The organism is Catellatospora coxensis, from assembly GCF_016862635.1.
Lineage (GTDB): Bacteria > Actinomycetota > Actinomycetes > Mycobacteriales > Micromonosporaceae > Catellatospora > Catellatospora coxensis.
Window position 1 is genome coordinate 1 of sequence record NZ_BONI01000019.1, and the last position, 113007, is coordinate 113007.

Here is a 113007-nt window from a genome sequence, read left to right on the forward strand (position 1 = left end):
GGGCCTGTCCACCGGCACCGGTTTCCTCGGCGGCGCGAAGTGGCACGACTTCTTCGGCCTCAACGGGGAGACGACGCTGTGAGACAGCGGCTTGCGCTCCTGATCGCCGCGGCGATCCTGCTGCCGGTCGGCGTCGCCGCCCCGGCAGCGGGGTCGGCCCCGGCCGCACCCGCCGCACCCGCCGCGGCTCCACTGGCAGCGGCGGGCACGGCACAGCGCATCGCCAAGCTGACCGGCCCCGGCTCGATGAACGCCACCGACACCAAGTGGCAGCTCAAGGCCACCGACCTGGGCATCATGTGGGACAACGGCGCGGGGCAGATCCTGACCGCGTTCGGTGACACGTTCGGCAACGGCTGGACCGGGCCCGGTGGCGGCGTCGGCAACGGCGCGACCATCGACTGGCGCTGCAACACCCTGGTCCGCAGCACCGACCGGGAACTGGCCGACGGCATGACGTTCGACAACGCCGTGCTGGACCGGGCCGGCCACGCCGGGACGCTGCTGCCCTGCAAGCAGATCAACTTCGACGAGATGACGGTCATCCCGACCGCCGGCGTCTCCGTCGGCAACCGCCAGTACCTGCACTACATGTCGGTGCGCAACTGGGGTGAGCCGGGCCGCTGGTACACCAACCACTCCGGCATCGCGTACTCCGACAACAACGGCCAGACCTGGGTCAAGCACCCGACCGCGCGCTGGAACAACACCCCGGCCTGGGACAACCGGTTCCAGATGGGCGCGTTCCTGCGCGAGCGGGGCTTCGTGTACCTGGTCGGCACGCCCAACGGGCGCTTCGGCTCGGCGTACCTGGCCCGGGTGCCCGAGGCGCAGGTCCTCGACCCGGCGGCGTGGCGCTACTGGAACGGCAGCACCTGGGTCACCGACCAGTGGGCGTCCGCGGTCATCGCGCCGGGGCCGGTCAGCGAGGTGTCCGTGCAGTACAGCCGGTACCTCGGCAAGTACGTGATGGCGTACCTGAACGAGTCCCGGGCGGCGATCGTGCTGCGCACGGCCCCGTCGATCACCGGGCCGTGGGGTCCGGAGGAGGTCATCGCCACCGGCGCGGCCTACCCCGGCCTGTACGGCGCGTTCCTCCACCCCTGGTCGGCCGCGTCGAACAGCCCGTGGCTGTACTTCACCATGTCGCAGTGGGACCCGTACAACGTGTACCTGATGCGGGTCCGGCTCACCGGCGGCGGCATGTTCGCCGGCTCGGACACCGACGTCACCGGTGACGGCAAGGACGACCTGGTCACCTTCACCCAGAACGGCCTCGCCGACAGCTACGTCGCCGCCAGCAGCGGCGGCGGGTTCGGGCCGGGCGTGAAGTGGCACGACTTCTTCGCCCCGGCCGGGGAGACGCCGCTGACCGGCGACGTCGACGGCGACGGCCGCGCCGACGCGATCACCTTCGTGCACGGCAACGGCGACGTGTACGTGGCCCGCTCCACCGGGACCGGCTTCGGCCCCGGCGTGAAATGGCACGACTGGTTCGCGCTCGGCAACGAGATCCCGGCGGTCGGCGACGTCGACGGCGACGGCAGGGACGACATCGTCACCTTCACCCACGACGCCGCCGCCGACGTGTACGTGGCCCTGTCCACCGGCACGTCGTTCAGCGGCACCACGGTGAAGTGGCACGAGTTCTTCGCCCCGGCGGGCGAGTTCCCGGCCCTGGGCGACGTCGACGGCGACGGCAGGGACGACCTGATCACGTTCACGCAGGGGCCCGCGAGCGCCGCCGACGTGATCGTGAGCCTGTCCACCGGCACCGGGTTCGGCCCGGCCGCCAAGTGGCACGACCTGTTCGCCGTCGGCAGCGAGTCACCACGCGTCGGCGACGTCAACGGCGACGGCCGGGCCGACATCGTCACGTTCACCTGCAACGCCGACGCCGACGTGTACGCGGCGGTGTCGAACGGTTCTGCGTTCGTCGGCACCACGGTGAAGTGGAACGACTTCTTCTGCACCGCGGGGGAGTTCCCGTACCTGGCCGACGTCAACGGCGACGGCAAGGACGACATCGTCGTGTTCACCGGCGACCCGCTCAACGACGTCTACGTCGGCCTGTCCACCGGCACGGGCTTCCTCGGCGGCGCGAAGTGGCACGACTTCTTCGGGCTGACCGGCGAGACCGCGTTCTGAGAGAGCACTCGGCGGCCGGGTCAGGGCCCGGCCGCCGAGGTCCTTCCGAAACCGGATCGAGGCAGGTGGTACGGCAGTAAAATGATCGTGGCCGCTGGCGGTTCCACCCCGGCCGGGCCGTGCGGTCCGGAACGGCGGCGCAGAGCGCACGAGGGGACGCTGCCATGGAAATCCTTCCCGCCTCGATGTTCGTGCCGGTGGCGCTCGGCTTCTTCGGACTCGCCACCGGCTACCTGATCTACGGCCCGCAGGAGCTGTTCGGCTATCCGCCCCGCGACCGCCAGGTCGACCGGAGCAACGGCGTATGGGGCATCCTGATGCCCGGTTTCTGCCAGTTCCTGGTCGGCCTCTACCTGTTCGTGGGACTGACCTGGTTCGAGGTCTTCACCACCAACAAGACGCTGTACATGGCCGCCCTGGCGTTCAGCGCCTACGGCATCCACTGGTTCGCCCTGGGCTGGATCCGGCTGCAGGGCTCCGACGCCAGGCCCAACGGATACATGTCGATCCCGTTCGTGCTGCTCGGCATCCTCGGCATGATCGTCTTCTTCAAGGCCGGGGACTGGCCCCTCGGCCTGCTCTTCACCGGCCTGATGCTGGTGTACGTCGCGGAGTTCTTCGCCAGCTTCAACATCGGCGGCAAGCCCGCGCTCGACGGCCGGCCGGCGAGCAACCCGGGCCAGAAGGTGCTGGGCCTGCTGCACATCGTGGTCGGCCTGTGGCTGGTCTACCTGACCTTCGCCGCCACGCTCAACCTGGCCTCGGGCTCGGACCTGCCCGCCTGAGCAACCGGGCCGCTGTGACCTGTCACAAGCCGTGGCCTGCCCCACTCCCACGCCGTATCGCGGTGCCGCCAGGGCGGCCGTGCTATGCACCCGCACACCTGGCGGCCATACCCCGCCCTGAATGATTATGCGAGACGGCCGAGGCCGCCCCACCGCCGCAGTGGCCATCCCTGAGCTGCCTGGATAGCGTTTTCACCAGCTCGACGGGAGGTGGAGCGCCATGCCGCACTCGGCACAGATCGACGTGCTCGCGCAGGACGTGACGATGATCAGCGCGCGGGAGGCGTGCACGGCCGTGGGAGAGATCTTCCGCAGCCGGCCGGACACGACCGCGGTCGCGGTCACCGACGGCGACCGCGTCGGCCTGATCACCCGGTCCCGGCTGGCCCACGCCGCCGCCCGCGCCGGCGGCCACGCCCGCCACTGCACGGCGGCCAACCTCGCCGACTGGCACCCCCTGCGGCTGCCCGGCGAACTCACCGCCGTCGCGGCAGCCCACCAGGTCCGCGCCCGCCGGCCGGCGCAGCGCTACGAGGACGTGCTCGTCGACCGCGAGTCCGGCCGGCTCGGCGCGCTGGCCGTGGTACGGCTGTTCGACGTCGTCGCCGCCCAGTTCGCCGAACGCGCCGACAGCGACCACCTCACCGGCCTGGTCAACCGCGCGAAGTTCCTCGACCTGGTGATGGACGCCTGCGCCGACGCCGACCACGGCGGCGACCTCGTCGCGGTCGCCTTCATCGACCTCGACGGCATGAAACGCGTCAACGACGTACGCGGCCACCGCCAGGGCGACCTGGTGCTCACCCAGGTCGGACGGCAGCTGCGCGAAGCCTCCCGGCCCGGCGAGATCGCCGCCCGGCTCGGCGGTGACGAATTCGCCGTGCTCCGGCGGGTGCCCCGGCACGTCGACGCCGAAGCCGCCGCGCTCGACCTGGGCCGCCGCTGCGTGCTCGCCATCGGGGCCCGCGACGGCCGGCAGGACAAGCAGGTGCGCATGCACGCCAGCGTCGGCGTGGCCGTGTCCGCGAGCTGCGGCGAACCGCAGGATTTGGTCGGCGAGGCCGACGCGGCCATGTACCGGGCCAAGCAGGCCGGCGGCAACCGGGTCGAGGTCGCCCTGCCCGTCGGAGCCGCCTGCGGCGTCCCGGCCGACGGCGACGAGCCCGCCGTGCTCGCCGCCGTCGCCGAGGACCAGCTGCGCCTGCACTACCAGCCGATCGTGCGGCTCGCCGACCGGCGCATCGACTCGATGGAGGCCCTGCTGCGCTGGCAGCACCCCGTACGCGGGCTGCTGGCCCCCGGCGAGTTCCTGCCCGCCGCCGCCCGCGCCGGGCACATGCCGCTGCTCGACCGCTGGGTGCTGGGCCGCGCCTGCGCCGATCTGGCCGAGGTCAGGGCCGCGCTCGGGCGGGCCGCGCCGTCCAAAGTCAACGTGAACATCTCCGCGGCGAGCCTGGAGACCCCGTTCGACGACATGGTGCTCGACGCGCTCGCCGAGGCCGGCCTGCCGCCGCACTCCCTGCGCCTGGAACTGCCCGAGAACGCCGAGCTGGAAGCCCTGGCCACGGCGTCGCCCCGGCTGGCGCGGCTCGCCGAGCACGGGGTGCGGCTCACCCTCGACGACATGGGCGCCGGTTCGACGAACCTGCGCTACCTGTCCACTCTGGACGTGCAGGGCATCAAGATCGATCGCGGTTTCGTGGCGGGCATGCTGCACAATCCGCGCGACCACGCCGTGGTGAAGCTGCTCAGCGACCTCGGCCACGGCCTCGGCCTGCGTACCACGGCCGAGGGGGTGGAGAACGCCGAGCAGCTGGCGGTGCTGGACGACCTCGGCGTGCCGTACGCGCAGGGCTTCCACCTCGGCGCGCCGCAGCCGCTGGCCGCCGTACGCCGCCTCCTCCGGGCCCGCGTCCCCTCCGGGACCGCGATGTGATGGACGTTGGCCTATCTCATCGAAGATGATCGCGCTCCTTTCGCCGAGATAGGCCAACGTCTACGTAGGGCGGGGTGGGTGGCGGGTCGGCGGGTGAGTGGGGGTTGTCAGCGCCAGGTGGTGGTGGCGAGGTAGGCGGTGGCGGCGGCGGTCACGAGCAGGGTGATGTTGAGGCCGATGAGGCGGGCCTCGCCGCGCGACAGGTGTACCGCGATGCCGCCGACCTGGATCAGCGCGAGCCCGGTGGCGGCCGCGACGGCGAGCCAGGTCGCGATGCCGGTCAGCGGCGGCAGGATCAGACCGGCCGCGCCGAGGATCTCCAGCGCGCCGATGGTCCGCACCAGCGGCATCGGGACCCGGTCGACCCAGCCCATCATCGGCCGCAGCTGCTCCTGGCTCTGGGTGACCTTCTTGCCGCCGGCGTACAGGTAGAACAGCGCGAGCAGTGCCGCGACGATCCAGTAGGCGAGTTCCATGAGCGCTCCCTCGGTGGGCAGAAACGGCGGTGACCAGGATGGTTACCATCCGGAAGTCGCCACATCATGCGTCAGCGGGCGGCGGCTTACAAAAGGCACACAGGTGTGCGTGAGGCACAGGGAGCTGTCATGGAGTACGAGCACACGTGCCTGATCCGGGGCGACGGCGGCCAGACGATCCGGGCGATCCTGGACCGGATCTGTAACAAGTGGACACTGCTGATCGTGGCGACCCTCGACCAGGGCACACTGCGCTTCTCCGACCTGCACCAGCAGATTCCGGGTATCTCCCAGCGCATGCTGACGCTGACCCTGCGCCACCTGGAGAGCGACGGCCTGGTCGCCCGGACGGTGTACGCGGAGGTGCCGCCCCGGGTCGAGTACACGCTGACCGCGACGGGCAAGAGCCTGATCCCGCCCGCGCTGGCCCTGGCCGGGTGGGCGATCGAGCACGTCCCGCACATCGAGGCCAGCCGGGCCGCGTACCAGGCGCGCAACGGGTGACCCGTGGCAGGATGGCCCGATGCCCGTCGTGGAGGCCGTCGCGATCGTCCCCGTCCCGCCCGCCGTCGCGTTCGCGGTGTCGCAGACCACGGGTGAGACCCGCTACCGCTGGGATCCGTTCGTACGCGAGCAGCACCTCCTCGGCGGCGCGGTCCGCCCCGGCAAGGGCGCGCGCACGTTCACCCGCTCGCGGCACGGCCTGACCATGGTCAGCGAGTACGTCTCCTACGCGCCGCCGACGAACGTGGGCATGAAGATGGTCCGCGGGCCGTGGTTCTTCGAGATGATGGCGGGCGGCTGGCGCTTCGCCCCGGCGGAGGAGCCGGGGCACACGGTCGCGACGTGGCGTTACCACTTCCGCACCCGGCCCGCGCTGCTCCGCCCGGTCGCCGACCGGATCGGGGTGTGGCTGCTCGGGCGGGACATCCGCCGCCGGATCGCCGGGTTCGCCCGCGGCTGCCAGGACCCGGCGGTGCTGGCGGCGGTCGACGGCGGCTGAGACCGTCACCGGTCCGGCGTACGATCCGCCGATGACCGACCACAGTGTCCTGCTGCGCTTCTCCTTCTTCGAACACGACTGGGACGAGTCCATCGAAGGGGCCGCGGCGATGGAGGCCGAGCTGCTGCGGCGCGCCGCGCAGGGGGAGTGGCTGGAGGTCGCCGACGAGGAGCCGGACGAGTTCGCCACGTTCGACGAGCTGCGCCTGCGTGCCGAGGAGGTGATCGTCGGCGAGTGGGCGATGCCCGCCGAAGCGGTCCGGTTTCCCCTCGACAAGCTTCGCGCTCTCATGGCCGAGGGCGGCTGGACGTTCGTGGCCGGCGAGTTCTCGGATTTCGAGGGCCACCACAACGACACCGAGTTCCTGGTGAAGCTCGGCCGGGCCGCCTGATCCGGTTGCGCCGGCAGGGCGGCGTGCGGCCGCACGCCGCCCCCGGTGTCGTCAGGTGAGCTGGCCGTACGCGTCCACCAGCAGCCATACTCCGAACAGGACGAACAGCGCGGCCGCGCCGTACCTCACGGCCCGCTCCGGCAGGCTGCGGCCCAGCCACCGGCCGACCAGGATGGCCAGCGCGTCGGCGGCGACCATGCCGACGGTGGAGCCGACCCAGGTGCCGAACCAGCCGTGCTGGGTGGCCAGGGTGATGGTGGCCAGCATCGTCTTGTCGCCGAGTTCGGCGAGGAAGAACGCCCCGCCCACGGCCCACAGCGCCGACTTGCCGCCGCGCTGGGCCTTCGTCTTCTCCTCCTCGGTGAGGCTGTCGCCGCGCAGCGTCCAGGCGGCGAACGCCAGGAACGCCAGGCCCGCCGCCAGCGCGATCCAGCCGGTCGGCAGCGCGCTGCCGAGCCCGACGCCGACCCCGACGGACACCAGGTGCACCACGGCGGTGGCGATGGTGATGCCGGCAAGCACGATGCCGGTGCGGTAGCGGGTGGCGAACGTCATCGCCATCAGCTGCGACTTGTCACCCAGCTCGGCCACGAAGATGACGCCGAAACTGATCGCCAGAGCGGCGAGGAAACCTTCCACTGTGTCCTCCCGGGACGTGTTCACCGGGTGGAAGACGCGCGACGACCTCGACCCGGCATGGACTGCCTGGTCGAAGGTCTCGCTCACCTGGCCGGAGCCAGGTCGGGTGGCCGGGTCCGCCGGAGCGGGCCAGTATGTCGACCACCGCATTGAGGAGCTACTCCCCTTCGCGCCGCCGACGCTACCGCAGGCCGTCCGATCATGACGAGTCGAGTGGCGGGGGACACATGCCCTGCGGCGTCGGGGTTCCTGCGCCGGCCGGATTCGTACCGCCGTGTCGCACCATGAGTGATCATGATTGGATGGGGCGATGCGCGGAGAACGTATCGGAGCGATGATCGGCTCCATCGGCGGCCTGGTCTTCATTCTCGTCAACGCGGGAGAGCTGTCCGCGCCGGTGAACACCGTGGCACGGGTCGTCGGCGTGCCGGCCTTCGTCGCCGTGGTGTGGTTCGCCGTGATCCGCCCGTCGGGCGCGCAGGGCCCGGCCGAACCGCCGTCCCGGCAGGCGATCCGCGTCTACGGGTTCTCGGTGACGGCGATGGCGCTGGGCATCCCGGTCGGCGCGAACCTGCTGAACAACGTCGTGCACCAGCCCGCGCTGACGGTGCCGTGGGTGGTGCTGGTGGTGGGCGCGCACTTCCTGCCGTTCGCGGGCGCCTTCGCCGCCCCCGTCTTCGCCCGGCTGGGCTGGACCATGATCGGCCTGGCCGTCGCCGGGGGAGTGCTCGCCCTGACCGTCACCCAGGCGGCATCGCCGTGGACCGGCGTGCTGGCCGGCCTCGCGCTGCTGGGCTTCAGCGCCGCCGGTTCGCAGCAGCCCCGGCCGCAGGCCGAGGCGGCCCACTGACGCGCACCGGCGGCGGTGCGCGGCCGGCGGGTCACGGCCGGCCGGCGGTGACGGGCTCGGCCTGCCGGGTCCCGGCGGTGGACTCGCGGGACGGTGCCGACAGCGCGGCGGCGAGCGCGACGCCGATGTAGAGCACCTGCTCGGGGATGCGCTGCCACAGCGGCGAGGCCGCCTCGCCGTGGAACGGCACGTCGGCGACCGCGGCGTACACGTTGGCCGGCAGGAGCAGCAGGAACAGCACCGCCAGGCCGAATCCGGCGGCACGGCGGGTGCGGGTGAGCACGAGCCCGATCGCGCCGAGCAGTTCCAGCACGCCGGTGGCGTACACCATGAGGCCAGGGTCGGGCACGAACGGCGGCACCATCGCCACCAGGTCGGCGTGCGTCGGCATCACCGTCACGCCGGCCGGGACGAAGTGCGCGCTCGCGGTCATCACCAGCATCAGGGCGAGCGCGTGCGCGCCGCTGGCGGCCCAGGTGGCGAATCTGCGCACGCCGAGCGCGCCGAGGCCGCGGAGAACCAGCAGAGCGATGATCAGTACGGGGGTGGTCATGGCGACACTCCTGATCTAGTCGTTGACAAGTTCAGGGCTGACGATAATCTGGACACGGCGAACTTGTCAATGGAAAGATAGAGACCTCGGTCACGGCGGAAGGGCGTGAGGACGATCGGATACCACCACGGAGACCTGCGGCGTACGGTGCTCGACGCGGCGGTCGAGGCCATCGGCGAGTCCGGGCTCGACGGCTGGAGCCTGCGCGAGCTGGCCCGCCGTGCCGGGGTCTCGCACGCCGCCCCCGCGCACCACTTCGGGGACAAGGCCGGGCTGCTGACCGCGCTGGCCGCCGAAGGCTTCGACCTGCTCGCCGACACCCTGCGCGAGGCCGGCCCGGACTTCCTGGCGGCCGGACTCGCGTACGTGCGCTTCGCCACCGAGCACCCGGCCCACTTCGGCGTGATGTTCCAGCCGAAGCTCTACCGGGCCGACGACGACGCCGTGCGGCAGGCCCGCGACCGGGCGGGCGCGCTGCTGGCGCAGGGCGCCCGCACGGTCGCCGCCTCGGCGGGCAGCGAGATCACGGCCCGGGCGGGCTGGTCGATCGCCCACGGCTTCGCCAGCCTGTGGCTCGCCGGAGCGCTGCCCATGCCCCCGAACACGGACCCCCTCGACGCCGCCCGCCCCGTGCTACGCCGACTCCTCGACCACTGACGGCGGCAGGTCAGGTCGTGAGCGCGGTCTGTGCGGCAGGGTCGCGTGAGGCTAGGACGGCGGCCGCGACGCACGGGACGAGCAGCGGTACGGCCGGTGCCCACCATGGTCCGGCGCCCATGAAGGCGGCCTGTGCCGCCACATGGAGCAGTACGACGACGCCGGCGAGGACCGCCCACCCGACGTGTCCGGTGTGCCGGGCGATGCCGTGCCCGACAGCCGCCCAGGCCAGGCAGCTCAGGGTGGTCGCCAGCACCGCTGTCGCCACCGCCGGTTGCCGCCACAGTGCCGGGTCGAAGGGGTGGCCGTGCCGGGCCATCTCGATGGCCATGCCCTTACCGTTGAGCCGGTCCACCGCCATCGGCACCGCGACCGCCAGCTGCGCCACGGCCAGGCCGAGCCCGCCGGCCAGGGCCGCCGGCAGGTTCGCGCCCGCGCGGGCGGCGTACCGTCCGAACAGGAGCGCGCCGAGCTGGGCGACCAGCGTGCCGGAGGTCGCCGTGAACGCCCCCGCCGTCTGCCAGGCCCACAGTTCCTGCTCGAAGCCCTGCGGGTCGAAGTTGAACCAGGTCCACGCGGCGAGGTTGGTGTCGTGCAGGGCGTACGCGGCGAGCGCGGTGGCCGCGGCGAATCCGGCGAAGACCGCGCCGCGGCGCGCGAGGGGACCCATGCCGACGAGTATGCCGCCTCAGGTGAACGCGCTGCCCAGCCATTCACCCGTGCCGGGCCCGGCCAGACAGTGGAAGATCCAGCGATCCCGGCCGATCTGCACCGGCCATGGCTCCAGCTCCCAGCCGACCGTTCGGGCCGGATCGCGGCTGCACGCGGCAAGCACCTGGGCCGTGCAGACCGCGGCCACCGCCGGATGCCCGAGCAGCTCCTCCTGCCGCAGGTAGACGGCCTCCTCGGGCAGCTCCGCCGCGGCGAAGGTCTCCCAGTAGTGCTCCTCGTGCGGCGGGATGCGCCGCGGCGTGCGGCCCAGCCCGCCGGGGATGACCAGCCCGCCCCAGCACATCGGCTCGACGGGCACGTAGTAGCCGTCCCGGGGCCGGAATCCGGCCGGCACGCTGAGGCCGCCCTCGCTCGGGCCGAACGGGTGCGTGGCATCCGGCCGCGGGGTGAGGCCGCCTCCGCCCGGGCCGAACGGGTGGGCGGCATCCGGCCGCGGGGTGAGGACGGTGGGCTCGGCTTGCGGCGTGGCGACGCCGGGGACCGGGCGGGGCGCCTCGGCCGGCGCCCCGGGACGCGGGGTGGCCAGAAGGGTGGCGGCCGGGCCCGGTTCGACGAGCGTCGGGGTCAGCGGGGCCCGCTGGTGCACCACGGTCGGCTCGGCGGTGTCCGGGGCCGGTGCCGGGCCGGTGCCGCTGCGCAGCGCGGCGGCGACCTGGGCGATCGCCGCGCCGAACGTGGCGGCGTCGGGCCAGCGGTCGCCCGGTTCGACGGCCAGCGCCCGTTCCACCAGCGCCGCCACGGGCGCGGGCACGTGCGGGCCGAACGGCGGGGGAGCCTGGCTGAGCCGCATCATGGCGGCCGCGAACGGGTTCTCCGCGGTGAACGGCCGCCGCCCGGTCAGGCACTCGTAGGCGACGACCCCCAGCGCGTACACGTCGCTGCGGGCGGTGGCGGGGTGGCCGAGCACCTGCTCCGGGGCCAGGTAGGACAGGGTGCCGATGACCGCGCCGGTGGCGGTCAGCGCGGTCGCGCCGTCCCGGCGGGCGATGCCGAAGTCGGTGAGCAGCAGCGTGCCGTCGGGGCGTACCAGCATGTTGCCGGGTTTGACGTCGCGGTGCACGATGCCGCGGCCGTGCACCGCGTGCAGCGCGTCGGCGGCCTGCCCGACCAGGTGCAGCGCGGGCGGCGGGGCGAGCCGGCCGTAGCGGGCCAGCACCTGCGACAGGGGTTCGCCGTCGACGAACTCCATGACCAGGAACGCGCCCTCCGGCCCGTGGTACAGGTCGTGGATGGCGACCACGCCCCGGTGGTGCACCCCGGCCATGGCCCGCGCCTCGGCGAGGAAGCGGCGGGCGAAGTCGGCGTCGTCGGCGAGCGCCGGCAGCACCGTCTTCACCGCCACGGTGCGGCCGAGCAGCTCGTCGGTGGCCCGCCAGACCTCGCCCATGCCGCCCGCGCCGATCCGCGTGTCGAGGCGGTAGCGGCCGTTGAGCCTCACGGGCTGGGTCGTGGTCATGCCAGCCATTAAACCGAAGCCCGCCGGACGTGCCGTCGCCAGGAAGGGACTGTCCTATCCGGTCCTACATCTTCTTTGCTGTGGGCACAGCAAAGAAGACGTGAGCGGATCGGGAGGGTACGACTCGCGCGGCCGCCCCGCTAGGGGGTGGCGCTGCCGTTGCGGAGCGCCGGGTCGCGTTTGGGGAAGATCGTGTAGTAGACCGGCCAGCCGAGCAGCCAGATGCCGAGGACGAGGCTGAGCCGCCCGATCCAGCCCTGCAGCTCCGCGGTCCGGGCGGCGTCGCCGACCAGCAGGATCGCCGCGCCGAGCAGGGCCACCGCGATCGCCCACGCGACCAGCGCCTTGACCCACTCGCGCCACTCGTGGCGGGTGCGGGCCGCGCCGTACCGGGGTGGGGGAACCGGGGCCGGGCCGCCCGCGAAGCGGTGCGCGAACCGCACGTCGGCCCAGCGCACCATCGACGGGCCGAACGCCACCGAGAAGCCCAGGTACGCCGCGGCGAGCCCGTGCGCGAAGGTGGCGGTGGCCCCGCGGGACAGGTCCACGGCGGTCGCGGCCAGCAGCACGACGTCGGTGACCGGCACCCCGACCAGCAGCACGGTCGACACCCGCTGCCGGCGCAGCAGGTAACGGGCGGCCAGCCCGGCGCCGAGGATGACCCAGAAACCGACCTCGCAGGCGGCGATGACGACGAGCAACATGACTCGATCCTGTCCGGCCACCGGGCGGCCCGCCTCGGCGCGCGGCACGAACCCGGCGTACACCGAAGGATGTAGCCCGCCTCGGCCCCCGGCCGGTCGTCGCGGCCCGCGCCGTGTGCTGTGATCGACAGGTGACCGCACGCTGGCCCTCCTGGCGCACCGACCTGGCGATCAGCCTGGTCTCGTTCCTCGGCGGCCTGGTCCTGTACGCGGCCGGCGGCTGGCGCGTGTTCCTCGGCGGCGGCCCGTGGGCGCACGCCCCGCACTGGGTCCTGCTGGTGCCGATGACCGTGATGGCCGCCTGCTGCCTGCTGCGGCGGCTCGCCCCGGGCACCGGCGAGGCCGTCGGCCTGGTCGCACTGGCCGCGGACACGCTGCTCGGCGGCTCGCTCGGCACGGCGCTGATCTTCACCCAGGTCGTCTACGACGCGTGCGTGTACGGCAGGCCGTGGCTGTGGCGGGCCAACCTGATCGGCTCGGTCGCCGCCTCCGTGCTGGCCGCCGTGGCCGGGGTGGTCGCCTCGGGCGACTGGCGGGGTGTCGTGCTCGGCCTGGTCGTGGCACTGGTCGCGGTGCTGCCGACGGTCACCGGCATCAGCGTGCGCCAGTACCGCGACCAGGCGCGGGTCCAGCGGCTGCGGGCCGAGGAGATTGCGCGGCTGGCCGCCTGGGAACGCCGCCAGGCCGTCGCCGACGAGCGCGCCCGGATGGCCCGCGAGCTGCACGACGTCGTCGCGAACCAGCTCAGCGCCATCGCCATCCACGCCACGGCGGTGCTGTCCGCGCCCGACCCGAGCCCGCAGCTGGTCCGCCGGGCCGTCGAGCAGATCCGGGAGAGCAGCGTCTCCGGGCTGGCCGAGATGCGCCAGATGATCGGCCTGCTGCGCGAGGACGGCGACCCCGGCGCGGCCGACCCGGCCACCCGCCCCGGGCTGGCCTCGCTGCCGCAGCTCGTCGCGCAGGCGCAGGCCGACGGGCTCGCCGTCGAGTTGCACACCGGCGGTGTCGATCGGGCGCTGCCGGTCAGCGTCGACTTCGCCGCGCACCGCATCGTGCGGGAGAGCCTGACCAACGCGTGGAAGCACGGCACGGGCAGCGCGGTGCTGCGGGTGGACGTCGACACCGACCGGGTCCTGATCGAGACGGACAACGCGCTGCGCACCGACGGGCCGCCGCCGGGCGGCGGGCACGGTCTGATCGGTATGCGGGAACGCGCGGCGCTGCTGGGCGGCACCCTGAGCGCCGGAGCCGAGGACGGGCGCTGGCGGCTGCGCGCGTGGCTGCCGCTGCGTCACAGCGAGGAGGCGACGGTATGACGATCCGGGTGGTGGTCGCCGACGACCAGCCCGCCGTTAGGTCGGGCATCGTGCTGATCCTGGACGCCTATCCCGACCTCGAGGTCGTCGGGGAGGCGGCCGACGGCGCGGAGGCGATCGAGCTGTGCCGCCGCGAGCGCCCCGATGTCGCCCTGCTCGACGTGCGCATGCCGGTGCTCGACGGCATCGCCGCGACCCGCGAGATCGTCGCGCAGCGGCTGGCCCAGGTGCTCATCCTGACCACGTTCGACCTCGACGAGTACGTCTTCGGCGGCCTGCGAGCCGGGGCGGCGGGGTTCCTGCTGAAGGACATCGAGGCCGGGGCGCTGGCCGACGCGGTGCGTACCGTGGCCCGCGGCGACGCGATCATCGCCCCGGCCGCGACCCGGCGGCTGCTGGACCGGTTCCTGGCCGCGCCGCAGTGGACCGACCCTGCCGCCGCGCCGGACGTGGACACCCTGACCGGCCGCGAGCGGGAGGTGCTCGGCTGCCTCGGCGCGGGCATGTCCAACGTCGAGGCCGCGAACGCGCTGGCGATGGCTGAGGCGACGGTGAAGACGCACGTCAGCCGTATCCTGGCCAAGCTCGGCCTGCGCAGCCGGGTGCAGGCCGCGATTCTGGCCCGGGAGCTCGGCCTGCGCCCGCCGGACTGACGCCGAACGGCTCGGCCCGGCCGCGCTCGTACCCCCGGAATGCATTTGACCTGCGATGTCATCGCGGTGTGGCGGCCGGAAGCGGCCGCGGACGTCGGCTAGAGTCGCCGCCCGTGTCCTATGACGTGATCGACCGGCTGCCCACGCTCGACGAGTTCACCGCCGTCACCGGTGCGGTGGGCTGGCAGCACGCGTACGACGTGGAGGCCCTGCCGGTGTCGCTGGCCCGTTCCCTGCACGCCGTCGTCGCGGTGCACGAGGGGCAGGTCGTCGGCGTCGGGCGGGTGATCGGCGACGGCGCGATCTACTTCTACCTGCACGACATCGCCGTGCTGCCCGAACACCAGGGGCGCGGGGTCGGCCGGGCGATCGTCACCGCGCTGGAGCGCTGGATCGCGACGCAGGCGGGGCCGCGCTCGTTCGTCGGCCTGTTCGCGGCGGGCGACTCGATGCGCCTGTATGCGACCTTCGGCTACCGCGCGCACCCGGACATGACCGGGGTGTTCCGGGTCGGGCCGTACAAGGGCCTGAACGGACCGAAGGCGAAGGCTCCGTCCCGCCGCGGTGGGGCGGGACGGAGCCCTGAGTGAGGCCGGTCAGCGACCCTGAAGCGCCTTGACGTTGTCGCCGAAGGTCCAGTTCTTCGACCCGTCCCAGTTGATGGACCAGGTCATCAGGCCCTTGAGCTGCCCGTTGAAGCTGTTCCACGACTGCGACACCAGCGACGGCGTCATGTAGCCGCCGCCCGCGCCGACCTGCGCCGGCAGGCCCGGGACCTGCTTGTCGTACGGCACCCGGATGGTGACGCCCTGGATGACCAGGCCGTTGTTGAGGCAGGTGGTCTGCGCGACGAAGCCCTGCACCGTGCCGGCCGAGTAGGAGTCGCCGGAGCAGCCGTACATGCTGCCGTTGTAGTACTGCATGTTCAGCCACCACAGGCGGCCGTTGTCCGCGTACTTCTTGATGATGGGCAGGTAGGAGCCCCAGATCGAGCCGTAGGTGACGCTGCCGCCGGTGACGTACGCGGTCTCCGGGGCCATGGTCAGGCCGAAGTTGGACGGCATCTGCGCGAGCACGCCGTCGATGATGCGGATCAGGTTTGCCTGGGAGGTCGACAGCGTGTTGATGTTGCCGCTGCCGGTCAGGCCGGTCTCGATGTCGATGTCGATGCCGTCGAAGTTGTACTTCTTGAGCAGCGGCACCACGGTGGCGACGAACCGGTCGGCGACCGTCGACGAGCTGAGGTCGATACCGGCGGTGGCCCCGCCGATCGACATCAGGATCGTCAGGCCGGCAGCCTTGGCCTGGCACATCTCAGCCGGGGTGGCGACCTTCACGCCCGCGTCCATCCCGTCCTCCCACAGCACCGTGCCGTCGGAGCGGATGACCGGGAACGCGGCGTTGATGACGTTGTAGCCGTGCTGGCGGATGCGCGAGTCGGTGATCGGCGTCCAGCCGAACGGCGGGTGCACGCCGTTGGCCGAGCCGTCCCAGTTCTCCCAGTACCCGTGCAGGACCTTGCCGGCCGGGCGGGACTTCACGGCGCAGGTGGTGCCGCCGGGTGAGGTGGACGGCGACGGCGGGGCCGACACCGACGGGGACGGCGACGGCGGCCGCGAGGGCGAGGCCGACGGCGACGGGGGCCGCGACGGCGAGGCCGACGGGCTCGGCGACGGCGGGGTGCCGTCACAGGCGCCGAGGTCGGTCCACAGCGACGGGGTCGCGGCGGGGTTCCAGCCCGCGCCGACGTGGGCGGTGTGCGTCACCAGGGCGCGGTACAGCCGGCCGTTGTAGGTGACCTGGGTGCCGGCGGTGTAGGTGTTGCCCTCGGCCCAGGCCGGGGCGGAGCAGGCGACGAGGGCGGCGACCGGGGTCGGCGCGGCCTGGCCGCTCGGCATGGAGACGACCGCGACCGCGAGGGTGGCCGCCGCGCTGGTGGCGATGGCGATCACCCAGCGCGCTGAGCGGCGCAGCGTTCGAGAGGAGTTCGGCATGGCGTCATTATTAGGAAGCTTTACTGTCAATGTCTATGGGTGGACGGATGCCAATATCCCAGGCCGTCGAATGTGGATCGTGGCGGCGGCACTCGGCTCAGGTCAGAGACTTTCCGGAGGGGTTGCCCTCGCCGGGCACGCCCACCCGGCGGGCCCTCCGCGCCGACCTGGACCGGGCCGACGCGGAGGGGACCGGCGTCAGGCCGCGTGCGCCGGGTGCAGGCGGGTCCGCTCGGCCCAGCGGACCACCAGCGGCGCCGCCAGTCCTACCGCGACGAACACCCCGCCCATCAGCAGCCAGCCCGGCGCGCCCCAGGTGACGCAGAGCAGGCCGAGCACGGACGGGGCAACCACGTTCGCCAGCCCCGTGCCGAAGCCCGAAACTCCGGTGTACTGGCCCTGGGCGTGCGCCGGCGCGAGCCGGAACTGCAGTTCGAGCGAGGCCGCCGCATGCCAGAGCTCGCCGACCGTGTGCGCGGCGATCCCGACGGTCAGCAGCACCGCGGCGACCCATCCGGGCAGGCCCGCCGCCGCGGCCATCAGCGCCATGCCGAGCAGGAACGCCAGGCCGCAGCGGCGCAGCGCCCGCCCGGCGGCAGGACCCGTGTCGATGCCCCGGCTCGCCCTGACCTGCAGCGCCGCGACCAGGGCGGTGTTGACGGCGACGGCCACCCCGATGAACCAGCGCGGCGCGTCGGTGCGCAGCGTGATCCACAACGGCAGCGCGAAGACCAGCACCTGACCCTGGATCGACATGACCGCGTCGAGCACGGTGACCACGAGATAGGGCCGGTCCTTCAGGACGACCCAGCGACCGGCGGACTCGGCCGGCACCGGCACCGGCGGCAGCGCGGGCAGCCGGGTGATGACCGCCGCGCACGCCACGAAACTCAACGCGTTGCCGAGCACCAGCGCCAGGTACGCGGCGCGCGTGTCCAGCTGCACCGCCGTGCCCGCCGCCAGCGCCCCGCAGCACCCGGCGAGGTTGGCCACCGAGCGCAGGTACGAGCGGAACTCCGTCAGGTTCGTGCCGCCGAAACCCCGCACCAGCGGTCCCCGGGCCGCGCCGCCCGCGGAGTTGGCCAGCTGGGTCACGCAGACCACCACCACGAACAGCCAGAACGTGTGCACGAACACCAGCGATGCCATCGACACGGCGCGCACCAGCAGGGTGATCAGGTAGATCTCGCGCGGCCCGCGCCGGTCCGCCAGGTGCCCGACCGGCATCCCGGCGAGCATGCCGACCAGGGCGGCGACACCCATGCCCAGGGCGACCTTCGCCAGCGGCAGGCCGACCGAGCGGGTGAAGAAGAGCGCGGCACTGGTCATGAAGACACCGGTGCCGACCATGTTGACGAACGTCGCCAGCGCGATCACGCGCTGCGGGCCGGGTTCCGGGATGAGCCCCCGGCCGACCAGCCAGGAACGGTGCGGTATCGCTTCGGTGGCTGGGCTTGTGGTCGTCATCAGAGATGCGGTTCCTTCCCCCGTGGAATGGACCTGATCGTGTCGAGGACGGACGGCGGCTGTCACTCCAGGCGGGCCAGCTCCTCGCCGGACAGGCGCAGCGCCCCGGCGGCGATGTTCTCCACCAGGTGGTCCGGGTCGCCGGTGCCCGGGATGGCCAGCACGTGCGGCCCGCGGCTGAGCGTCCACGCGATCCGCACCTGCGCGGCCGTCACGCCGCGTGCCCGCGCCACGGCCAGCACCGCCTCGTTGCGGGCGACCCCGCCCGACTCCCTGCCCTCACCGGCGATCGCGAAGAACGGCACGAACGCGACCCCCTGCTCGCCGCACGCCCGGACGAACTCGTCGTGCATGCGCCGGGTGTCGACGCCGTACGGGTTCTGCACGCTCACCACCGGCGCGATCGCCTGCGCCTGCGCCAGGTGCTGCGGCCGGATGTTGGACAGGGCCAGCTGCCGGATCAGCCCGGCGTCGCGCAGCTCGGCCAGCGCCCCGAAGTGCTCGGCGACCGAGTCCAGGCCGTGCTGGCGCAGGTACACGACGTCCAGGTGGTCGCGGCCGAGCTGGCGCAGGTTCTCCTCGACCTGCCCGCGCAGCTGGTCGGGCCGGGCCAGCGGCAGCCACTCGCCGGACGGGTCACGGCCCGGCCCGACCTTCACGGCGATGACGACGTCGTCGGCGTACGGCGCGAGCGCCCGGTTGATCAGTTCGTTGGCCGAGCGCAGCGGCGAGAAGTAGAACGCCGCCGTGTCGATGTGGTTCACGCCGAGCTCGACGGCCTGCCGCAGCACCCCGATGACCCGGTCGCGGTCACTGGACGAGCCGTAGCCGTAGGCCGCGCCGCCCGGCAGGCGCATCGCGCCGAATCCGATCCGGTTGACGGTCAGGTCGCCGAGCGTCCAGGTGCCCGCCGCGTTCGCGTTGATCAGTGGAGTAGGCATCGGCCGACCATAGCCAGCGGCACTGAGCTGCGCAGTCCCTCGACTGCCCGATGGCGCGCCGGCAAGATCCTTGTTAGCTTATAAGTGTCGGAGGGGACTGCGACCGGCCTTCAGCGCCGGGCGAACTCCGCCGCGATGCCGGTGAACTCCTCGCGGAACTGCAGCACCGACAGCCAGCCGTCCGGGATGGACGACGCCCCGTCCCGTGCCCCCAGCAGCCCGCCCGCGATCGCCGCGTTGGTGTCGCTGTCGTTGCCCAGGGCCACGATGTCGATCAGCACGTCGCTCAGGTCGCGGAAGTCGAGCACGGCGGCGACCGCCAGCGCCAGCGAATCCAGCACGTACCCGTTGCCGTCGTCGGGCAGGCCGGTCACCCCGGTCCGGGCCAGTTCGGCCAGGTCCAGCCGCTCGCCCAGCGCGATGGCGGCCACCACGGACCGCTCGCCCAGCTCCCGTGCGGCGGCCACCCCGGCGGCCACGGCCTCGGCCGCCGAGCCGCCCTCGACCAGCACCGCGACGATCTCGTTGTACGCCGCGCAGGCGACCGTGCACCGCGCGTCGGAATGGGTGACCGCGGAGATGCGTACCGACTCCCGGATCCGCCGCTCGCGCTCGCGCACCGCCAGCGCGGTCGGGATGCAGCGCATCAGCGAGCCGTTCCCTGCCCGGCCCGGTCCCGCGCCGGAACCGTCCGGATCGCCGGTGCGGGCGAACGTGCGCAGCCCGCCCTCGGTGGCTCCGCCGACGTCCACCGGCGGGCGGCCGGGCACCCGACCCGGCCAGTCACCCTCGTACCAGCTCAGCATCAGCCGGGCGGCGGCGAGCACGACGTCGTCGCCCGGGTCCAGATAGGCCAGTGCGACGGCACGGGTCAGGTCCGTGTCGTCGGTGGCGTGGCCCGGCGGCCACTCGAAGACCCCGCCGCCGACGATCTCCCGGACACCGTCGGGATAGCGGAACCGGATGTACTCCCACGAGTCGAACTCGACGGTCGCGCCCAGCGCGTCCCCGGCGTGCACGCCCAGCAGCGCGCCGACCGTCCGGTCGGATCTGTCGGTCATGCCCGTGATGATGCCACCGGCGGGGCGCCGCTCAGGGGCGGCGGCGCTCCTGCGGCACCACGACGGCGGCCGGCTGGCGGCGCACCACCGCAGGCTGCTTGGGCTCCGGGGCAGCCGCGACCTCGGCGAACTCGTCGTCGCCCTCGGGCACGGGGTGCTCGTCCAGGTCGAGGGCGTCGAGCTGGCTGTTCATGAACTTGCGCAGCCGGGCCCGGTAGTCGCGGTCGAAGTTCTGCAGCGCCTCGATGCGCCGCTGCAGCACCGAGCGCTTGCCCTCCAGGCTGCCGACCACGTCCTCGTACTGCTGCAGCGCGTCGCGCTCCAGCTCGTCGGCCTTGGCCTGGGCGGCTTCCACGATCTTCGTCGCGGTGGAGCGCGCCTCGGCGATCATCTGCTCGGTCTCCCGGCGGGCGGCGTCGGCGTTCGCCTGCGCCTCGCGGTTGATCTCCACCGACTTCGCCTGGGCGGCGGCCTGGATCTGCGCCGCGTCCTGCCGGGCGCTCTCCACGATGCCGCGCGCGTCGCGGGCCAGGTCGTCGGCCTTCGCCCGGGCGTCGCCCTTGATCCGGTCGGCTTCGGCCTGCGCCGTGGCGACGTGCTCGTCGGCGGTGCGCCGGGCCAGCACCAGCACCTGCAGCGCCTGCCGCTCGGCGTCCGGGTCGGCGAGCACGCCGGCCTGCTGCTCGATCGGCTCGTTCTCGGCCGGGCCGCTGAACAGGCCCTTGACCCGACCTTTCAACCGGTTGTCGGTCAACGCAGGTTCTCCTCACCCCAGTGTTCTCAACGCCGCGACTCCCGGCGGCCCGGGTCGACGTTCCCGCGCAGCTCGCACCGTCGAGAACAGCGCCGATGGTAGTCGCCCCGCCGCTGGCGGGGAAGGCGCGTCACCCGCTCCGCCGAACCGCGGGACGCGCGGCCTGCACCTGCGTCGATGTGCGCACATCCCGACAGCCGCAGCCCGTCACGTTCCGGCGTCGCGTCCGTCGCGGCGGCCGCCGTCCGGACCTGGCGGCTGTCCGCAGCGCTGAGGCAGCTCGCCGCCAGGTCACGTGCCGACAGGTGTGCGGAAGGGCACCTTCGGCTACGCGGTGCGACAGGCCGGATCGTTGCTCGTCCGGCCGGCGCGAGCAGACGGTGCCCTTCCCCCTCAGACGTCGCGGCGGCGGACGGCGAGGATCGCGGGGATCAGCAGGACCAGTGGCCAGGCGGCGAGGACGAGCCAGGATTCGGTGACGGTGGCGGGGTAGTAGCCGGGGTGCGGGGGCGGCATCCAGTCGGTGGTCAGGCGGTTCCAGGCGATGCCGGGCATCAGGTGGCCCAGCTCGGCCGACCAGCGCTTGTCCGAGGAGAACATCGTCGGGAGCATCAGCAGCAGGAACGCGCCGGTGACCATGGTGGTGGCGGCGTGCCGGATCAGCACGCCCAGGCAGAGTCCGATGAGCGCGCAGACGGGGGCGAGCAGGGCGGAGGCGGCCACGGCGCGCAGCGAGACGGGGTCCGAGATGGACACCGCGGCGTCGCGGCCGGCGAGGATCGCCTGCGAGACCGTGAACGAGCCGACGGCGACGACGACGCCGGCCATGGACCAGACCGCGGCGGTGACCACCGCCTTGGCCAGCACGACCGCGCCGCGGGCGGGCACCGCCGCCGTCGTGGTCCGGATCAGGCCGCTGCCGTACTCCGACACCATGGTCAGCGCGCCGAGGCTCGCCGCGACCAGCATCAGGGTCAGGTATCCCTCCTGCGGGAACGCGTCGCCGAGGGAGAACATGTGCTCGCGCTGCGCCTCCGGCTCGTAGAACGGGAAGTTGTCGTAGTCGGCCTTGGCGGCCAGCGCGGCCGCGCCGACGACGAACAGCGTGGCCAGGCCGAGCGTCCACGGGGTGGACCGCAGCGACCACAGCTTGATCCACTCGGCGGCGACCAGGTCGGTGAAGCGGGCCCGCGGCGCGGCGGCGCGGGCGGCGGTGGGGTGTGCGTACATGGTCATCGGGACCCGGCCAGGTGGTCGGCGTGACCGGCGGTGATCTCCATGAAGGCTTCCTCCAGGCTGGTGGTGCGGGTGGTCAGCTCGTGCAGCTCGACGGCGTTGGTGAAGGCGAGCGCGCCGACGCGTTCGGCGGACAGGCCGCGTACGGCGAGGTGGTCGGGCGCGGTGTCGACGGTCGCGCCCGCGGCGGTCAGCGCCGCGGCGAGCACGGCGGTCTGCGGGGTGCGTACGGTGACCCGGCGGCGGGTGCCCCGGTCGGCGAACACGCGCAGCGGCTCGGCGGCGATGAGCCGCCCCTGGCCGATGACCACGAGATGGTCGGCGGTGTGCTCCATCTCGGTCATCAGGTGGCTGGACAGGAACACGGTGCGGCCCTCGGCGGCCAGCCTGCGGAACAGGTGGCGCACCCAGCGCACGCCCTCCGGGTCCATGCCGTTGATCGGCTCGTCGAACATCAGCACCGGCGGGTCGCCCAGCAGCGCCGCGGCGATGCCCAGGCGCTGCTTCATCCCCAGCGAGAAGCCGCCGACACGGCGGTGGGCCGCGTCGGTCAGCCCCACCTCGGCCAGCACCTCGGCGACGCGCCGCCGCCCGATGCCGTTGCTGCGGGCCAGCGCGGTCAGGTGGGCCGTGGCGCTGCGCCCGCCGTGCACCTGCTGCGCGTCGAGCAGCGCGCCGACGTGATGCAGGCCACGCCGGTGCGAGCCGAACAGGACCCCGCCGACCGTCGCCGCGCCGGACGTGGGCGCGTCGAGGCCGAGGATGACCCGCAGCGTGGTGGTCTTGCCGGCGCCGTTCGGTCCGAGGAAGCCGGTCACGTGGCCGGGCCGTACGGTGAAGGACAGGTCGTCGACGGCGGTCTTGCCGCCGTAGCGCTTGGTCAGGCCGATGACTTCGATCATGGGAACGATCCTGTCGAGCCCGGCGGCGGCCCGCATCGGGCCGCGGGCGGCAACCGCGGGCCCGGCGCCATCCCCTGGGCGTACGCCCACGGGCGGATGCCGCACCCCGCTGAGCTGGCTACTCTCACCAGGTGGACCCCATCACCCCTGGCCCGAAGGCCCGCCGGACCGCCGCCGCGTGGTCGCGTGCCGTGCTCGCGTGGACCGGTGCGCTGGCGTCGCCGGTGCTGCTGTACGTCGTGGTCGACGACGGCGCCGGTGGCGGGAGCATCGACCTGGTGCCGTGGCTGTCGATGCGCCACCTGCTGCCCGCGCTGGCGCTGGCGCTGCCGTTCGCGCTGCTGCGCCGCCGCCCGCTGGCCGCGCTGGGCCTGCTGCTGCTCGGCTCGGCCCTGACCACCGTGGCGATCCACACCGAGGAGGTCGCCTACCTCACCGACATGCGTTACCTGGAGCTCATCGCCGTCGACCTCGCCGTGGCCGTGGTCGCGGCGAAGCGCTCGCGGCGCGTCTCCGCCGCCGTGGGCTTCGTCGCGCTGCTGGTCCAGGTCCTCATCGGGTACGCCAACGGGCTCAACACGCCCGTCTTCGAGTTCGAGATCCCGACCCTGGCCATGGCCTTCGCCTGGACCGTCGGCAACTCGGTCCGCACCCGCCGCGAGCACGCGGAAGCGATCCGCGCCCGGGCCGCCGGCCAGGCCGCCACCGAGGAGCGGCTGCGCATCGCCCGGGAGCTGCACGACATGGTCGCGCACAGCATCGGCGTCATCGCGATCCAGGCGGGCATGGGCCGCCGGGTCATCGACTCCCAGCCGGGCGAGGCCCGCAACGCGTTGCAGGCCATCGAGGACACCAGCCGGGAGACCCTCGCCGGCCTGCGCCGCATGCTGGTCGGGCTGCGCCAGGACGGCGACGTCGCGCCGCCCGCCCCGACGCTGGCCGATCTGGACCGGCTGGCCGCCACCACGGCCGGCGCGGGGGTGCGCGTCGAGCTGGACTGGCGCGGCGACCGGCGGCCGCTGCCCGGCGACCTGGAGCTGTCGGCATACCGGGTCGTGCAGGAGGCGGTCACCAACGTGGTACGCCACGCGGCGGCACCCCGGTGCGCGGTCACCGTCGACTACCGCGACACCGAGCTGCGCCTGACGATCGCCGACGAGGGCCGCGGCTGCCCGCAGCCCGGATCCGGCTACGGCATCACCGGGATGCGTGAGCGGGTCGCCCTGCTCGGGGGCGAGTTCACCGCCGGACCGCAGGCGCGGGGCGGGTTCCTGGTCACCGCCCGGTTCCCGCTGCCCGAACCCGCGGCCCTCGCGCCGGAGCCCCGCGAGCCGTCGGCGGCGGCCGGGCCGGTGCCGGCGCTCTCGGAGCACGCTCCGGCAGATCCGCCCGGCGTCGGGGCGGTGGCGCGATGACGGTCCGGGTGCTGCTCGCCGACGACCAGCCGCTGGTGCGGTCCGGGCTGCGGGTGCTCATCGACGAGACGCCCGACCTCGCCGTCGTCGCGGAGGCCGGCACGGGCGCGGACGCGGTCCGGCTGACCGCCGAGACCCGGCCCGACGTGGTCGTGATGGACATCCGCATGCCCGGGATGGACGGCATCGAGGCCACCCGGCAGATCACCGCCGCGGCGGGCCCCACCCGGGTGCTCATGCTCACCACGTTCGACGAGGACGCGCACGTCTACGGCGCGCTGCGGGCCGGGGCCAGCGGATTCCTGGTCAAGGACATGGCGCTCGACGACATCCTGGCCGCGATCCGGGTGGTCGCGGCCGGGGACGCCCTGATCGCGCCGAGCGTCACCCGCCGCCTCATCGCGGACTTCGCCGCCGGGCCGCCCGCGCCCCGGGCGGCCCGTCCCGATCCCGGCATCACCGACCGGGAGCGGGAGGTGCTCACCCTGATCGGGCGCGGGCTGTCCAACGGCGAGATCGCGCAGGAGCTGTTCATCTCCCCGGCGACCGCCAAGTCGCACGTCGCCCGGCTGCTCACCAAGCTGGCCGCCCGCGACCGCGTCCAGCTCGTCATCACCGCGTACGAGCTGGGCCTGGTCACGCCGCCGAGCTGACCCCCGGCCGCGTCACCGCGTGCCGGCCGCCGCATCGACCCGCCGGCCCGGTTTGATCCGCCGCAGCCAGCGCCGCAGCAGGGTGGGGCGGGCGGTGTCGACCGGCGTCGCGGCGCGCGCGGCGGCGTCGGCGGCCGCGCCGAAGAAGTCGCCGCCCTTGCGCCGCACGTCGTCGGTGCCCCAGGCGCGCTCGCGCGACGCCTTCGCCATCCGCGGGATGTGCTTGGCGCAGTGGATGTACGCCTCCTGCACCTCGACCACCACCCAGCGCTCGGCCCGCCGTCCGGGCACCGGGTCGACCGGCAGCTCCGGGTACGCGCCCCGGGCCAGGTCGTCCTCCAGCACCGTGGCACGGCCGTTGACGTGCAGCCCGATCGCGTCGGTGACGAAGTCGACGAACAGCAGTCCCACGTGGCCGTTCTCGGTGATGTTGCCCAGGCTCGCCATCACCCCGTTGCCCCGGTACTCCGGCCAGGTCAGGTGGGTGGCGTCGAGCACGTGCACGAAGCCCGCGGGCCCGGCCCGGAAGGTGTTGTCGCACTCCCCGGCGGCGTCGGAGGTCGCGACGAACATCATCTCCTGGCGGCTCACGAACGCGGCCATCCGCTCGTTGAGGTGGTCCAGCATCTGCTGGTCGTAGAAGCGCTGCGCCCGCTCGGTGGTCCCGTAGGCCTGCTGGAGGCGGCGTTCCGCCGCCGAACCCTGCACCTTCTCGACGATCCGGGTCATCTCGTCTCCCTCGGCCACGCGCCCCTGCGGGCACGCCTGCGAACGAGATTCACGGACGTCAGTCATCCCGCGTCGCACAGCGGGTGCGACGCGGGACGTCGTGAGCGCGGCTAGGGGACGCCGGCCGAGGTCAGCGTGTGGTGCTCCGCCGGTGCAGCAGCACGCCGCCGAGGACCAGCGCCGCCACGAGCCCGGCCAGCACCCAGTAGGGCCACGTCGTCGATTCCGGGGCCGGAGCCGGGGCGGCGGCGGTCGCGCCGGACGTCGCGGCGGGCTGCTGCGGCGGCGCGGTCTGGCCGAGTCCCGGGTCGGGCTGGTTGGTCGGCGCGGTCCAGCCGGCCGGGGCCGTGGTCAGTTTGCCCTGGTAGTCGAAGCGGATCTCACCGGTGACCTTGTCGCCGTCGGAGGCCACCGACAGGTAGGTGATGGTGTAGACGCCGGTCTGCGGCCAGTGCGACACGGGGATCACCGCCGGAAACCCGATCTTGTAGAGCTGGGGCTCCCAGTTGCCGTCGCGCAGCGTCAGCTCCTGCACCGGGCTGGGCAGCGGCTTGGGCTCGCCGCCCGACCAGCCGTGGTCGACGCGGGTGCCGTCGGGCGCCTTCACCGTGAAGTACGCGGCGGAGGTCGGCTTCTCGGTGAACACCAGCCGCACGCTCTCGCGGGGCTCGGTCACGGTGCTGTGGTCGGCGGGGTCGGAGAAGGCCAGCTGGCCGTGTGCCTGCGCGGGGGAGGGCAGCAGCACGGCCACGGCCACCGCGGCGAGGACGGCGGCGATCTTTCGAGACATGCGCATGAAGCTAAGCCATCGGGATCGCCCGCACCATCCCCGCCGTCACCACCAGTCCAGGCGGCCCTTCCAACCCTGGAGCGCCGCCTGCGGATCGGCCTGCAGCACCCGGTCCAGGGCGCTGGCGTACACGTCGCGGAAGTCCGTCGTGTACTTCAGATCCCCGTCGTCGAGGTCGGTGAGGCTGGGCTGCTCGCCGTACAGCCCGCCCGGGATCGACTCGCCGAGCACGAACACGTTGGACGCCGTGCCGTGGTCGGTGCCGTCGGAGGCGTTGGCCCGCACCCGCCGCCCGAACTCGGAGTACACCAGCACGACCACGTCCTTGCCCGCCGGGTGCGCCGTGATCCGCCGGTAGAACGCGGTCAGGCCCTTGTCCAGGTAGGACAGAAGTGTCTCCTGCAGGTCGCGCTCGTCGGCGTGGGTGTCGAAGCCGCCCAGCGACACCGAGAACATCCGGGTCGCCACCCCGGCCTCGATGCACTGCGCGACCAGGTCGAGCTGCGCCTGCAAGCCGGCCAGGCCACCGGTGCCGGTCGCCGGGACCTTCTCGTCGTCGTCGCCGCCGTCGTCGCCGTCGGCGTCCTTGACCTGCTGGGCCATCTCCCGCACCCGGGCCAGGTCGCCGAAGCACGCGGCGGCCCGCGCCTGCAGCGGCGGCTCCCCGGCCGACGGCGCGGCGAACCCGGCGAGCGCGTCGGCGGTGACCGCCTTGGGCAGTTTCACGTCGGCCGCGCCGATCACCGCGCCCGCGCTGCGCTCACCGGCCAGCAGCGGCGGGAGCACCTTCTCGAACGACACCGCCAGCCGCGGGTCGCCGCCCGCGCCGTCGAGCCACCGGCCGATCCAGCCCGTGTTGCCGGGCCGCTCCGGGTTCGCGGTCTGCCAGATGTCCATCGAGCGGAAGTGGCTGCGGTCGGGCTTGGGGTAGCCGACGCCGCGTACGATCGCCAGCTTCTTGCCGCCGAACAGCTCGTGCAGGCCCTTCAGGGCCGGGTTCAGGCCGGTGGCGTCGTCGAGCTTGAGCACCTCGCCGCCGTCGTAGGCCAGCTCGGGGCGGGCGTCCTGGTAGGCGCGGTCGGCGTACGGGATGACGGTGTTGAGGCCGTCGTTGCCGCCGTACAGCGTGATGACGACCAGCGTCTTCGCGCCGTCCGGGCGGTCGCCGGCGGTGTCGAGGATGTCGGACAGGGCCAGCGTGGTCGCGCCCGCGGCCAGCGCCGCGCCGCCGACGACGCCGCTGGCGATCAGGAACTTCCGCCGGGTCGTGGTGTCCATCGGTCGTCTCCTGTCTCAGTGCACCGCGTACTCGGGGCTGATCAGCCCCAGCACGGTCAGCTTCTTGGCGTCCTTGGCGGATTCGGCCAGCACCTTGCGGGTGCGGTCGGTCCAGGCGTCCACGACCAGCAGCCGGGCCAGCGCCTCCGGCCGCCCGGCCACCGGCGCGGCCGACAGGCGCTCCAGGAACGCGGGGCTCGCCGCGGCGGACAGGGCCTGCGCCAGCTGCACCCGGGTCTGCGTGGCGAACGTGTTCAGCCAGGCCGTGCCCGAAGGCCAGCCGCCGACGCTCGGCGGCTTGAACGGCACCTGGTCGAGCCGGTTGAGGCCCTGGTAGAGCTGCTTGCGCTGCTTGTCGGCGGCGCCGCCGGCGCCGAGCTGGCGCACCGCGCCGACCAGCCACTCCACCGGCTGCTTGACCAGCTGCCCGCCGGTCTCGGTGAACTGCTCGTCCAGCAGCAGCGCCCGGACCAGCGCGGTGACGTCGTGCCCGGCGAACGCGGCCGACAGCCGATCGCGTACGCCGTCGGGCATCGGCTCGCCGGAGGCGAACCGGAACCACAGCCGCGCGGGCAGGAACGTCTTCGCTGCGGGCTGCTCCAGGATGACCTCGGCCAGCGCGTCGGCGTCCAGCGGGCCGGTGCGCCCGAGCACCGTCTTCTTGCCGGGGTCGTGCCGGGCCTGCTGGAACGTGGCCGTGCCGTCGACCCGGTCCACCGTCCAGCCGGTCAGCGCGCGGGCCGCGGCCTTCACGTCGGCTTCCGTGTACGCGCCGATGCCGAGCGTGAACAGCTCCATCAGCTCGCGGGCCAGGTTCTCGTTGGGGGCCTTGCGGGTGTTGCGCTGCCCGTCCAGCCAGTGGATCAGCGCGCCGTCGCGCAGCATCGCCCGTACCAGCACGCCGAAGTCGCCCCGGCCGTCGCGCCGGAAGGTCTCCTGCTGCGCCAGCATCAGCCCGGCCGACTTGACCTTCTGCACGCTGGTGGCCCAGTGGCCGTGCCAGAAGAACACCAGCTTCTCGGTGAACTGGTGGTCGGCGGCGACCATCCGCTCCACCCACCAGTGGGTGAGCTGCTGCACCTGCTCCTTGCGGGCCTGCTGGGCACGCTGGCGCTGTTCCCGGCTCGGCTTCTTGGACAGGTCCGTGTAGGGGTCCGCGCCGAGTTTCGGGGCGGGCGTGCGGGCCGCGCCCCGGTCCGCGCCGTCCGGCGCGAGCAGCTGCTCGACGGTCGCCCGGTATCCGGCCCGTTCGGCACGGTCGACCTCGTCGGCGGTGGGCCCGAACGTTGCCCTCCGCAGCAGGTGCGCGACCTTCTCCCGTTCCGCCATGCGCCGATCCTAGGCAGCTGGAGATCCGGATCGCCCGCACTGCGTGTACGGGAAACGTAAAGCTACGGGCCGTGATCGCCCGGTGGCTCAACGGCCTCCACCTTGGGCGTGGGTTTGCGGTGGATGCGGTAGTGCAGGACGAGGAACGGCAGGCCGAAGACCCGGAACGCGTGCTCCGCCCGCAATTGCCCGTCCTGCACGTATACGTCCAGGTCCTCCGCGAAGCCGTGCACCGCCATGGCGGTCAGCCGCCCGTCGGCCGGGTCGACGAAGGTCAGGTAGTGGCCTGGCTGGTCCAGCCTGCTGCGGCTGGTCAGCGCCAGCCCGCCACCGGGCCGGGTCCGGGGTTCCAGGGTGGCGGTGAAACTGGCCTGCGGCAGCGGGAAGCCCACGCTGACATAGCCGCGCTCCTCGTGCCGGTAGGTGGTGTACACGCCGACGTAGATGGGCGCGTCGGTGTCGGCGTACGACCGGATCCAGCCGCGCACCGTGACCTCGCCGTCCACGCTGACCGTGTCGATCCGGCTGCGCACCCCGCGCTGGGTCTCCCGCTGGTTCATCGGCACGTCGGCCTGCCCCAGCGGCCGGGCCAGCAGGTGCCGGTACAGCAGGTAGCCGGGCCGGACCCAGAGTCGCCAGCGGGGCTCGATGTCGAGGGTGAACCGGGTGGTGTGCTCGTAGAACTCCCGCACCAGCGGATCCGCGCCCGCCGGGTCGAAACCCGGCCCGGCCAGTTCGTCGAGCGAGGCGACGATGCCGATGTCGGGGTGGTCGGGGCGGTGCACGCCGCCGACACGCTGAGCCAGGGCGGCGACGTAGCCGGTGCCGACGTAGCGGCTGTCGGCGGCCAGCGGCACCACGAACGGCAGCCGGGCCGGGTCGACCCGCTCGGCCAGCAGGCTCACCTGCGGGTCGCGGAACAGCAGCGCGGACAGCACCCGGAACACGGTGACGGTCACCGCCGCCACGATCGCGCCGGGCACGCCCGCCATCGCCCAGCCGAGCGCCGCGCCGACCAGCGGACCGAGCACGACCTTGTGCGGGCGTACGCCCAGCAGCCCGGCCACGCCACCGGTGACGACGCCGATGAGCAGCGAGTTCGCGCCGAGCGCGGCCATCGCCCAGCCGCACGGCGCGGCCAACGCGGCGCTCATCGCGATACGCGACCACAGCGCCGGGATCTCACCCGGCCGCTGCCGCGCCCGCGCCAGCACGTCGACCAGCCCGAGCAGCACCGCGCCCACCAGCGCGCCGGCCGCCATCGCGGCGACGCCCCAGGAAGCGGCCACGGACACGCCGGCGACGGCCCCGATCAGGCCCGCGAGGGCGGCCGAGCCACGGCGTTCAGGGAGTGCGGCGGCATCGCTCATCCCCGCAGGTTAGCGCGGCCCCCGCCGCCCACGGCCCGCCGCCTTCTCCCGACGGCGGCCCACGGTCTCCGCTGATCGTCCGATTTGCCTGGCACCTGGTCGAAAGCGCGTCCATGATTCGCACACCTGCCCGGCAAGTCGGACGATCAAGGCGGGTCCGGCGTGCGGGTGTGCGGTGGCGGCCACCGGGAGGTCCGATGGCCGCCGCGGCATTGGTGCGGACCGCATTTGCTCTGCACCCAAAGCCTTGCTCTGCACCCGAAGCCTTGCTCTGCACCCAAAGCCTTGCTCTGCACCCGCCGGCGCAACAGCGGGCCGGTTCAGGCGGCGTCGCGGTTGAAGCGGCGCTTGGCCCAGAGGTAGCAGAACACGGTGATGGCGAGGCTCCAGGCGATGGCCAGCCAGCCGCTGTCGCCGATGGCGGTGCCCAGCAGCAGACCGCGCAGGGTCTCCATGACCGGGGTGAACGGCTGGTACTCGGCGGCCCAGCTCACGCCGCTGGGCATCGAGTCGGTGGGCACGAAGCCGCTGCCCAGGAACGGCAGCAGGATCAGCGGCATGGGCAGGTTGCTGGCCGACTCGACGGTGCGCGCGGTCAGCCCGCAGGCCACGCCGAACCAGGTCACGGCGAACGACACCAGGGTCAGCAGCCCGGCCGCGGCGAGCCACTCGACCGGGGTCGCGTTCGGGCGGAAGCCGACGAGCATCGCGACGCCGACGACGACGGCCAGGGCGACGACCAGCTGCACCAGGTTGCCCAGCACGTGCCCGGTGAGCACGGCAGGGCGGAAGATGGCCATGGTGCGGAACCGGGCGATGATGCCCTCGGTCATGTCCTGGGCCACGCCGATCGCGGTGAGCTGCGGCGCGCTGGCGATGGCGAGCAGCAGGATGCCGGGGGTGACGTAGTTGGCGTACGCGGCCCGGCCGCCGCCCGCGGCGATGCCGTCGCCGAGCGTGCCGCCGAAGACGTACACGAACAGCAGCAGCATGATGACCGGGATGCCGATGAGGAAGCCGATCAGCGGGTACCGGCGGGCGCGCAGCAGGTAGCGCCGCAGCATGGTGGACGAGTCGCGCAGGGCGTACGCGGTGGTGCTCATCGGTTGCTCGCTCCTTCGAGGGCGGGGGAGCCGGTGGCGTCGGGCCGGCCGGTCAGGGTGAGGAAGACGTCGTCGAGGTCGGGGGTGTGCACGGTCAGCTCGGCTATCTCGACGTTCGCTCCGTCGAGCCGGTCCAGCACCTCGCGCAGGCTGCGGACCCCGCCGTCGCTGGGCACCTGCAGGGTGAGCGCGTCGTCGTCGCGGGTCGACGTGGCGAACACGCGGGCCGCCGCCTCCAGCTCGGCCAGGCCGGCGAAGCGCAGCCGGAGGTGGCCGCCGGGGATGAGCCGCTTGAGCTCGGCCGGGGTGCCCTCGGCGATGATGCGGCCGTGGTCGAGCAGGGCGACCCGGTCGGCGAGCTGGTCGGCTTCCTCCAGGTACTGCGTGGTGAGGAAGATGGTGACGCCGTCGGCGACCAGGGCGCGGATGCTGTCCCACATGGTGCGGCGGCTGCGCGGGTCCAGGCCGGTGGTCGGCTCGTCGAGGAACACCACCCGCGGGTTGCCGACCAGGGTCATGGCCAGGTCGAGCCGGCGCTTCATGCCGCCGGAGTAGGTGGTGGCCGGTTTGCCGGCCGCCTCGGTCAGGTCGAAGCGCTCCAGCAGGTCGGCGACGCGGCGGCGGCCCTCCCGGCGGTCCAGGTGGTTGAGGTCGGCCATCAGGGCGAGGTTCTCCGCGCCGGTGAGGAAGGTGTCCAATGCGGAGAACTGGCCGGTGAGGCCGATGGCGGCGCGTACGTCGTCGGGGTGGGTGGCCGGGTCGTGGCCCGCCACCCGGATCCGGCCGGCGTCGGGGCGCAGCAGCGTGGACAGGATGTTGACCATCGTGGTCTTGCCGGCGCCGTTGGGCCCGAGCAGGGAGAAGACGGTGCCGGCGGGGACCTGCAGGTCGATGCCGTCCAGGACGGTCTTCGTGCCGTACGCCTTGCGCAGGCCGGCGACCTCGATGGCGTTCGCGGGGGTGGGCATGGGGGAGTGTCCTCTCAGGAGCGGTGGATGACGATGTCGCCCCAGTGGGTCCGGGCGCGCACCTCGACGCGCTCGTCGGACTCCTCCGGGCCGGGCACGTTGTCGAGGGTGTTGCGCACCGAGCGGCTCGACCTCAGGTCCAGCCAGGCGGCGGTGCCTTCGGGGATGCCGACGTCGATGCGCCCGGCGGAGGTCTCCAGCACGTGGGTGCCGCGCACCGCCGCGCCGACGCGGATGTCGCCGAACGCGGTCTTGGCGGTGAGCCCGCCTTCGGCCCGGTCGACGGTGACGTCGCCGTTGGCGGTCTTCGCGGTCAGCTCCGCCCCGGCTCGGCCGACGACGATGGGGCCGTCCGCGCCGTTGATCCGGCCGGTGCCGGTGATGGCGCCGATCTCGCAGCCGCCGGTCGAGCTCTTGACGACCGCGTTGCCGCCGACGAGGCCGACGCGGGTGCGCCCGGCGCCGGTGGCCAGGTCGGCGTCGCCGGAGACGACGTCGGCGCTGATCTCGCCCGCGCCGGTGCTCGCGCGCAGGTTGCCGGTCTGCTGGAAGTACAGCCGGCCGTAGCCGGTGGTGTAGCGGCATTCGCCCAGCGGCCCGTCGGCGTACAGGTCGCCGAGGCCGGCGTCGCCGTCGAGGACCGACCCGGCGGGCAGGTGGATGTCGACGTCCACGGAGCCGGTCCGGCCCAGCAGGGTGCCGAGGTGCTTGGGGGTCTTGATGAGCAGGCGGCCGTCGGCGTACTCGACACGGGTCTGCTCGGCCATCTTGATCGACTTGCTGCCGTTGTTGGCGGGGCGCACCTCGACCACGGTGTCGGTGCGCTCGCTCGCGACGATGCGCACGTCGGCGGCGACGACGTTGACGGAGACGGTGATCGGTTCGGGTGTGGCGAAAGTGGGCATGGTGGTCCCCTCACATCGGGCTGTTCGGTGAATCCGCCGGTGGGCGGGGTGGGCGGCGGGCGCGGGTCAGCGCGCCCAGCCGGTGTAGCGCTGGCCGAGGTCGGCGCCGCCGGGGCGGGCGGCGGGGCGCGGCGCGGCGGCGGTGTCGAGCGCGGCCGCGGCGGCCCGGACCAGCCACGAGTTGGCCGACAGCCGCTCGCGGGCGGCCGCCTCGTCGATGCGCGCCTTCAGCTCGTCGGGCAGGCGCAGGTTGATGCGCGAGGTCGCGCCCTTCTCCCCGGCGGCGTCGTCCCAGGCCGGCGCGGCGGGCGCGGCCGGCGCGGCCGGGTGCTCGTCCGGCGGGCTCTGCCGGGTGTTCACCACGAAGACCGGGTTGAGCCCGCGCAGGCGCACCTCGACCGAGCCGGGCGCGAGGTCACGGGTGATCTCGTCGGCGGCGGCCGAGATCGCCTCCAGCAGGGTGAGCCGGATCGCCGACTCCAGCGGCACGGCCAGGCGCTCAGCCAGGGCGCGGGCCTCCGCGCCGCCGGTCTCGGCGGCGACGGCCAGCTCCGCCCGGAGCTTCTCCACGTACGGCGTCAGTTCCATGGCATCACTATGGCACCACGATGGTGCCATTCGCAACCCAACTTGGCTCAATCGTGGTGCCATCGGGTCCGGCAGGCCCCGATCCGACACAAACGTGAACGGTCGGTGGACTGGTGGCGGGGCGGGGTGACGGCGAACATAGGGACGCCGGTACCGTCTGCGGATGCGCAGGCGGGTACGCCGAACGCACCGCTACCCCCGGCGGCGCGGCCACCGCCGGCCGACGCGATCGTGATCTTGTGGAGGAAGACGTATGTCTCAGGGCGAGGACGTACTCGCACTACGCGACGACCTGGCGGCACGGCCCGACTTCGAGGTCACGCTGCGCGGCTACGACAAGCGGCAGGTCGAGCAGTACATCGCGCGCATCAACGCCGAGGTGTCGTCGCTGTCGGCCGAGCGCGAGCGCGCGCTGGGGCAGGTCCGCGACCTGACCGAGCGGCTCAAGCGCCAGCACACCGACCTGTCCGAGCTGGCCGAGCTGCGCCAGCGCCCGGCGCAGGTCGAGCGCGCGTCGTTCCGCCACCTGGGCCCGATGGTGGACCAGATCCTGGAGCTCGCCGAGAAGCAGGCCGAGGCGATCACCACCACCACGGCCCAGCAGATGGCCCACCACAAGGACGAGGCGGAGAAGATCCTCGCCGACGCCCGGGAGCAGGCCGACCGGCTGCGCGTCGAGAGCGAGGGCGCCCTGGAGCGCGCCGAGCAGGAGCTCAAGCGCGTGCACGAGCAGAACGCCCAGCAGGCCGAGCACGCCCGCGCCGAGGCCGACGCCCTGGTCGAGGCCGCCCGGGTGCGGGTGCAGCAGGAGGTCGAGGCCGCCCGCGCGCAGACCCAGCAGGAGGTCTCGCAGTGGAAGGCCAACGTCGAGCGCGAGCTGACCGAGCTGCGCGCGGCCGCCGAGCGTGAGCTGGCCGGCCAGCGCACCGCGGTGAACCAGAAGAACGCCGCGCTGCACGCCGAGGCCCAGCAGCACGCGGCCGACCTGCGCCGCCGCGCCGACGACCAGAACGCCGCCCACCAGCAGCAGCTCACCGTCGTGCAGCAGGAGATCCGGGCCCGCCGCCAGGCGCTGGCCCAGCTGCAGGCCGAGCTGGACATCGCCCAGCAGCGCCTGGTGCAGTCGCGCCAGGACGGCGCCACCGCCGAGCGCGACGTGGCCCAGCTGCAGCAGCGGCTGAGCGAGACCACCCAGGAGCTCAACCACGAGATGCACCGGCTGGAGGAGGCCCGGCGTTCGGCCGAGTCCGCCGAGCGCCACGCGGTGGCGGTGCGGGCCCGGGTGCAGCGCGAGGCCGAGCGGGTGGCCAACCTGGCCGCCGCCGCCGTCATGGCCGCCGCCGTCGGCGGGGTCGAGACCGGCGAGTACCCGCGCGTGCAGATGCGCCCCAACCCGCGCCACTCGGCCGCCGAGCCGGACGAGGTCGAGGTGCACGCGGAGCAGGTCGAGCCGGTACTGGAGCTCGAAGGCCCGGCGCAGGTCGAGGACGCCGTGGCCGAGCCGGTCGAGGGCGAGCCCGAGCAGCGCCACCACGAGGGCGACCCCGAGCTGGCCGAGTACGCCAACGGCCGCCGCGACGGCGAGCTCGCCGTTCCGGCGCAGCGTCAGCCGGAGCGCGTCGGCGCGGACGTCGAGTAGTCACGTACCAGCAGCACAGGCCCGCTCGCGTCAGGTGAGCGGGCCTGTGTCGTCTGTGTACCGTCTCAATTGGCGGGAATTAATAGTAAGGCTTATTGACTGTTAATTATCGACCCGCGACGATCCCAGGAGAACGGCTCCCCCGTGTCCTGAGATCGGAGCTTCCATGAACAGACTGCGAACAGCGGCGGCGGCCCTGGCCACCGCGCTGGTCACCACCTTCGCGGTGGCGGCGCTGTCCGCCCCCGCCTCCGCCGCCGAAGTGCTCGTCAACGGCGGCTTCGAGACCGGCGCGCTGTCGCCGTGGAGCTGCACCGGCAACCTGGGCAGCGTCGTGTCCACCCCGGTGCGCACCGGCGCCAAGGCGCTGCAGGGCGCGGCGAGCGCGTCCGACAACGCCAAGTGCACCCAGACCGTGTCCGTCGTCTCCGGCACCCAGTACACGCTGTCGGCGTGGGTCCGGGGCAGCTACGTCTACCTCGGCGTCAACGGCGGCACGTCCACCTGGACCCCGAACGCGACGAACTGGACACAGCTCACCCTGACCTTCACCGCGGCCAGCAGCTCGATCCAGGTCTACCTGCACGGCTGGTACGGCACCGGCACCTACTTCGCCGACGACGTGTCCCTGCAGGGCCAGGGCGGCAACAACCCGACCGTGCCCGGCACGCCCGGCACCCCGGCCGCCGGTTCGATCACCAACACCTCCGTCGCGCTGAGCTGGGGCGCGTCGTCCGGCACGGTCACCGGCTACCGGGTGTACGAGGGCAGCACCGTCGTCGCCAACCCCACCGGCGCCTCCGCCACGATCAGCGGGCTGGGCGCGTGCACCACGCACACCTACTCCGTCGCGGCGTACAACAGCGCCGGCGAGTCCCCGCGCTCGGGCACGGTCACCGTCACCACCACCGGCTGCGGCACCGGCGTGCCCGGCACCCCCGGCAACGTCACCGTCGGCGGCGCGACCAACACCTCGCTCAACGTGTCCTGGAGCGCCTCGTCCGGCACCGTCACCGGCTACCGGGTGTACGAGGGCAGCACCGTGCGCGCCACCGTGACCGGCACCAGCGCCACGATCACCGGCCTGGCCACCTGCTCCAGCCACACCTACACCGTGCGCGCCTACAACGGCACCGGCGAGTCCCCGGCCTCGGCGTCCGCGTCCGGGACCACCACCGGCTGCACCACCGGCACCCTGCCCAAGCACCTGCTCACCGGGTACTGGCAGAACTTCGTCAACGGGGCCACCCCGCTGCGGCTGTCGTCCGTGCCGACCACGTACGACATCGTGGCCGTCGCGTTCGCCGACGCCGTGGCCGGGCAGGCCGGGTCGGTGACCTTCAACGTCGACTCCGGGCTGTCCTCGGCGCTCGGCGGCTACACCAACGCCCAGTTCCGCACCGACGTCGCCACGCTCAAGGCCCGCAACCAGAAGGTCATCCTGTCTGTCGGCGGCGAGCTGGGCTCGGTCTCGGTGAACAGCTCGGCGGCGGCGACCAACTTCGCCAACAGCCTGTACACCCTGATCACCGACTTCGGCTTCAACGGCGTCGACATCGACCTGGAGAACGGGCTCAACGCCACGTACATGGAGCAGGCGCTGCGCAACCTGCGGTCGCGGGTCGGGTCAGGGCTGATCATCACGATGGCCCCGCAGACCATCGACATGCAGTCGACGGGGGCGGGCTACTTCTCGCTCGCGCTCAACATCCGCGACATCCTGACCATCGTGCACACCCAGTTCTACAACTCGGGCAGCATGCTCGGCTGCGACCAGCAGTTCGCGTACTCGCAGGGCACGGTCAACTTCCTCACCGCGCTGGCCTGCATCCAGCTGCAGTCGGCGCTGCGGCCCGACCAGATCGCGCTCGGCCTGCCCGCCACCACCCAGGCCGCGGGCGGCGGCTATGTCAACCCGACCGTGGTCAACAACGCGCTGAACTGCCTGGCCGCCGGCACCAACTGCGGCAGTTTCGTGCCGCCGGCGCGCTGGCCCACGATCCGCGGCGCGATGACCTGGTCGATCAACTGGGACGCGTCCAACGGCTACAACTTCGCCAACACCGTCCACAACCACCTGGTGTCGATGCCGTAAACCCGTACCACCGGCCGGCCCGGCGGCGGGATCATCCCGCCGCCGGGCCGGCCGCGCGAAAACGTGTTGGCGGGTCCTGGCTACCGCGCTAACCTCGTCGGCATGGCACTGATGTTCCTGTGATTCTCGCGGCCGCGGCCCCTACGACGTCGAGCTCCGCTCCGTCCGGCCGTGCACGCGCGCAGGCGACGGCCGTCATCCGGCAACCCTTGCCGGCCGGAAGGCTGCCCCTGCGCGTGGTCCGCCCATCGCCCCGCCGATCGGCCATGCCGAGAATCGCAGGACAACCATGCGCACCGCGCCATCGCCCGCAGACACCCAGCTCACCCTCACCGGCGTCACCCACCGCCACGGCGACCGCGTCGTGCTCGACCGGGTCGACCTCACGGTCCGCCCCGGCGAACGGGCCGGCGTCATCGGCGACAACGGCTCAGGCAAGTCCACCCTGCTCCGCCTCATCGCGGGCCGGCTGCGACCGGGCAACGGCACCGTCACCGTCACCAGCCCCGGCGGGGTCGGCTACCTGCCGCAGACCCTCGACCTGCCCGGCCACGCCACCGTGCAGGACGCCGTCGACCTCGCCCTGAGCGAGCTGCGGCAGCTCGAAGCCGGGTTGCGCGCCGCCGAGCGCGACCTCGCCGGCGACGACGGCGCCCGCCTGGCCGAGTACGCCGACCTGCTCGACCGGTTCGAGTCCCGCGGCGGCTACGAGGCCGACAACCGCGTCGAGATCGCCCTGCACGCGCTCGGCCGGCCGGGGCTGGACCGGAACCGCCGCCTCGGCACGCTGTCCGGCGGCGACCGGGCCAGGCTCGCGCTCGCCGCGACCCTGGCCGCGCGGCCGCAGCTGCTGCTGCTCGACGAACCCACCAACGACCTGGACGACGCCGCCCTCGACTGGCTGGAGCGGCACCTGCTGGCCCACCAGGGCACCGTCATCGCGGTCACCCACGACCGGGAGTTCCTGGCCCGGGTCACCACGACCGTCCTGGAGGTCGACGCCGGCGCGGTACGCCGCCACGGCGACGGCTACGACGGCTACCTCGCCGCCAAGGCCGCCGACCGGGCCCGGCAGCAGCAACGGCACGAACAGTGGCAGGCCGACGTCGCCCGCCACGGCGAGCTGCTGGCGGCCAACGCCGACCGGCTGGCGGCCATCCCGCGCAAGGGCCCGCGCGGGTTCAGCGGCGCGGGGGCGTTCCGGGCCCGCTCGCATACGCACGGCGCGGCCGGGCGCATCCGGGCGTCCCGGGAGCTGCTGGCCCGGCTGCTCGACGACCCGGTGCCGCCACCGCCGGCGCCGCTGCGGCTGTCCGCCCAGGTCGTCGCCGGTGACCTGGCTGAGCAGCCGCCGCTGGAGCTGGCGGACATCGTGGTGCCGGGGCGGCTGCGGCTGGACGCGCTGCGGCTCGTGCCGGGGGAGCGGCTGCTCGTCACCGGACCCAACGGCGCGGGCAAGAGCACGCTGCTGCAGGTGATCGCCGGGGAGGCGGGCGCCCACGCGGGCACGGTGCGGCACCGCCCCGCGCGCCTGGGGTTCCTGCGCCAGCACGGAGCCGCCGACGACGGCCGTACGCTGCTCGCCGCCTACGCGGCAGGGCTGCCCGGCGAACCCGGCGAGTACGCGGCGGAGCTGCTCGGCTGGGGCCTGTTCCGGCGGGACGACCTGGCCCAGCCGGTGCGGGTGCTGTCGGCCGGTCAGCGCCGCCGGCTGGAACTGGCCCGCATCGTGCGGCGGCCGGTGGACCTGCTGCTCCTCGACGAGCCGACCAACCACCTGTCACCGGGCCTGGTCGAGGAGCTGGAAGCGGCGCTGCGGGGCTACTCGGGCACCGTCGTGCTGGTGACCCACGACCGCCGCATCCGCGCGGCGTACACCGGTCGCGAACTGCGCCTCGCGCAAGGCGCCCCCGCCCCGCGCTGACACGGCCGAGGCCCCCCCGCGAGCACGGGTTGCGGGGCGGCCTCGCAGTTTCGGGGAAAATGCACCTTCGCGGGCGCGAGTTCGTGCGCTTTCCCCGAAACCGCGAGCGCGTCAGGGCTGGACGGCCTCGGGGACGACGAGGACGATCTTGCCGCGGGCGTGGTCGGTCTCCAGGGCGCGTAGCGCCTCGGCGGTTTCGGACAGGGGGCGGACGCGTTCGATGACGGGTGACAGGCGGCCGGCGGCGATCAGGCCGGCGAGGTGGTCGAGGTCGCCGGTGTCGCGGCGGGCGGTCACGACGCGCAGCCGCTGCCGGGTCACCGTCCCCAGCACGGCCACCTTCAGCAGGTGCGGCAGCGGGCCGAGCACCCGGCCGCCCGCGCCGCTGGAGGACAGGTACGTCCCGCCCGGCGCGAGCACCCGGCGCAGCGCCGCGAGCCCGTGGCCGCCGGCCAGGTCGAAGACGACGTCGTAGCTGCGATCGCCGCGGGTGAAGTTCTCCCGGGTGTAGTCGACGACGGCGTGCGCGCCCAGCGAGCGGACCAGGTCGGTGTTGCGGGTGCTGCAGACCCCGGTGACCTCAGCACCGAGGCCGGCGGCCAGCTGTACGGCGAACGTGCCGACGCCGCCGGAGGCCCCGTTGACCAGCACCCTGCTGCCGGTCGTGACACCGCCCAGCCGCAGCGCCTGCAGGGCCGTGGACGCGGCTATGGGCAGCGTCGCCGCCTGCTCGAAGCTCACCCCGGCGGGGATGCGGGCCAGGTGGTCGGCGGGCGCGGCGACGTACTCGGCGAAGCCGCGCTGGTTCACCTCGCCGAAGACCTCGTCGCCGGGCTGCCAGCGGGTGACCTTCGCGCCGGCCTCGACGACGGTTCCGGCAACGTCGCGGCCCAGCACCTTCACCCTCGGCCGGCGCAGCCCCCAGGCCAGCCGGATCATGGTGGGTTCACCGGACATCGCGACCCGGTCGCCGAAGTTGAGCGAGCAGGCGTGCACCCGGACCAGCACCTGCTCCGGCCCGACGGCGGGCCGGGGCACATCGGCGTAGCGCAGCACGTCGGCGGAGCCGTACCGGTCACGAACGATCGCTTTCACGTCAGTCTCCTTGAGGGGTGGTCAGCGGTGGCGGGCCTGGGCGAGCCCGTCGGTGACGGTTTGCAGCAGGGTGATCGAGGACATGGCGATCAGTCCGATGCCGATCCACCGGGTCGTGTCCGGGCCCCAGCCGGCCGCGGCGACGAAGGCCGGGTTGAGCACCCGGTCGGCCGTGACGAGCCAGATCAGCGTCAGCGGGGCCGCGACCTCGACCAGCGCGGAGGCCAGGGCCAGCGGCACGCTCCAGCGGGCGTAGTGCCGGGCGAAGGCGGTCCCGAGCCCGGCCACGCCCGCGCCGAGGAACGCGTACACCACACCGGTCTCCCACAGCCACGGCGACAGCAGCCCGATCGGCTCGCCCTGCACGTCGACCTCGGTGCTCACCACCGGCGTCAGCAGTACGAACGTGCAGAACAGCACGGTCACCACGGTCAGCGTCGCGAGTTCGGCATACCTGGCCCGGCGGCTGGGCCGCTCCGGGAGCGCGTCGACGCTCCACGGCCTGGCGGTGCCGGGACGCAGCCGGGGCAGCCGATCGAGGGCGGCGAAGGCCAGCGTGGTCCAGCAGACGATGTGCACGGCGGTGGTGAACGCCGCCGACAGTGCGTCCCCGGCCAGGGTCAGCGCGGGTGCGCCGTGCAGCGCGCGGACCAGGCCGACCCCCGCCGCCGCTGCGGGCACGACCGTGGCCAGCAGCACCGCGAGCAGGCGGGCGTAGTCGTGGTAGAGCGCCGGGCCGATCAGGTGCAGGGGCCGGTCCGCGTAGCCGGCGGCGAGCCGGGCCGGGTCGCCGAGGCCGGTCAGCACCTCGATCTCGGCCGCGGCGGGCTCGTCACCGGCTTCGACCCGGTCGTCCACGGCGTCGGCGATCGCGGTGCGCAGTTCCTTCTCGATGTCGGCGCGCTGGCGGCCGGGCAGGCGGCGCAGCGTGGCGTCCACGTAGCGGTCGGTGAGGGTGGTCATAGCCGGCCTTTCAGAGCGCGGAATGCGGCGTCGAGGGCGTCCCAGTCGCGGCCCAGCGTCTCGGCGAGCTGCTCGCCCTCGGCACTGGTGCGGTAGAACTTGCGCGGCCGGGCTTCGTCGGTGTTCCAGTCGCTGGTCAGCAGCCCCTGCTTCTCCAGGCGGCGTAGCAGCGGGTAGAGGGTGTTCGCGTCGACCGCGAAACCGCGCTGCTCCAGCAGGTCGAGCAGCGCATATCCGTAGTTCTCCTGCCGCAGCACGAGCAGGCAGGCCAGCACGACGGTGCCTCGGCGCAGTTCCTGCAGATGCGTCGAGAGCTGATCGTCGTTAACCATGCGCCACACGATAGTGTGTGCCACACAGTATCGCAACGGTCTTCGCCGTCCGGCCGCTGACGGTTTCCTGTCAGTACAGGGAAAGGCGATCACGGGGTCGGCATCATGTGCGCCATGAAGACATCGGGCCCGCTCGCCGCACTCGTCCTTGCCGCCGTCCTCGCCACCGCCGCCTGCACCGCGGAAACCCCCGGGGCCACCCCCACCTCCAGTGGCGCACCGGGCGCCGCCCCGTCGGCGGGCAGCGCCGCCCCGACGGTCGCCGCCGCCGCGGGCGACCGGGACGGCTGCCTGACCGGCAAGTGGAAGGCCGATGTGGACGCCATGGCCAAGGCCGCCGCCAGGCTGGGCGGCGGCGAGGGCACCGGCTCCGGCAGCATCACCATGGAGTTCGCCGACCAGATGACCATCGCGTACGACGACGCGGTGATTATGATCAAGTCCACCGTGTCCGGTTCGGCCGTCGAGGCCAAGATGACCATCACCGGCTCGGCTACCAGCACGTCCTACTCGACCAAGGGTGGGAAGATCTCCGGCGTGATGCCCGGCGGCAAGATCACCACCAAGTCGGTCATGACGATGAACGGCGTGGAGACGCCGATGCCCGCCGGGACCTTCGACGGCAACATCGACCTGTCCAAGAACACCGTGTCCTACACCTGCTCCGGAAACAAGGCGGAGCTGAACAACGGCTACGTGAGCTGGCCGCTGACCAAGATCTCCTAGTCGTACCGCCCACGGGCGGCCGGTGGTCCTCGCGGGCCGCCGGCTGCCCGTTCGTGTTTCCGGGTATGGGTTGCGGAGGGGTGCCGTGAGGTGCATACTCAACTTGTCGGTTGATTAACCGGATGGTTGAATAGAGAGGCGGTCATGGACCGACTGAGCCTGGTCTTCGCGGCGCTGGCCGACCCGACCCGGCGGGCGATCCTCGCCCGGCTGGCCGACGGCGAGGCCACCGTGAACCAGCTCGCCGAGCCGTTCCCGATCAGCCTCCAGGCGGTCTCCAAGCACCTGAAGGTGCTGGAGCAGGCGGGTCTGATCACCCGCGGCCGGGACGCCCAGTGGCGGCCCTGCCGGCTGGAGGCCGCCCCGCTGCGCGACATCTCGGCCTGGGCCGCTTCATACCGCCGCTTCTGGGACGAGCGCTACGACCGGCTGGACGACTACCTGCAGACCCTTCAGCAGACGGGTCCTTCAGAAGAGGAGCAACAAGATGGGTGAGGCCAAGACCCTGGACGTCAAACTGCAGGGCGACCTGGAGATCGTGATGACGCGCAGCTTCGACGCGCCGCTCGCGCTGGTCTGGGAGGTGCACACCAAGGCAGAGCACCTGAAGAAGTGGTGGGCCCGCGGCCACGAGGCCGACGTGACCGCGTTCGACTTCCGGCCCGGCGGCAAGTGGCGCATCGTCGAGCACGGCGACAACGGCGAGGAGTGGGCCTTCCGCGGCGAGGTCCGTGAGATCGTGCCGATGGAGCTGATCGTGCAGACCTTCGAGTTCGAGGGCATGCCCGGCCACATCTCCGTCGAGCGGCTCGTGTTCGAGCACAAGGACGGCAAGACCACGCTGACCGGCACCTCGACGTTCGCCAACAAGGAGGACCGCGACGGCATGGTCGCCTCCGGCATGGAGGGCGGGGCCAACGAGTCCTACCAGGCGCTTGACGCGTACCTCAAGACGCTGGCCTGACCGGCGCGGCGGCCCGCACCGACGGACGTCCGCCGGTGCGGGCCGCGCCGTCTCAGTTGCGCGCGCCGCCCAGCCCCAGCAGGGCCGCCAGGCCGAGGGCGCTGCGCGGGGCGTACGGCATGCGCCACAGCCCGCCGTGCGCCGCCCCCTGCGCCTCCTCCTGCCACACGTGCTCGCGCACCGGCGGGGGATTGCGCAGGTCGTGCACCAGCAGCGCGGCCATCAGCGTGTTCGACGTCGCCGGCTCGAACACCTCCACCCCGAACGCCGGCGCGCCCGCGTACGCCGCGGCCAGCACCCGGTTCTTCACCACCGAGCGGGTACGCGTCGGCGGCGCGACCTTGAAGCTGACCGTCGCGCCCTCGTGCCGGGCCACCGCCGCCCGCCACCGTTGCAGCCGCTTGGCCAGCGCGTAGTTCGGGCCCTGCTGCGCCACGAGGCTGTCGCAGATGCCCGGGTCGGCGTCCGGCGGGTAGTTGCGCCGCAGCAGCCGCCCCGCCGACACGAAACGCAGCGGCCCGCGCAGCGTACGCAGCGTCGACGGCTGCCGGTACTTCTCGTCGGCCTGCGCGACCGCCGCACCCGGCGCGGCGAACACGTCCGTCGGGGTCGCCAGGAACGCCAGCGCCGTGTCCGGGCGCTGCCCGCGCAGGTGCTCGGTCAGCGCGTCCACCGCGGCGCTGACCCGCACGTTGGTCGCCCCGTCGGCGTAGACGTAGTTGCCGAGCACCAGCCGCCCGTCCACGCCGAGCAGCCAGTCCGCGACCGTCGGCAGCTGGTGCAGCAGGTCCGCGCCGGCGACCTCGGCCAGGTCCGGGTGGTCCCGGCGCGCGGCGGCCACCGGGACACGCAGCCGGCCCCCGTACCGCCGGGCGGTCTCCAGCAGGCCCCGCCACAGCTGCGGCCGCGGCAGGTCCACCGCGACGACCTCGCCGCCCCAGCGCAGCAGCGAATGCGTCGGGCCCATCTCCGCGCCCGCGCCCAGCGCCACCACCCGCACGTCGGACAGGTCCAGCCAGTCCGGATTGGCCATCACCGCCCGCACCGCCTCGGCGCAGCTCGGCTCCACGACCCCGGCCGCCACCCAGGCGTCCAGCTGCCGGGCCAGCGCGTCGCCGCGCAGCCGCTCGCCCCGGTACGGCAGCGACAGCTCGCGGTCGGTGTCACCGTCGCCGCCGACGGTCACCGTGCCCAGCTCGGCGGACGGGTCAGGCCGGCGCTCGAACGCCTCGCGCAGCCCGGTCTCGGCGTCCGCGGTGACCACGCGCATCCGCTGGTGCAGCGACGCCAGGCCCGCCGCCGCGCTGCCGCGTGCGGCGTCGCCGGAGAGCAGCCCCGCCTCGACCAGCCGCCGGAAGTGCACCAGGTAGTCGGCGCGCCAGTTCGTCTCGTGCTCGGCCGCCCGCGCCCCGACCGGGTCCACCGGCCGCAACGCGTCGGCGACCACGGCCCGGCCCAGCGCGGACGTGCTGCGCTCGGTGCCGGTGCTGACGGGGAAGACCACCCCGGATGATGCCATCGTGCAACGCTCCTTCGCCGGGCGGTGGCGGCCGCCGTGCGTCGCGGACACTATCGCCTGCCCACCCGGTCGGCAACGACCGGCACCGGCGCGCGGCGTGCCCGTGGCCGCGAGCCTAGAACGGCCACCGGTCCGTGTCGCCCGCCTCCACCAGCGGGATCATCGCGAAGGCGGCGTCGCTCAGGCCGCCGAAGGTGTGCCGGTTGCCGGCGACCGGGGTATGGCCCAGGCGGTGCCGTCACCAGCGCACCGGGAGGTGTGCCGGTGAAGTTATCGACCGCCCGCGCGGTCCGGCAACGCATTTATCCGATCGTGATCCGGGCGGGTCGTAGCCCTTGCCGCGTCCGCCTGGCGGCGAAATGATGGGGTCCGCATGGACGGACGGCTCAGGGAGTGATCGCGCTGTTACGGCGAAAGCGGCCGGTGGCCAAGGGTGTGCCGATCTGGCTGCTCGACATCGACGGGGTCATCAACGCGGTCACCGACCTGCCGGATCGCCGCGTGTGGCGGGGCCACCAGTGGGTGCGGACCGCCGCGGCGAGCAACGAGGACATCGAGTGGCCCATCCTCGCCGCGACGCCGGTGCTGGACTTCCTGCGCCAGGTCCACGAGCAGGGCCGTGCTGAGATCTGGTGGCACAGCACCTGGCAGCACAACTCCGTCAACGTCGGCACGGCGCTGGGACTGCCGTCCTGGCCGGTGCGCGAATGCCCCGAGTTCGTGTCGATGGACGCCGTCCTGGCGGCCCCGCTGCTCAGCACGAAGCGGACCTGGTGGAAGCTGCCCGCCGCGCTGCGGGTGCTCGACGAGGGCCGCCCGCTGCTCTGGACCGACGACGACGTCCGCCACCAGCTGCGCGCCGCCGACACGAGGCCGTGGGGCAACCGGGCGCTGGTGCTGGCGCCGCCGATGCAGGCCGGGCTGACGCCGCGGCAGCTGCGCCGCATCGATCGCTGGCTGAGGAAGTGGCCCGCCCGACCCGCCCTAACCTAACGTGTACTGCTGCTGTACCCTCCGTATGTCTTATGTGGAGGGTTGTCGATGAAGCGCGGTTCGAGCGTCCAGGACAGGGCTGCCCACGCCGGACTCGGCAACCAGCTGCGGCGCTACGGCACCCGGCCGGTGGCCCAGCTGCTCACCGCCCCCATCGTGGCCGTGACCACGCTGGTGCTGGGCTTCGGCACGCACCTCGTGTCCCACCGGCTCGCCGGTGCCGCGATCACCGCCGGCCTGCTCGTGCAGGCCCTGCTCATCCACCGCAACCGCGCGATCCACGTGTTCGAGCGGGGAATGATCACGGTCGGCGCGCTCGGCCGGGTGCGGCACGTGGTGACCTGGCACGAGGTGGCGTACGTCGAGGGCGTCACCGTCAACACCAGCAACGGCGCGTTCACCACCACCCGGCGCGACTTCACCGTGCACCTGCCCGGCGGCCGGGTCCGGTTCAGCGACCTCCTGGTCGCCGACGGCGACCGGCTCGCCGCGCACATCGCCCTGAGCGCAGGCCAGCGCCTGATCTTCTGACCGAGCCTGCCGCGACCGCCGGCACGGCGCTGCCGGCGCCTGATCTGCTGCACGAGCCCGCCAGGACCGCCACCGCGGCGCTGCGGTTACGCTGGCAGCTGCTGATCAGGACATCGTTGCGGGGAGTGGTCTGCGATGAGCGGCGCGCACGCGATCGACACCGGCCTGCTCGACGACCCGGCCGGGGCCGCCCTGTCCGGCCCGCACCGCGGGTTCGCCCGGCGGCACGGGCAGGCGGTCTGCTACGACCCGGCCGTGACACCGTTCGCCGCGCTGCCCGCCGGGGCCGACGCGCAAGCCTGGCGCGACCTCGCGGCGCTGGTGGGGCCGGGTGGCCGGGCTGTGCTCATCGGCGACTACCCGGTGCCGCCCGGCTGGGAGATCACCTGGCGGGACGAGGTCGTCCAGCTGGTCGACGCCGCCGTCGCGATAGCCGACGAGCCCGAGGCGGTGCCGCTCGGCGCGGCCGACGTGCCGGAGATGCTCGACCTCGTCGAGCGCACCAAACCCGGGCCATTCCTCGCGCGTACCGTCGAGATGGGCTCCTACCTCGGCGTCCGGCAGGACGGCAGGCTCGTCGCGATGGCCGGGGAGCGCATGCACCCGCCCGGTTTCACCGAGATCAGCGCCGTGTGCACCGACCCGGCATACCGCGGCCAAGGGCTGGCCACGCGGCTGATCCGCGCGGTCGCCGCGGGTGTGCGGCGGCGCGGCGAGACGCCGTTCCTGCACGCCGCCAGCGACAACACCTCGGCGATCCGGCTCTACGAGGCGATGGGCTTCGCCGTCCGCCGCCAGCTCACCTTCACCGTCGTGGTGGATGAGGAAGGGCACCCTGCGCACCGATAGCGTCAAGAAGGCGCCCTTCCTTCGGCGCTGACCGGGCTGAGCTCCTCCCGCCAGTTGTCCAGCTCGGCTGGAGTGCGGAACAGCAGCACCTGCGGGCCGGGGGAGTCCGCCGCCCAGCGGCGCATCCGGCGGCGCTTGCGCCCGAACGACGCGAAATGCCACAGGATGATCGACTCGGCGGACAGGACGCTGCCGAGCGTCTCCCGGTTGCCGTTGCAGATGACCTCACCGGTCGAGATCAGCCGCGCGGTGCGCCGCAGCAGCCGCCGCAGCGTCAGTCCGCGGGAGAAGTCCAGGCCGATGATGAGGTCCGCCGAGGCGAGCGGGACGTCGAGCCAGTCCTTGTACGCGCCGTCGAGGATCCAGGACTTCTTGCGGCAGATCGCCGCGATCCGGTCCCGCTGGACCGGCATCGGGACCTCTTTCCAGCCGGGTTCCCAGGTCAGCTCGTCGACCGGCTGCCAGGGCAGGCCCAGCCGCCGCGACAGCTCCCGGGCGAGGGTGGACTTGCCCGCCCCGTACACCCCGTAGATCAGGATCTTCTGCGGGAAGGGGCGGCGCGCGTTCACCGGCCGAGCGTAGCGGGCGTGTGCATCTCCGCCGCCCGCGCTGTCGGGCCAGGCCTGGGCGGCTCAGTCGGCGCGGAGCCGGTCGGTGAGGCCGTCGATGCCGGTGTAGAGGTATGCGGTCTGGTATTGCGCGTTGCCGAACAGTCGGGCCTCGCCCCGGTAGATCGCGAGCAGCGTGTCCTCGCCGCGCCACCAGCCGTCGGCGGCCCCGGCGACCTCGGTCACCGGGCGCAGCCGCAGCCGCTCCGGCAGCCCGTCGAGCCTGGCCCCGGTCGCGAGTGCGACCTCGGCGGGCATGCTGTCGGCGAGGTGGCGCAGCGCTATCGACTCCACCCAGCCCTCGACCGAGTTGTGCAGCGGGACCCAGGTGTCGTCGGCCACGATGCCGAACCGGCCGTCGCCGTCGACCATGAAGCCGTACGCCGAAGCGGACCTCGGGCGGCCCGCCGTGAAGCAGGCACCCCGACCTTCCTCGACGGTCGGGTCGTCGGCGTCCAGGACGTGCGGGCCGCCTTCGTACTCGGGGGTCGGCGGCAGTTCCAGCCCGCCCCAGCGGCCCTGGTAGGCGGCCAGGTGCTCGATCGCGGCCGCGGGGCGGTGATAGCGGTGCCAGTGCCGACGGTGCTGCTCGGGCGACCACACCTCGCGCCGGACCCCATACGCGGCGAGGTAGGCCCGCGCCCGCGGCGTCAGCCCGCGGCGTGCGTCGAGCACGTGCAGGGGCTTCGGCGTGCGGCGCGGCCTCGGTGACATCACGTCACGACGGTCCGGCAGTCGCGGCAGATCCGGGTGCAGTGGACACCGGGCACTCCCAGGCGTGGCCGTCCAGACTCATCACGCAGCCGCCGAGGAGCAGGCGGGAGGGACGTCGCGGGTCACCGGGCCAGGGTAGCGAGAAGGGGCGACGCTTTCGACGGTCGCGCCGGCCGGCACCGGCCCGGCAGCAAGCTGCCGCCCCTCGACAGTCACGGCCGACGTCGGCGGGCCGTCAGCCGAACCAATGGTCGACCTCGGTGTAGGCCAATCCGCCGTTGTCGCTGAGAACGGGGTCGTTGAAACTCAGCTGCAGGTCACCGGTGGCGACGCCGCGCGCCCTGTAGACCAGGCAGGGAGACCGGGACGGGGCGCCCGTGTCCCTCGTGCCCAGCACCGGGAACCACGATCCGGCTTCGTACCAGCCGCGACTCGACACGAACATCGCGCCCGTGGTGACCCGCCCGACCATCGCGTACGGCGGTTCGCCCGGAGCCGGAAAACCCGGGGTCGCGTGGCTCCACGAGTATCCGTAAACGGACTCGACGTGTCCCCAGTAATCCGTGGTGATCGTGCCCTCCCAGGCGGCCTCGACCAGGGTGGCGTCGCCGTCGGACAGGGTGTCACCCCGGGTCGTGATCGCGTTGGCGGGTATCTCCTGCCCGAACACTTCCCAGCTGCTCGGAGCGGCTCTGGCCGTGCACCGCGTCAGCGCGTCGCCCTCGGGCGGCAGCAGGAACCCCTCGTGGCGGTAGAACGCGTAGCCGGACGGTGCGGCATCGCGACGCCAGGTGGCGATCGCCGCGTTGTCGGCGGCGGCCGCGTTCCAGTAGCTCCTGAGCGGGATGCCGCCCAGGTGGGTCGTCGGGACGAAGCCCTCGATGCGGAACAGCGTGTATGTCACACCCGACGATCGGGTGTCGCCGACGTTGCCCGACCAGTTCGGATCGGTCGTGAGGAAGTTGTCGCCCCGGCTCGGGTTCCACCAGTGGAACAACGGCACCGTGCCGGCCGGCTGAGGATTGGCCGGGTTGTACACGTGGCCCTGCATGCCGACGATCTGGTAGCCCGCATCTCGGGGACAGGTGCCGGAGTACTGGCAGACCCATCCCTCCTGGGTGGTGGTGAAGTAGTCGCCCCGTGACGGGCTGTGGAACGCGACGAGCGGCACCAGCGTCGGACCGCCGGCGTCCGCGCGGCCGGCCCCGGTGGTGGCGAACCCGGTCGCAGCCACCAGAGCGGCTAGAACGCCGGCCACGACGCGACTTCGCGTCCGATGGGGGATGTGCGGGCGTCTGATCATCGTGCCTCCTCCTGGTCGAGCTCGGATGAAAGCTCTTCCCGAGTAAGGTGCACCCCGATCGAGGACCGTCCACATCGACTGTCGGCTTGTGTCCAGTGTCGCGCTCGCGTCCCCATCCGGTCGGCGCACGAGTGCCCCGCCCTCCGGACTCGGCGTATCCGGAAGACGGGGCGGTCTCGCACCCGGGTGGGGATCGCAGTTTCGGGGAAACTGGCGCTAAGTCAGGCTCGAAAGCTGCACTTTCCCCGAAACTGCACCAGCCGAGGCGGCGTCAGCCCTTGCGCCACTTCTGGGCACCGGTGCCGTTGCAGGTGTAGAGCTGGAGTTTGGTGCCGTTGGCGGTGCCGTTCGCGGTGACGTCCACACACTTGTTGGCCTGGATGTTGACCAGGTCGCCGGCGCCGCTGAGGACGAACTTCTGGGCTCCGGTGCCGTTGCAGTCGTAGAGCTGGATGGCCGCGCCGTCGGCCGACGAGCCGGCGGCGACGTCCATGCACTTGCCCAGGGCCCGCAGGCTGCCGTCGGACTCGAAGGACCAGCGCTGCGCGCCGGTGCCGTTGCAGTCCCAGATCTGCAGCCGGGTGCCGTTGGCGGTGTTGGAGCTGGGGATGTCGATGCAGCGGTTGCTGCTCTGGCCGATCAGCGGGGTGCCGCCGGTGGGCGGGGTGGTGCCGCCGTCGTGGGCGAAGACCCGGACGTAGTCGATGACCATCGACTGCGGGAACACGGTGCTGCCGTCGGGGGAGCCGGGCCAGTTGCCGCCGACGGCCACGTTCAGCAGCATGAAGAACGGGTGGTCGAAGACCCAGCGGTTGGTCCCCGCGTCGGCGCGGGTCTTGCGGGAGTACTGGATGCCGTCGATGTACCAGGTCACCGAGTCGGGGGCCCAGTCGACGGTGTAGGTGTGGAAGGCGTCGGCGAGGCGGGCACCGCCGGGCAGGGTGTACTGGCCGGTCAGCGAGCAGCAGCCGGAGTAGCCGGGGCCGTGCAGGCTGCCGTGGACGGTGCCGGGCTCCTTGCCGATGTTCTCCATGATGTCGATCTCGCCGCTGTTCGGCCACGGGTTGGTGGCGATGTCGCTGCCGAGCATCCAGAACGCGGGCCAGATGCCCTGCCCGCGCGGGATCTTGATGCGGGCCTCGAAGCGGCCGTAGGTCTGGGTGAACCGGTCGGCGGTGAGCAGGCGGGCGGAGGTGTACTGGCAGCTGCCGTACCAGCAGCCGTAGCCGGCGGGGTTCTCACGGCGGGCGGTGATGACGAGGTTGCCCGCGCCGTCGTGGACCGCGTTGCTGGTGCTGTTGGTGTAGTACTGCAGCTCGTTGTTGCCCCAGCCGCCGCCGCCGATGTCGAACTTCCACTTGCTGCCGTTGACGGGCGTGCCGGCGGCCGCGTTGAACTCGTCGGACCAGGTCTGCGGGCCGACGGCCAGGGCCGGGGTGGCGGTGATGACGGTGGCGGGCACGGTGAGGCCGGCGGCGGCGAGGACGGCCACGGTCAGGCGGGCCAGCAGTCGGGGTGTTCTGCGCATGGGACTACCTCCCAGGGAACGTGCGGGGCGTGCTACCAGGAGTTCCGGGCAGAACACTTTTGGTAAGCACTGTTAATAAATTGACAACCGTCACGTTAGGACGGAGATGTCCCGCCGTCAAGAGAGCGCTCTCTATGAGATCGACTCCGGTCCGATGCGGAGCTGCGACATCAGGTGGCGCACCTGCCGACTTCGCCGCCGGCAGCCTCGGCAAGCTGGCGGTACACGTCGGCTGAACCGGGTATGCGGCTGTCATGAACACGCAGAAGCTGGTCTACAAGCCGATCGGGATGGTGGGCGGCGCCGTGGCCGGCGCCGTCGCCGGGGTCGCGTTCAAGCAGGTCTGGCGGATCGTGTCAGGCAGGCGGGAGGCCCCGCACGCCACCGACCCGACGAAGGGATGGACCGAGATCCTGCTCGCCGCGGCGCTGCAGGGTGCGGTCTTCGGACTGGTCAAGGCCGCGGTCGACCGCGGCGGCGCGCACGGCGTCAAGGCGCTCACCGGCAGTTGGCCGGACTGAGGCCGGCCGTGCCCGAGGGCTCCGTTCATCGAGCGGGGCCCTCGGCCATGCCCGGACAAAAAATCTTGAAAAATGTGCCGCGCGGATGTCGAAGCCGCGCAGTCGGTGGTGTCTACCCGGTGAGAGGGTGGCGGGACAGGCCCGACGGGCGGCCGCCGCCACCACGGATCGCCAGGAGGAGTACCGAGATGAAGTACATGATCATGATGCACACGGGCCAGGACGCCACCGAGGGCATCGTGAACTGGTCGCAGCAGGACGTGAAGCGGCACATCGAGTTCCAGCACGACTTCGACCGCGAGCTGCGCGAGAGCGGCGAGATGGTCTTCAACGAGGGACTGACCTTCCCCGACCAGGCCCGCATCGTCCGGCACGACGGCAAGGGCGCGCCCGCCGTCACCGACGGCCCGTTCCCGGAGGCCAAGGAGTTCCTGATCGGCTTCTGGATCGTCGACTGCGCGAGCCCCGAGCGGGCGTACGAGATCGCGGCCAAGGCGTCGTCCGCCCCCGGCAAGGACGGTGAGCCGCTGGGCATCCCGATCGAGGTGCGCCCGATCGTCGGCCCGCCGGCGGCCGACGCCTGATGGCCGACCGGCCGATCGAGGACCTGCTGCGCGAACTCGCGCCGCGGGTCCTCGCCGTGGTCGCCCGCAAGTACCGCGACTTCGACACCGCCGAGGACGCCGTGCAGGAGGCGCTGCTCGCGGCGCACCTGCACTGGCCCGCCGAAGGGCTGCCGGACAGCCCCGAGGCGTGGTTGGTGGCCACCGCCTCCCGGCGGCTGATCAACATGTGGCGTGGTGACGACGCCCGCCGCCGCCGGGAGGAGCAGGACTGGGGGCCGGTGGCGGCGGGCGCGGCCGACGACACCGCCACGGACCGCGACGACACGCTGCAGCTGCTGTTCATGTGCACCCACGCGGCGCTGACGCCCCCGTCGGCGATCGCGCTGACGCTGCGCGCGGTCGGCGGCCTCAGCACCGCCGAGATCGCCGCCGCGTTCCTGGTCCCGGAGGCCACCATGGGCCAGCGGATCAGCCGCGCCAAGCAGCGCATCCATGCCTCCGGCGAGCCGTTCCGGCTGCCGTCGGGCGCGGACTGGCGGCCCCGGCTCGACGCGGTGCTGCACGTGCTCTACCTGATCTTCAGTGAGGGGTACGCCAGCAGCGGCGGCGGCGAGCTGGTGCGCACCGACCTGTCCAAGGAGGCGATCCGGCTGGCTCGCGAGGTGCACCGGCTGCTGCCGGACGAGCCCGAGGTCACCGGGCTGCTGGCGCTGATGCTGCTCAACGACGCCCGCCGCGACGCGCGCACCGGCCCGCACGGGGAGCTGATCCCGCTGCCCGAGCAGGACCGCGCCCGCTGGGACCGGGCCGCCGTCACGGAGGGTGTCGAACTGGTCGGCGCCGCGCTGCGGCAGCGCGCCGTGGGGCCGTACCAGCTGCAGGCGGCGATAGCCGCGGTGCACGACGAGGCCGCCACCGCGGCGGAGACCGACTGGCCGCAGATCCTCGCGCTGTACGGCGTGCTCGAGCGCATCCAGCCCAACCCGATGGTCACCCTCAACCGCGCCGTGGCCCTGGCCATGGTCGACGGCCCGCAGGCGGGCCTGAAGCTGCTGGACACCCTCGACGAGCGGCTGCCCGGCCACTACCGGCTGGCCGCCGTACGCGGGCACCTGCTGGAGATGGCCGGCGACCGCCCGGCGGCGATCGAGCAGCTGCGCGCCGCGGCGGTCGGCACGTCCAGCGCCCCCGAGCTGCGCTACCTGCTCACCGAGATCGGCCGCCTGCGCGACGCGCCGGGACCGGCCCTACTGCATGGTGGTGCCGGGCGGATGGCCGAAGGAGACCGGGCAGTAGAAGATCCACAGTGAGTAGCCGCGGCCGATCTCCACCGCCGTCGGGCTGTTGTCCGGTTGCAGTGACATGAACTCGCCGGGCTCGCGCGACTCCTCGACCGGGCGCCAGCTGTCCGCGGGGCCGTTCGTCTCGTAGGTGGCGGCGGTCAGCAGCAGCCGCATCGGCGTGCCGCACTCCGCACAGTCCATCGGGCCGGGATCGGTCAGGTGCCAGGAGGCGAAGCCGCCCAGCTTCCATCCCGGGGCGATGGACAGGTCGAACTGGTAGGAGTACGCGGGCTCGCCGTCGGCGTCGCGTTCGGCCATGTCCTGCTCCCACTGCAGGATGCGCTTGTCCAGCTCCCGCGGCAGCAGGCCGCCGAACTCGTACTCGCGCACCTGCTCGGGGTGCAGCACACAGGGTTCCGGCAGGTACGACTCACTGACGATCAGCGGCTCCGGCGGCGCGGACAGCAGCTCGCCGACATCGGCCGCGCGCCGCCACACCGGCAGCACCCGGGGGTTGTAGCCGAGGTCGCTGTGATCAAGCGGGCACCACAGCAGCTGGAGCACGTCGGTGTCGTCCGGGCCCAGGAAACCCGGGGTGTCGCGACGGTAGAGCTGCACGACCGGCACCATCGCGATCGGCTGCTCGCCGAGCTCTGCGGGCGCGCAGTCGTCCAGGTCGGGCAGCTCGGCCTGCTCCTGCTCGGTGAGCTGGAGTTGCTCGTCGCGGCGGGTGCGGCCCCAGGCCGCGCCCAGGATCCGCCGCCACCGCCGCACCGTCTCCGGCCGGTGCGGGCTGGGCAGGTAGTCGTGCTCGTCCGTGCAGTGGGGCCAGGGCTCCTGCGCGGGCCAGAGCAGCGGGCCGCCGACCGAACTGCCGTGCACGGTCGGCGCGCCGGGGCGGGGGTGCAGGCGGGTCGCGGTGCCGACGTGGTCGCGCAGTTCCGGGAAGACCGCGGGGATGTCGACCGGCCGGGGCGGGGTGGTCCGAGCCATGGTGATCCTCCTGCGGGGTGCCGACCGGGCGGAGCCTAGCGGAGCGGCCACGGCCGCGGGGGAGCCGAGCCGATCGGTGCGGGCGTCCGGGGATCGCCGGCCCGCGGCCCCGCCTGCCGCCGCAGGGCAGGGACACGCAGCGTCCGCGCTGATCGTCGCGTGGCCGGGTCGCCGACGCGTCCCGGCCACACGATCGCGGCATCAGTAGATCGTCACGTCCAGTTCGGCGAGGCGGCCCCGGTCGGCGGTGAGGTCGATGGCGGCGATGCGGCCGTCGACGACGGTGAACGCCAGCACGACGCGGACCTTGCCCTTCGGGGCCCAGACCGCGTTGACGACGCCGTCGATGAGCGCGGTGCGCGCCTCGGCGGCCTGGCCGTTCCAGTAGCCGGCGACGGTCGCCGCGCCGCGCTTCTCGGCGGACGAGCCGTACGAGACGGCGGTCGCGTCGGCGCGCATCACCACGTCGGGATCGAGCATGGTGACCAGTGCCTCGAACCGGCCCTCCCGGGCGGCGGACAGGAACGCCTCGACGACCGCGCGGCGGCGGGCCTGGTCGACGTCGCCGGTCGGGGACTGCCCCTGCACGCGTCGCCGGGCCCGGCTGGCCAGCTGCCGGGCGGCGTCGGGCGACTTGCCGATGACCGGGGCGAGCTCGTCGAACGGCACGGCGAACATGTCGTGCAGCACGAACGCCAGCCGCTCGGCGGGGGTGAGCGTGTCGAGCACGACCAGCAGCGCGAGCCCGACCGAGTCGGCCAGCACCGCCTCCTGCTCGGGGTCGGGCCCGGCGGTCGCCCCGACCGGTGGCAGGTCGGTGTCGGCGGTGTCGTCGAGCAGGTCCTCGCGCCGGGTGGTGCGCGAGCGCAGCATGTCCAGGCAGATCCGGCCGACCACGGTGGTCAGCCAGCCGCTGAGGTTGCCGACCTCGTCGACGTCGGTCCGGCTCAGCCGCAGCCAGGCCTCCTGTACGGCGTCGTCGGCCTCGGCCGAGGAGCCGAGCATCCGCAGCGCCACCGCGCGCAGCCGTGCCCGGTCCTGCTCGAAGCGCTCGGCCAGCCGGTCCTGCTCCTGCATGTCGTGCATACCTCCCCGAATCGCCTTCAATCGTGATCCAGGCCACATCTGTCACATCTTCGGAAAGCGGCCCGTCATACCGATGACGAACGAGATCGGGCCGATGTGACAGGCCCGGCCACAAGATCCTATTGGAGGACATCATGCAGGCTCGGATGACCAACCCCGCCGCGCTGCTGCCGGACGCCGTGAAGGGCATCAACCTGATCTACAAGGCCGCCCACTCCGCGGGCCTGGCCAAGTCCACCCTGGACCTGGTGCACCTGCGGGCCAGCCAGATCAACGGCTGCAGCGCCTGCGTCGACTCCGGCGCGCGCGGCATGCGCAAGGCCGGCGAGACCGACGAGCGGCTGTTCGCGGTCGCGGCGTGGCGGGAGACCGACTACTTCACCGAGGCCGAGCGGGCCGCCCTCGACCTCGCCGAGCACGCCACGCGGCTGGCCGACAAGGGCGAAGCGGTGCCGGACCCGGTCTGGGAGGCGGCCGCCAAGCACTTCGGCGAGACCGAGCTGGCCTCGCTGGTGCTGTGGATCGCGACGACCAACTTCTTCAACCGGCTCAACGCGGTCACCCGCCAGCCCGCCGGCCAGAACTGGGGCTGAGCTGCGGCACGGGGCCTCCTTCGGGACGGCCCCGCCGCAGCCCGGCGGCCCGGCGGCCGGTGGCCAGCCGGGCCAGCGCCGCGGCGGCGGCCTGGATGCGCAGCCCGCGGGTGACGTCGGGCCGCGCCGCCACGGCCAGGCTGTGCTCCGGGTGGCGGGCCCCGCAGACCGCGCCGACGATCGTCGCCACGGTGCGGGCCTGCCCGCCCATCATCATCGCGTACCGGATGGCGGCGACCGGGTCGTCGGGATGGCGCAGGAACGCGGTCAGCGCGGCGGGCACGCAGCGCAGCGCGGCGCGTCCGGAACCGACGGTCGCGGCCGTGTCGGCCGGGGCGCTGCGGTGGCGGACCAGGGTCTGCACCTCGCCGAGCGCCGCCCGGAACTCGCTGGTCCGCAGCTGCGCGGTGACCAGGTCGAGGAAGTGGTACTTGTCGGCCGGGGCCAACGGTTGCCCGCGCGCCGCGAGGGCCACCGCGGTCGCGGTGGCGGCCGCCGCGTCCCGGGCCAGCGGATGGCTGTGCGTGATCCCGGCGGCGCGGCGGGCCAGCGCGGCCACGGTGCCCATGCCGGCGTCGGGCAGCAGGCCGACCGCGCCCGCCCGCACCGCGGCGACACTGCCGAAGCTGCCCTGTCCGTCGTGGACCGTCGGGGCGACCTGCGACCAGCGCACACCCCGGCGCACCGCGGACAGCACCCGGGCCGTGCCGGTGTCGGCCAGCTCGGGCCGGTCCTCGGGCCACTCCCGGGCCAGCTCCAGGGCGAGCGCGTCGTCGTGCACCCGGCCCGCGTGGCGGCCCAGATGCTCGGCGAGGATCAGCAGCTGGGTCGCTGCCGCGCTGGGCTGCGACGGGCGGGCGCGCCGGTCGCGCAGCACCGCCTCCACCCGCGCCGGATCGGGCATCGCCGCCTCGTGCAGCGGCGCTGCCAGCAGATCCGCGCGGGCGGCCATGAGCATGGAGCCGTGCGCGCGGCGCAGCAGTTGCGACTGGTCGAGCATCGTGGTCACGGTGATCTTCATTCCTTCCCCGTCGCGGCCCGCCGCCGAGCTCGCGCCCGGCGGCGGGCTTCGCGCGGCGTCAGGCTCACGGCCGGCCCGGCCGCGACGCGGTGCGTCCTGACGTTCCCGGCGCGACGCCCAGGTGCTCGGCGCGGTCCGGGACCGCGGGCCTGGTGTGCCCGGGAGTGGTGGGCACCCGCCGGGGGCGGGCCACCGTGCCGGGGACCGCGGCGGCGCGGGCGCGCACCACGGCGAGCACGTGCCGCGCCCAGCTGTCCAGGCCGTGCTCGGTGGGCGCCGGGCCGGCCTGCGGCGTGGGACCGCACAGGCCCACGGCCGTCGCGACGGCCTCGGCGTAGGCGGCCGTGTCGTGCGGGTTGACCACGATCGCCCCCGGCACGTCGGCGGCGTCGCTGGTCAGCTCGCTGAGCACGACGGTCGCGCCGCGCGGGCCGCGGGCCGCGACGAACTCCTGCGCCGGGTTCACCGTGCCGTGGTGCACCGGGGTGGCGAGCAGGCCGTCGCAGGCCAGGTACAGCGCGGCCAGCTCGCGCCGGTCGGGGTTGTCGCGTACGTAGTGCACGACGGCCTGGCCCACGTTGGCATGCGTACCGTTGATCTTCGCGATCAGCCGGTCGACGCGTTCACGCTGCTCCCGCTCGTCGGGCGTGTGCGGGTCGCCGTACGCGACGTGCAGCAGGGCGACCGTGGCCGGCTCCGGCCGGTGCTCGGCCAGGAAACGTTCGAACGCGTGCAGGCGCTGCTCGACGGCGTCGGACGGGTCCCAGCCGGCGATCGACAACAGCACCGGCCCGCCGACCCGCAGCGCGGCGCGGATCTCGGCGGCGCGTTCGCGCACCCGGGGCAGCCGCGCCAGCCGGCGCATGCCGCCCGTGTCGGCGGGCAGGGCGCAGGCCAGCACCCGCACCCGGTGCTGGCCGACGGCGATCTGGTTGTCGCGTACGGGCAGGCCGTGCACCCGGCCGGCGAGGTCGAGCAGGTTGTCCACCGCGCGGTGGTGCGGCAGCGCGACGACGTCCGCGCCGAGCAGCCCGGCCAGCAGCTCGCGGTGCTCGGGCAGCCGCGCGAACGACTCCGCGGGCGGGAACGCGCTGTGCAGGTGCACGGCGGTGGCCAGGTCGGGCCGCCGCCGGCGCAGCAGCCGGGGCAGGAGCTGGAGCTGGTGCCCGTGCACCCAGACCGTGCCGCCGAGCCCCGCGGACCCGGCGACGGCGTCGGCGATGGCGGTGTTGGCCTGCTCGTACGGCCCGAACCAGCCGGGCGGGAACTCGGCCGGCTGGTGGTGGTACAGCGCGCGCAGCAGGCCCGCGCCCAGCCGCGCGTCGTCGGCTCCGGCGTCGACGTGCAGCGCGTCGGCCCCGGGTGGGTTCGCCCCGTCGGTCACGGCCGCCCAGGCGCCGCCCTGCGCGGCGACGAACGGGCGCAGCGACGCCAGCGCGACGTCCACATGGTCGCTGCTGTCGTCGGGGTCGGCGGCGGGCACCCGGTCGCCGGCCACGATGAGGTCGTAGCGCGGGGTCACCGGACCACCTGCCCGACCGGGGCCGGCTCCAGCATCGCGTACGGCAGCAGTTGCATGATCCGGTCGACCCTGGCCAGCCGCAGGGCGCGCCGGGCCCGCTCGGACGGCGAGCGCAGGGCGACCGCGCCGCCGTCGCGTACGGCCCGCCGGTGCGCGTCCAGCAGCAGCAGGATGCCCGCCGCGTCGATCGTGTCGCAGTCGGCCAGGTCGACGACGATCTGCTCGGGACGCAGGGCCAGGGCCTCTTCGAGGAGGCGGTTCACCGCCGGGGCGGCCTGCGCGTCGAGATCGCCCTTTACCTGCACCTCCACCAGTGGCACTGCCTGTGCCGTCGTCGCCGGGACCATGTCTTCCACCTGGGGTACCTCCTTGCCGGTGAGTGCAGCCATTCCCCACCGAGCTCGGCGATAACCCTGCGAACCATGACAGTTCTGTGACAAAGATCAAGCCGGGTCAGGCCACCCGGTTCTTCCGGGCGGCCTGACCCCCATGAACTATGGGCTGACCAGGTCGAACTGTTCCCACGGGCCGATCGCGGTCCGGTTGGCGATCAGTGCCGCCGCGCCGGCGTTCTCCGCGACGACGTACTTCCCGTTCGCCTGGGCCCGCAAACTCACCGAACCGTTGGAGTTGCGGACCAGCGCGAAGGTCTCCCAGCCGCCGACCGCGGTCCGGTTGGCGATGAGCGGGTTCGCGCCGGCGTTGTCCGCGCACACGTACCGCGAGTTGACCAGGGCGCGCAGCGCGATGTTGCCGCTGCCGCGGTCGACCATCTCGAACCGCTCGGCGGTGCCGATCGCGGTGGCGCTGGCGATCAGCGCGCCCGCCCCGCCGTTGGGCGCGGTGACGAACTTGTTGTTGGCCCGGGCGCGCAGGCTGATCCCGGCGGGCGGGGGAGTGCCCGGCGAGCAGTCGGCGGCGACCGCGCCGGCCGCGATCTGGATGCCGCCGAGCAGCATGCGGGTGAAGTTGCTCTCGGTGTAGCCGGCCTCGGTGTGGCCGAGGCCGGTGTACCAGGCCCGGCCGCCGCCGTAGTTCTGGCACCAGGTGATCGGGTGGTCGCCCATGTTGCCGCCGGTGTAGCTGCCCTCGTTGAGGTTCATCAGCACGCGCACGGCCGAGCGGGGGTTGGCGCGGTAGTTGTACCACTCGTCGCTGCGGCTCCAGGTGGCCGGCAGGTGCGCCGTCGAGGCGTTGACCGGCGGCTCGATCCGCAGCTGCGCGGTCTGGATCGCGGGGTGGGAGTGGAAGTACGCGCCGACCAGGCCGCCGTACCAGGGCCAGTCGTATTCGGTGTCGGCCGCCGCGTGCACGCCGACGTAGCCGCCGCCGCCGGCGATGTAGTTCTGGAACGCGGTCTGCTGGGTCGCGTTGAGCACGTCGCCGGTCGTCGACAGCCAGATCACCGCCTGGAACTGGGCCAGGTTGGCGGCGGTGAACTGGTTGGCGTCCTCGGTCGCGGTGACCGTGAAGCCGTTGGCGCTGCCGAGCGTCTGGATCGCGGCGATGCCGTTGGGGATGGACGAGTGGCGGAAGCCGGCCGTCTTGGAGAAGACCAGCACCTTGGTCAGCGGGGCGGCCGACGCGGGGGTCGCCGGCGCGAACAGCGTCGTCGCCAGGACGGTGACCAGTCCGGCGACCAGGGACAGTACGCGTTTTCGCATGTGGCTCGCTCCTTCGATGAGGGTAGCGCGGAGGGCGGGGTCGGACCGGCGGACGCCGTGAGGCGCGCTGGTCCGGACAGCCGTACGCGCGGGCGAGGGCCACGCGGGAGTGCGGCGACCGGACAAGGCACGTCCTCGGGGCGCGGAGCCGGTCGCCGAAACACGGATCCGATATCTATCGGTGTCGAATCCTATAGGAATCTGCCGAACGGTGGAAGGCTGCCGTGACAACTTTCGCGACGCCGACCCTCCGAATTGCTGATGAGCACGTAACTTTTGCTAGATCTAGAAAAAGTACGGGTTCCTATCTAGAAACTTTTGCAGATCTAGATTTAATATGGCCGCCACGAACGCGTTACAGGAGGTCCTGTGCGTACTGGTATCTGGCTCGTCGGCGCCCGCGGCTCGGTCGCGGTCACCAGCATCGTCGGCGCGCTGGCGGTGCGGGCCTCGCTCGCCGACCCGGTCGGCTGCGTCACCGAACTGCCCCCGCTGCGCCACCCGGCGCTGCCCGCCCTGTCCGACCTGGTCTTCGGCGGCCACGACGTGTCCTGCGTGTCGCTGGTCAAGAAGGCCCACGCGCTGGTCGCCGCCGGTGTGCTGCCCGCCGCCGTCGTCGCCGCCGTGGCCGACGAGCTGACCGCCGTCGAAGCCGACGTGCGGCAGGCCCCGGACGGGCCCACCCAGCACGACACCGTCGTCCGCATCGCCGCGGACCTCGCCGACTTCCGCGAACGCCACGGGCTCGCCCGCGTCGTGGTGGTCAACGTGTCCTCGACCGAGGCCATACCCCCGGACCACCCGGCGTACGCCGACGCGGCCGCGCTCGCCACCGCGCTGCACCAGGAACCCGTGCTGCCGCCCAGCTCGCGGTACGCGTACGCGGCGTTCACCGCAGGCTGCGCCTACGTCGACTTCACCCCGTCCACCGGAGCCCGGCTGCCCGCGCTCGACCAGCTAGCGGCACGGCACGGCGTGCCGTACGCGGGCAGCGACGGCAAGACCGGCGAGACGCTGCTCAAGTCGGTGCTCGCGCCCATGTTCGCGATGCGCAACCTGCACGTGCGGTCCTGGTCCGGCACCAACCTGCTCGGCGGCGGCGACGGCGCGACGCTGGCCCGGCCCGAGGCCAACGCGGCCAAGGTCGCCAGCAAGCAGCGGGTGCTGCGCGAGACGCTGGGCTACGAGCCGGAGGGCCACACCCGCATCGACTACGTGCCCGACATCGGCGACCTCAAGACCGCCTGGGACCTGATCACCTTCAGCGGCTTCCTCGGCAGCCGCATGCGGCTGGAGTTCACCTGGCACGGCTGCGACTCCGCGCTGGCCGCGCCACTGGTGCTCGACCTGGCCCGGCTCACCGCCGCCGCGCACGCCCAGGGCCTGTCCGGCCCGCTGCCGCAGCTGGCCTTCTTCTTCAAGGACCCGATCGGCGACGTCCCGCACGGCCTGGCCGAGCAGTGGCGCGACCTGTGCGAATGGGTGCAGGGCTGGCCCGTGCCGGGCGAGGGCCGCCATGAGGCTGAGTGACCTGGCACAGCTCGTCCGGGCGCCGGCGGCGCTGTCGGTGCCGGGCGACGCGATCGCGGGCGCGACCGCCGCGGGCACGCTCGACGCCCGCACCGCCGGCATCGCCGCCGCGTCGGTCTGCCTGTACTGGGGCGGCATGGCCGCCAACGACTGGGCCGACCGCGAACTCGACGCCGTCGAGCGCCCCGAGCGGCCCATCCCGTCCGGGCGGATCAGCCCCGACACCGCGCTCGCCGTCGCGGGCGGCCTCACCGTCGCCGGGCTGGCCCTGGCCGCGGCCAGCGGCGGCAGGCGCACCCTGGCCACCGCCGGGCTGCTCGCGGGAGCGGTGTGGGCGTACGACGTGAAGTGGAAGAACTCCCCGGCCGGGCCGGCCGGCATGGCGCTGTGCCGGGGACTGGACGTGCTGCTCGGCGCGAGCACCGGCGACCTGCGCAAGGCCGCCCGCCCGGCGCTGGCCGTCGCCGCCCACACCTACGCGGTGACCGCCCTGTCGCGCCGCGAGGTCACCGGTACCGACCGGGTGCTGCCCGCGCTGACCATGACCGCCACCGCGGCGGTGGCCACGCACGCGGCGGGCCGCAGCGGCGGCTGGCTGCCCGCGGTGCTGGCCGGCTGGTACGCCACCCGCTTCGGCAAGGCCCAGCGCGAGGTGCTGCGCCAGCCCGATGCGGGACGGGTGCGCGCCGCGGTCGGGGCCGGCATCACGTCGCTGCCCGCGCTGCAGGGCGCGCTCATCGCACGGCACGGCAGACCCCTGGCCGGAGCCGTGGTGGCCACCGCCGCCCCGGCCGCGGCCAAGCTCGCGAGGAAGGTGTCCCCGACATGACCCTCCGCTTCGGCTACGGCACCAACGGCTTCGCCAACCACCGGCTCACCGACGCGCTCGACGTCATCGCCGAGCTCGGCTACGCGGGCGTCGCGCTGACGCTCGACCACGCGCACCTGGACCCGTACGCCCCCGATGTGAAGGACCAGGTCGCGCGGACCGCGCGGCTGCTCGCCGAGCGGGAGCTGGCGGTGGTCGTGGAGACCGGCGCGCGCTACCTGCTCGACCCGCGGCGCAAGCACGCGCCGACGTTCCTGCACGACGACGCGTCCCGGCGCGTCGACTTCCTGAAGCGGGCGATCGACATCGCCGAAGGGCTCGGCGCGGAGGCCGTGTCCTTCTGGGCCGGGGTGCGCCCGCCGCACGTGTCGGCCGAGGTCGCCTGGCAGCTGCTGGCCGAGGGCTGCGCCGAGGTCGTCGGGTACGCCGCCGAGCGCGGGGTCGCGGCGGGCTTCGAGCCCGAGCCCGGCATGCTGGTGGAGACGCTGGCCGACTGGTTCCGGCTGCGCGAGCTGGTCGGCGCGGACCTCAAACTGACCCTCGACATCGGGCACTGCCGCGCCAACGAGCCCGCCGACGTCGCCGAATGCGTGCGGATCGCCGGACCGCACCTGGTCAACGTGCAGATCGACGACATGCGCCGGGGCGTGCACGAGCACCTGGAGTTCGGCGCAGGCGAGATCGACTTCCCGCCGGTGCTGCGGGCGCTGGCCGACACCGGATACCGCGGCCTGGTCGCCGTCGAGCTGCCCCGCCACTCGCACGCCGCCCCCGACGTCGCGGCACGGTCGCTGAGCTTCCTGCGCGCCGCGCAATGGCTCGGTGACGCGCTGCACCGCCTCCGAACCGAGCCCGCCGCGATCGCGACGCTGCTGCCCGCGGCCCGCCGCGGCGTCGGGCGCGCCGCCGCCGAGGACGCCCGGGTGCGCCTGCTGCACGCCGCCGCGCCGAGCCGCGACGAGGCCGCCGAGCTGTACCGGTACGGCGACAACGACGAGAAGCGGGCCGTGCTGCTGGCCTGCCCCGACCCCGACCTGCTGCGCGACGCCCTGCGCAGCAACGACACCCGGCTGGTGGCCGCCGCGCTCGGCCCCGGTGCCCGGGACCTGCCCGACGCCGAATGGCGCCAGGGCGTGCTCAAGAGCGTGTTCATGGGCCTGCCGCTGTCCGGCGTCGACGGACTGGCGTCACGGGCCGACGCCGAGCTCGGCCGGATGCTCGCGGCGCTGCGCCGCGAGCGCGAGGCCGCCGGCCGCACCATGCCCGACGACGCCGTCGACCTCCTGGAGAGGCTGCATTGATGCGCATCTTCGATCCGCACATCCACATGACCTCGCGCACCACCGACGACTATGAGCGGATGGCGGCGGCAGGTGTGCGCGCGCTGGTCGAGCCGGCTTTCTGGCTCGGCCAGCCCCGCACCAACCCCGGGTCGTTCACCGACTACTTCGACGCGCTCATCGGGTGGGAGCCGTTCCGGGCGAGCCAGTACGGCATCGCGCACCACTGCACCATCGCGCTGAACCCGAAGGAGGCCAACGACCCGCGCTGCCGCGAGGTGCTGGCCGTGCTGCCCCGCTACCTGGCCAAGGACCGGGTCGTGGCGGTGGGCGAGACCGGGTACGACTCGATGACGCCGGAGGAGGACGAGGTCTTCGCCGCGCAGCTGGAGCTGGCCCGCGAGTTCGGGCTGCCCGCGCTGGTGCACACCCCGCACCGGGACAAGGTCGTCGGCACCCGGCGCAGCCTCGACGTGGTCAAGGAGTCCGGCATCGACCCGGGCCTGGTCGTGCTGGACCACCTCAACGAGCCGACCGTCGGCGAGGTCGCCGGCAGCGGCTGCTGGATGGGCTTCTCCATCTACCCCGACACCAAGATGTCGCCCGACCGCATGGTCGTCATCCTGCGCGAGTACGGCCTGGAGCGCATGCTGGTCAACTCGGCCGCCGACTGGGGCAAGTCCGATCCGCTGCTGACCCTGCGCACAGGGGAGGCGATGCTGGCGGCCGGGTTCAGCGACGACGACGTGGACCGGGTGCTGTGGCGCAACCCGGTCGAGTTCTACGGCCAGTCCGGCCGCCTCGACCTGGACGAGACCGACACCGCGGCGACGTTCGAGGGCAACTCGATCCTGCGCGGGGGTTCGTGATGCGGCTGCGCGACGCCGACGGTGCGACGGTGCACCTGGCGTACTGCACGAACGTGCACGCCGCGGAGGACTTCGACGGGGTGCTGTCCCAGCTGGACCGCTTCGCGGTGCCGGTGCGCGAGCGGCTCGGGGCCGACGTGCTCGGGCTCGGCCTGTGGCTGGCCGCCCCGGTCGCCCGCGCCCTGGCCGAGGAGCCGGAGCTGCGCGGGCGGCTGCGCCGTGAGCTGAGCGCGCGCGGGCTGGAGACGGTGACCCTCAACGGCTTCCCGTACCAGGCGTTCCAGGCCCCGGTGGTCAAGCACGACGTGTACCTGCCGGACTGGACCGACCCGCGGCGGCTGCGCTACACCCTGGACCTGGCGCTGGTGCTGGCCGACCTGCTGCCCGACGACGCGGCCCGCGGCTCGATCTCGACGCTGCCGCTGGCCTGGCGCGAGCCGTGGGACCGGCGGCGCTTCGGCGCGGCCAAGGCGCAGCTCGACGAGCTGGCCGCCGGGCTGGCCCGAGGTGAGCGCCCGATCCGGGTCGCGCTCGAACCAGAACCCGGCTGCGTGGTCGAGTCCACCGACCAGGCTGTCGCGGCGCTGTCCGCGGTGGCCAGCGAGCACCTCGGCGTCTGCGTCGACCTGGCGCACCTGGCCTGCGGCTGGGAGGACCCGGTCGACGCGGTCGCCAAGCTCAAGGCGGCCGGGGTCGCCGTGGTGAAGGTGCAGGTGTCGCAGGCCCTCGAGGTCGAGGATCCGGACGCGGCCCGGCAGGTGCTGGCGGCGTACGCCGAGCCGCGGTTCCTGCACCAGACCCGCAGCTCGGCCGGTGAGCGCTTCGACGACCTGCCGCAGGCGCTGGCCTCCGACGCACCCGGCCCGTGGCGCATCCACTTCCACGCGCCGCTGCACGCCGCCGCGCTCGACCCGCTGCGCACCAGCTCCACGGTGCTGCGCGAGGGCCTGGCGGCGCTGCTGACCAACAGCGACTGCGACCACTTCGAGGTCGAGACGTACACCTGGGACGTGCTGCCGCCGTCGGCCCGGCCCACCGACGACGCCGGGCTGGCCGAGGGCATCGCGGCCGAGCTCGCCTTCGCCCGCGACCAGTTCGCCGCCCTGGGGGTCTCGTGAACAAGCCACTCGTCGTGCTGAACGTGGTCGGGCTGACGCCCCGGCTGCTGGCGCACATGCCGCGGCTGCGCGCCGCGTTCGCCAACGGGTTCACCGCCCGGCTCGACCCGGTCGTGCCCGCGGTGACCTGCTCGGTGCAGGCGACCTTCCTCACCGGCGAGACCCCGGCCGGGCACGGCGTCGTCGGCAACGGCTGGTACTTCCGCGACCTCGGCGAGGTGCTGCTGTGGCGGCAGAGCCACGCGCTGGTCGGCGGGGAGCGGGTCTGGGACGCGATCCGCCGCGACCGGCCCGGCTACACCGTGGCCAACATCTGCTGGTGGTACGCCATGGGCGCGGACGTCGACTGGACGGTCACGCCCCGGCCGATCTACCGCGCCGACGGCCGCAAGGAACCCGACTGCTACACCATCCCCGCCGAGCTGCACGACGAGCTGCCCACGTTCCCGCTGTTCAGCTACTGGGGGCCGGGCGCCGGCATCGCGTCGTCGGCCTGGATCGCGGCGGCGGCCGTGCACGTGATGAACACCCGCAGCCCCGACCTGACCCTGGTGTACGTCCCGCACCTCGACTACGACCTGCAGCGCTTCGGCCCGTCCGCCCCGCAGGCCGCGGCCGCCGCCGCCGAGCTGGACGCCACGCTGGCCCCGCTGCTCGACGCGGCAGCCGCCCGGGGTGCGACGGTGGTCGCGCTGTCGGAGTACGGCATCACCGACGTGTCCCGGCCCGTGCACGTCAACCGGGCGCTGCGCGCCGCCGGGCTGCTGACCGTGCACACCCAGGACGGCATGGAATACCTGGACCCGTTCACCTCGCGCGCCTTCGCGGTCGCCGACCACCAGATCGCCCACGTGTACGTGCGCGACCCGGCCGACGTCGCCGCGGTCGCGAAGATCTGCGCCGAGCTGCCGGGCGTCGGGCAGGTGCTCGACGAGTCAGGCAAGGCCGGGCAGGGCCTGGACCACTCGCGCAGCGGTGAACTGGTGCTGCTCGCAGAGCCGGACTCCTGGTTCACCTACTACTACTGGCTCGACGACAAGCACGCCCCGGACTTCGCCACCCACGTGGAGATCCACCGCAAGCCCGGTTACGACCCGGCGGAGCTGCTGTTCGACCCGGCCGGGCCGGGCGCGGCGAAGGGCCGTGCGGCGAAGGCGCTGGTGCGCAAGAAGCTCGGCATGCGATACCGGATGAACGTGGTCGGCCTGGACGCGGGCGCGGAAGCGATCCGCGGTTCCCACGGCCTGCTCCCGCCCGGCGCAGACGACGCCCCGCTGCTGCTGTGCACCGACGCCGCCCCGGCGGTGGACCGTATCGCCGCGACCGACGTCAAAGCCCTCCTCCTACGCCTGGCCGGCGGCTCATCATGACGCGCCGCTTCCGCTCCGCCGGGTCGCGCTCCTGCAGTTTCGGGGAAACTGCGCAGATCCCGGCGGCCGACGGGGCAGTTTCCCCCAAACTGCGGCTCGGGCACCGAGGGATGGGCCGGCCCGTCGGGGACGGGGTGTACCGGCCCGGCGACTTTGCTCTGCACCCATTTGCTTGCTCTGCACCCATCGGCGCAACACCGGGACGTCCGCAGTGCGGTTGCGGGGTGGCCACGGGTGGCGGTCGAGACGTCAGGCCGGGAGGTGTGTCGTGACGGTCGCGCCGGCGCCGACGTTGCTGGCGGCGCGGATCGATGCGGTGCTGGCGGGGTTCGTGGACGGGCAGCGGTTGTTGTGGCCCGACGACGATCTGCGGCCGATGCTGGACACGGTGCGGCGGTTCATCCTGACCGGTGGGAAGCGGCTGCGGCCGGCGTTCTGCTACTGGGCCTGGCGCGGGGTGGCCGCGCCGGAGGAGCGGGGCGAGGACCAGGCGGCGGTGACCGCGGGCGCGGCGCTGGAGCTGTTCCACTGCTTCGCGCTGATCCACGACGACATCATCGACGCGGGCAGCCGCCGCCGGGGCCAGGCGTCGATGCACGAGGAGTTCGCCGCCGCGCATGCCCGGCACGGCTGGCGCGGGGACGCGCGCTCGTTCGGGCGCAACACCGCGCTGCTGTGCGGGGATCTGTGCGCGATGTGGGCGGAGGAGCTGCTGACCGGGTGCCCGACGGCGCCGGTGCGGCTGGCGCAGGCGCAGCGGCTGTTCGCGGTGATGCGGGCCGAGGCGGTGGCGGGGGAGTACCTGGAGGTCGTCGCGCAGGCGATGGGCGACTTCGGGGACGGCGCGCGGCAGCGGGCGGCCCGGGTGGTGCAGCTGAAGACGGCGCGGTACTCGGTGGTGCGGCCGTTGCAGATCGGGGCGGTGCTGGCCGGGGCGTCGGACGCGGTGCTGGACGGGCTGGCGGCGTTCGGGGAGCCGCTGGGGGAGGCGTTCCAGCTGCGCGACGACGTGCTGGGGGTGTTCGGCGACCCGGCGCGCACCGGCAAGTCGGTGCTGGACGATCTGCGCCAGGCCAAGCCGACGACGCTGCTGGCGGAGGCGTTCGCGCGGGGGGATGTGCGATCGCGTGCGGTGCTGTCGGCGCACGTGGGGGATCCGGCGCTGGACGAGGCGGGCGCGGCCCGGGTGCGGGCGGTGCTGGCCGAGTCGGGGGCGCTGGCGGCGGTGGAGGAGCGGATCGCGGCGGCCCGTGCCGAGGCGCTGCGGGCGCTGGAGTTCCTGGATGTGGCGGAGGAGTCGCGGCAGGCGCTGGGGGCGCTGGCCGACTTCGTGGCGAGCAGATCGGTGTGAACCAACAGGATCGCTCACATTTCCACTGAGGACACCAATTTCGAGCTAAGCAGAGACATGTCTTAACCTGATCTTCATCTATCCTATAGGATATTTCATACACGGTCCGGTAACAGGCCGGAAACTCTGCCCCCACATTCGCGGAGGTTTTCCCCCATGAACCTCAGCAAGTCGTTGCGCCTGGCCCTGGCGGCGGTCGTCGCCGCAGGCCTGGGTGCGGCCGTCCCCACCGCGCCCGCACTGGCATCGCCCACCGATGCCGCGTTCAACTCCTCCACCGGCGCTCTCAACGTCAACTACGCCGGCTACCTGTCCAAGCACGACGTCGTCTACAACCGCCAGAACACCAACCCGCTGCACGGCCTGACCGTCGGCAACGGCCGCACCGGCGCCATGGTCTGGTCCCAGAACGGGATCACCGCCCAGGTCTCCGGCGTGGACCTGTCGCAGCAGTCGGCGTTCGCAGCCGGCATGCTCAACTTCAACACCAGCCCGGCGCTGGACAGCGGGTCGAGCACCTTCCAGCAGCGCCTGTCGCTCTACGACGGCACGCTGACCACGAAGTACGACGCCAACCGCACCGTCACCATCATGGGCTCGCCCAACTCCGAGGTGATGGGCATCCACGTCGACGACAGCCGCGGCGGGGTGTCGGCCGCGACGCTGGAGCTGAGCCTGTGGGACCCGAGCGGGGTCTCCAACAGCGCCGACGTGCCCAACCTCACCACCTGGCGCACGGTGTCCACCGGCAGTGACAGCTCGGCCGCCTGGTTCAGCCGCGGCCAGGCCGACCCGAACAACTTCGGCTACACCTTCGCCGCGACCGTCGAGGGCGCCTCCTACAGCGCCTCGGTGGTCAACGGCACCCGGGTGCGGCTGAGCATCACCCCGACGTCGAGCTACACCATCTGGTTCACCGCGGCCAGCCGGATCAACTCCCCGAACCTCGACTCGGTCACCCAAGCGAAGAACCAGCTCGCCTCGGCCAAGTCCACGGGGTACAGCACCACGTTCACGAACTACAAGAACTGGTGGCACAACTTCTGGGGCAAGTCGTTCGTGCAGTACTCGAACTCCGCCGGCGACGCCGACTACCTGGAGAACGTGTACTACCTGTCCACGTACATGATCGCGGCGGGCGGGTTCGGCAACTACCCGGTGCACTTCATCAACGGCGTGTTCCGGGCCACCGGCGACCAGACCAAGTGGAGCAACGGCTACTGGTACTGGAACCAGCGCGACGTCTACAACTCGTTCCTGGCCAGCAACCATGCCGACCTGTTCGCCGGGTTCAACCGGCTCTACAGCCGCAACTACGCGGCGCTGAAGGCATACACGCAGACCAGGTACGGCACGGACTCGCTGTGGGTGCCGGAGACCATGGGCTGGGACGGCAACGCCCGGGGCACGATCAACAGCGACTTCGTCAACGACATCTACTCCACCGGCACCGAGGCCGCGTACAACATGTACCTGCAGTACCGGTACACCAACGACACCGCGTACCTGCAGAACACGGTGTACCCGTACATGAAGGACGCGCTGCGCTTCTACCAGAACCGGTTCCAGCTGATCAACGGCAAGTACCAGATGGTGTCGAGCAACGCGCACGAGACCTACTGGGACGTGCGCAACGCGATCACCGACCTGGCCGCGGTGCGGCTGCTCGCGCCGCTGACCATCCAGGTCAGCACGCAGCTCGGCCTCGACAGCGGGCTGCGCGCCGGCTGGCAGAACCTGGTCGACAACCTGTGGGCGTACCAGACCGCCAACAACGCCTACCTGCCGCACGACCCGCCCAGCGCCCAGGTGCGCAACGGCGAGAACGTGTCGGCGGAGCTGATCTGGCCCTACGACCGCACCGGCATCGGCTACGCCGACTACAACACCGCCGTGAACACGTGGAACGTGCGCCCGCACCCGTACGGCAACGTGTGGGCCAACGACCACGCGCAGGCCGCCCGCCTGGGCCTGGGCGACCAGACGTTCAACGGCATGCGCACCATGCTGCAGAAGTACCAGAACTACCCCAACGGCATGACCAACAACACCAACGGGGTGTTCGAGTACCTGGGCATCCACCTCGTCGCGATGAACGAGGCGCTGCTGCAGAGCTACAACGACAAGATCCGGGTGTTCCCGGCGGTCCCGACGGACTCCTCGTTCGTCGGCAAGTTCACCCTGCTGGCCAAGGACGGCTTCCTGGTCAGCTCGGAGCGCGAGGCCGGTGAGATCAAGTACGTCGGTCTGCGCAGCCAGTTCGGCAAGAACGCCACCGTGGTCAACCCGTGGGGCACCCAGCAGGTCCGGGTGCGCCGCACCAGCGACAACGCGATCATCCTCACCTCCTCGGCGGCCGAGATCGGCTTCGCCACCGCCGCGAACACGGTGTACGTGGTGGAGCGCACCGCCAAGCCGCTGGCGAACTACTCGGCGACCACGCTGACGGGCACGCAGAACAACGACGCCAAGTCGCTGCGCAACACCGCCTCGACGCTGGGCCTGGGCACGGGCGGCGGTGGAGGCCTGGTCAACAACACCGACCTGACCTACGACGCCGGCTGGTACCACACCACCGCCCGCGGCTACGGCGACTACAACGACGACACCCACCACACCACCACCGTCAACGCCGCGGCCAGCTACACCTTCACCGGCACCGGCATCGAGTACCTGTCCGAGCGGTTCAGCGACATGGGCAACGTCGACGTGTACCTGGACAACGTGTTCCAGGCCAACGTCAACCTGAACGTGTCCGGGGCGCGGCAGGCGCAGGTGGTGGTCTGGTCGAAGACCGGCCTGACCAGCGGGCAGCACACCATCCGGATCGTCAACAAGACCACGTCCGTGGCGATCGTGGACGCGCTGCGCGTCACCACCGGCGGCACACCCCAGCCCACCGGGTACGTGGCCCTGAAGGCGCAGGTCAACGGGCAGTACGTCACCGCGGCCAACGCCACCACGGCACTGATCGCCAACTCGGCCACGGCCGGCACGGCGCAGCAGTTCCAGGTGACCGACCTCGGCAACGGCAACATCGCGCTGCGCGCCCGGTCGAACAGCCAGTTCGTCTGCGCGGAGAACGCCGGAGCCAACCCGCTGCTGGCCAACCGCGCCTCGGCGGGCTCCTGGGAGACCTTCGCCCTGGTCCGCAACTCCGACAACACGGTGAGCCTGCGAGCCACGGTCAACAACCAGTACGTGGCGGCGGAGAACGCGGGTGCGGCCGCGCTCATCGCCAACCGTGCGGCCATCGGCCCGTGGGAGAAGTTCGAGCTCATCACACTCTGACCACCGGTGGGGGCCGGGTAACCGGCCCCCACCCGAACCCCCAGCGGAGCCGGTCATTCGGCGACCCGGCTCCGCGCCGACCGTCCGGGCCCACCTCGCGTGCGGCCCGGCGGCCCGGCAGGGCACGGGCACACCCGCCTCCACGGGCGGCGCTCCGCACCCGGCCGGGTCCCACCCCGAGGGAACGCGTCATGGGCACACCCGTCGCCGAGGCACACCGCAGCTCCGAGCCCGTCGTGGCCGGTCGCCGGGCGGGCCGTGCGCGCCCCGAGGTCCGCACACCCGCACCGTCCGACCCCCACCGATCCCGGAGCGAAGCCATGCCCCGAAGTACCCGCCCGCGCCTGGCCGCGGGTCTGGCCCTCACGCTGCTCGCGAGCCTGACGGCGGTCGCCGTCAACCTCGCCGCCAGCGCCCCCGCGGCCGCAGCGCCGCCTCCCACCAGCAGTTTCGAGAAGGTCAAGCTCGACGGCGGCCTGTCCATGGGCGAGCCGATCGAGCTGTCCGTGCTGCCCGACGGCAAGGTCCTCTACATCAACCGGGGCACCAGCTCCGGCGGCGGGCAGGTCCGGCTCTACAACCCGGCCACCGGCACCACCACCGTGGCGCTGACGCTGCAGCTCGACGCCCGGTTCGAGGACGGCCTGATCGGCATCACGCTGCACCCGCAGTTCGCGACGAACCGCTGGGTGTACCTGTTCTACTCGCCGGTGGCCACGCCGCTGGTCAACCGGATCTCCCGGTTCACCTTCAACACGTCGACGAACGTGCTGGACGCGGCCAGCGAGACCAAGCTCATCGAGTGGCCCACCGAGCGGCGGCTGTGCTGCCACAGCGCGGGCTCGATGACCTGGGACAGCAACGGCAACCTGTACTTCGCGGTGGGCGACAACACCAACTCCGGCGGCGACTCCGCCGGCATGGCCCCCATCGACGAGCGCACCTCGCGCGACGCGCAGTACGACGCGCAGCGCACCTCGGGCAACACCAACGACCTGCGCGGGAAGATCAACCGGATCCACCCGGAGAGCAACGGGACCTACACCATCCCGGCGGGCAACCTGTTCGCGAACGGCACGGCGAACACCCGGCCCGAGATCTACATCATGGGCACCCGCAACCCGTACCGGATCTGGGTCGACAAGCAGGCGAACAACACCCTGTACTGGGGCGAGGTCGGTCCCGACGCGGGCGCGACCATCCCGAACCGGGGCCCGGCCGCCTACGACGAGTACAACCGTGCCACCGGCCCCGGCAACTACGGCTGGCCGTACTGCGGCGGCCCGAACGTCGCCTACAACGACTGGGACTTCGCCGCCAACGCCCCGCGCGGCTGGTTCCCGTGTGGCGGGTCCACCGGCCCGGTCAACAACTCGCCGCGCAACACCGGCCTGCAGCAGCTCCCGCCGACCAAGGGCGCGCTGGTGTGGGAGCAGCACGGCGGCAGCGTCGACTGGCCCGCGCTGGACAACCCGGGCGGCTGCGGCTCGCCCAACCACGCCGAGGTCTACCACTACAACCCGAACCTGGTCTCGGACGTGAAGTGGCCGGCCTACTACGACAACAAGCTGATCATCACCGAGTACTGCCGGAACTGGATCAAGGAGGTCCAGTTCAACAACGGCAACCCGGTGACCGGCACCCCGACGATCATCGAGCCGGTGGTCGCCGGCATGCAGCTGGTGCACCCGATCGACATGGAGTTCGGCCCGGACGGGTCGCTCTACCTGCTGGAGTACGGCAACGGCTACTTCTCCGGCGACGCCGCCGCGGGCCTCTACAAAATCAACTACGTGGCGGGCGGGCGCTCGCCGACCGCCGTGGCCACCGTCAACCGCGACAACGGCCTCGCGCCGCTCGCGGTGACCTTCTCCAGCGCGGGCAGCAGCGACCCCGACGGCGACCCGCTGACCTACGCCTGGGACTTCGACAACAACGGCACCACCGACTCGACCGCGGCCAACCCGAGCTACACGTACACCACGGTCGGCGACAAGCGGGCCCGGCTGACGGTCAACGACGGCACCGGCCGCTCCGGCACCACGGTCATCCCGATCGTCGTCGGCAACAACCGGCCCGCGACCACGGTCGGCTCGATCCCGAACGGCGGCATCTACGGCTGGGGTGACAACGTCACCGCGACCGCGGCGTCCACCGACGCGCAGGACGGCGCCATCGCCTGCGGCAACGTCGTGGTGCGGGTGGCGCTCGGGCACCAGGAGCACGCGCACGAGGAGGGCCAGGGCACCGGCTGCGGCTTCACCTTCAACACCGGCCCGATCCATGCCGGGCTGGACGCGGTGCAGTTCTTCGTGGTCCGGGGCAGCTACACCGACCGGGGCGCGACCGGCACCGTGCCGCTGACCGGCGAGCAGCAGCTCACCCTGTGGCCCAAGCAGTGGCAGGCCGAGCACTACGTGACCCTCAACGGGCCCAAGGTCGTCGACCAGGCCGCGGCCGAGGGCGGCAAGCGCCTCGGTGACATCCAGAACGGCGAGTACGTCCGCCACCACGGCGTCAGCCTGAAGGGCATCACCAGCGTCAAGGCCCGGGTCTCCTCGGCCGGGGCGGGCGGCGTGCTGTCCTTCCGGTACGACTCCACCACCGGCCCCGAGGTGGCCAGGATCACGGTGCCCGGCACCGGCGGCTGGGACAACTACACCGAGGTCACCGCGCCGATCACCAAGCCCGACGACGGCACGCACGACCTGTACCTGGTGTTCACCGGGTCGGGCACCGGCGCGCTGTACGACGTGGACAGCTACACGTTCGTCGGCAGCGGCGTCGGCAGCACCCCGCCGGGCGGCGGCCAGGACCTGGCGCAGGGCCGCCCGGTGACCGTGTCCAGCACCGAGGCCGGCGCGAACGTGGCCGCCAACGCGGTCGACGGCAACGCCGCCACCCGATGGAGCAGCCTCTACGCCGACCCGCAGTGGATCACGGTGGACCTGGGCGCGTCGTACAACGTCAACCGGGTCCGGATCAACTGGGAGGCGGCGTACGGCAAGGCCTACCGGGTCGAGGTGTCGCCGGACAACAGCAACTGGACGTCGGTCTACTCGACGGCCACGGGTGACGGCGGCGTCGACGACCTGAACGTCACCGGCACCGGCCGCTACGTGCGCGTCTACGGCACCCAGCGCGGCCTGACCCAGTACGGCTACTCGCTGTTCGACCTGAACGTCTACGGCACCCCGGCGTCGGGCGCGACCCTGCTCTCCCGCAACCGCCCGGTGACGGTGTCCAGCACCGAGGCCGGGGCCAACGTCGCCGCGAACGCCGTGGACGGCAGCACCACCACCCGGTGGAGCAGCCTTTACGCCGACCCGCAGTGGATCACCGTGGACCTCGGCCAGACCCGCAACGTCAGCCGGGTGGTCCTGAACTGGGAGACCGCGTACGCCAGCGCCTACCAGGTGCAGGTCTCCAACGACAACAGCACCTGGACCACGATCTCGTCCACCACGACCGGCAACGGCGGCGTGGACGACCTGGCGGTCAGCGGCTCCGGCCGTTACGTGCGGATCAACGGCACGGCGCGGGCCACCCAGTGGGGCTACTCGCTGTGGGAGTTCGACGTCTACGGGTCCTGACCCCTCGCGCCGGAGGCGGCCGTCCGTCGCCTCCGGCGCTTCTTCGACAAGGAGCAACGATGCGCAGAAGGTTTCTGTCCCTGCTCACCGGCCTGGCCCTGGCGGTCGGGTCGGCGGCGCTGGCGCTGCCTGCCACGGCGCAGGCCGCCCCGCTGACCAAGGTGCTGGTCTTCTCCAAGACGGCCGGTTTCCGCCACTCGTCCATCCCCAACGGCATCGCCGCCATCCAGGCCCTGGGCAGCGCCAACGGCTTCACGGTCACCGCCACCGAGGACGCCGCCCAGTTCACCACCGCCAACCTCGCCCAGTACCAGGCCGTCATCTGGCTGTCGACGACCGGCGACGTGCTCAACGCGACGCAGGAGGCCGCGTTCCAGAGCTACATCGCCGCCGGCGGCGGCTACGTCGGCGTGCACGCCGCGGCCGACACCGAGTACGACTGGGCCTGGTACGGCGGCCTGGTCGGCGCGTACTTCGCGTCGCACCCGGCGACGCAGCAGGCGACCATCCGGGTCGAGGACCGGTCCAACATCTCCACCTCGCACCTGCCGCCGACCTGGACGCGCACCGACGAGTGGTACAACTACCGCGCCAACCCGCGCGCCAACGTCAAGGTGCTGGCCAGCCTCAACGAGTCGTCGTACAGCGGCGGCAGCATGGGCGACCACCCGATCACCTGGTGCCAGAACTACGGCGGCGGCCGCTCCTGGTACACCGGCCTCGGCCACACCGAGGAGACGTACGCCGACGCGAACTTCCGCACCATGCTGCTCGGCGGCATCCAGGTCGCGGCCGGTGCCAAACCCGCCGACTGCCGCCCGGAGACCGGCTACACGGCCATCTTCGACGGCACGCAGGCGTCGCTGAACCAGTGGCGCATGGCCGGGCCGGGCGGGTTCACCCTCGCCAACGAGACGCTGACCTCGTTCGGCGGCATGGGCCTGCTGTGGTTCCCGGTGCGCACCTACAGCAACTACTCGCTGAAGGTCGACTGGATGATGCCGGGCGACGACAACGGCGGCGTGTTCATCGGCTTCCCCGACCCGGGCAACGACCCGTGGGGGCCGGTCAACGCCGGGCACGAGATCCAGATCGACGCCACCGACGCCGACCCGAGCCGCACCACCGGCAGCGTGTACAGCTTCCAGGCGCCGAACACCACCGCCCGCGCGGCGGCGCTCAACCCGCCGGGGCAGTGGAACACCTACGAGATCGGGCTGCACGGGCAGCGGGTCGAGATCTGGCTCAACGGCGTGAAGATCAACGACTACAACAGCACCCGGGCCATCGCCAACGGCTACATCGGCGTGCAGAACGACGGCACCGGCGCGGACATCAACTACCGCAACATCCGCATCAAGACCGACGGCACCCAGCCGCCGGCCACCGACGTCGCCCAGGGCAAGCCGGTGACCGCCTCCAGCACCGAGGCGGGCGGCAACGTGGCGGCCAACGCCGTGGACGGCAACACCGCCTCGCGCTGGAGCAGCCTCTACACCGACCCGTCGTGGATCACCGTGGACCTCGGCCAGTCGTACAACCTGACCCGGGTCCGGCTGAACTGGGAGACGGCCTACGGCCGGGCGTACCAGCTGCAGACCTCGCCCGACAACAGCACCTGGACCACGGTCTACTCCACGACCACCGGCGACGGCGGCGTGGACGACGTCACGCTCACCGGCACCGGCCGCTACGTGCGCATGTACGGCACCCAGCGGGCCACCCAGTGGGGCTACTCGCTGTGGGACTTCAACGTCTACGGCACCCCCGCCGGGACCGGGCCGACGCTGCTGTCGCGCAACCGGCCGGTGACGGTGTCCAGCGTGGAGCCCGGCAGCGCGCACAACGGCGCGAACGCCGTCGACGGCAACACCGGCACCCGCTGGGGCAGCGCCTACGCCGACCCGCAGTGGATCTCGGTGGACCTCGGCGCGGCGAAGTCGATCAGCCGGGTCCGGATCAGCTGGGAGGCCGCGTACGGCAAGGCGTACCAGATCCAGACCTCGCCCGACAACGCCACCTGGACCACCGTCTACTCCACCACCACGAGTGACGGCGCCGTCGACGACGTGAACGTCACCGGCACCGGCCGCTACGTGCGCGTCAACGGCACCCAGCGCGGCCTCACCCAGTACGGCTACTCGATCTGGGAGCTCGACGTCTACGGCAGTTGAGCGGCCCCCTTCCCCGTCCCACCCCCGGCGCGCAAGCCCCCGCGCGCCGGGGCACCCCCACCCCGGAAGGAACCCCATGAGAAAGATCCCACGGTGGCGGCTGTGGTTGACCGCCGCCGCCACCCTGGCCGCGAGCGCGGCCGTGTCCGTCACGGCGGGCGCGCCCGCCGCGCAGGCCGCGCCGATCCCCGCGGCCGACTACCAGCAGGTGTCCCTCGCCACCGGCTCGGCCGAGCTGGGCGAGCCGATGTCGCTGGCGGTGCTGCCCAACCGCTCGGTGATCCACACCGCCCGGGACGGCACGATCCGGGTCACCGACGTCAACGGCAACACCAAGCAGGCGGCCAAGCTGTCGGTGTACACCCATGACGAGGAGGGTCTGCAGGGCATCGCGGTCGACCCGAACTTCGCGACCAACCGCTACATCTGGGTGTACTATTCCCCGCCGCTGAGCACCCCCGGCGGCGACGCCCCGGTGACCGGCACGGCCGCGGACTTCGCGCCCTGGAAGGGCCACCTGCGGCTGTCCCGGTTCACCCTCAACGCCGACGACACCGTGAACACGGGCAGCGAGCGCATCACCCTGCAGGTCGACAACGACCGGGGCCAGTGCTGCCACGTCGGCGGCGACATCGACTTCGACGCCGCGGGCAACCTGTACCTGACCACCGGCGACGACACCAACCCGTTCGAGTCGGCCGGCTACAGCCCGATCGACGAGCGCACCAACCGCAACCCGCAGTTCGACGCGCAGCGCTCCTCGGCCAACACCAACGACCTGCGCGGCAAGGTGCTGCGCATCAAGCCGCAGGCCGACGGCAGCTACACCATCCCGTCGGGCAACCTGTTCGCGCCGGGCACGGCCAACACGCGGCCCGAGATCTACGCGATGGGCTTCCGCAACCCGTTCCGGATGAGCGTGGACAAGGCCACCGGCATCGTCTACCTCGGCGACTACGGCCCGGACTCGGGCACCACCGACGCGAACCGGGGCCCGAGCGGGCAGGTCGAGTTCAACCGGATCACCTCGCCGGGCAACTACGGCTGGCCGTACTGCACGGGCACCAACACCACCAGCGAGACGTACAACGAGTGGAACTTCGCCACCAACACCACCGGCGCGAAGTACAACTGCGCCGGCGGCCCGGCCAACAACTCGTTCCGCAACACCGGCCAGGCCACGCTGCCCGCGGCCCGGCCCAGCTGGATCCGGTACGGCGGCGACGCCGGCACCCCGCCGGAGTTCGGCGGCGGCTCCGAGTCGCCGATGGGCGGCCCGGTGTACCGGTTCAACGCCTCCTCCACCTCGACGGTGAAGTTCCCGCAGTCCATGGACGGGCGCTACTTCGCCGGTGAGTACGGCCGGCGCTGGATCAAGGCCATCGCGCTCAACGCCGACGGCACGCCCGGCGAGATCTCGGCGTTCCCGTGGACCGGCACCCAGGTCATGGACATGGCCTTCGGCCCCGACGGGGCGCTGTACGTGCTCGACTACGGCACCGGCTCCAACAACCAGGGCCTGTTCCGTATCGAGTACATCGGCGGGGCCAACCGCAACCCGATCGCGCGGGCCGCCGCGGACAAGACGTCCGGCGCCGCGCCGCTGACCGTGAACTTCTCCTCGGCGGGCAGCTCCGACCCCGAGGGCGGGGCGCTGAGCTACCTGTGGACGTTCGGCGACGGCACCACGTCGACGGCCGCCAACCCGACCAAGACGTACACGGCCAACGGCACGTACAGCCCGACTCTGCGGGTCACCGACCCGGGCGGCCTGACCGGCACGGCGAGCCTGGTCGTCACGGTCGGCAACACCGCCCCGACGATCAACCTGACCGCGCCGGGCAACGGGCAGCTGTTCAGCTTCGGCGACACGGTGTCGTTCAACGTCAGTGTCAGCGACCCCGAGGACGGCACGATCAACTGCGGGCGGGTCACGGTGACGTACTCGCTCGGCCACGACAGCCACGCCCACCAGATCACCTCGAAGACCGGCTGCACGGGCACCATCACCATCCCGGTCGACGGTGAGCACGACGCCGCGGCGAACATCTTCGGCGTCATCGACGCGGCCTACACCGACAACGGCGGGCTGACCTCGCGCAGCACCCGCACGCTGCAGCCCAAGAAGCGCCAGGGCGAGCACTACGGCGCGACCTCGGGCGTGCAGCCGGCCGACCACGCGGCGGCCGAGGGCGGGCGCACCGCCGGCTTCATCGAGAACAACGACTGGATCTCGTACAACCCGTACATCGTGGGCAACGCGACCCAGTTCACCGCGCGGGTCTCCTCGGCGGGCGCGGGCGGCACCATCGAGGTGCGCACCGGCTCGGCGACCGGCACCCTGCTCGGCACCGTCACCGTGCCGGTGACCGGCAGCTGGGAGACGTTCACCAACGTCACCACCAGCCTTTCCGGCGCGCCGTCCGGCACGACGACGCTGTACCTGGTGTTCAAGGGCGGCGCGGGCAACCTGTTCGACGTCGACTCGTTCACCTTCACCACCGGCACGCCGCCGGCCAACCCGGTGGTCGCGTGGCGGGCCCGGGTCAACAACCAGTACGTGACGGCGGCCAACGCGACCACCGCGCTGATCGCCAACTCGGCCACGATCGGCGCGACGCAGCGCTACGACCTGGTCAGCCTGGGTGGCGGCAACTACGCCCTGCGCTCGAAGGCCAACAACATGTTCGTCTGCGCGGAGAACGCCGGCGCGAACCCGCTGCTGGCCAACCGGGCCACGGCCGGGTCCTGGGAGACGTTCACGCTGGTCAACAACTCCGACGGCAGCGTCAGCCTGCGCGCGACGGTCAACGGCATGTACGTCGTGGCCGAGAACAGCGGCGCCGGGTCCCTCATCGCCAACCGGACCGCCATCGGCCCCTGGGAGAAGTTCGACCTGATCACGCAGTAACGCCCGCGTCCCGGAAGGGGACATCTCATGAAACGCATCAGGCGGACCTGGTCCGTCCTGCTGCCGGCCGTCGGGCTGGCGCTGGCGCTGTCGGGGACACCCGCGGCGTCGGCGCCCCCGCCGGTGGCGGCACCGGTCATCGCAGCGGCCCAGGCGGCCGCCGCCCCGCTCGCGTCCAACGTGCACATCTTCTACTACTCCTGGTACGGCAACCCCGCCGTGAACGGCTCCTACCGGCACTGGCAGCAGGGCGGCTTCACCCCGCCCAACGCGATCGGGGCCAACCTGTACCCGAAGCTCGGCGCGTACGACTCCGGCGACTACGCCGGGGCGGTCAACCAGCACATGGCCTGGATCGCCCAGGCCGGCGTCGGCGTGATCGTGTACAGCTGGTGGGGCCAGAACTCCTACGAGGACCGGCTGGTCCCCGGGGTGCTCAACGCCGCGAACCAGCACGGCATCAAGGTCGCCTGGCACCTGGAGCCGTACGCCGGGCGCACCGCCGCGTCCACCGTCGCCGACGTCAACTACCTCAACAGCCGGTACGGCTCGCACGCGGCGTACTACCGCGACGCCGCGCACGGCAACCGGCCCGCGTTCTACGTGTTCGAGAGCCTGCGCACCACCGACTGGGCCCCGATCGCGCCGCTGCGGGCGAACAACATCATCCTGGCGCAGACCACCGACACCTCGAAGGTGGCCGGCTTCGGCGGCATGTACACCTACGACGCCATCGCCGGGACGACCGCGCCGGGCTGGGCCAACGCCAGCGCCTTCTGCAAGGCCAACGGCCTGGTCTGGGCCCCGTCGGTGGGGCCCGGCTACATCGACGACCGGGCCGTGCCCGGCAACACCACACCCACGCTCGGGCGCGACAACGGGGCGACGTACGACCGCGAGTGGGGCAACGCCCTGGCCGCGGCCAACGGCGGCCCGCCGACCTGGGTGTCGATCACCTCGTTCAACGAGTGGCACGAGGGCTCGTCCATCGAACCCGCGCACGCCACCCCGCCCGCGGGCAACGGCTACCAGACCTTCTCCGGCGCGTACGGCCTCACCGGCACAGCCGCCGAGACGGCCTACCTGACCCGCACCAAGTACTGGGTGGACCGCTACAACCCGCCCGCGCCCACGTCCGTGGTGAGCCTGCGTGCCCGGGTCAACAACCGGTACGTGGCCGCGGAGAGCGCGGGCACCGCCCCGCTCATCGCCAACCGCACCTCGGTCGGCCCTTGGGAGCAGTTCGACCGCGTCGACCTGGGCGGCGGCCTCATCGCGCTGCGGGCCCGGGTCAACACCCGGTTCGTGCACGCCGACAACACCGCCCCGCTGATCGCGAACGCGGCGGCGGCCGGGGCGTGGGAGACCTTCCGCGTGGTGGCCAACAGCGACGGCAGCGTCAGCCTGCTGGCCACGGCCAACAACCGCTACGTGGCGGCCGAGAACGCGGGCGCGGCGGCGCTGGTCGCCAACCGCACCGCCATCGGCGGATGGGAGAAGTTCGACCTCGTCCCCAGCTGACCCGTCCCACCCGACTTCGCCGTCCCCGTGTTCTGCGCGGGGGCGGCGAAGTCTTGCGTAGTAAGCGTTTTCCGGTTTCCATGTTCGATCGTGTCGTTACGGAGGAGGTCTTGACTGCCGGTACGTGACCGAGTAAACATCTAGGAAATATCCTATAGGATTTCGACGACTCGAAGTGCCTGACTAGGGAAGGAACTCGGCATGAGGCCGCTTGTTCGACTGGGCTCCACCGTCGGCGTGCTCGCTTTGGTGATCGCGGCGGCGGCCTGCACCAAGAAGGAAGAAACCCCCGACGGCGGCGCGACCGCGCTGACCGCCGCCCAGGTGAAGGTGGCGCTGGTTCCCGGTGGCGCGCACCCGTACTTCCAGCCGTGGAAGGACGCGGGCGGCAAGGCCAAGACCGACTTCGCGTTCGGTGACGTGACGTTCAACGAGACCGCCGGCTGGGACCAGACCAAGCAGAACGACGTGCTCACCTCGCTGGCCGCGCAGGGCTACAACGCGTTCGGCATCTTCGGCGTCGCGCCGGAGAGCATCAACTCCACCTTCGAGAACCTCAAGAAGCAGGGCTTCCACGTCGGCTCGCTGGCGTCCTGCCCGGCCGGGGACAAGAACCTCGCCGACTTCTGCCTGTCCACCGACGTGCAGGAGGCGGCGTACAAGGCGGCCAGGGCGGCAGTGGACGCCATGGGCGGCGCGGGCAACCTCGTCCACCTGACCGGCAACAAGGTCGACTCCAACACCCAGCGGCGCATCGCGGGCGTGCAGAAGGCCGTCGACGAGACCGGCGGCAAGGTCAAGCTGCTCGACACCATCACGGACATCGACAAGGACCTGCAGACCGCGCAGAAGGCCGTCGCCGACCTGCTCGCCGCCAAGGGCAGCCAGGTCAACGCGATCGTCACCACCGCCTACAACCCGGCCGTGGCCGCGGCGGGCGGCGTGAAGCAGGCCAAGCTGCCGATCAAGGTGATCGCCATCGACGACGACCCGACCATCATCGCGGGCATCAAGGCCGGCGAGGTCGCCGCGACCGTGCTGCAGAACCCGGTCGGCCAGGCGTACGTCGGCTCGTACGCGCTGGTGAAGCTGTCCGAGGGCTGCACCATGGCCACCCCCGGTGTCATCATCGACTCCGGTTCCTTCGTGGTCACCACGGCCAACGTCGCGACCTACGACAACGACCGCGCCGCCAAGACCGACTCCCTCAAGTCCGACTTCGACAGCAAGTACCTCACCTGCGCCAAGTAATCCGCTGACGGCCGGGGCGAGCGGGCCCCGGCTGGTGACGGACGCGCCCCGGCCTCACCCCCACGCGGCCGGGGCGCGTCCGTCACCGCCCGCGACGCGTCCCACCACCCGGAGAGTGCAGTGAAGCAAGAGGAAACCACCCCCGAGCAGCGGCCGCCCGCGCGCCTGCCGCTGTGGGCCAACCCCCGGATCGGGCTCGTCGTGCTGCTGATCGCGCTGATCGCGCTGTTCACCACGCTGCGGCCCGCCTTCCTCAACACCCAGCTGACGCTGGTGCCCATGCAGGCCGACATCAGCGTGTACGCCGTCGTCGGGCTGTCCCAGCTCGCCGTGCTCTCCCTGGGCCACATGAACATGGCCGTCGGCCGGATGGCCGCGATGAGCGCGTTCGCCTCGGGCCTGCTGCACGACCGGCTCGACGCGCCGCTGCTGGTGGCGCTGGCCGGCGGCCTGGCCGTGGGCGCGCTGCTCGGCGCGCTGGCCGGGCTCGTCATCTCGCGCACCGGCGTCAACTCGTTCGTCGTCACGCTGGCCCTGGACTTCGCGCTGATCGGCCTGGTCTCGCTGCTGTACGCCACCTTCACCGACGGCGTGGCCTTCAACGGGCTGCCCGCGGGCATGTCAGCGCTGCGCACCGACACCTTCGCCGACTACTGTGCCGGGGACGTGTGCGGGCCGGAGATCCCGCTGCTCGCCCCGATCGCGCTGATCGCGGTGCTCGGCGTCGGCCTGCTGTTCCGGTGGTCGCGGGTCGGCCGCGAGGTGCTGATGACCGGGGCAAACGCCAAGGCCGCCGAGCTGTCCGGCATCCCGGTCCGCTGGCGGGTCGTCCAGGCCCACGCCCTGTCGGGGCTGCTCGCCGGGCTCGCCGGGTTCCTGCTGTCGGCCAACAACGGCTCGTTCTCCGCCGGGGTCGGCGACGGCTTCCTGCTGCCGTCCTTCCTCGCCCCGGTGCTCGGCGGCACGCTGCTGGTCGGCGGCGCGGTCAGCGTGCTCGGCACGGTGCTCGGCACCGCCATCACCCAGGTCATCTACAAGGGCCTGAACCTGCTGCAGTTCCAGGTCGACGAGCTGAAGCTCTACATCGGCCTGGTGCTGCTGGCCGCCCTGTCCCTGGACCGGCTCCGCCACGTGCTCGCCGAGCGGCGGGGGGTGCCGGCGTGACCAGCACCGTCGAGAAGACGACCAGGGCCGCGACGGCGCCCGCCGCGCCCCCGAGCCGGCTGCGGCGCACCGTGCGCACCTCCGAGTTCACCCTGGCGACGCTCGCCGTCATCGGCTTCGTCGCGCTGACCCTGACCACCGACGGCAACATGCTGTCCGCGGGCACCCTCGCCGCGTTCTTCCGCTTCCTCGCCGTACCAATGATCATCGGGTTGGCGCAGATGGTGGTGCTGGCCATCGGCCAGATGAACCTGTCCGTCGGCGTGCTCACCGGCTTCTGCGCCATGGTCGCCGCCTGGGCCATGCTGGAGGCCGGGCTGCCCGCCCCGCTGGCGGTGCTCGCCGCGCTGCTGCTCGGCGCGGCCGTCGGCCTGGGCAACGGGCTGCTGGTCGTGTTCACCAGGATCAACGCGTTCATCGTCACCCTGGCCACCATGACGATCATCGACGGGCTCCGGTACGGGGTCAACGGCCCCGGCACCTACCAGGACTACTCCGCCGGGCTCGAAGAACTCGGGCAGGCCTCGCTGCTCGGGCTTCCTGTCGTGTTCCTCATCGCCTGCGCGGTCGCGGCCATGGTGTGGTTCTTCTTCGCCCGCACCGTGCCCGGCCGGCACCTGCTGGCCAGCGGCGGCAGCCCGTTCGCCGCCCGGCTGTCCGGGGTGTCCAACGACCGGTCCATCGTGCTCGCGCACGCGCTGTCGGGGCTGCTCGCCGGGGTCGCCGCGGTGCTCACCCTGGCCCAGTCCGGCTCGGTCAACGCCACCATCGGCGACGACCTGCTGCTGCCCAGCTTCGCCGCGCCGATCATCGGCGGCGTCGCCCTGGCCGGCGGCGTGGTCAGCGTGCTGGGCACCAGCCTGGCCGCGTTCATCGTGCGCCTGGTCGACGTGGCGCAGGCCCAGTTCGCCATCAACCGGCGCTGGGTCGACCTCATCGTCGGCGCGGTCGTGCTCGGCGTGGTGCTGTCCGGCGCGATCCGGGCCAAGCTGTCCCGGAGGTCGTCGTGATGCTGCTGGCCGAAGGCCTGACCAAATCCTTCCCGGGCGTACGCGCCCTGGACGGCGCGACGCTGCGGCTCGCCGCGGGCAGCGTGCACGCGCTGCTCGGCGAGAACGGCGCGGGCAAGAGCACCCTGGTGAAGATCCTGACCGGGGTGTACCGCCCCGACGCCGGCCGGGTCGTGCTCGACGGCCGCGACGTGCACTTCGGCGGCCCGCTCGAAGCGCTGCACGCGGGCATCGGCGTGGTGCACCAGGAACGCAACCTGGTGCCCGAGTTCTCCATCGCCGAGAACATCGCCCTGCAGCACCTGCCGAACCGGCTCGGCATGGTCGACCGCAACCGGATGCGGGCCGAGGCCCGCCGCTGCCTCGGCCTGCTCGACCTGGACCTCGACCCGGACACCCGGGTCGCCGAACTGTCGGTGGCGCAGGCGCAGCTCGTCGAGATCGCCAAGGCGCTGTCGGTGGACACCCGGGTGCTGCTGCTCGACGAGCCGACCGCGTCGCTGACCGGCGACGAGGCCGACCGGCTCTACGCCATCGTGCGCAAGCTGACCGCCACCGGCCACGCCGTGGTGCTGGTCAGCCACAAGCTCGAAGAGGTGTTCGCGGTCGCCGACACGGTCACCGTGCTGCGCGACGGGCGCAGTGTCGCCGAAGCCCAGCCGCTGGCCGGGTACACCCGCGACGAGATCGTGGACCTGATGGTCGGCCGGGCGTACGCCTCGGTCGAGCTCACCGCCCGCACCGTGGACCGCACCGCGACCCCCGCGCTGGAGCTGGCCGGGCTGAGCACCCGCCACGGCCACCGCGACGTCTCGCTCACCGTCGCCCGCGGCGAGATCCTCGGCCTGTACGGCCTGGTCGGCGCGGGCCGCACCGAGCTGGCCAAGGCGCTGCTCGGGCTGGACGAGATCACCGGCGGCGAGGTCAGAGTGCACGGCGCACCGGTGCGCATCCGCGACGTCGGGCAGGCGCTGCGCCGTCACCGCATCGGCTACGTGCCCGAGGACCGCAAGGGCGAGGGCCTGTTCCTGGAGCAGCCGATCACCCGCAACGTCGGGGTGACCGTCTGGCGCAGGCTGGCCCGCTTCGGCCTGATCCCCGACCGGGCCGAACGCGACGTGGTCGCCGAGTACACCAGGCTGCTCGGCATCCGGGCCGCCTCGCCGGCCCAGCTCGCCGGGCAGCTGTCCGGCGGCAACCAGCAGAAGGTCAGCCTCGCCAAGTGGCTCGCCGCGAGCTGCGACATCCTCATCGTGGACGAGCCGACGGTCGGCATCGACGTGCGCACCAAGGCCGCGTTCCACGAGCTGATCGCACGGCTGGCCGGACAGGGCATGGCCATCCTGCTCATCTCGTCGGACCTGCCGGAGATCGTCACGCTGGCCGACCGGATCGCGGTGATGGGCGACGCCGCCGTGCGCGGCGAGCTGGCCAACGACCGCGACTACGACGCGGTGAGCCAGCGCGTCATCCGCCTCATCCACGCCGCGCCCGTGCCGGCCTGAGCAAGGACGAAGGCCCGTCCCCACCGCCGCCGGCGGGGACGGGCCTTCGCGTCAGGGGACGCTCAGTGCCGGCGCTCGGCGGCCGCCTGGCACTTCACGCAGTGGGTCGACCAGGGCATGATCTCCATGCGCGCGGGCGGGATCTGCTGCCCGCAGCCGTCGCAGGTGCCCAGCGAGCCGCGCTCGAACCGGGCCAGCGCGTCGGACAGCTTGCGCATGTGGTCGTCGAGCGCCGCCGTGAGCAGGTCCTGCTGCTCGGTGTCGGAGACCATCGTGCCCGCGTCGGCGACGTCGCCGGGGCCCTGGTCGCCGGAGCGGCGCAGCTGCCGGACCGACTCGCTCTGCACCCGCAGCTGCTCGGCCGCCTCCTCGTAACGTGCCTTCAGCAGCACGCCGAGCTGTGCCTTGTCGAGCGTGCCTTCCAGCGTTGTCATCATGCCTCCACTGTCTAGATGCATCGTTGCTGCCCGATGTCGCCGCGGGCCAAACCTCCGTTGCTAAGCGAGACAACGGAAACGGGGCGCTGCGGTTTCGGGTGAAGCGCGGCCATCGTGCGTCGGATGTCTGAGCGTTCGCTGAACGCCGAACCGGAGGGGTGGCGCGGGCGCGTTATCCTGCCCGCCGCGACGAGGACAGGGGGCTCACGCCATGTGGGGCAAGCCGAAATGCCCGATCGATCCCGATGCGGCCCGGTGGGTGGAGCGGTCCATGGGCTGGCTCGCCGACGAGTTCGGCGAGAACCGGCTGCGCGGCCGCGTGATACTGCCCACTGACGAGTTCTTTCCCGGGGCGTACACGGGCAGCGAGGTGGATGTGCGCCGGGTGTTCGCCATGCTGTGCGCGCACATGGACGTCGACCCGGCCCGGGTCGACTTCGAGTTCGTGGTGGCCGATCCGGGGGAGCAGGCGCTGCTGGCGAGCCTGCCGGGGTACACGCAACGCTCCGCCGGGGCGGCCGGGGAGTACGTGCGCCGCGGCGGGCGCGGGGTCGTCTCCGTCGACTCGGGGCAGGCCGCCGATCCGATGGCGCTGGTCGCCACCATCGCACACGAACTCGGCCACGAGCGGCTGATCGGCGAGGGCCGCATCGGCACCCGCGCCGACGAGGAGCAGCTGACCGACCTGCTGACCGTCTACTTCGGCCTGGGCATCTTCAACGCCAACGCCGCGTTTCAGTACGCCGCCGGCGGGGGCGGCTGGCGTACCACCTCGCTGGGCTACCTGAGCGAGCGCACCTTCGGCTACGCGCTGGCGGTGTACGCCCACCTGCGCGGCGAGCGCAGCCCGGCCTGGGCGCGGTACGTCGACGCGAACCCGCGGGCCTTCCTGACGAAGGGCTTGAAGTACCGGTGGGCCGAACATGAACGTGAGCAGTTTTAGGCATTAGAAAGCATTTTTGGCATGTCTTCTGACTTGTGTCTAGTGCCCGATTTGGTTACGTTGTCCTGCAGTGCCATCCCTGGCGAGGGCGACTCGCCTGAATGGGGCTCCGGACGGACCGGCGCCCGACGTGACCGAAGGGTGTGGTCGTGCGCTATCGGCCAGAGCTGGTCAGGGAGGCCGACCGCTACTGCGGGCGGCGCCGCGCGGTCATCCCGTCGCGGAGCAGGTACGCCACCGTGCTGGCCACCGCCGCCGCGGGCGCGGGCATCGTCGCCTTCGGAGCCGCGGCCGTCGTGCCCGACGCGAAGACGGAGGCCTCCGGCGAGCACATGACGGCGTTCGCCGACGCGGCCCGGGGCGACACCGCCACCCGCCCCAACCGCGGCGACCGCCAGCTCAGCACCTCCATCAGCCAGGACGCCCCCGACGCGTGGGTGCTGCCGCTGCACGACTACACGCTGAGCTCCCGCTACGGCATGCGCTGGGGGCGGCCGCACCGCGGGCTGGACCTGGCCGGGATCGCCGAGGGCACGCCGTACATGGCGGTGCGCGGCGGCGTCGTGGCGCAGGCCGGCTGGAACGGCGGCTACGGCAACTCGATCGTCATCGACCACGGGCACGGCCTGCAGACGCTGTACGGGCACTCCAGCCGCGTGCTGGTCAAGCCAGGCGACCGGGTCCAGGCCGGCGACGTGATCGGCATGGCCGGCAACACCGGTTACTCGTACGGCACCCACCTGCACCTGGAGATCCACGTCGACGGTGTCGCGCACGACCCGCTGACCTGGTTCAAGAAGCACGGTGTCGACTTCGAACTCGAACTCGAAGAGGTCTACGGCACCTGACGCCGTACGCGAGATCGCTACACTCCGTCGGATGGCGGGGGAGTGGGAAGACGTCGACCGGCTGATCGCCGAACGGGCGGGCACGACCTACCCCGGCGCGCCCGAACCCGCCGCCGACGACCTGGCGAACCTGCTGCTGGAACTCGAGCCCGCGCAGTTCGACCGCTGGCTGCGGCACACCGTCGCCGAACTCCACCCGGCCGCCGAACGCGCCGACCGGCTCCGCCTCGGTGCGGCGTCCACGCCGGACCATCCGCTGTCCGCGGCCGCCGCCGCGCTGCGCGCCTGGTACACGGGCACAGGCCCTGCCGAACCGATCATCCTGCGGGCCGCGGGACCGCCCGGCAGGGAGACGATCGCCCTGCTGCGCCTGCGCGAGTACGCGCTGCGGCTGGCCGCGTCGGCGTGCAGGCTCCGCGAACACGCGGACGCGGCCGGCTGGACCGTCCCGCAGCGGCGGCTCGCCCTGCGGCACCGGTTGGAGCCCGCCGCGAAGGCGCTGCAGGAAAAAGTCCTCGACCGGTACACCACCGGCCTCAGCTGGGAGCGGGTCACGGCCGAGCTGTACTCGGCCGCCGGATGCGACCCCGGCCTGCACCGGCGGCTCACCAACGCCAGGGCCTGGCCACTGGCCGTGATCCGCGCGCTGCGCCAGGGAGGGCAGCCGCCCGTGCTCGCCGTCGACGCCGGGCCGCCGCGGACGGACACCCGGCCCGCCGGTCCGGCGCCCGCCGCCGAGCCGGTCTGGGAGCAGGCGCTGGCGCAGGTGGTCGCCGCGCTCGCCCCGCGGCACCGGGCAGGCCGCTGCGCGGACCTCGTCGCGCGTGCCGACACGCTCTGGGGCCGGATGCAGGAGCTGTGCGCCCTGGTCGATCCGGCCGCCGGGACCGCGGTGGAGGGCACCGCCCCGCCCGCGCCGGAACCGCCGGTCACCCGGCGCGGCCGGCCCACCGACAGCCGGCCCGCGCTGCAGTGGGCGCACCTGGCGCTGGCACGGTGCCGAGCCGCCGCGGCCGCCGGGCATGCCGCCGCCGCGGAGACCGACGCCGGGCTGCTCACGACGGTACGGCTGCTGGTGGACGCGCAGTGGGCGGGCGGCGTGGCACTGGGCTACCTCTTCCCCGGCGTCGACGACGACACCGTGCTGGCCGTGGCCACGCGCCACCTCCACCACGACCGTGCCGGGCTGCTGGCCGCCCTGGGCGGCCCGGCGGCGCCTCCGTCGGGAGGTCACCGCATCCTCGGCGCGTGCGGCGGGTTCGCCCCGCGGCAGCCGACCGCGCCGCCGTCCGCCGACCTGCTCGGCCGGCTGTACACAGCGTCGGCCGAGCAGCTGGCCCGCTACCTGTCCGACGTGCTGACCACGGCCGCGGACAAGGCCGACCCCTACCGCACCCACCTGGGCAGGATCGCCCGGGACGTCGCGGCGGCGCTGCCCGAACCCGCGGGACCGGACCAGGTCGAGTCGGCCTGCCGCGTGCATCCGCAGTCCGACGACGGCGACCTGCTCTCCTATGCGGCCGTGCTGTGCAGCCGCGCCGCGAGCCGGGCCGCCGCCGCGCTGCGCGAGGTCAACGGGCGGATGCTGGGCAACCCGTGGGAGGGCGCGTTCGCGGCCGAGCCGGACCTGGCCGAGGGGCTGCGGGCGCTGCGGCTGCTCGGCGCGCGGCACGGCCTGCCCGCCGACTGGCTCGACGCCGCCTGGCCGGCGAGGGCCGCCGGCACCTGCCGGTGGCCACTCGGCGAGACCGTACGCGGGCCGGCCGGCGACCCCGACCTCACGCCGATCAGCGGCGCACCGGTGCTGCGCTGGCAGGTCGCGCACACCGAACACGGCAACCCCGCCGAGGCGCCGCCGGGCATCGCCGTCAACGGGCACGGGCTGATCGTCTGGCGGGACAGGCAGACCGGCTACCACTCCTACGACCCGGACAGCGGCCGTGACCGCCGCCGCGGCAACGGCCGCTTCACCGGATACGCCGCCCGCACGGTGCACGTCGAGTCGAACGGGGTGCCGGTCCAGCTCGATGTGATCACCGGTGCCGAGCTGTCCGGCCGTCCGCTGCCCGGCCCCGCTCCCGCGCCGCCGCTGCGCTCGCACGACGGGCTCGTGGTGCAGGCCGAGTGCCGCGCCGGTGCGCTGACCTACCACGCCGCCGGGACCGCCGTCCGGGCCGTGGCCGACGACGGGGCGCTGTGCTGGGAGGTGCGGCTGGAGGACCTGCTCGGCGACGGCGGCACCCGCCCCGACCGCTATCCGGAGGCGTTCGGCGACGAGGGGTTCGGCGTACGTGCGATGACCGCCGCCGACCACCGGCTCTACCTGCTCACCACCGGACGTCGGCTGCTCTGCCTGGAACAGCCGGCCCCCGGCGAGGTGCCGTCCCAGCCCCGGCCAGCGGCCCTGCACCAGCCGCCGGGTACCCGGCTCGGCGAGCGGGTGGAGCAGCTCACCGGCTACCGGTACGTCGCCCGGGTGTGGTTCGGCGAGGAGATCGCGCTGGTGTTCGACACCGAGCCGTTCACCGCCGAGCGGGTCTACCGGCAACTCACCGAGCGCGGATACCAGCTGGTCAGCGTGAAGGCCTCGGGCCGAGGCTGGGTGGCGAAGGCGGCGCGGCTGTCCGCCGAGCGCATCCGCGTGTACGTGGCATCCGACGACGACGCCAAGTGGTACACCATCGTCGACTGGCCCACGCACGTCGCCCTCAGCCACGCGCACCGGCGCTGGTTCCGGTCGTCCAAGCCGGACAGCACCCACGACGACGACCGCTACCTCTACGTCAGCGAGGAGATCGGCCGGCGGGTGGCCCGGGCCATGGGCGCCGAACTGGCCACCACCGCCGAGTACGAGGACATCCGCCGGCACACCGGAGAACGGTGGCAGCGCGCCGAACGGCGGCCCGACGACCTCTACGAGACCCGGCGGCAGCAGTTCGCGCCCCGGCTGCCGGAGCTGCGCGCGCGGGCCGAGGAGCTGGCGCGGCGGCTGCCCGCGCGCGAGGACGCGACCGGCTCCTACCGGCCCGTGCCCCGGCGCGCCGCCGAGCACCCCGTCGCCGCGGCCACGGTCGGCGAGCCGTTCCCGCTGGTGCGATTCCAGTACGGCTTCTTCGGCAAGGGCACCCGGTACCTGTCGCAGCGGGTCACGGTCACCACACCGGACGGCCCGGTCACCTTGGATGTGGAGATCGACGTGTTCACCCGGGTGCTGGAGTACCAGGCGGTGACGCCGTTCTGCCCCGAAGAGGGGTATCTGCTCGACGCGCACGACCGCGACCCGATCGCCCGCTCCGCCAAGGTCGACCGGTATCACCTGGGTGTCTTCGGCAGCGGGCAGTACTTTCCCGTGTCGCCGTACCGGCTGCGAGTGCACCTGGCCCACGACGCCCCCGCCGGCTCGGCGGCGGCCCGCTTCGCCGAAGGGCTGTGGCTGGAGCTGGCCTTTCCCGACGGTTCCGGCTACCGCGCGGCCTCCTACCGAGCCGAGCAAGCCGGCCGGGTGTACGAGCAGTGGGTGCCCGTGGCGTACGGCCTGCTGACGGTCGTCGCCGGGCTGGCCCCGGAATGGGTCTCTATCCAGGTGCCGGAGCAGCTCGAACTGCTTGCCGAGGTGACCGCCACGCTGCGCCACCTGCCGGACGAACCCCGGCCCAGTGCCGTCCACCTCTTCGAGGAATGAACCCGGGCCGGCCGGTTCGGGATAGGACGAACCGGCAGTCTTCCCGGACCGACAGCGTTGTCTCGGGCCGAATGTCCGGTTGCCGTCTACCCAGTGCAGCGACAGAATCACCAGGAGTCGCAGCTGGGGAGACTTCTGGACATGACGCCACATTGGATGCAATCACCGGCAGGCCGGGTCGCCCGCCTGCGGGGCGCGTCCACTGAGGTGATCGAGCTGGCGCTGAGCCCGCTGCCCGACGACGCGCCCGCGATGCTGACCTTCCGCCCGCCCACATCGGCGTCGGCCGCCGAGGTGGTGGCGTGCGCGCTGGACGAGCTGGAGATGGCCGCGACGCGGCTGTTCCCGGCCTGGCTGCCCGCCGCCGAGCACCTCGAAGGGCCGGGCGGCGGTGGCGTGCCGGCGGTCCGGGCCCTGGCGATCGAGCAGGCGTCCAGGACCCGCCACTTCGGACCGTTCCTGGCGGATCTGGCCGAGCAGGCGCTGCGCGAGAGGGCCGGCGCGCACCCGGCGGGCCTGGCCGCATCCGCTCCGGACCCGCCACGATCGGTCGGGCCCACAGCCGCCGCGGCAGGCCGGCAGCCTGGGCGGCGGCCGATCGCGGGTCGCTTCGCGCCCGAGGTGCGGGCCGCGGGGCTCGCCCGCGTGGCCGCGCAGAGCTACCGGCGGGCGAGCGCGGCGCTGCTGGTCGACGTGCCCGCCGGGCTGACCGGGCCGCAGCAGCTCGCGTTGGCCGCCGCCGGGGAGTGGCTGGCCGCGCACGGCGGCTTCGCGGTGTGGCTGGCGGGAGCCGACCTGCCCCACGCGGCCCGCGTCACGGTGCACCCGGTGCGCCTGCCCGAGCACGTCGCCGAGCTGGTCGCGACGGCGGACGACCTGCCCGTGGCCGGGCCGCCCCCGGCGACGCTGACGTATCCGCCGGTCGAGGGCCGCCCGCGGGCCGACAGCGCCGCGGAGACCGCGCTGGAGTCGGCGCTGGTCGAGGCGGCCTGGGCCGCCGGCCGCATCTGGAACCGCCGGTACGCGGCACGCCCGCACTACGTCATCGACCTGCTCTGGCCGGACGAGCGCTGTGCCGTGGAGATCGACGGCGACGAGCACCGCGGCCCCCGCAAGTTCGCCCACGACCGCCGCCGCGACGTGCTGCTGCAGCTCGACGGCTACGCCGTGCTGCGCTTCACCAACCACCAGGTCCTCACCGAACCCGGCCAGGTGCTGGCACACCTGGAGCAGTACCTCCGATCCCGACGCACCGACGCGCACAAGGAGAAAAGATGATCAAGCTCAAGCCCTCGGAGAAGGCGTGCCTGCTGCTGCTCATGTCGGAGGCCCGCGAGGTGTCCAACAGCGAGCTGCTGGCGCGCTACGGCGTCTCGATCACCGGCGCGGACAGCCGTGCCCTGGTCGAGAACAAGCTCGCCACCAAGCGCAAGGGGACCAAGGGCGCGCTGGTGCACGAGCTGACCGACGAGGGCTGGGCGCAGTGCAAGCGGGAGCTGGAGGCGGAGTACGTCAAGGGCACCGGCCCGGCCTACCCGGCGCTGCATGCGCTGCTCGGCGCCGTGGACCGGTACCTGCGCCGGGCGGACCTGAGCCTGCCCGACCTGTTCACCGCCAGCACCCCGCCGCCCGCCCCGCAGCCGGTGGCCAAGGTGAAGCCGGTGGTCAAGCGCGGGCTGGAGAAGCGGGTGCGCACGGCGTACGACAAGCTCGCCGACGCGCCGCAGGCCTGGGTCAGCCTGACCGACCTGCGCCGCGAGCTGGCCGGGGAGTCGGCTGCCGACGTCGACGCGGCGCTGATGAAGATGGCCGTGGCGCGCACCATCGTGCTGGTGCCTGAGGACAACCAGAAGACCCTCACCGACGAGGACCGCGCCGCCGCGATCCACATCGGCGGTGAGGACAAGCACCTGCTGTCGATCGAGTCCGCATGAACCCCGACGAGCGCAGGGCGCTGGCGAACCTGCGCTTCGACGTCGCCCCGGTGCCCGACGACGTCTGGCGCGGCTCGCCGTTCCACGTCGAGGCGCTGCACGACGACGTGGTGCGGCACATCCTGCACGGCCTGGACGACGCCCGGCGCAGCCCCGACGGCAGCCCGATCGGCATCGCCATGCAGGGCCAGCCCGGTTCGGGCAAGACGCACCTGCTCGGCTGGGTACGCGAGCAGACCCAGCGCGGCGGCGGCTACTTCTTCCTGGTCGGGCTGCTCGACGGCGCGGCGTTCTGGTCCAGCGCCACCCTGGCCGTGGTCAACGGGCTGCAGCGCGACCACCTGGGCCAGGGCAGCCAGCTGTCGGTGTTCCTGGACCGGCTGTGCGCCGCGGCCGGCGTGCCCGAGCAGGCGGCCGCGGCGGTCACCGGCCGCGCCCCACTGACCCGGGCCCACCTCGACGAGTTCGCCGCCGCGCTGCGCCGCTTCGACGGCCCCGTCGGCATGGCCTGCCACCACACCGCGCGGGCGCTGGCGCTGCTCGGGGCCGCCGGTGACCCGGCCGCGCAGGACGTCGGCTACACGTACCTGCAGTCGATGCAGGAGATGGAGCCGGGGGAGCGGCAGGAGTGGGGCATCCATCCGGTGCAGAAGCCGCCGCAGCTGGTCATGCAGGAGCTGTCGCAGCTGCTGGCGCTGACCGGCCCGACGGTTGTCGCCATCGACCAGATCGACACGCTGGTGGCCCAGCTGTGGAACAGCACCGCGCTCAAGGAGACGGGCACCGAGAGCGCCGAGCAGACGCAGCTGATCAACCAGATCGCGGACGGCCTGATGGCGCTGCGGCAGACGACCCGGCGCACGCTGACCGTGCTGGCCTGCCTGCCCTCGACGTGGACGCTGATCCGCACCCGGGCCACCAAGTCGGTCGCCGACCGGTTCCGTGAGCCGGTGACGCTGAAGGGCATCGCCAGCGCCGACATCGCCCGCGACATCGTCGCCAAGCGGTTCGCGGTGCGCTTCGACGAGATGGGCTTCGTGCCGCCGTACGCGACCTGGCCGGTGCGGGAGTCGGCGTTCGCCGAGGCGACCGTGTTCACCCCGCGGCTGCTCATCAACCGGATCAACGAGCACGTGCAGGCCTGCCTGCGCGAGGGCTCGGTGCGCGAGCTGGCCGGCTTCACCGCGTCCGAGGACCCGGTCGCGGTGCTCGTGCCCGCCGAGGTGCCGGACGACAAGCTGGACCGGCGCTTCGCCGAGCTGCGGGAGGGCGCGGACGTGGCCCCGGCGCTGGCGGGCCCCACCGAGGACGGCGAGATGCCGGAGCTGCTGGCCGCCGGGCTGTCGGCGTGGATCGAGGAGCTGGGCCAGGCCGGGCGGGCCTTCCGGGTCGACCCGCCGCAGGGCGGCAAGGTGCCGCTGCACGCCCGGCTGCGGCGCAGCCTCGACGAGGCCACCGAGGACGAGCAGCACTGGTCGTTCCGGGCGATCGCGCACACCAACGCGATCGCGGCGCTGTCGCGGCTGCAGGCGGCCCGTACCAGCGCGGGCCTGAGCCGGGGCATCGGCAAGCGCAAGCTGTTCCTGCTGCGCAACGCCGACTGGAACAAGGGCGCGAAGACCCAGGAGGTGCTGAAGGCGTTCGCCGCCGACGGCGGCACCCGGCTGAGCATCGGCGAGGACGACCTGCGCACCTTCGCCGCGCTGCGCCAGCTGCTCGCCGAACGCGACTCCGGCCTGGCCGCCTGGCTGGCCGACCGCCGACCGGCCGGGCGCACGATGCTGCTGCGCACCGTGCTCGGCGAGATCGTGGCCGAGATCGCCGCGGCCGAGGAGGCCGCCGAACGGCGTCGGGACCACGCGGCGCTCGCGCCGTCCGCTGGTGGCGACGGCGCGGCGGCGAAGGAACCAGGCGCGACGGCGGCGCGGGCGGACGACCCGGCCGCGGTGGCGCGGGCAGGCGTCGACGTGGACGGCGCCGGTTCCGCCGGCCTGCGTGCGAACCTGGCCGGCGGACCAGGCGACCGACCGGCGGCGCCGGAACCGGCGCCGGCGCACACGATCACGCTCGGTGCCGGGTACGACGACGGCGAGCCGGTGCGCCTGGACCTGGAGTCGCTGCGCAAGCACACGGCGATCTTCGCGGGCAGCGGGTCCGGCAAGACGGTGCTGATCCGGCGGCTGGTCGAGGAGTGCGCGCTGCAGGGCGTGTCCACGATCGTGCTGGACCCGAACAACGACCTGGCCCGCCTCGGCGACGCCTGGCCCGAGCGGCCCGCGGGCTGGGCGGCGGGCGACGCGGCGCGCTCGGCGGAGTACCTGGCGCACACCGACGTGGTGGTGTGGACGCCGCGGCGGGAGGCGGGGCGGCCGCTGAGCTTCCAGCCGCTGCCGGAGTTCGCGACCATCCGCGACGACGCCGACGAGTTCGGGGCCGCCATCGACGCCGCGGTGGCCAGCCTCGCGCCGCGGGCGAAGGTCGACGGCGGCACCGCGAAGGCGATGCGCGGGCAGGCGGTGCTCAACGAGGCGCTGCGGCACTTCGCGCGCAGCGGCGGCGAGGGCATCCGGGCGTTCGTCGGGGTGCTCAGCGCGCTGCCGGACGGGGTGAGCCAGCTGGAGGACGCCGAGAAGATCGCGTTCGAGCTGTCGCAGAACCTGACCGCGGCGATGGTGACCGACGCCCTGTTCGGCGGCGGCGGCGCACCGGCCGACCCGGGTCTGCTGCTGACGCCCGCGCCGGGCAAACGGGCCCGGGTGTCGGTGATCAGCCTGGTCGGGCTGCCGTCGGAGCAGCAGCGGCAGAGCTTCGTCAACCAGCTGCAGCTGGCGCTGTTCGCCTGGATCAAGAAGAACCCGGCCGGGGACCGGCCGCTGGGCGGGCTGCTGGTGATGGACGAGGCGCAGACCTTCGCGCCGTCCGGGCCGCTGACCGCGTGTACGCAGAGCACGCTGGCACTGGCCTCGCAGGCGCGCAAGTACGGCCTGGGCCTGGTCTTCGCCACGCAGGCGCCCAAGGGGCTGCACAACCGGATCTCCGGCAACGCCGCGACGCAGTTCTTCGGGCTGCTCAACGCCCCGGCGCAGATCGAGGCGGCGCGGGAGATGGCGCGGGCCAAGGGCGCGGACGTGCCCGACATCTCGCGGCTGGGCACCGGCGAGTTCTACGCCTCGGGGGAGGGCTTCGCGTTCCGCAAGATGCGCGGCGCGCTGTGCCTGAGCCACCACCCGAAGAGCCCGCTGACGACGGAGGAGGTCGTCGAGCGCGCCCGACGTTGACGGAAAACGCTCGCCGAGGGCCGTCCTGCCGACTGGCGGGGCGGCCCTTCGCTGTGCCACTATGGGCAACAGTTCTAGAACAGTTGGAGGGAACTGTGGGTGCCATCACCGCCGCGGGCCTGCCCGCGCTGCTGCCCGCCGCAGGGCTGATGCACGACCCGGGCGCCGCCGGCCGGTTCGGCGACTACGGCGGGCGCTACGTGCCCGAAGCGCTCATGCCGGCCTGCGCCGAGGTCGAGGAGGCGTTCCGCGAGGCGTGGGCCGATGCCGGCTTCCGCCGCGACCTCGACCGGCTGCTGACCGTGTACGCCGGGCGGCCCACCCCGCTGACCCCGGCCTGGAACCTGTCCGCTGAGCTGGGCGTCGACATCCTGCTCAAACGGGAGGACCTGGCCCACACCGGCTCCCACAAGATCAATAACGTGCTCGGTCAGGCGCTGCTGGCCCGCCGGATGGGCCGCACGCGGGTGATCGCCGAGACCGGCGCCGGCCAGCACGGTGTGGCCACCGCCACCGCCGCCGCGCTGCTCGGGCTGCGCGCGACGGTGTTCATGGGGCAGAAGGACATGGCCCGCCAGGCGCTCAACGTGCACCGGATGCGGCTGCTCGGCGCGGAGGTCGTCGAGGTCACCAGCGGCAGCCGCACCCTCAAGGACGCCACCAGCGAGGCCATGCGGCACTGGGTGACCTGCGCCGACGAGGCCTACTACTGCCTCGGCTCGGTGATGGGCCCGCACCCGTACCCGTGGATGGTGCGCGAGTTCCAGCGGGTCATCGGCGAGGAGGCCCGCGCCCAGTGCGCCACCGAGCTGCCTGCCGCGATCCCCGACTACGTGGTCGCCTGCGTCGGCGGCGGCTCCAACGCCGCGGGCACCTTCGCCGGTTTCGCGGGCACCGCCGCGCAGCTCGTCGGGGTCGAGGCCGCGGGCGGCGCGGCGATCGCGGGCGGCAAGGTCGCGGTCATGCACGGGCACCGCTCGTACGCCATCCAGGACGAGCACGGGCAGATCCTGGAGGCCGAGTCGGTCGCCGCCGGGCTGGACTACCCGGGCATCGGCCCCGAGCATGCCCACCTGCACGACCTCGGCCGGGCCCGCTACGTCACCGTCACCGACGCCGAGGTGATCGACGCGGTGCGGCGGCTGGCCCGCAGCGAGGGCATCCTGCCCGCGCTGGAGTCGGCGCACGCGATCGCCTGGGTGCTGCGCGCCGCCCGCGACGGCGAGCTGCCGCGCGGCGCGACCGTGCTGATCACCCTGTCCGGCCGCGGCGACAAGGACACCACGACCCTGATGGAGATCCCGTGAGCACCGTCGACACCGTGACCACTGCTGCCGGCGTCGCCGTCGGCCCGCGCCTGCGCGAGCGCCGCGACGCCGGACGCAAGCTGCTCGTGCCCTACGTGACCGCCGGCATCAGCGCCGACTGGACCGACTTCCTGACGGCGTACGAGCAGGCCGGGGCCGACGCGATCGAGATCGGGCTGCCGTTCTCCGAACCGATGATCGACGGCCCGACCGTGCAGGAGGCCTCCGAGCGGGCCCTGCACCGAGGCGCGACCGTCCCCGGCATCCTCGCCGACCTGCGCCGGGTGCGGGTGGACGTGCCGCTCGTCGTGATGACCTACTACCACCTGGTGGCACGGGACGGGCACGCGCGGTTCTGCGCCGCGCTCGCCGAGGCCGGGGTACGCGGGCTGATCGTGCCCGACCTGCCCCTGGAGGAGCTGTCCGAGCTGGAGCAGGCCGCCGCCGACGCGGGGGTGGACCTGACCCTGGTCGCCGCGCCCAGCGGCACGCCGTCCCGGCTGCGGGAGATCGCGGCCCGCAGCCGCGGTTTCGTGTACGCGATGACCGGCATGGTCACCACCGGGGAGCGGACCGAGCTACCAGCGTCGGCCGCCGAGTTCGCGACCCGGCTCAAGACCCACGCGGACCTGCCGGTGCTGCTCGGCTTCGGCGTCTCCACGCCGGAGCACGCGGTGGCCGGGGCACACGCCGCCGACGGTGTCGTGGTCGCGTCGGCGCTGATGCGGCGCGTCCTGGACGGGGCCGGCCCGGCCGACGTCGGTGCGCAGGTCGCCGAGCTGCGCGCCGCCTTGGACGCCGCACAGGGCTGACTGCCGGACTCCGGCGGGGCCGTGGCGCGGCTGACGGGGGGCGGCGGGATCGCGATACTGGAGCGATCCCGCCGCCGACCGACAGGAGCCACCGCATGGCCGGACCCCGCTACCGGGTCATCGCCGCCGACCTCACCGAGCGCATCCGCTCCGGCGAGTACCCGCCGGGCACCGCCCTGCCCGCGCAGCGGGAGCTGAGCGCCCGGTACGACGTGGCGCTGGCGACGGCGCGGCAGGCCCTGCAGGCCCTGGTCGACGACGGGCTGATCGTGGTCGAGGCGGGCCGGGGCACCTTCGTCGCGCCCGCGCGGCCCGCGTACCGGCTGGACACGCTGCGCAGCTTCGTCGACGACCTGCGCGACCAGGGACACCAGGTCACCACCGAGGTCGTCTCCAGCTCGCTGCGCGCCATGCCCGCCTGGGTCACCCAACTGTGGGGCGAGCGCGACGGCACCGCGAAAGCGCTGCGGCTGGAGCGGCTCCGGCTGCTCGACGGCGTGCCCGCGATCCACCAGGTGTCCTGGGTGGACCAGCCGTACGCGCAGCTGGTGCGCGGCGTCGACTTCACCGCCACGGCCCTGTACGCCGCGCTCGCCGACGCCGGCATGCAGATCGCCGCGGCGTCCGAGCGCATCGCCGCCGCCACGCTCGGCGAGGCGGGCGCGGCCCTGCTGCACCAGAGCGCGGACAGCCCGGTGCTGGTCAGCGACCGGGTCACCCGCACCCGTGACGGCGCGGTCGGCGTCGTCGACCGGGCCGTGCTGGCGGGCGGGCTGATGCAGGTCCGCGCCGAGCGCACCGTGCACCAGGTGTCCGTGCAGTGGGGCGGGCCGCCGCGCTGAGCGCTACGACCGGGCGGCCAGCTCGCTCTCGTAGTAGCGGATCTTGTCCCGCAGGTGCCCGTACTGCCGCTCCAGCAGCGCCATCTGCTCCTCGACTGCCTCGGCGTGGGCGCGCAGCAGCTCGACACGGTCGGCGATGCTGTCGTCGCCGGTGCGGGCCAGCTCCGCGAAGCGGCACATCTGGTTGATCGGCATGCCGGTGTCGCGCAGGCAGCGCAGCAGCCCGAGCCAGCCCAGGTCGTGATCGGAGAAGACCCGCTGCCCGCCGGGCGTGCGGTCGACCTCGCTCAGCAGGCCGATGCGCTCGTAGTAGCGCAGCGTGTCCAGGCTGAAGCCGCTGCGCCGGGACGTCTCGGAAGGGGTGTACGCGCTCATCGGCCCACGATAGCTTGACCTGGAGCGCGCTCCAGGTGTCAGGCTGGTCCGCATGACGACGACACGGACATTGGGCCGCAGCGGGATCGAGGTCAGCGCGCTGGGCATGGGCTGCTGGGCGATCGGCGGCCCGCTGTGGGGCGAGGACGGGCAGCCCTACGGCTGGGGCGAGGTGGACGACGAGGAGTCGATCCGCACCGTGCACGCGGCCCTCGACCACGGCATCACCCTGTTCGACACCTCCAGCAACTACGGCGCGGGCCACAGCGAGCGGGTGCTCGGCCGGGCCCTGGCCGGACGGCGGGACAGCGCGGTCATCGCCAGCAAGTTCGGCTTCACCGTCGAGGAGCGGACCCGGCTGGCCACCGGCGAGGACTCCTCGGCCGCGTACGCGATCAGCTGCCTCGACGGCATCCTCGGCCGGCTCGGCACCGACCACCTCGACCTGTACCAGCTGCACCTGGGCCACCTGCCGGTCGACCAGGCGCTCGACCTGGTGGAGACCCTGGAGGACCTGGTCGCCCAGGGCCGCATCCGGGCGTACGGCTGGAGCACCGACGACGCCGCGCGCGCCGCCGCGTTCGCCAAGGCCGGGGCGCACTGCGCGGCCGTGCAGTACGACACCTCGGTGCTGAACGACAACGCCGCCATGGTCGACGTGCTGGCCGCCTGGAACCTGGCCGGGCTCAATCGCGGCCCGCTCGCGATGGGCCTGCTCACCGGCAAGTACCACGGCGCCGTCGGCGCGCTCGGCAACGACGACGTACGCGGCAAGAACCCGGAGTGGCTGCGCTGGTTCACCGCCGGCGTGCCGACGCCGGAGTGGGCGGCACGGGTCGACCGGGTCCGGGAGGCGCTCACCGCCGACGGCCGCACCCTCACCCAGGGCGCGCTGGGCTGGCTGCTCGCCCGCAGCCCGCACAACCTGCCGATCCCCGGCTGCCGCACCGTCGCCCAGGCCGAGGAGAATTTCGCCCCGCTCGCCCGCACCCCGCTGCCCGCCGACGCGTTCGCCGAGGTCGAGTCCCTGCTCGCCGACCTGCGCGGCTGACGCCGGCCCGGCGGCATGACGGCGCGGTCAGACCCTTCGGCGGGCGGCGCAATACGGTTGCCGAGCGTGGCGCGGCCTGTCACCGTTGCCGTCGTGTCGAAGACGGACGGGGTGGGGATGTGAGCGGGCGGCTGCGGGAGATCGCACGGCAGACGGTGGAGATCGCGGAACGCGGCGACTACCGCAACGCGGCGGGCGAGCGGGTCGAGATCGGACCGGCGGTACAGGCAGCCGTCGCGGGCACCCGCCACCACGAGCCTGACGAGCAACTGAACCTGACCGGCGCGCAGAATCCGCAGCCGGAGATCGAGGTGACCAGGGAGTCGACGCTGGTCGCCGCGCGGCGGGCCGGTCCGGCGGCGGCCTGCCTGGTGTTCGCCTCGGCGAAGAACCCGGGCGGCGGCTTCCTCGGCGGCGCGAAGGCCCAGGAGGAGAGCATCGCCCGGGCGTCGGCCCTCTACCCGAGCCTGCTGGCCGCGCCGGACTTCTACGCCCACCACCGGGCGCAGCACGACCTGCGCTACAGCGACCGGGTGATCTACTCGCCGCGCGTGCCGGTGTTCCGGGACGACAAGGGCAACCTGCTCGACGAGGCGTACCAGACCTCGTTTCTGACCTCGGCCGCGCCCAACCTGGGCGCGATCGCCCGCAACCAGTCCGCCGACCTGCCGGACGTGCCCGCGGTGCTGCTGCGCCGGGCGACCCGGGTGCTCACCGTCGCGGCCGCGCACGGGCACCGGACGCTGGTGCTCGGCGCGTGGGGCTGCGGGGTGTTCCGCAACGACCCGGCCGCGGTCGCGCAGGCCTTCGCCGGTGCGCTGCGCACCGTGGACCGCTTCGACCGGGTCGTCTTCGCGATCTACGACAACCTGCCCGGCACGCCGGTGCACGCGACGTTCGCGCGGGTGTTCGGCGGCTGACCGGCGCGCAGTCCTGGCATCTTCTCCCGGATCGAGGCGGTGGCCGGCACACTCCGGCACCCGGCGCAGCGAACGCGGCGGCCGGCCTCAGAGCGCCGCGGCGGCCCGCAGGCCCAGGCGGGGCGAGGCCAGCACGGGGATGGCGGTCACGCCGCGTTCGGTGACCGGCGCCATCGACGCCTGGGCCAGCACGACGACGTCGGCGTCGGTGACCTCCGCCAGCGCCGCGGCGACCCGGTCGAGGTAGCCGTCGAGGTCACCGGCCTCGAACCGGTCCCACGCGCCGCAGATCATCCGCGCGGACACCGTGACCTGCCGACCCGCGCGGGCGGCCTCCTCCTCGATCAGCGCCGTGGTGGGCGCGAGCGTGGTGGCGAGCGCGGCCAGCACGGTGATCCGAGGGCCGGCGGCTACGGCCGCGGCGGCCATCGGCCGGTCCACCCGCAGCACGGGGATGCCCGCCCGGCCGGCGGCCTGCTCGGCGAGCGCGCCGATGGTCGAGCAGGTGCACAGCACCGCCCGCGCCCCGGCTTCCGCGGCGAGGCCGATCTGCTGGGCGACCTGGTCGGCGACGGCCGGCACGCCGTGGCGGCGGGCGTCGTCGAGCAGGTGTTCGGCGACGATGTGGTACAGCGTCAGCGCCGGCGCGTCCTCGTTGCGGAGCCGGTCGAAGGTGAGCACATGGGCCTGCGAGGTGTGCAGGAGAGCCAGCATCGTCGTTCGTTTCCGTGCGAGTCGGACATTCGAGGGCGGATCACCGTAGCACCGGGTGCGCCCCGACCGGCCCCTCGCGAGACAGCCGTCACAGCGGTGCCGGAGCATCACGCCCCTGCGGATCGGCGGTTCGCCGCGCGCCCTCGGCCCTGGCGGCGCACGGCTAACGTATGCCCATGCTGCTGACGATCAAGCGAGGACTTCCGCTGCTGGGTGTGCTGACCGGCGGCATGCTGGTGAGCTCGGTGGCGGGTACCGCACTGCTGGACCAGGATCTGATGCTGCTGGGGTTCTTCGCGGGAGTCGTCGCGGCGGTCGGCGGCATCTACGTGATCAAGGGGCGCGACCTGCGTATGCGCTGGGGTTTCGCCGCCTGCGGCCTCGCGCTCCTGATCAACATCGCTTTCATGCAGGCCGCGTCCTCCGTCGTCCTGGAATTCGCGGGCGAGCCGGTCGCGGCGACCGTGGTCGCTGCCCGCGAGGGCTACGAAGGCAAAGGGGCGCGCAGCCACCGATACACCCTGACCGAGCTCGGCGGAGCGCCGATCAGCGGAGAGCTCACCCTGAAGGAAGGCGAGCCGCTGCGGATCGGCGACCAGCCGACGGTGCTGCGCGATCCGGCCGGCCTCGCGAACCCGATGCTCGCCGACGAGCCCGTCGCGGGCAGCGCCGGCGCGCTCCTGATCTTCTGGCTGGTGGTGGCGGTGCCGGCGCTCCTCGCGGGCCGCCCCTACGGGCAGCCCGCGCGATCAGCCGACCGGGACGACGCGGTGGTGAGCCCGGTGGTCGAGGTGCGCCGCGGCCGCGACCGCCCGCAGCGGTCCCGGCGCGGCTGACACCGGTCTCGCCGCGGGCGGCCGCGTACGCCGTCACTCAGGCGCGGCCCGTGCCGCAGTAGAGGTCGAGCTCGCCGGCCAGCTCCACCGCGATGACGGTGGCGTACGGGTCGAGGTCGGCGGCCGCCGGCGCGTCGATCCAGGTCACGCCGGGCACCTCGGCGTGACCGCCGGTGACGCGGTGGCCGAGCGCGGCCCCGGTGCCCAGCACGTGCGCCCGCCGCACCGGCGTACGCAGTCCCTTGACCGCGACGGCGTCGCCGGGGGAGCCGAAGCACACGAGGTACAGGGTGCGCCGGTCGGGCGACACGGTGCTCGGGCCGTAGTGGTGGCCCGCGGGCAGTCCCGCGACGGTGCCGAAGACGGCCGCCTCGTGCCGCGCGATCCACGCCCCGAGGCCCTCCAGCCGCTCGACCTGCTCGGCCGGGATCGTGCCGTCGGCCCGCGGGCCGACGTCGAGGAGCAGGTTGCCGCCCATGCCGATGGTCTCGGTGAAGTAGCGCACCAGCTGGCCCACGGACTTGTGGTTGGTGTCGCCGGGCCGGTAGCCCCACGAGTCGTTGACGGTCAGGCACAGCTCCCACGGGCCGTCCGGCGCCCGCATCGGGATGCCCTGCTCCGGGGTGGCGTAGTCGCCGTAGGACATCATGCGCGCGTTGAGCACGGTGTCCGGCGCGGCGGCCAGGATCTGCGCGGACAGCTCCCGCATGCGCCACTGCTGCTCGCTGCGCTCCCACTCGCCGTCGAACCAGAGCAGGTCCGGGCGGTAGCGCTCGACCAGCTCGCCGACCTGGCCGTCGCGGTAGGACAGATACCGGGCCCACGCCTGCTCGTCGTCGGGTTTGCCGTCCTGCGGCGCGACCCACTCGCTGTCGTTGACGTGCTGCGCCTCGCCCTGGCTGCGCACCGAGGCGTAGTCGGGGTGGTTCCAGTCCGAGTGCGAGTAGTAGAGGCCCACCTTGAGGCCGCGCTCGCGCAGCGCCTGCGCGTACGGGCCGATCAGGTCGCGCCCGGCGGGGGTGTGCTCGACGACGTTGCGCCCGCCTCGCGCGGAGTCCCAGAGCGCGATGCCGTCGTGGTGGCGGGCGGTGAGCACCGCGTAGCGGGCGCCGACCCTGGCGAACAGCTCCGCCCACGCCTTCGGGTCGTAGTTCTCGCCCGCGAAGCCGGCCTGCTGGCGCATGTACTGCTCGTGCGGGACCTCGCCGGCGTAGAAGGCCCACGACTCCAGGGTGCCGTCGACGGCGTAGATCCCCCAGTGGAGGAAGATGCCGAGCTTGGCCTCGGCGAACCAGGGCTGCATGGCCACTGTCGTGCTCCTGTCTTTCTGGTCGACGGTGGGTAAGGCTAGGGCCCGATCGCCTGGCAGCGCGTTGGTTCTGCTCACCATCACTGGTACGTTTTCACCATGACGGGGCTGGCGCCCGGCGGCCGGACGGTGCGCCTGCGCCTGGACGGCCCGCCGCAGGTGGCGAACATCGGGGTGGGCGTGCACGGCACCGCGGTGGCCCGCGAGTCGTTCCTGCTGCCCGAGCTGTGGCAACTGCACCTGTACGGCTACCAGGGCGAGCTCACGGTCGGCGGGGTCGCCCACCCGATCCGCCCCGGGCACGTCAGCCTGATCCCGCCGGGGGTCGAGGTGCGCTTCGACTACCGGGGGCGCTCCGAGCACCTGTACGCCCACCTGCGCCTCGCGCGCGCCGGGACACCGCTGGCGGTGCCGGTGATGCAGGACGCGGGGGCGCAGGCCGCGGCGCTGTCGGCCATGCTGCGCCAGGCGGTGGCGGCCGCGCCGCGCCGGCCCGCGCAGGCCGCGGCGGAGGTGTGGGCGGTGCTGTGGCGGGTGGCCCAGCTGCCGCGCGCCGAGCCCGACGCGCGATCCGGCGGCCCGCATCCGGCGGTCGCCGCGGCGATGGCCTACCTGGAGGCGCGGCTGGCCGAGCCGGTGTCGGTGCCGGACGCCGCCCGGCACGCGGGCGTGTCGCACAACCATCTGACCCGGCTGTTCCGGGCCGAGACCGGCGACACCGTGGTGGCGTACCTGCGCCGCCGCCGGCTGGCGCGGGCCGAGCACCTGCTGCGCCGCTCGACGCTGTCCATCCCGGCCGTCGCCGCCTCCGTCGGCATCGCCGACCTGCAGGCGTTCAACAAGGCCTGCCGCCGCGAGTTCGGCCTGTCCCCGCGTGCCCTGCGCGCCGCGCGCTGACCGCACGTCCGCTGTCGTCTTCACGGCTCGACAGCGCTTGCAGGCACATGCTAGTTTTTTCTTGCAGGTGAAAGTAGAAGCTAGGGGGGCCGATGGAGACGTCGCACACCGGCGACGAGCTGGCGCGGATCCTGGCGACACTGGCCAACCCGCACCGCATGCGCGTCATCGCCGCACTGGCGCACGGGCGCAACTACGTGAGCGCGCTGGCCCGCGAGCTGGGCATCAGCCGGCCGCTGCTGCAACTGCACCTGGCCAAGCTGGAGGCGGCGGGCCTGGTCACCGCCGCGTTCGAGCTGTCCGCCGACGGCAAGGCCATGAAGTACTACGACACGGTGCCGTTCACCGTGACACTCACCCCGCAGAGCATCGCGCAGGCCGCGCGCACGCTCACCACCGTGGAAGGAGACAACTGATGAACTCGTACTCCATGAGCATGGGCACGATCTGGATCGTCGGCATGTTCGTCATCGCGATCACCGGCATGGTGCTGTGGCACCGCCAGCAGAACGCCAAGGCCAGGGCGCTCTCGGGAAGCTCCGACCAGCTGGCCGCGATCGCCGCGCAGCTGGCCGACCTGCAGGCCCGGGTCAGCAAGATCGAGAAGGTGCTGGCCTCGGTCGACTGACGTCGTCGGCGCCGCTGTGCCGCCTACCACGGAACGTGCGGGACCGGCTCCGGCCGGTCCCCGGCGCCTGGGGTTCGATCAGCGGCTGCGCGTGAAATGAGCGCCGCCTTAGTCTGATGACCATGACGTTCCAGCTGCCTGACGCGATCGCCGCGCTGAGCCGTACGCCCGATGTGCTCGACGCCCTGCTCGGTGACCTCGACGACGGATGGGCGCGGCAGCGGCCGGCCGAGGGCGAGTGGAGCGCGCACGACGTGCTCGGCCACTTCATCCACGGCGAGCGCACCGACTGGATCCCGCGGGCCCGCATCATCCTCGACCACGGCACGTCGGTGCCGTTCACGCCGTTCGACCGCGACGGCCATGTCGCGATCGCGGCCGACCGCTCCACCGCCGAGCTGCTCGACCTGTTCCGCACCCTGCGGGCGGAGAACCTCGCCGCGCTGCGCGGCTTCGACCTGACCGCCGACGACCTCGACCGCGAGGGCGCGCACCCGGCATTCGGCCCGGTCACCCTGGGCCAGCTGCTGGCCACCTGGACCACCCATGACCACGTCCACCTGGGCCAGGTCACCCAGGCCCTGGCCAGCCGGTACACCACCGAGGTCGGCCCCTGGCACGCCTACCTGTGGGAGTGACCGGCGACCGGAGCCTCCACGCCACGCGGGCGTCCGCACCCCGTTTTTGATACACGTTGGCCTATCTCATCGAAGTTGATCTCGATTTATTCGATGAGATAGGCCAACGTTTATGGAAATGCGGGTCGGGGTGTGGTGGACGGCTCGGCTCAGGCCTGGGCGGGGGAGGTGTCGGGGTCGGGGCCGCGCTGGGTGGGCAGGTGGGCCGGCTCGGGCTGGGCGGTGGGCGGGGCGGAAGCCGGTTCCGGGGTGCGGCGACGGCGGCTGATCCGGTTGATCAGCGGTTCGACGCCGCGGGCGGTGAGCGGGCCGAGCACGGCCAGCATCAGCACGTACGCCGCGGCCAGCGGACCGAGCTGCGGTTCGATGCCCGCGGCGACGGCCAGCCCGGCGATGACGATGTTGAACTCACCACGCGGCAGCAGCGCCACCCCGGCGCGCAGCCGGCCCGCGACGCTGATGTGCGCCCGCTTGGCGGCCCACCAGCCGGTGGCCATCTTCGTCGCGATGCCCGCCAGCGCCAGCAGGATGGCGATGCCGGCGACCGGCGGCAGTGCCGTCGGGTCGGTCTGCAGGCCGAAGAAGACGAAGAACACCGCCGCGAACACGTCCCGCAGGGGCGTGAGCAGTTCCCGGGCGGTGTGCGCGAGCGGCCCGGACAGCGCGATGCCGACCAGGAACGCGCCCACCGCGGCGGAGACCTGCAGCTCCTGGGCGATGCCGGCGACCAGCACGGTCAGGCCGAGCACCTTGAGCAGCAGCACCTCCGAGCTGGGCGAGGCGACGAACTTCTCCACGTACCGGCCGAACTTCAGCGCGACGACGAGGATGACGGTGATGGTGAGGCCCGCGATGCCCAGCGTGGTCAGGCCGGTGGCGAAGCTCGCGCCGGCCAGCATCGCGGTCAGGATCGGCAGGTACATCGCCATGGTCAGGTCCTCGAAGACCAGCAGCGACAGCACGACGGGCACTTCGCGGTTGCCCAGCCAGTTCAGGTCGGACAGGACCTTCGCGGTGATGCCGGACGAGGTGACGTACGTGATGCCGCCCAGCGCCACGGCCGCCACCGGACCCCAGCCCAGCAGCAGCGCGACGATGACGCCGGGCGCCGAGTTCAGCACCAGGTCGACCAGGCCCGCGGGGGCGTTGTGGCGCAGCGTGCTGACCAGTTCGGGCGCGGTGTACTCCAGGCCCATCGTGAACAGCAGCAGGATGACGCCGATCTCGGCGCCGGTCGCGGCGAACTCGCCCGCCTCGTCGATGGGCAGCAGGCCGCCCTTGCCGAACGCGAGGCCGGCGAGCAGGTAGAGGGGGATGGGGGAGATGCCGACCCGCAGCGACACCGCGCCGAGCAGGCCCAGGGCGAGGATGACCGCGCCGATTTCGATCAGTACGAGGGCTCCGTGCATACGCGTCAGCCGTTGTTGAGGATGTCGGTGACGGCGGCGGTGCCCTCGGCGGTGCCCACCGCGACGGCGAGGTCGCCGGGGTGGAACACGAAGTCGGGGCGGGGGCTGGCGAGGATCTCGCCGCCGCGGATGACCGCGACGATGGACGCGCCGGTCCGGGTGCGGGCCTGGGTGTCGCCCAGGGTGCGCCCGTCGAACGGCGAGCCCGCGATGACGGGGACCTGGACGGTGAGCAGGCCCACGACCTGGCGGCGCAGGTCGGCCAGGCGCTCCACGATCCGGGAGGTGCCCAGCAGTTCGGCCACGCCGTTGGCCTCGTCGGTGTTGAGCGACAACGTGGCGACGGCGGTATCGGGATCATCAGGGTGGTAGATCACGATGTCCCGCCGTCCGGAGACGTGCGACACCACGGCCGCGTGCTGTCCCCGTGCGGTCTGGAACTCGTGCCGCAACCCGATGCCCGGTAACGCGGTGCGCTCGACGTCCAAGGCTCAACCTCCTGTGCGTGATCGACTGAGGTAACCCTACCGAACCGATAGGTAACTGGTCTACTGGCAGGTAGTCCGTTACCGCGCTGACGTCGGTGTCGTCGCAGGTCAGCCATGGTCGACTTCAAGTTCGCTTGACCCCCGGTCGACGCTCCGTGATCGCGGACCCCGGCGCCGCGCGGGGCGAGGCCTGTCGCGCATGGCCGGCTTCGGATAGCGTGCCGCCATGTCGACCCTCGCCTCGCCCGCCGCCGGCACGGGCGGCACCGCCGCCGAGCCCGGCTTCCGCGCCGCCGTCCAGGAGCACGCCGCGGACCTCATCGCGCTGCGGCGGCAGGTGCACCGCCGCCCCGAGATCGGGCTGCACCTGCCGCAGACCCAGGCCGCCGTGCTGGCGGCGCTGGACGGGCTCCCACTGGAGATCACCACGGGCCGCTCGCTCAGCTCGGTCGTCGCGGTGCTGCGCGGCGGCCGGCCTGGCCCGGTGGTGCTGCTGCGCGGCGACATGGACGCGCTGCCGGTGACCGAGCTGACCGGGCTGGAGTACGCCTCCGAGGTGGCCGGGGCCATGCACGCCTGCGGGCACGACCTGCACGTGGCGATGCTGGCCGGCGCGGCCCGGCTGCTGTGCGAGGTGCGCGACCGGCTGCCCGGCAGCGTGATCTTCATGTTCCAGCCCGGCGAGGAGGGGCCCGGCGGGGCCGAACCGATGATCGCCGAGGGTCTGCTGGACGCCGCCGGCGAGCACCCGGTGGCGGCGTACTGCCTGCACGCGCTGTCGGCGCTGGAGCCGTTCGGGCGCTTCTCCACCCGGCGCGGGCCGATGCTCGCCGCCGCGGACACGCTGAAGGTGACCGTACGCGGCGCGGGCGGCCACGGGTCCGCGCCCCAGTTCGCCAAGGACCCCATCCCGGCCGCGTGCGAGATGGTGACCGCGCTGCAGACCTTCGTCACCCGCGGCATCGACATCTTCGACCCGGCCGTCATCACGGTCGGCACCTTCCACGCCGGCACCGTCGAGAACGTCATCCCGGCGCGGGCCGAGTTCGGCGCGACGCTGCGCTCGTTCTCACCGGCCACCCGGGAACGGGTGCGCCAGGGTGTGCTGGACGTGGTGCGCGGCATCGCCGCCGCGCACGGGCTCACCGCCGACGCCGACTACGTGCCCGGCTACCCGGTGACGATGAACGACGGCGGCGAGGCCGAGTTCGCCGCGCGCACCGCCGTGGAGCTGTTCGGCGAGGACCGCTTCGCGTGGACGGCCAACCCGGTGGCGGGCGCCGAGGACATGTCGTACGTGCTCGAACGGGTGCCCGGGGCGTTCGTCTACCTCGGCGCCTGCCCGCCCGGCCTCGACCCGGTGACCGCCCCGCTCAACCACGCGCCCGAGGCCCGCTACGACGACGCGGTGGTGCCCGACGGGGCCGTGCTGCTCGCCGAACTCGCCTGGCGGCGTCTGTCGCGTTAGGACGTCCGGTTAGGAGTCCGTGGACCTGTCCGGACGTGTCGCACAGGGGGTGCGACGCCGAAGCGGCCGCGTCGTGTTGAGTGCTGGTTGTCAGTCACCTTGCGTGGCGGTCATAGCACCGACAGGCGCGGACCGTCGCGGTCGGCCCTCTAGCGTCGGTGGGAAAGTGATGAGCTCCCGGACCTCGAACCTGCGGGCGAAGATCGCCTTTCTGCTCGCCTCCCTCGCCGCACTGTGGGCCTTCGCCGCGTTCGTGACCATGCGCGAGGGCCTCAACCTCTTCTGGATCAGCACGCTCGACCAGGAGGTGGGCCGCCCCACCGACTCCCTCGTCGCCGCGCTGCAGGCCGAGCGCCGCATCTCCGCCGTCGTGCTGGCCGCCGACGACAGCGCCCACCGCGCCGAGCTGGCCACCGCCCGCGCCGCCACCGACGCCGCCGCGGCGCGCTTCCGCGAATCGGTGCGCGGCACCACCGCCGGCTGGGCCGCCACCCCGATCGCCGAGCGCAACATCGCCGACCTGGGCCGGATGCTCGACGGGCTCGGCCCCGTGCGCGCCGACGTCGACCAGCGCACCGGCGAGCGCAGCGAAGCGGTCGCCTACTACACC

General features: G+C 72.9%; 101 protein-coding genes and 2 pseudogenes (1 of these 103 only partly in view). 61 read left to right on the plus strand and 42 right to left on the minus strand.

All coding sequences use genetic code 11. The features are described from left to right. The first annotated feature begins 78 nt into the window (after positions 1-78). The 3 genes from Cco03nite_RS42355 (at position 79) to Cco03nite_RS13375 (ending at position 4869) form a co-directional block, all read left to right on the plus strand. The gene (locus tag Cco03nite_RS42355) at positions 79-2148 is read left to right on the plus strand and encodes a DUF5005 domain-containing protein (RefSeq protein ID WP_239167350.1); all 2070 of its coding nucleotides are present in this window, start codon (positions 79-81) and stop codon (positions 2146-2148) included. Between the two features lie 164 nt (positions 2149-2312). Continuing rightward, positions 2313-2933 (plus strand): hypothetical protein, encoded by a 621-nt coding sequence (locus Cco03nite_RS13370; RefSeq protein WP_203692378.1) that lies wholly within the window; start codon positions 2313-2315, stop codon positions 2931-2933. A gap of 220 nt (positions 2934-3153) precedes the next feature. Continuing rightward, entirely contained in the window at positions 3154-4869 is a 1716-nt protein-coding gene (locus Cco03nite_RS13375; protein WP_203692379.1) for a putative bifunctional diguanylate cyclase/phosphodiesterase, read from the plus strand. Positions 4870-4976: 107 nt separating this feature from the next. Here Cco03nite_RS13375 and Cco03nite_RS13380 read toward each other — a convergent pair whose 3' ends face one another. Continuing rightward, positions 4977-5345 (minus strand): DoxX family protein, encoded by a 369-nt coding sequence (locus Cco03nite_RS13380; RefSeq protein WP_203692380.1) that lies wholly within the window; start codon positions 5343-5345, stop codon positions 4977-4979. 129 nt (positions 5346-5474) lie between these two features. Between Cco03nite_RS13380 and Cco03nite_RS13385 the strand changes: the two genes are divergently transcribed. The 3 genes from Cco03nite_RS13385 to Cco03nite_RS13395 are packed head-to-tail and all read left to right on the plus strand — an operon-like array spanning position 5475 to position 6739. Further along, on the plus strand, positions 5475-5849 hold the full coding sequence (locus Cco03nite_RS13385; protein WP_203692381.1) for a winged helix-turn-helix transcriptional regulator: 375 nt from the start codon (positions 5475-5477) through the stop codon (positions 5847-5849). Positions 5850-5868: 19 nt separating this feature from the next. Continuing rightward, on the plus strand, positions 5869-6348 hold the full coding sequence (locus Cco03nite_RS13390) for an SRPBCC family protein (RefSeq protein ID WP_203692382.1): 480 nt from the start codon (positions 5869-5871) through the stop codon (positions 6346-6348). Positions 6349-6379: 31 nt separating this feature from the next. Then, a complete protein-coding gene (locus tag Cco03nite_RS13395; protein WP_203692383.1) occupies positions 6380-6739 on the plus strand; it encodes a hypothetical protein in 360 nt (119 codons plus the stop codon). 51 nt (positions 6740-6790) lie between these two features. Here the strand turns inward: Cco03nite_RS13395 and Cco03nite_RS13400 are convergent, their stop codons facing one another. Further along, complete coding sequence (locus Cco03nite_RS13400; RefSeq protein WP_203692476.1) at positions 6791-7378, minus strand: TMEM165/GDT1 family protein; 588 nt, start codon at positions 7376-7378, stop codon at positions 6791-6793. A gap of 310 nt (positions 7379-7688) precedes the next feature. Between Cco03nite_RS13400 and Cco03nite_RS13405 the strand changes: the two genes are divergently transcribed. Next, positions 7689-8228 (plus strand): hypothetical protein, encoded by a 540-nt coding sequence (locus Cco03nite_RS13405; protein ID WP_203692384.1) that lies wholly within the window; start codon positions 7689-7691, stop codon positions 8226-8228. A gap of 31 nt (positions 8229-8259) precedes the next feature. Here Cco03nite_RS13405 and Cco03nite_RS13410 read toward each other — a convergent pair whose 3' ends face one another. Continuing rightward, on the minus strand, positions 8260-8781 hold the full coding sequence (locus tag Cco03nite_RS13410) for a DoxX family protein (protein WP_239167351.1): 522 nt from the start codon (positions 8779-8781) through the stop codon (positions 8260-8262). 105 nt (positions 8782-8886) lie between these two features. On the opposite strand from Cco03nite_RS13410, the gene Cco03nite_RS13415 reads away from it, so the two are divergent. After that, positions 8887-9438 carry a TetR/AcrR family transcriptional regulator gene (locus tag Cco03nite_RS13415; RefSeq protein ID WP_239167352.1) on the plus strand — a complete coding sequence of 184 codons (552 nt, stop codon included), beginning with the start codon at positions 8887-8889 and terminating at the stop codon, positions 9436-9438. A gap of 10 nt (positions 9439-9448) precedes the next feature. Here the strand turns inward: Cco03nite_RS13415 and Cco03nite_RS13420 are convergent, their stop codons facing one another. The 3 genes from Cco03nite_RS13420 to Cco03nite_RS13430 form a co-directional block, all read right to left on the minus strand. Next, positions 9449-10108, minus strand: a complete 660-nt coding sequence (locus Cco03nite_RS13420; protein WP_203692385.1) for a hypothetical protein — start codon at positions 10106-10108, stop codon at positions 9449-9451. A gap of 18 nt (positions 10109-10126) precedes the next feature. After that, complete coding sequence (locus Cco03nite_RS13425; RefSeq protein ID WP_203692386.1) at positions 10127-11626, minus strand: serine/threonine-protein kinase; 1500 nt, start codon at positions 11624-11626, stop codon at positions 10127-10129. 140 nt (positions 11627-11766) lie between these two features. Beyond that, positions 11767-12330, minus strand: coding sequence for a hypothetical protein (locus Cco03nite_RS13430; RefSeq protein WP_203692387.1), 564 nt, complete (start codon positions 12328-12330; stop codon positions 11767-11769). A 131-nt stretch (positions 12331-12461) separates the two neighbouring features. Here Cco03nite_RS13430 and Cco03nite_RS13435 point away from each other — a divergent pair, with 131 nt between their 5' ends. From Cco03nite_RS13435 to Cco03nite_RS13445, 3 genes are all read left to right on the plus strand, one after another. Further along, positions 12462-13646 (plus strand): sensor histidine kinase, encoded by a 1185-nt coding sequence (locus Cco03nite_RS13435; RefSeq protein WP_203692388.1) that lies wholly within the window; start codon positions 12462-12464, stop codon positions 13644-13646. Continuing rightward, positions 13643-14299, plus strand: coding sequence for a response regulator (locus Cco03nite_RS13440; RefSeq protein ID WP_203692389.1), 657 nt, complete (start codon positions 13643-13645; stop codon positions 14297-14299). The genes Cco03nite_RS13435 and Cco03nite_RS13440 overlap by 4 nt, the downstream gene beginning before the upstream one ends. Before the next feature lie 113 nt (positions 14300-14412). Continuing rightward, complete coding sequence (locus Cco03nite_RS13445) at positions 14413-14889, plus strand: GNAT family N-acetyltransferase (RefSeq protein WP_203692390.1); 477 nt, start codon at positions 14413-14415, stop codon at positions 14887-14889. A 6-nt stretch (positions 14890-14895) separates the two neighbouring features. On the opposite strand, the gene Cco03nite_RS13450 is transcribed toward Cco03nite_RS13445, so the two are convergent. From Cco03nite_RS13450 to Cco03nite_RS13480, 7 genes are all read right to left on the minus strand, one after another. Continuing rightward, a complete protein-coding gene (locus Cco03nite_RS13450) occupies positions 14896-16197 on the minus strand; it encodes a carbohydrate-binding protein (protein WP_239167358.1) in 1302 nt (433 codons plus the stop codon). Between the two features lie 294 nt (positions 16198-16491). Then, positions 16492-17760 (minus strand): MFS transporter, encoded by a 1269-nt coding sequence (locus Cco03nite_RS13455; RefSeq protein WP_203692392.1) that lies wholly within the window; start codon positions 17758-17760, stop codon positions 16492-16494. Between the two features lie 62 nt (positions 17761-17822). Continuing rightward, the gene (locus Cco03nite_RS13460; RefSeq protein WP_203692393.1) at positions 17823-18701 is read right to left on the minus strand and encodes an aldo/keto reductase; all 879 of its coding nucleotides are present in this window, start codon (positions 18699-18701) and stop codon (positions 17823-17825) included. 110 nt (positions 18702-18811) lie between these two features. Continuing rightward, on the minus strand, positions 18812-19762 hold the full coding sequence (locus Cco03nite_RS13465) for an ADP-ribosylglycohydrolase family protein (RefSeq protein WP_203692394.1): 951 nt from the start codon (positions 19760-19762) through the stop codon (positions 18812-18814). A gap of 31 nt (positions 19763-19793) precedes the next feature. Beyond that, positions 19794-20516, minus strand: coding sequence for a hypothetical protein (locus Cco03nite_RS13470; RefSeq protein WP_203692395.1), 723 nt, complete (start codon positions 20514-20516; stop codon positions 19794-19796). Between the two features lie 393 nt (positions 20517-20909). Beyond that, on the minus strand, positions 20910-21752 hold the full coding sequence (locus Cco03nite_RS13475) for an ABC transporter permease (protein WP_203692396.1): 843 nt from the start codon (positions 21750-21752) through the stop codon (positions 20910-20912). Then, positions 21749-22654, minus strand: coding sequence for an ATP-binding cassette domain-containing protein (locus Cco03nite_RS13480; protein ID WP_203692397.1), 906 nt, complete (start codon positions 22652-22654; stop codon positions 21749-21751). Before Cco03nite_RS13480 ends, Cco03nite_RS13475 begins: the two co-directional genes overlap by 4 nt. 131 nt (positions 22655-22785) lie before the next feature. On the opposite strand from Cco03nite_RS13480, the gene Cco03nite_RS13485 reads away from it, so the two are divergent. Both Cco03nite_RS13485 and Cco03nite_RS13490 read left to right on the plus strand, forming a co-directional pair. Next, on the plus strand, positions 22786-24069 hold the full coding sequence (locus tag Cco03nite_RS13485) for a sensor histidine kinase (RefSeq protein ID WP_203692398.1): 1284 nt from the start codon (positions 22786-22788) through the stop codon (positions 24067-24069). Then, positions 24066-24722, plus strand: a complete 657-nt coding sequence (locus Cco03nite_RS13490) for a response regulator (protein ID WP_203692399.1) — start codon at positions 24066-24068, stop codon at positions 24720-24722. The genes Cco03nite_RS13485 and Cco03nite_RS13490 overlap by 4 nt, the downstream gene beginning before the upstream one ends. Before the next feature lie 12 nt (positions 24723-24734). Here the strand turns inward: Cco03nite_RS13490 and Cco03nite_RS13495 are convergent, their stop codons facing one another. The 9 genes from Cco03nite_RS13495 to Cco03nite_RS13535 all read right to left on the minus strand — a co-directional run bounded on the left by Cco03nite_RS13495 (position 24735) and on the right by Cco03nite_RS13535 (position 33782). After that, positions 24735-25451, minus strand: coding sequence for a pyridoxamine 5'-phosphate oxidase family protein (locus tag Cco03nite_RS13495; RefSeq protein WP_203692400.1), 717 nt, complete (start codon positions 25449-25451; stop codon positions 24735-24737). Positions 25452-25581: 130 nt separating this feature from the next. After that, complete coding sequence (locus Cco03nite_RS13500; protein WP_203692401.1) at positions 25582-26241, minus strand: copper resistance CopC family protein; 660 nt, start codon at positions 26239-26241, stop codon at positions 25582-25584. A 45-nt stretch (positions 26242-26286) separates the two neighbouring features. Beyond that, the gene (locus Cco03nite_RS13505; protein WP_203692402.1) at positions 26287-27519 is read right to left on the minus strand and encodes a DUF1501 domain-containing protein; all 1233 of its coding nucleotides are present in this window, start codon (positions 27517-27519) and stop codon (positions 26287-26289) included. Positions 27520-27534: 15 nt separating this feature from the next. Continuing rightward, positions 27535-28848 (minus strand): DUF1800 domain-containing protein, encoded by a 1314-nt coding sequence (locus tag Cco03nite_RS13510; protein WP_203692403.1) that lies wholly within the window; start codon positions 28846-28848, stop codon positions 27535-27537. Between the two features lie 62 nt (positions 28849-28910). Continuing rightward, positions 28911-30218, minus strand: a complete 1308-nt coding sequence (locus Cco03nite_RS13515) for a hypothetical protein (RefSeq protein ID WP_203692404.1) — start codon at positions 30216-30218, stop codon at positions 28911-28913. A 320-nt stretch (positions 30219-30538) separates the two neighbouring features. Next, a complete protein-coding gene (locus tag Cco03nite_RS13520; RefSeq protein ID WP_203692405.1) occupies positions 30539-31321 on the minus strand; it encodes an ABC transporter permease in 783 nt (260 codons plus the stop codon). Beyond that, positions 31318-32289 (minus strand): ATP-binding cassette domain-containing protein, encoded by a 972-nt coding sequence (locus Cco03nite_RS13525; RefSeq protein ID WP_203692406.1) that lies wholly within the window; start codon positions 32287-32289, stop codon positions 31318-31320. Before Cco03nite_RS13525 ends, Cco03nite_RS13520 begins: the two co-directional genes overlap by 4 nt. Positions 32290-32303: 14 nt before the next feature. Then, positions 32304-33194: a DUF4097 family beta strand repeat-containing protein gene (locus Cco03nite_RS13530; RefSeq protein ID WP_203692407.1), complete on the minus strand. Its 891-nt coding sequence runs from the start codon at positions 33192-33194 to the stop codon at positions 32304-32306. 66 nt (positions 33195-33260) lie between these two features. Continuing rightward, on the minus strand, positions 33261-33782 hold the full coding sequence (locus Cco03nite_RS13535; RefSeq protein WP_203692408.1) for a ribbon-helix-helix protein, CopG family: 522 nt from the start codon (positions 33780-33782) through the stop codon (positions 33261-33263). 253 nt (positions 33783-34035) lie between these two features. On the opposite strand from Cco03nite_RS13535, the gene Cco03nite_RS13540 reads away from it, so the two are divergent. The 4 genes and pseudogenes from Cco03nite_RS13540 (at position 34036) to Cco03nite_RS13550 (ending at position 39440) form a co-directional block, all read left to right on the plus strand. Further along, positions 34036-35421: a coiled-coil domain-containing protein gene (locus tag Cco03nite_RS13540; protein ID WP_203692409.1), complete on the plus strand. Its 1386-nt coding sequence runs from the start codon at positions 34036-34038 to the stop codon at positions 35419-35421. Between the two features lie 166 nt (positions 35422-35587). After that, positions 35588-36526 (plus strand): annotated as a pseudogene (locus tag Cco03nite_RS43145) (fibronectin type III domain-containing protein); the annotation flags it as partial. After that, positions 36504-37516, plus strand: a pseudogene (locus tag Cco03nite_RS43150) (chitinase); the annotation flags it as partial. The pseudogenes Cco03nite_RS43145 and Cco03nite_RS43150, both read left to right, overlap by 23 nt. A 289-nt stretch (positions 37517-37805) precedes the next feature. After that, complete coding sequence (locus Cco03nite_RS13550) at positions 37806-39440, plus strand: ABC-F family ATP-binding cassette domain-containing protein (protein ID WP_203692410.1); 1635 nt, start codon at positions 37806-37808, stop codon at positions 39438-39440. A 111-nt stretch (positions 39441-39551) separates the two neighbouring features. On the opposite strand, the gene Cco03nite_RS13555 is transcribed toward Cco03nite_RS13550, so the two are convergent. The 3 genes from Cco03nite_RS13555 to Cco03nite_RS13565 are packed head-to-tail and all read right to left on the minus strand — an operon-like array spanning position 39552 to position 41830. Further along, positions 39552-40535 carry an NAD(P)-dependent alcohol dehydrogenase gene (locus tag Cco03nite_RS13555; RefSeq protein WP_203692411.1) on the minus strand — a complete coding sequence of 328 codons (984 nt, stop codon included), beginning with the start codon at positions 40533-40535 and terminating at the stop codon, positions 39552-39554. Positions 40536-40556: 21 nt separating this feature from the next. After that, on the minus strand, positions 40557-41498 hold the full coding sequence (locus tag Cco03nite_RS13560; RefSeq protein ID WP_203692412.1) for a permease prefix domain 1-containing protein: 942 nt from the start codon (positions 41496-41498) through the stop codon (positions 40557-40559). After that, positions 41495-41830 (minus strand): PadR family transcriptional regulator, encoded by a 336-nt coding sequence (locus Cco03nite_RS13565; RefSeq protein ID WP_203692413.1) that lies wholly within the window; start codon positions 41828-41830, stop codon positions 41495-41497. The genes Cco03nite_RS13560 and Cco03nite_RS13565 overlap by 4 nt, the downstream gene beginning before the upstream one ends. A gap of 114 nt (positions 41831-41944) precedes the next feature. Here Cco03nite_RS13565 and Cco03nite_RS13570 point away from each other — a divergent pair, with 114 nt between their 5' ends. The 3 genes from Cco03nite_RS13570 to Cco03nite_RS13580 all read left to right on the plus strand — a co-directional run bounded on the left by Cco03nite_RS13570 (position 41945) and on the right by Cco03nite_RS13580 (position 43520). Next, positions 41945-42556 (plus strand): hypothetical protein, encoded by a 612-nt coding sequence (locus Cco03nite_RS13570; protein ID WP_203692414.1) that lies wholly within the window; start codon positions 41945-41947, stop codon positions 42554-42556. 144 nt (positions 42557-42700) lie between these two features. Next, positions 42701-43051: an ArsR/SmtB family transcription factor gene (locus tag Cco03nite_RS13575; RefSeq protein ID WP_203692415.1), complete on the plus strand. Its 351-nt coding sequence runs from the start codon at positions 42701-42703 to the stop codon at positions 43049-43051. Continuing rightward, on the plus strand, positions 43044-43520 hold the full coding sequence (locus Cco03nite_RS13580) for an SRPBCC family protein (RefSeq protein WP_203692416.1): 477 nt from the start codon (positions 43044-43046) through the stop codon (positions 43518-43520). The genes Cco03nite_RS13575 and Cco03nite_RS13580 overlap by 8 nt, the downstream gene beginning before the upstream one ends. Before the next feature lie 52 nt (positions 43521-43572). Here the strand turns inward: Cco03nite_RS13580 and Cco03nite_RS13585 are convergent, their stop codons facing one another. Next, positions 43573-45039, minus strand: coding sequence for a hypothetical protein (locus tag Cco03nite_RS13585; protein ID WP_239167354.1), 1467 nt, complete (start codon positions 45037-45039; stop codon positions 43573-43575). A gap of 423 nt (positions 45040-45462) precedes the next feature. Between Cco03nite_RS13585 and Cco03nite_RS13590 the strand changes: the two genes are divergently transcribed. The 3 genes from Cco03nite_RS13590 to Cco03nite_RS13600 all read left to right on the plus strand — a co-directional run bounded on the left by Cco03nite_RS13590 (position 45463) and on the right by Cco03nite_RS13600 (position 47412). Beyond that, positions 45463-46032: a hypothetical protein gene (locus tag Cco03nite_RS13590; RefSeq protein ID WP_203692417.1), complete on the plus strand. Its 570-nt coding sequence runs from the start codon at positions 45463-45465 to the stop codon at positions 46030-46032. Between the two features lie 48 nt (positions 46033-46080). After that, positions 46081-46563, plus strand: a complete 483-nt coding sequence (locus tag Cco03nite_RS13595) for a hypothetical protein (protein WP_203692418.1) — start codon at positions 46081-46083, stop codon at positions 46561-46563. Between the two features lie 135 nt (positions 46564-46698). Then, the gene (locus Cco03nite_RS13600; protein WP_203692419.1) at positions 46699-47412 is read left to right on the plus strand and encodes a GNAT family N-acetyltransferase; all 714 of its coding nucleotides are present in this window, start codon (positions 46699-46701) and stop codon (positions 47410-47412) included. Positions 47413-47414: 2 nt separating this feature from the next. On the opposite strand, the gene Cco03nite_RS13605 is transcribed toward Cco03nite_RS13600, so the two are convergent. The 4 genes from Cco03nite_RS13605 to Cco03nite_RS13620 all read right to left on the minus strand — a co-directional run bounded on the left by Cco03nite_RS13605 (position 47415) and on the right by Cco03nite_RS13620 (position 51565). Next, positions 47415-47981, minus strand: a complete 567-nt coding sequence (locus tag Cco03nite_RS13605; RefSeq protein ID WP_203692420.1) for a P-loop NTPase family protein — start codon at positions 47979-47981, stop codon at positions 47415-47417. Positions 47982-48044: 63 nt separating this feature from the next. Further along, positions 48045-48737, minus strand: a complete 693-nt coding sequence (locus tag Cco03nite_RS13610) for a hypothetical protein (RefSeq protein WP_203692421.1) — start codon at positions 48735-48737, stop codon at positions 48045-48047. 232 nt (positions 48738-48969) lie between these two features. Continuing rightward, positions 48970-49968: a hypothetical protein gene (locus tag Cco03nite_RS13615; RefSeq protein ID WP_203692422.1), complete on the minus strand. Its 999-nt coding sequence runs from the start codon at positions 49966-49968 to the stop codon at positions 48970-48972. 340 nt (positions 49969-50308) lie between these two features. Then, entirely contained in the window at positions 50309-51565 is a 1257-nt protein-coding gene (locus Cco03nite_RS13620) for a glycoside hydrolase family 16 protein (protein WP_203692423.1), read from the minus strand. Between the two features lie 254 nt (positions 51566-51819). Here Cco03nite_RS13620 and Cco03nite_RS13625 point away from each other — a divergent pair, with 254 nt between their 5' ends. The 3 genes from Cco03nite_RS13625 (at position 51820) to Cco03nite_RS13635 (ending at position 53962) form a co-directional block, all read left to right on the plus strand. Beyond that, positions 51820-52086, plus strand: a complete 267-nt coding sequence (locus Cco03nite_RS13625; RefSeq protein ID WP_203692424.1) for a DUF4235 domain-containing protein — start codon at positions 51820-51822, stop codon at positions 52084-52086. 188 nt (positions 52087-52274) lie between these two features. Further along, the gene (locus Cco03nite_RS13630; protein WP_203692425.1) at positions 52275-52670 is read left to right on the plus strand and encodes a YciI family protein; all 396 of its coding nucleotides are present in this window, start codon (positions 52275-52277) and stop codon (positions 52668-52670) included. After that, positions 52670-53962, plus strand: a complete 1293-nt coding sequence (locus tag Cco03nite_RS13635; RefSeq protein ID WP_203692426.1) for an RNA polymerase sigma factor — start codon at positions 52670-52672, stop codon at positions 53960-53962. The genes Cco03nite_RS13630 and Cco03nite_RS13635 overlap by 1 nt, the downstream gene beginning before the upstream one ends. Here Cco03nite_RS13635 and Cco03nite_RS13640 read toward each other — a convergent pair. Then, positions 53900-54928: a hypothetical protein gene (locus tag Cco03nite_RS13640; RefSeq protein WP_203692427.1), complete on the minus strand. Its 1029-nt coding sequence runs from the start codon at positions 54926-54928 to the stop codon at positions 53900-53902. The two genes, Cco03nite_RS13635 and Cco03nite_RS13640, sit on opposite strands and share 63 nt — an antisense overlap. A gap of 201 nt (positions 54929-55129) precedes the next feature. Next, positions 55130-56005 (minus strand): sigma-70 family RNA polymerase sigma factor, encoded by an 876-nt coding sequence (locus tag Cco03nite_RS13645; RefSeq protein ID WP_203692428.1) that lies wholly within the window; start codon positions 56003-56005, stop codon positions 55130-55132. 143 nt (positions 56006-56148) lie between these two features. On the opposite strand from Cco03nite_RS13645, the gene Cco03nite_RS13650 reads away from it, so the two are divergent. Continuing rightward, on the plus strand, positions 56149-56607 hold the full coding sequence (locus tag Cco03nite_RS13650) for a carboxymuconolactone decarboxylase family protein (protein ID WP_203692429.1): 459 nt from the start codon (positions 56149-56151) through the stop codon (positions 56605-56607). On the opposite strand, the gene Cco03nite_RS13655 is transcribed toward Cco03nite_RS13650, so the two are convergent. From Cco03nite_RS13655 to Cco03nite_RS13670, 4 genes are all read right to left on the minus strand, one after another. Next, entirely contained in the window at positions 56573-57628 is a 1056-nt protein-coding gene (locus Cco03nite_RS13655) for an ADP-ribosylglycohydrolase family protein (RefSeq protein ID WP_203692430.1), read from the minus strand. The genes Cco03nite_RS13650 and Cco03nite_RS13655 overlap by 35 nt on opposite strands. 64 nt (positions 57629-57692) lie before the next feature. Further along, positions 57693-59150, minus strand: a complete 1458-nt coding sequence (locus Cco03nite_RS13660; RefSeq protein ID WP_203692431.1) for a trehalose-6-phosphate synthase — start codon at positions 59148-59150, stop codon at positions 57693-57695. Further along, on the minus strand, positions 59147-59497 hold the full coding sequence (locus Cco03nite_RS13665) for an STAS domain-containing protein (RefSeq protein WP_239167359.1): 351 nt from the start codon (positions 59495-59497) through the stop codon (positions 59147-59149). Before Cco03nite_RS13665 ends, Cco03nite_RS13660 begins: the two co-directional genes overlap by 4 nt. 147 nt (positions 59498-59644) lie before the next feature. Then, complete coding sequence (locus tag Cco03nite_RS13670) at positions 59645-60814, minus strand: ThuA domain-containing protein (protein WP_203692433.1); 1170 nt, start codon at positions 60812-60814, stop codon at positions 59645-59647. Positions 60815-61183: 369 nt separating this feature from the next. On the opposite strand from Cco03nite_RS13670, the gene Cco03nite_RS13675 reads away from it, so the two are divergent. The 16 genes from Cco03nite_RS13675 to Cco03nite_RS13750 all read left to right on the plus strand — a co-directional run bounded on the left by Cco03nite_RS13675 (position 61184) and on the right by Cco03nite_RS13750 (position 87581). Beyond that, positions 61184-62344, plus strand: coding sequence for an inositol-3-phosphate synthase (locus tag Cco03nite_RS13675; RefSeq protein WP_203692434.1), 1161 nt, complete (start codon positions 61184-61186; stop codon positions 62342-62344). Continuing rightward, the gene (locus Cco03nite_RS13680; RefSeq protein ID WP_203692435.1) at positions 62331-63173 is read left to right on the plus strand and encodes an SCO3242 family prenyltransferase; all 843 of its coding nucleotides are present in this window, start codon (positions 62331-62333) and stop codon (positions 63171-63173) included. Before Cco03nite_RS13675 ends, Cco03nite_RS13680 begins: the two co-directional genes overlap by 14 nt. Then, positions 63170-64474: a TIM barrel protein gene (locus Cco03nite_RS13685; protein ID WP_203692436.1), complete on the plus strand. Its 1305-nt coding sequence runs from the start codon at positions 63170-63172 to the stop codon at positions 64472-64474. Before Cco03nite_RS13680 ends, Cco03nite_RS13685 begins: the two co-directional genes overlap by 4 nt. Further along, positions 64474-65322: a TatD family hydrolase gene (locus Cco03nite_RS13690; protein ID WP_203692437.1), complete on the plus strand. Its 849-nt coding sequence runs from the start codon at positions 64474-64476 to the stop codon at positions 65320-65322. The genes Cco03nite_RS13685 and Cco03nite_RS13690 overlap by 1 nt, the downstream gene beginning before the upstream one ends. Beyond that, entirely contained in the window at positions 65322-66440 is a 1119-nt protein-coding gene (eboE, locus tag Cco03nite_RS13695; RefSeq protein ID WP_203692438.1) for a metabolite traffic protein EboE, read from the plus strand. Before Cco03nite_RS13690 ends, eboE begins: the two co-directional genes overlap by 1 nt. Beyond that, positions 66437-67810, plus strand: coding sequence for an alkaline phosphatase family protein (locus Cco03nite_RS13700; RefSeq protein WP_203692439.1), 1374 nt, complete (start codon positions 66437-66439; stop codon positions 67808-67810). The genes eboE and Cco03nite_RS13700 overlap by 4 nt, the downstream gene beginning before the upstream one ends. Positions 67811-68078: 268 nt before the next feature. After that, entirely contained in the window at positions 68079-69161 is a 1083-nt protein-coding gene (locus Cco03nite_RS13705; protein ID WP_203692440.1) for a polyprenyl synthetase family protein, read from the plus strand. A gap of 156 nt (positions 69162-69317) precedes the next feature. Further along, positions 69318-72452, plus strand: a complete 3135-nt coding sequence (locus Cco03nite_RS13710) for a fascin domain-containing protein (protein ID WP_239167355.1) — start codon at positions 69318-69320, stop codon at positions 72450-72452. A gap of 320 nt (positions 72453-72772) precedes the next feature. Further along, positions 72773-76045, plus strand: coding sequence for a discoidin domain-containing protein (locus tag Cco03nite_RS13715; protein WP_203692441.1), 3273 nt, complete (start codon positions 72773-72775; stop codon positions 76043-76045). Positions 76046-76104: 59 nt separating this feature from the next. Next, positions 76105-78219, plus strand: a complete 2115-nt coding sequence (locus Cco03nite_RS13720; protein ID WP_203692442.1) for a ThuA domain-containing protein — start codon at positions 76105-76107, stop codon at positions 78217-78219. 76 nt (positions 78220-78295) lie between these two features. Further along, positions 78296-81130, plus strand: a complete 2835-nt coding sequence (locus Cco03nite_RS13725; protein ID WP_203692443.1) for a PQQ-dependent sugar dehydrogenase — start codon at positions 78296-78298, stop codon at positions 81128-81130. 27 nt (positions 81131-81157) lie between these two features. Next, the gene (locus Cco03nite_RS13730; protein ID WP_203692444.1) at positions 81158-82651 is read left to right on the plus strand and encodes a glycoside hydrolase family 99 protein; all 1494 of its coding nucleotides are present in this window, start codon (positions 81158-81160) and stop codon (positions 82649-82651) included. A gap of 201 nt (positions 82652-82852) precedes the next feature. Next, positions 82853-83902 carry a sugar ABC transporter substrate-binding protein gene (locus Cco03nite_RS13735; RefSeq protein ID WP_203692445.1) on the plus strand — a complete coding sequence of 350 codons (1050 nt, stop codon included), beginning with the start codon at positions 82853-82855 and terminating at the stop codon, positions 83900-83902. Between the two features lie 120 nt (positions 83903-84022). After that, the gene (locus tag Cco03nite_RS13740) at positions 84023-85066 is read left to right on the plus strand and encodes an ABC transporter permease (RefSeq protein WP_203692446.1); all 1044 of its coding nucleotides are present in this window, start codon (positions 84023-84025) and stop codon (positions 85064-85066) included. Next, positions 85063-86076 carry an ABC transporter permease gene (locus Cco03nite_RS13745; protein ID WP_203692447.1) on the plus strand — a complete coding sequence of 338 codons (1014 nt, stop codon included), beginning with the start codon at positions 85063-85065 and terminating at the stop codon, positions 86074-86076. Before Cco03nite_RS13740 ends, Cco03nite_RS13745 begins: the two co-directional genes overlap by 4 nt. After that, on the plus strand, positions 86076-87581 hold the full coding sequence (locus Cco03nite_RS13750) for a sugar ABC transporter ATP-binding protein (RefSeq protein WP_203692448.1): 1506 nt from the start codon (positions 86076-86078) through the stop codon (positions 87579-87581). Before Cco03nite_RS13745 ends, Cco03nite_RS13750 begins: the two co-directional genes overlap by 1 nt. A 62-nt stretch (positions 87582-87643) precedes the next feature. Here Cco03nite_RS13750 and Cco03nite_RS13755 read toward each other — a convergent pair whose 3' ends face one another. Continuing rightward, a complete protein-coding gene (locus Cco03nite_RS13755; protein ID WP_203692449.1) occupies positions 87644-88015 on the minus strand; it encodes a TraR/DksA family transcriptional regulator in 372 nt (123 codons plus the stop codon). A gap of 274 nt (positions 88016-88289) precedes the next feature. Between Cco03nite_RS13755 and Cco03nite_RS13760 the strand changes: the two genes are divergently transcribed. The 9 genes from Cco03nite_RS13760 to Cco03nite_RS13800 all read left to right on the plus strand — a co-directional run bounded on the left by Cco03nite_RS13760 (position 88290) and on the right by Cco03nite_RS13800 (position 101664). Continuing rightward, a complete protein-coding gene (locus Cco03nite_RS13760; RefSeq protein ID WP_203692450.1) occupies positions 88290-88961 on the plus strand; it encodes a hypothetical protein in 672 nt (223 codons plus the stop codon). A 149-nt stretch (positions 88962-89110) separates the two neighbouring features. After that, positions 89111-89809: a M23 family metallopeptidase gene (locus tag Cco03nite_RS13765; RefSeq protein ID WP_239167356.1), complete on the plus strand. Its 699-nt coding sequence runs from the start codon at positions 89111-89113 to the stop codon at positions 89807-89809. Positions 89810-89840: 31 nt separating this feature from the next. Further along, the gene (locus tag Cco03nite_RS13770) at positions 89841-93491 is read left to right on the plus strand and encodes a hypothetical protein (protein ID WP_203692451.1); all 3651 of its coding nucleotides are present in this window, start codon (positions 89841-89843) and stop codon (positions 93489-93491) included. Positions 93492-93647: 156 nt separating this feature from the next. Then, the gene (locus Cco03nite_RS13775; RefSeq protein ID WP_203692452.1) at positions 93648-94769 is read left to right on the plus strand and encodes a DUF559 domain-containing protein; all 1122 of its coding nucleotides are present in this window, start codon (positions 93648-93650) and stop codon (positions 94767-94769) included. After that, positions 94766-95425: a hypothetical protein gene (locus tag Cco03nite_RS13780; protein WP_203692453.1), complete on the plus strand. Its 660-nt coding sequence runs from the start codon at positions 94766-94768 to the stop codon at positions 95423-95425. The genes Cco03nite_RS13775 and Cco03nite_RS13780 overlap by 4 nt, the downstream gene beginning before the upstream one ends. Beyond that, complete coding sequence (locus Cco03nite_RS13785) at positions 95422-98703, plus strand: ATP-binding protein (protein WP_203692454.1); 3282 nt, start codon at positions 95422-95424, stop codon at positions 98701-98703. Before Cco03nite_RS13780 ends, Cco03nite_RS13785 begins: the two co-directional genes overlap by 4 nt. Before the next feature lie 149 nt (positions 98704-98852). After that, on the plus strand, positions 98853-100010 hold the full coding sequence (gene trpB / locus Cco03nite_RS13790; protein ID WP_203692480.1) for a tryptophan synthase subunit beta: 1158 nt from the start codon (positions 98853-98855) through the stop codon (positions 100008-100010). Further along, entirely contained in the window at positions 100007-100822 is an 816-nt protein-coding gene (gene trpA, locus Cco03nite_RS13795; protein WP_308440657.1) for a tryptophan synthase subunit alpha, read from the plus strand. Before trpB ends, trpA begins: the two co-directional genes overlap by 4 nt. Before the next feature lie 95 nt (positions 100823-100917). Then, on the plus strand, positions 100918-101664 hold the full coding sequence (locus Cco03nite_RS13800) for a GntR family transcriptional regulator (RefSeq protein WP_203692455.1): 747 nt from the start codon (positions 100918-100920) through the stop codon (positions 101662-101664). Positions 101665-101667: 3 nt separating this feature from the next. Here the strand turns inward: Cco03nite_RS13800 and Cco03nite_RS13805 are convergent, their stop codons facing one another. Further along, a complete protein-coding gene (locus tag Cco03nite_RS13805) occupies positions 101668-102039 on the minus strand; it encodes a MerR family transcriptional regulator (protein WP_203692456.1) in 372 nt (123 codons plus the stop codon). Between the two features lie 52 nt (positions 102040-102091). Here Cco03nite_RS13805 and Cco03nite_RS13810 point away from each other — a divergent pair, with 52 nt between their 5' ends. Further along, a complete protein-coding gene (locus tag Cco03nite_RS13810) occupies positions 102092-103090 on the plus strand; it encodes an aldo/keto reductase (protein WP_203692457.1) in 999 nt (332 codons plus the stop codon). 119 nt (positions 103091-103209) lie between these two features. Then, positions 103210-104010 carry a TIGR02452 family protein gene (locus Cco03nite_RS13815; protein WP_203692458.1) on the plus strand — a complete coding sequence of 267 codons (801 nt, stop codon included), beginning with the start codon at positions 103210-103212 and terminating at the stop codon, positions 104008-104010. An 87-nt stretch (positions 104011-104097) separates the two neighbouring features. Here the strand turns inward: Cco03nite_RS13815 and Cco03nite_RS13820 are convergent, their stop codons facing one another. Beyond that, positions 104098-104724: an aspartate/glutamate racemase family protein gene (locus Cco03nite_RS13820; protein ID WP_203692459.1), complete on the minus strand. Its 627-nt coding sequence runs from the start codon at positions 104722-104724 to the stop codon at positions 104098-104100. Between the two features lie 176 nt (positions 104725-104900). Between Cco03nite_RS13820 and Cco03nite_RS13825 the strand changes: the two genes are divergently transcribed. Continuing rightward, complete coding sequence (locus tag Cco03nite_RS13825; RefSeq protein ID WP_203692460.1) at positions 104901-105560, plus strand: hypothetical protein; 660 nt, start codon at positions 104901-104903, stop codon at positions 105558-105560. 37 nt (positions 105561-105597) lie between these two features. Here Cco03nite_RS13825 and Cco03nite_RS13830 read toward each other — a convergent pair whose 3' ends face one another. After that, positions 105598-106863 (minus strand): alpha-L-fucosidase, encoded by a 1266-nt coding sequence (locus Cco03nite_RS13830; protein WP_203692482.1) that lies wholly within the window; start codon positions 106861-106863, stop codon positions 105598-105600. A 105-nt stretch (positions 106864-106968) separates the two neighbouring features. On the opposite strand from Cco03nite_RS13830, the gene Cco03nite_RS13835 reads away from it, so the two are divergent. From Cco03nite_RS13835 to Cco03nite_RS13850, 4 genes are all read left to right on the plus strand, one after another. Further along, positions 106969-107766, plus strand: coding sequence for a helix-turn-helix domain-containing protein (locus Cco03nite_RS13835; RefSeq protein WP_203692461.1), 798 nt, complete (start codon positions 106969-106971; stop codon positions 107764-107766). A gap of 92 nt (positions 107767-107858) precedes the next feature. Then, the gene (locus Cco03nite_RS13840; protein ID WP_203692462.1) at positions 107859-108182 is read left to right on the plus strand and encodes an ArsR/SmtB family transcription factor; all 324 of its coding nucleotides are present in this window, start codon (positions 107859-107861) and stop codon (positions 108180-108182) included. After that, entirely contained in the window at positions 108182-108394 is a 213-nt protein-coding gene (locus tag Cco03nite_RS13845; protein ID WP_203692463.1) for a hypothetical protein, read from the plus strand. Before Cco03nite_RS13840 ends, Cco03nite_RS13845 begins: the two co-directional genes overlap by 1 nt. Before the next feature lie 122 nt (positions 108395-108516). After that, complete coding sequence (locus Cco03nite_RS13850) at positions 108517-109032, plus strand: DinB family protein (RefSeq protein WP_203692464.1); 516 nt, start codon at positions 108517-108519, stop codon at positions 109030-109032. Between the two features lie 149 nt (positions 109033-109181). Here the strand turns inward: Cco03nite_RS13850 and Cco03nite_RS13855 are convergent, their stop codons facing one another. Next, positions 109182-110441 carry a cation:proton antiporter gene (locus tag Cco03nite_RS13855; protein WP_203692465.1) on the minus strand — a complete coding sequence of 420 codons (1260 nt, stop codon included), beginning with the start codon at positions 110439-110441 and terminating at the stop codon, positions 109182-109184. A gap of 5 nt (positions 110442-110446) precedes the next feature. After that, positions 110447-110929: a cation:proton antiporter regulatory subunit gene (locus Cco03nite_RS13860; RefSeq protein ID WP_203692466.1), complete on the minus strand. Its 483-nt coding sequence runs from the start codon at positions 110927-110929 to the stop codon at positions 110447-110449. Between the two features lie 226 nt (positions 110930-111155). Here Cco03nite_RS13860 and Cco03nite_RS13865 point away from each other — a divergent pair, with 226 nt between their 5' ends. Both Cco03nite_RS13865 and Cco03nite_RS13870 read left to right on the plus strand, forming a co-directional pair. Continuing rightward, positions 111156-112397 (plus strand): M20 metallopeptidase family protein, encoded by a 1242-nt coding sequence (locus Cco03nite_RS13865; protein WP_203692467.1) that lies wholly within the window; start codon positions 111156-111158, stop codon positions 112395-112397. Positions 112398-112566: 169 nt separating this feature from the next. Then, on the plus strand, positions 112567-113007 hold the start of the coding sequence (locus Cco03nite_RS13870; protein WP_203692468.1) for a sensor histidine kinase. 2325 nt of this gene lie beyond the right edge of the window; the window shows 441 of its 2766 coding nt (coding positions 1-441); its start codon is at positions 112567-112569; its stop codon lies off the right edge, out of view.

What these genes read in the sequence shown, in the direction of transcription:
- Cco03nite_RS13370 (WP_203692378.1), top strand. Translation starts at nt 2,313, where the DNA reads ATGGAAATCCTTCCCGCCTCGATGTTCGTGCCGGTGGCGCTCGGCTTC.
- Cco03nite_RS13375 (WP_203692379.1), top strand. Translation starts at nt 3,154, where the DNA reads ATGCCGCACTCGGCACAGATCGACGTGCTCGCGCAGGACGTGACGATG.
- Cco03nite_RS13380 (WP_203692380.1), bottom strand. Translation starts at nt 5,345, where the DNA reads ATGGAACTCGCCTACTGGATCGTCGCGGCACTGCTCGCGCTGTTCTAC.
- Cco03nite_RS13385 (WP_203692381.1), top strand. Translation starts at nt 5,475, where the DNA reads ATGGAGTACGAGCACACGTGCCTGATCCGGGGCGACGGCGGCCAGACG.
- Cco03nite_RS13390 (WP_203692382.1), top strand. Translation starts at nt 5,869, where the DNA reads ATGCCCGTCGTGGAGGCCGTCGCGATCGTCCCCGTCCCGCCCGCCGTC.
- Cco03nite_RS13395 (WP_203692383.1), top strand. Translation starts at nt 6,380, where the DNA reads ATGACCGACCACAGTGTCCTGCTGCGCTTCTCCTTCTTCGAACACGAC.
- Cco03nite_RS13405 (WP_203692384.1), top strand. Translation starts at nt 7,689, where the DNA reads ATGCGCGGAGAACGTATCGGAGCGATGATCGGCTCCATCGGCGGCCTG.
- Cco03nite_RS13410 (WP_239167351.1), bottom strand. Translation starts at nt 8,781, where the DNA reads ATGACCACCCCCGTACTGATCATCGCTCTGCTGGTTCTCCGCGGCCTC.
- Cco03nite_RS13420 (WP_203692385.1), bottom strand. Translation starts at nt 10,108, where the DNA reads ATGGGTCCCCTCGCGCGCCGCGGCGCGGTCTTCGCCGGATTCGCCGCG.
- Cco03nite_RS13425 (WP_203692386.1), bottom strand. Translation starts at nt 11,626, where the DNA reads ATGACCACGACCCAGCCCGTGAGGCTCAACGGCCGCTACCGCCTCGAC.
- Cco03nite_RS13430 (WP_203692387.1), bottom strand. Translation starts at nt 12,330, where the DNA reads ATGTTGCTCGTCGTCATCGCCGCCTGCGAGGTCGGTTTCTGGGTCATC.
- Cco03nite_RS13440 (WP_203692389.1), top strand. Translation starts at nt 13,643, where the DNA reads ATGACGATCCGGGTGGTGGTCGCCGACGACCAGCCCGCCGTTAGGTCG.
- Cco03nite_RS13450 (WP_239167358.1), bottom strand. Translation starts at nt 16,197, where the DNA reads ATGCCGAGCGGCCAGGCCGCGCCGACCCCGGTCGCCGCCCTCGTCGCC.
- Cco03nite_RS13455 (WP_203692392.1), bottom strand. Translation starts at nt 17,760, where the DNA reads ATGACGACCACAAGCCCAGCCACCGAAGCGATACCGCACCGTTCCTGG.
- Cco03nite_RS13460 (WP_203692393.1), bottom strand. Translation starts at nt 18,701, where the DNA reads ATGCCTACTCCACTGATCAACGCGAACGCGGCGGGCACCTGGACGCTC.
- Cco03nite_RS13465 (WP_203692394.1), bottom strand. Translation starts at nt 19,762, where the DNA reads ATGACCGACAGATCCGACCGGACGGTCGGCGCGCTGCTGGGCGTGCAC.
- Cco03nite_RS13475 (WP_203692396.1), bottom strand. Translation starts at nt 21,752, where the DNA reads ATGACCATGTACGCACACCCCACCGCCGCCCGCGCCGCCGCGCCGCGG.
- Cco03nite_RS13480 (WP_203692397.1), bottom strand. Translation starts at nt 22,654, where the DNA reads ATGATCGAAGTCATCGGCCTGACCAAGCGCTACGGCGGCAAGACCGCC.
- Cco03nite_RS13490 (WP_203692399.1), top strand. Translation starts at nt 24,066, where the DNA reads ATGACGGTCCGGGTGCTGCTCGCCGACGACCAGCCGCTGGTGCGGTCC.
- Cco03nite_RS13495 (WP_203692400.1), bottom strand. Translation starts at nt 25,451, where the DNA reads ATGACCCGGATCGTCGAGAAGGTGCAGGGTTCGGCGGCGGAACGCCGC.
- Cco03nite_RS13500 (WP_203692401.1), bottom strand. Translation starts at nt 26,241, where the DNA reads ATGTCTCGAAAGATCGCCGCCGTCCTCGCCGCGGTGGCCGTGGCCGTG.
- Cco03nite_RS13505 (WP_203692402.1), bottom strand. Translation starts at nt 27,519, where the DNA reads ATGGACACCACGACCCGGCGGAAGTTCCTGATCGCCAGCGGCGTCGTC.
- Cco03nite_RS13510 (WP_203692403.1), bottom strand. Translation starts at nt 28,848, where the DNA reads ATGGCGGAACGGGAGAAGGTCGCGCACCTGCTGCGGAGGGCAACGTTC.
- Cco03nite_RS13515 (WP_203692404.1), bottom strand. Translation starts at nt 30,218, where the DNA reads ATGAGCGATGCCGCCGCACTCCCTGAACGCCGTGGCTCGGCCGCCCTC.
- Cco03nite_RS13520 (WP_203692405.1), bottom strand. Translation starts at nt 31,321, where the DNA reads ATGAGCACCACCGCGTACGCCCTGCGCGACTCGTCCACCATGCTGCGG.
- Cco03nite_RS13525 (WP_203692406.1), bottom strand. Translation starts at nt 32,289, where the DNA reads ATGCCCACCCCCGCGAACGCCATCGAGGTCGCCGGCCTGCGCAAGGCG.
- Cco03nite_RS13530 (WP_203692407.1), bottom strand. Translation starts at nt 33,194, where the DNA reads ATGCCCACTTTCGCCACACCCGAACCGATCACCGTCTCCGTCAACGTC.
- Cco03nite_RS13535 (WP_203692408.1), bottom strand. Translation starts at nt 33,782, where the DNA reads ATGGAACTGACGCCGTACGTGGAGAAGCTCCGGGCGGAGCTGGCCGTC.
- Cco03nite_RS13540 (WP_203692409.1), top strand. Translation starts at nt 34,036, where the DNA reads ATGTCTCAGGGCGAGGACGTACTCGCACTACGCGACGACCTGGCGGCA.
- Cco03nite_RS13550 (WP_203692410.1), top strand. Translation starts at nt 37,806, where the DNA reads ATGCGCACCGCGCCATCGCCCGCAGACACCCAGCTCACCCTCACCGGC.
- Cco03nite_RS13560 (WP_203692412.1), bottom strand. Translation starts at nt 41,498, where the DNA reads ATGACCACCCTCACCGACCGCTACGTGGACGCCACGCTGCGCCGCCTG.
- Cco03nite_RS13565 (WP_203692413.1), bottom strand. Translation starts at nt 41,830, where the DNA reads ATGGTTAACGACGATCAGCTCTCGACGCATCTGCAGGAACTGCGCCGA.
- Cco03nite_RS13570 (WP_203692414.1), top strand. Translation starts at nt 41,945, where the DNA reads ATGAAGACATCGGGCCCGCTCGCCGCACTCGTCCTTGCCGCCGTCCTC.
- Cco03nite_RS13575 (WP_203692415.1), top strand. Translation starts at nt 42,701, where the DNA reads ATGGACCGACTGAGCCTGGTCTTCGCGGCGCTGGCCGACCCGACCCGG.
- Cco03nite_RS13580 (WP_203692416.1), top strand. Translation starts at nt 43,044, where the DNA reads ATGGGTGAGGCCAAGACCCTGGACGTCAAACTGCAGGGCGACCTGGAG.
- Cco03nite_RS13585 (WP_239167354.1), bottom strand. Translation starts at nt 45,039, where the DNA reads ATGGCATCATCCGGGGTGGTCTTCCCCGTCAGCACCGGCACCGAGCGC.
- Cco03nite_RS13595 (WP_203692418.1), top strand. Translation starts at nt 46,081, where the DNA reads ATGAAGCGCGGTTCGAGCGTCCAGGACAGGGCTGCCCACGCCGGACTC.
- Cco03nite_RS13600 (WP_203692419.1), top strand. Translation starts at nt 46,699, where the DNA reads ATGAGCGGCGCGCACGCGATCGACACCGGCCTGCTCGACGACCCGGCC.
- Cco03nite_RS13620 (WP_203692423.1), bottom strand. Translation starts at nt 51,565, where the DNA reads ATGCGCAGAACACCCCGACTGCTGGCCCGCCTGACCGTGGCCGTCCTC.
- Cco03nite_RS13625 (WP_203692424.1), top strand. Translation starts at nt 51,820, where the DNA reads ATGAACACGCAGAAGCTGGTCTACAAGCCGATCGGGATGGTGGGCGGC.
- Cco03nite_RS13630 (WP_203692425.1), top strand. Translation starts at nt 52,275, where the DNA reads ATGAAGTACATGATCATGATGCACACGGGCCAGGACGCCACCGAGGGC.
- Cco03nite_RS13635 (WP_203692426.1), top strand. Translation starts at nt 52,670, where the DNA reads ATGGCCGACCGGCCGATCGAGGACCTGCTGCGCGAACTCGCGCCGCGG.
- Cco03nite_RS13640 (WP_203692427.1), bottom strand. Translation starts at nt 54,928, where the DNA reads ATGGCTCGGACCACCCCGCCCCGGCCGGTCGACATCCCCGCGGTCTTC.
- Cco03nite_RS13645 (WP_203692428.1), bottom strand. Translation starts at nt 56,005, where the DNA reads ATGCAGGAGCAGGACCGGCTGGCCGAGCGCTTCGAGCAGGACCGGGCA.
- Cco03nite_RS13650 (WP_203692429.1), top strand. Translation starts at nt 56,149, where the DNA reads ATGCAGGCTCGGATGACCAACCCCGCCGCGCTGCTGCCGGACGCCGTG.
- Cco03nite_RS13655 (WP_203692430.1), bottom strand. Translation starts at nt 57,628, where the DNA reads ATGAAGATCACCGTGACCACGATGCTCGACCAGTCGCAACTGCTGCGC.
- Cco03nite_RS13665 (WP_239167359.1), bottom strand. Translation starts at nt 59,497, where the DNA reads ATGGTCCCGGCGACGACGGCACAGGCAGTGCCACTGGTGGAGGTGCAG.
- Cco03nite_RS13670 (WP_203692433.1), bottom strand. Translation starts at nt 60,814, where the DNA reads ATGCGAAAACGCGTACTGTCCCTGGTCGCCGGACTGGTCACCGTCCTG.
- Cco03nite_RS13680 (WP_203692435.1), top strand. Translation starts at nt 62,331, where the DNA reads ATGAGGCTGAGTGACCTGGCACAGCTCGTCCGGGCGCCGGCGGCGCTG.
- Cco03nite_RS13685 (WP_203692436.1), top strand. Translation starts at nt 63,170, where the DNA reads ATGACCCTCCGCTTCGGCTACGGCACCAACGGCTTCGCCAACCACCGG.
- Cco03nite_RS13690 (WP_203692437.1), top strand. Translation starts at nt 64,474, where the DNA reads ATGCGCATCTTCGATCCGCACATCCACATGACCTCGCGCACCACCGAC.
- eboE (WP_203692438.1), top strand. Translation starts at nt 65,322, where the DNA reads ATGCGGCTGCGCGACGCCGACGGTGCGACGGTGCACCTGGCGTACTGC.
- Cco03nite_RS13710 (WP_239167355.1), top strand. Translation starts at nt 69,318, where the DNA reads ATGAACCTCAGCAAGTCGTTGCGCCTGGCCCTGGCGGCGGTCGTCGCC.
- Cco03nite_RS13715 (WP_203692441.1), top strand. Translation starts at nt 72,773, where the DNA reads ATGCCCCGAAGTACCCGCCCGCGCCTGGCCGCGGGTCTGGCCCTCACG.
- Cco03nite_RS13720 (WP_203692442.1), top strand. Translation starts at nt 76,105, where the DNA reads ATGCGCAGAAGGTTTCTGTCCCTGCTCACCGGCCTGGCCCTGGCGGTC.
- Cco03nite_RS13725 (WP_203692443.1), top strand. Translation starts at nt 78,296, where the DNA reads ATGAGAAAGATCCCACGGTGGCGGCTGTGGTTGACCGCCGCCGCCACC.
- Cco03nite_RS13730 (WP_203692444.1), top strand. Translation starts at nt 81,158, where the DNA reads ATGAAACGCATCAGGCGGACCTGGTCCGTCCTGCTGCCGGCCGTCGGG.
- Cco03nite_RS13735 (WP_203692445.1), top strand. Translation starts at nt 82,853, where the DNA reads ATGAGGCCGCTTGTTCGACTGGGCTCCACCGTCGGCGTGCTCGCTTTG.
- Cco03nite_RS13750 (WP_203692448.1), top strand. Translation starts at nt 86,076, where the DNA reads ATGCTGCTGGCCGAAGGCCTGACCAAATCCTTCCCGGGCGTACGCGCC.
- Cco03nite_RS13755 (WP_203692449.1), bottom strand. Translation starts at nt 88,015, where the DNA reads ATGACAACGCTGGAAGGCACGCTCGACAAGGCACAGCTCGGCGTGCTG.
- Cco03nite_RS13760 (WP_203692450.1), top strand. Translation starts at nt 88,290, where the DNA reads ATGGGCTGGCTCGCCGACGAGTTCGGCGAGAACCGGCTGCGCGGCCGC.
- Cco03nite_RS13770 (WP_203692451.1), top strand. Translation starts at nt 89,841, where the DNA reads ATGGCGGGGGAGTGGGAAGACGTCGACCGGCTGATCGCCGAACGGGCG.
- Cco03nite_RS13775 (WP_203692452.1), top strand. Translation starts at nt 93,648, where the DNA reads ATGCAATCACCGGCAGGCCGGGTCGCCCGCCTGCGGGGCGCGTCCACT.
- Cco03nite_RS13780 (WP_203692453.1), top strand. Translation starts at nt 94,766, where the DNA reads ATGATCAAGCTCAAGCCCTCGGAGAAGGCGTGCCTGCTGCTGCTCATG.
- Cco03nite_RS13785 (WP_203692454.1), top strand. Translation starts at nt 95,422, where the DNA reads ATGAACCCCGACGAGCGCAGGGCGCTGGCGAACCTGCGCTTCGACGTC.
- trpB (WP_203692480.1), top strand. Translation starts at nt 98,853, where the DNA reads ATGCACGACCCGGGCGCCGCCGGCCGGTTCGGCGACTACGGCGGGCGC.
- Cco03nite_RS13800 (WP_203692455.1), top strand. Translation starts at nt 100,918, where the DNA reads ATGGCCGGACCCCGCTACCGGGTCATCGCCGCCGACCTCACCGAGCGC.
- Cco03nite_RS13805 (WP_203692456.1), bottom strand. Translation starts at nt 102,039, where the DNA reads ATGAGCGCGTACACCCCTTCCGAGACGTCCCGGCGCAGCGGCTTCAGC.
- Cco03nite_RS13810 (WP_203692457.1), top strand. Translation starts at nt 102,092, where the DNA reads ATGACGACGACACGGACATTGGGCCGCAGCGGGATCGAGGTCAGCGCG.
- Cco03nite_RS13820 (WP_203692459.1), bottom strand. Translation starts at nt 104,724, where the DNA reads ATGCTGGCTCTCCTGCACACCTCGCAGGCCCATGTGCTCACCTTCGAC.
- Cco03nite_RS13825 (WP_203692460.1), top strand. Translation starts at nt 104,901, where the DNA reads ATGCTGCTGACGATCAAGCGAGGACTTCCGCTGCTGGGTGTGCTGACC.
- Cco03nite_RS13830 (WP_203692482.1), bottom strand. Translation starts at nt 106,863, where the DNA reads ATGCAGCCCTGGTTCGCCGAGGCCAAGCTCGGCATCTTCCTCCACTGG.
- Cco03nite_RS13835 (WP_203692461.1), top strand. Translation starts at nt 106,969, where the DNA reads ATGACGGGGCTGGCGCCCGGCGGCCGGACGGTGCGCCTGCGCCTGGAC.
- Cco03nite_RS13840 (WP_203692462.1), top strand. Translation starts at nt 107,859, where the DNA reads ATGGAGACGTCGCACACCGGCGACGAGCTGGCGCGGATCCTGGCGACA.
- Cco03nite_RS13845 (WP_203692463.1), top strand. Translation starts at nt 108,182, where the DNA reads ATGAACTCGTACTCCATGAGCATGGGCACGATCTGGATCGTCGGCATG.
- Cco03nite_RS13850 (WP_203692464.1), top strand. Translation starts at nt 108,517, where the DNA reads ATGACGTTCCAGCTGCCTGACGCGATCGCCGCGCTGAGCCGTACGCCC.
- Cco03nite_RS13855 (WP_203692465.1), bottom strand. Translation starts at nt 110,441, where the DNA reads ATGCACGGAGCCCTCGTACTGATCGAAATCGGCGCGGTCATCCTCGCC.
- Cco03nite_RS13865 (WP_203692467.1), top strand. Translation starts at nt 111,156, where the DNA reads ATGTCGACCCTCGCCTCGCCCGCCGCCGGCACGGGCGGCACCGCCGCC.